This is a genomic window from Neolewinella persica DSM 23188 (assembly GCF_000373105.1).
Lineage (GTDB): Bacteria > Bacteroidota > Bacteroidia > Chitinophagales > Saprospiraceae > Neolewinella > Neolewinella persica.
Window position 1 is genome coordinate 1 of the sequence record NZ_KB890480.1, and the last position, 115,343, is coordinate 115,343.

The following is a 115,343-nucleotide window of genomic DNA, read 5'->3' on the forward strand; positions in this document are numbered from 1 at the left end:
ATCCCATGCGTCGCTCACGAAACATAAGAATGATGACGAATAGGTTGAAAAAAGTCCCCACCAGTCGCTTATCAATAGCAGCATCCAAATCTACCCTTATCTGACGGGTGTAACGATCTACTTGACGAAGGAGAAATGGACCTGCTTTTCGCTTTATTGGAGTAGTTGCTTTATCTTGCAGTAACTTTAAAAACATAGGCCTTTTGAGTTTTTCTTGAAGTGTGAGAACTCCTCGAAAATACACAAAAGGCCTAATTTTTTGTCATCGCCAAAATTCGGGATGACTCATGTTTTTCAGGGGTCCAGCTTACTCAAAGTGCGCAATGATCTGATCCGCCAGCTCCGTACCAATATTGTACTGTGCCTCGCCAGTCGCGGCACCGATGTGTGGCGTAACGCTGATCTGTGGATGCTCCAGCAGATCACGGCGTGGAGTAGGTTCACCGATGAACACGTCGAGAGCCGCACCGCGGACCTTGCCGGAGTTGAGGGCTTCAATCAGGGCATCTTCGTTGATGACGCCGCCACGGCTGGTGTTGGCCAGGATAACGCCGTCTTTCATCTTAGCGAGTTGTTCTGCACCGATCAGGTTGCCACCAGGAACGTGGATGGTGATGTAGTCTGCTTCAGCAAGCATTTTTTCCATACTTACAACGGGAACGTTGACCACGACCTTTTGACCCATGAGGTCCAGTTCGATGGCTTCGTTTTCCTTGATCAGGTCAACGGGGAGTATGTTCATGCCAATGCCCAGTCCGATTCGGGCTGCTTCAACACCAATTCGGCCGAAACCGAGGATGCCGAGGGTTTTACCCCGAAGCTGCTGACCGCCAGCGTAAGCCTTTTTTAGTTTTTTGAAGTCACTGTCGGCGGCACGGAGCTCAAAATTGGAACGCTGTACGTCGCGGCTCAAGCTGAAGAAGTGGGCGAAAACGAGCTCGGCGACACTTTGGCTGGAGGCGGCCGGCGTGTTGTAAGTAGGGATGCCCTTGGTCTTGGCGTAAGCGTGATCGATGTTGTCGATACCGACACCACCACGGCAGATGGCCTTAAGGTTTGGGCTGGCGTCGATCAGGTCCTGACGAACTTTAGTGGCCGAACGGACGCAGATGACGTCGAAGTTGTTTAGCTCAGTCATCAACTGGTCCTGGGGGATATGGTCTGTGACGACTTCAAAGCCGGCAGCTTCCAATTGAGCTTTTCCATTGGCGGCAATGCCGTCATTTGCAAGAATACGAATCATTCGGGAGGGTTATTTTGGGGGGTAAATGCGGCGCAAAGAAACGGAAAAAGGCGGGACCCTGAAAGGTATTCGTCAGGTGTTTTATTTTGGTTTCTACGGTCGGTCGACAATCAGATGGCGCGGCCGCAGGTGCAAAGGGAAGGTTAAAAGACAAAGGGTTAAAGGTGCCATTTACCACATTACCTTAGGGCCATGGACTAATAACACAAATTCGTCTACTTAATGCCGTTGTTCGTCTAAGGCAACCACCAAAACCTGGTCCAGGCTCATCTTTTCCGTAACTTTGTAGCTATGGCAATCGATATCATCTGTCTCATCTTTCTGGCATACGGTTTCTACGTAGGCTATTCCAAAGGCATCATCGCCACGGTCCTTACGCTCACCAGTTATATCTTCGGTATTCTGGCGGCGATGAAGTTTGGCCCCATCATGGGGGACATCCTGTATTCGTGGGCACCTGCGATGACGACAACCGGTGGTTTTATCCTCGGCTTTTTTGTGGTCGCTGTACTTACTTTGGTGCTCTTTAAGATCGTCGCCCGGGGCCTGACCAGTTTCCTGGAGAAGGTAAACATCAACTTCATCAACCAAATTATGGGGGGCGTCCTTTCAGGACTGTTCTTCACTTTTATCTTCTCTGGCCTCGTCTACTTTGGCGACCAAACCAGGATCATTTCCAAAGAGGTTGCTGCTACCAGCATTACCTACAAACCGCTGAACGTGATCCGCACCGCCGTTTGGGAACGCGGTAAAGACCTTTATCCCGTATTCCGTGACTTCTACGACCGTGCAGTTGATGCAATGGATTCGCTGCGGGACAACGTTGATAAGGGCGAAAACGACTCTATTTTTGACATGGAGGAATAGTTAGTCTTGTGGTCTGGTAGTCATGTAGCGCTGCCGCTGTCACCACACATTTCGCTTCGCTCATTCGCCTAAGGTGAGCATGCGCAGCGTAGCGAAAGATACCTATGCTAGCTACTCAGAAACTCGCCACTCAGGGATTCAATGCCGGTACTGCTTGACATTGTTTTGCCCGTCCGACGGATGCTTTTTTACGTGCGACGCAGGAGCGAAGGCGGAAAAGTCCGCCTGGCGGGTCAGGTTGTCTACGCCAGGCAATCAGACAAGGTTTTAGCCCAGCTGCGGCAGGCCAAAAAGAATTCGTTGGACGGGGCCAGGCGACTCGCTTGATTCTATGACGTCCTGACTAAGGTTAAAGCTCCGTTAAAAACTTCACCCGATTAACACGCTCCACCCACGCAAAGCGTCATATCCCCACGCAAATAAACCATCCGCCGCATCAGTGGATTATCTTTGCGCCCGATCTTATGCGTAATTATCGCCACTGGCTCCTTTTTGCTGTTTTAATCTTTCTTTGCACCTGCGTCCGCGCCCAGGTCCGTAACCCCGTGGATACAGCTGCTGCTGAGGTCGTCAACATTGATAATGCAAACGAGCTGATCGCCCTGAATAAAGGGGCCGTCCAGATTTTGGTGGGTGAGGTAGAGCTGAGCCAGGACAGTATTTTCATGTACTGCGACAGCGCTAAAATTATTAATGAAATACAGGTTTACGCTTACGACAACGTCACCATCCAACAAGGTGACAGCCTCGCTGCTTTCTCCGATCAACTCGATTACAACGCCGAAACTCTCCTGGCTAAACTACGTGGCCACGTTGCCCTGCAACGGGGAAAAACTGAGCTATTTACGGACCGGCTCGACTACGACTTAAAGACCAAGCTGGCCACCTACCATACCGGCGGCCGCATTGTCTCTAACGGCACCACCGAGTTGAGCAGTACCCACGGCTACTACTACGCCGATCGCCAGCAGGTGTATTTCCGCGACAGCGTGGTAGCCATTGATGATCGCTTTGAAATGAGGGCCGATACCCTGATGTATGACCTTGCCGCAGATCGGGTGTACTTCCTCGGTCCTACCGTCATCCGCACCGATACCCACCGGATCTACTGTGAATCCGGTTATTACGACGTGCAACTTGATGAGGCCGTTTTTAGCCAAAACGCGCAGTACCTCAGCGGTAACCGGAAAGCCGCAGCCGATACCATCCGCTACTTTGGCGGACTGCGGGAAACCTACATCCTCGAAGGCAACGCTTTCGTCGCCGAAGGCGACTTTCAACGGGCCACAGCCGAACGAATTAACTACTTCCGTCGCGAAGACAAGTATAAACTGGAGGGCAACGCCTCCGTCCGGGATTCCATACAGACAGTTACGGGGGATACCATCGATTATGACATAAAACGGGCGGTCTATTCTGTTGTAGGCGGCAGGCCCCGGGTGTCCGCCCCGCCAATGATCATCCTGGCAGACCGGTTAGACTCAGACCCCGAAACCGGCTTCAGCACGGCCTCCGGCCGTGTGTTCTGGCAGGATACCTCGGCCAACGTCACCATCGCTGCCGCAACTGCCCGGTACAACGAAACCACCGGTTACCTGCTGGCAAGTGGCGGTGCCGGCCCCGACCGGTCCGGACGGCCCGACTACTACGGCAACCGGCCAATGATGACTTCGGTCCTCGAAGGGGACACGATGTGGATGGTCGCCGATACCCTGGTTTCTGTCCGTAGCGATATGGTTGATACAAGCTATACCACCACCGTTCTCTCCCGCGATACGGTGATGTTGGGGGATTCGCTGACGGTAAACGTCTTGACAAGTACAGATACGCTGGTCACCTATGATACGATACGTTACCTGGCGGCGCACCACGACGTCAGGATTCTTAAGTCCGACATGCAGGCGGTCTGTGATTCCCTGGGCTTCAATACCATCGACTCGGTGCTAACGCTTTACCAAAACCCCATCCTTTGGCAAGACACCAGTCAGCTGACGGGAGATACCGTCCGCATCCATTTCAAGGGTGAAGCCCTGGACAAGGTACAGTTGTTACGCAATGGCCTGGTCATCACTACACCTGATCTGGTGTTTTTCAACCAGGTAAAAGGCAAACAAATCGAAGCGTTCTTTGACAGCACCAGCCTCTCCCGCACCGAAGTAAAGGGTAATGCCGAAGCCATTTATTACATCGTTGATGAAGCGGGGGCCTACGTTGGGGTAAACAAGACGGCCTGCAGCTCGATGGTACTACACTTTAAGAACGGCGGCGTTAAGAAGATTCGTTTTCTTAGTGCGCCCAGTGGTAAAATGGAACCTATGCAGGCAGTTAATCACGAAACCTTCAAGCTGGAAGGCTTCCGTTGGGAAACGGAGCGAAAGCCATTAACGGTGGAGGACCTGTTTAAGGGGCGCACTGGAGAAAAGCCGGCGGTACTGCCGGTGTTGGAGGCTTATCCTGCTGAGAAAAGCGGACCTCCGGCGGTATTGCCTAAAGAATAGTACCTGATTAATTATTTTTGCCCTATGCCCCGAATCCTGACCTTTTGCCTGTTTCTCTTCCTGCCTGTTTCTGTGTCCGCTCAGTCTTCGGAACTGTCCGCTGCCCGTGAAGCATTAGGCGGGGACGATGCCCGCATGCAGGTTGCCGCCCTCGACAGTCTTATTAAAACAGGAAAGGTTAGCCCCGACTTGTACCAGGCACTGGGGAATGCCCATTTTCAACGGGCAGATTTTGGCCGGGCCATCCTTAGCTACGAGCGGGGCTTACGCCTTAAGCCCGGACATGATAGGCTGACGAATAACCTTAAGTACGTCCGGGCAGAAGCGGGGATTACCCGGCAGGTATTACCTGACTTTTTTCTGGCGCGCTGGTGGCGCGCCATCGGTGCCACTTTGGGGGCCGGTACCCTTTTTTGGTTGGCCATGGTCTTTTGGTGTTTTGCGGTAGCGGGGGCCGTTATCTGGTTCCTTCGTCGCAAGGAAATGGACGAGAAGAAACGATTTGCTCTCCTGCCAGGCGCAGCCATTTCCTTAGTTCTGGCCATCCTCTTTTTTAGCATCGGTAACAGCAGGAACGCTTTTCTGGACAACGACCGGGAGGCCATTTTGGTGGCCAAAACCGCCGACCTGCGTGTCGCGCCAGGAGCAGATGCCACGCTCGAAAAATCTCTTTCTACCGGCCTCAAACTCCGGGTATTGGATGAGTTTGACGGCTTCGTTAAAGTTAGTTTGGAGGATGGAAAGCAGGGGTGGCTGCCTATGGGATCTTTGGAACGGATCTAGTTGCCTGCCACTGTTGGCTTACCGAACCGTGCTTGCTCTGAGCAACCTTGTTTTTAGGGTTGTACTACTGCCCTGCCATCAAGCCGCTGTCCCACTAAAATCGCGTAACTCCAGCCTTCAACTCCCTGGTCTGCTTATCCAGGTACAAGTCCCCAAAAGCCACACTAGCCGTAATGGTTCCCATTCGCTCCTTACTCGGCCGGATGGCGAAGCGGCGGACTTCCGTCGTTCGTTCCAGTTCGATCACCCGGCGGCCGTCAGGTAGTTTGACTTCACCGTTATTCAGGGATAAGTCATAGGCCATCCCTTCTCCGCCGAGGGGTTCGTAGATATACACGTCGCTTTTATCGGCATTGATCTGTAAATCCCGCATACTAAGGTTGGGACTGATCTTTAGCTCGCCGTACTGCGCGGTGATGTTGAAGGTGCCGCCGATATCGAAGAGGTTGATGTCTGACCGGCGGGAATTGATCACAACGTTACCGTCGATGCGTTCGCCGGTAATGTCACCGAAACGGCTGCGGATATCCAGAATGCCATGAACGTTATCAATGTTAATTGCGGAGAATTCACCGTTGATCCGCAGTTGGTTCCGGAGGTTAGAGATGGTCGCACCACCGAAGTGGCTCTTCAGGTATACCGGGCATTCTTCGGGTAGCGTAATGTAATAATGCACCGTTAGTTCGCTCCGCGAACGCAGGGATTTGTCTTTCAGTTTGTTCTTAAGGAATATCTTTTGACCGGCAACCTCGGCGATATAGTCCAGGTTCTGTAGATCGGTTTCCGCCTGCTCCAGCTTTGGGTGGCTGGCGGTCATCACTATCTTAACCTGAATCTTCTGCTTGTCCCAGGTTTCTACAAATATCTCAGCTTTCTCTCCCTCTACAGCCAGTTCGTTCCCTGGTCGGTAGGTATAGGTGTCTTCAATCGTTTTGGTAACGACCTCGCGCAGCGCGTTCGACGTTTGCGCACCGAGGAAAGGGGAGAAAGCAAAAATAAGGAAAGGGAGGAAACGCATGTAAGGGATGGTTACCCGGCCTTCAGGCCGGTAAATAAAGCTAAAGTTCAATAATCTGCCGGTAAATATCTGACCGGTCCCGTTCAATTTCGGCCAACTGACGGATGACGGAGGCGTCATCACCATAAGCGACAAGAGTGGCCTTGATCTCTTCTTTGGCTTCGTTCAGTTCTATCAGTTCCTGACCAAGTGCATTGAGCTTAGGTTCGTTTCTTGCTTCAATTTCGGCCAGGGCGTTGGTAAAGCTCGCTTCGTTGTCATCCCAGTCAGGAATGGTCATGGCCGGAGCAATTTCCTGGTGGTAAGCGATGGTCACCTTCGCCGGGCGGTCGATACTGTTCAGCCCAATACCAACGGTTAGCAGGAGAGCAATGGCGGCTGCAATACCCGCTAATTTTCGCCACGGAAGCTGGCGCTGCTTTGCCATTGTCTGCTGCAGCGTGGCAACTTCGGCCTGTTCCATTTTCCGGCTGATGGCGTTCCACACGCCGGCAGCCGGCTGGTAGGTCGGTAGTTGATCTGCCAGTGTAGGGGAGAGGCCTTTATCGATGGCATCCCAGGCGGAGCCGGGGGCATCGTAAGCCGGTAGCCTGCTCAGGGCGTCCCGGAGTTTATCAGCGTTTTTTTCCTTCATCGTTTTGGACTGTTGGTATTATTTGGTCTATTGTTCTGTTGGTACTATTGATCTATTGGTACTAATGGACCAATAGTACCAATAGATCAATTAAGACTAAACGTAGTGACGCAAGTATTCGCGTAGTTTCTTTTTGGCGTAGAACAGCTGGCTCTTGCTAGTTCCTACGGTGATGTTTAGCATGTCGGCCACCTCCTGGTGTTTGTAACCTTCTACTTCGATGAGTACAAACACGGCGCGGTAGCCGTCGGGCAGCTGGTTAATGGCCTTTTCCAGATACTCTGTATCCAGGCTCGTCGTATCCCAATTTACTTCTTCGTCGGCATAGTTTAAGGGCAATTCCTGGGTGACCTTATGCCGGCGTAGTTTATTCAGGGCAGTTCGTACGATCACCACCTTCATCCAGGCGCCAATGGTGCTTTCTCCCCGGTAGGTGTCCAGCTTCTGGAATACCTTAAGGAATCCTTCTTGCAGCGCATCATTGGCTAGGTCAAAATCAGCACAAATACGGTAACAAGCGGTATACATGGCTCGGCTGTAGCGGTCGTATAATTCTTTTTGGGCACGGCGATCCTGCCGCCGGCAGGCCGCCACGAGTTCCTGTTCGGTCATGCGGGCGGGTGTTGTCGGTGGCGATGCCTTTGCCGTGGTAGGTTTGAAAATCTTAATCATCACATGTGAGAGTATGCAATAGAGAGGGGAATAAGTAAGGGATGGTTGGGTGGAGAACGATTTTTTGTTGCTGGGTATTGGGTAGAAGCATCGGGCGGGGCCGCAGGTGCAGAGAATGGTATAAGAAGCAAGGGCGAGGTACTGTGGCCCGAGAAAAAAGCGCAGCTTTTTAAAACGGTTATTGGCTGGCCTTGTACTCTTTTTCGGTGCAGAGCCCGTTCGCCCTTTACCCCTTCCCTTGCACCTGCGACCGCGCCCATAAAACAATTTATAAAATTAAAAATATGTTAAGTATTTTACTAATCTGTTTTGTTATAATGTTTAAGTCGCTGAAAACGTAATTCTTGTATCCTTCCGTAATCCGTTCATATGTTGTTTTGTTCATGGTTTAATTCAAACTAAGTGCTGAATGACGGGTAGTTTTGGACATGACTATCAGCGAAAATATTGATCTCAACCACCTTAATGCCCCTGACCGGGCGGATATTCAAGAACTCACCAGCCGGATTTACGCCTACCAGCGAGGTCAGGAAGATGAGGACCGCTTCAAGCATTACCGCCTGACCAGAGGGGTGTATGGTCAGCGCCAAATTGGCGTGCATATGTTCCGGACCAAAATCCCGTTTGGCCACATTACGCCCGACCAGTTGATTGCACTGGCCAATATTTCCGAGAAGTACACCAATGGCCGGCTGCACATTACCACGCGGCAAAACATACAGCTGCACTACGTAAAACTCAACGACAGCCCCGCCATCTGGAAGGAGTTAAGCGAAGCCGGCATGACCGCCCGCGAGGCCTGTGGTAATACCGTTCGTAACCTTACCGCCAGCCCCCTGGCCGGTGTCGACCCCGACGAACCGTTTGACGTAAGCCCTTACGTCTATGCCTCCTTCGACTATTTCCTGCGCAACCCCATTTGCCAGGAGATGGGCCGCAAAATAAAACCTGCATTTTCGTCTTCTGAGAAAGATTCCGCCTTTACCTATTTCCACGACTTCGGCTTTATCCCCCGCATCCAAAACGGTGTCAAAGGGTTTAAGGTCGTCGTTGGTGGAGGGCTGGGCGCAGTTTCCATGGTTGCTCCCACAGCCTTTGAGTTTCTCGAAGCCGATCGGATCATCCCGTTCATGGAGGCGGCCATCCGTGTCTTCGATCGCTACGGCGAACGGGAAAAGCGGATGAAGGCCCGCATGAAGTATCTCCTCAAGGACCTCGGCCTGGAGCGTTTTATGGAGCTGGTAGAAGAAGAAATGCCCGCCGTTGCGAATAAGACCTACACCATCGACGAAAGCCTCGTGCCCAGCCTTGGCCAGGTACCAGGCGACAACTTCGGGACAGCCGAACCGCTACACGCTAAACTTTATGAAGAGTGGCTCCGGACCAATGTGCTGGAACAACGCCAGGGCGGCTACCGCGCCGTAGCCATCCGTATCCCCCTCGGTAACCTGGAAGCCGAACAAGCCCGCCTGCTGGCCGGACTCATTAAGGAGTTCGCCAGCGACGATATACGACTAAGTGTTCAGCAAGGTATGGTACTACGTTACGTGCCACCATCTGCCCTGCCGCATTTGTTCAACGGTTTGTACGCCCTCAACCTGGGACTGCCAGGCTACGATACCACTGCCGACATCACCGCCTGCCCGGGCACCGATACCTGTGTCTTGGGTGTGACCAATTCTACCGGCCTGGCCAAAGTGCTGGAAGACCTGGTACGCGATGAGTTCCCCGAAATGGTAACTGAAGACGATATCCGAATCAAAATCTCCGGTTGTATGAACGGCTGTGGTCAGCACATGGCGGCCAACATCGGTTTCCACGGCAGCAGCATACGGGTTGGACAGAAGATCGCTCCGGCTATGCAGGTGGTCGTTGGCGGCGGTATTGCGCCCGATGGCCGTGGCTTCGTCGCCGAAAAAGTCATCAAAGTACCCACCCGCCGAATCCCACAGGTTGTCCGGGATCTTTTTAACGACTACAAAGAGAACGCGACGGAAGGCGAGTACTATAACGACTACGTAATCCGCCAGGGAAGGCGCTACTTCTACAATGTCCTGAAATCATTGGGCGACAGTAAAACCATCACCACCGAAGAATTCTATGATTGGGGACAGGACGAGGACTATCGCCAGGAAATTGGTGTCGGCGAGTGTGCCGGTGTCAGCCTCGACGTGATCGGTGCCATCCTTAATGATGCTTCTGACAAAGTCATCGCAGCTGGCCAGTCCGTAAAAGGGGAAGCCTGGGCCGATGCCGGTTACCACGCCTACTCCGCCATGATCACCGCCGCTAAGGCGCTGCTGCTGGCCGAAGACGTGAAGTGTAACACGCACATTGGTATCCTCAACGACTTTACGGAACAGTTCGGCAATCGGTTCAGCGAAGCAATGCCTTTCCCTGACTTCGTCCTGCGAATCAAGAAAAACGAACCTACCCCGGACTTCGTCCGGGCCTACCTCGCCGACGCCCGGGCCTTCGTCTCCAAGGCCATCAAGACGCGCGAGGCGCAGCTGGACAAAGTAGTGGTAGGCGAATACTACAAAGCCTAGCCACCGATCCCGGAGGGATCAAATCGTTTTAACCCCGGATAAAGCGTGGTGGCGCCTCCTCAGATCCCGGAGGGATCAAATCGCTTTAACCCCGGATGAAGCGTGGTGGCGCAGCCATCCGCGTAATCCGGGGACCTTCAAATAACTGCTGGCCTTAGGCCCAGCATCATTCGGGCTACAAGCCCTCTACCATATGACTCCCCACATCACCCTAGTAGGCGCCGGCCCCGGAGACCCCGACCTCATCACCCGTAAAGGCCTCAAAGCGCTGCAATCCGCCGACGTAGTCCTCTACGATGCCCTCAGCTCCGATGAGCTGCTCGACGAAACCCCGGCGCACTGCCAGCGGATCTTCGTGGGTAAGCGCGCCGGCTGCCACTACAAGAAACAGGAAGAGATCAATGCCTTACTGGTGGCTTCTGCCTACGAGTATGGGCACGCTGTCCGGCTTAAGGGCGGTGATCCTTTCGTCTTTGGCCGCGGACAGGAAGAGATCGCCTACGCTCGCGAGCAGGGAGTGCCAACGACCGTAGTTCCGGGCATCAGCAGCTGCATAAGCCTTCCCGAGCTTCAGGGCGTAGCCCCCACCAGCCGTGGCTACGCCGACAGCTTTTGGGTGTTGACGGCGCATACCCGAAGTGGTGGTTTGAGTAAAGACTTACTTTTGGCCCCGCGAACCGATGCTACCGTCATCATCCTGATGGGCCTGGGGCGGTTAGATCAAATTTGCGCCCTTTGGGACGCTGAAGGCAAGGGTGATCTGCCGGCTATGGTTATTCAGAACGGTAGTCGGCCCGACGAACGTTGCTGGCTGGGCACCGTTAACGACATTGCCGGACGTGTCGCTGCCGAACGGGACAAGGGGCCGGGAATCATTGTCTTAGGTAAGACGGTTTCTCAGCACCCGAACTTCCGCAACGGTGCGCTGGAGGCCGTCACGAACGAATTGAGCATCTCTGTGCGTTAGCCCAATCCAAAATCGAGAATCTAAAATCGAGAACCGAGAATGAATAACCAACTATACCCAGCCTTCTTCCGCCTGGACCGCCTCCAGCTGCTGGTAGTAGGTGCCGGCGAGGTAGGGGAGGAGAAGCTCAGCTTTATCCTCAAGTCCAGCCCAAACGCCCGGGTGGTGCTGGTCGCGCCCTGGATGGGAGAGGAACTGAAAGCGTTGCTTGATCAGTACGATGAGCAGGCGCGGACGCAGGAACAAGGACCGGTAGACGAAGCAGGCTTCGGCGGAAACCAGCTTAGGGCGGCCCGGTTCGCCGGCGAAGCGACGGCTGGAGAATGGCAAACACCCGCTGGTGGAACCGTTATCTGGTACGAACGAAAGTTTCGGGAGTCTGACGTCCGGGTCGCGGACCTAGTTGTCGCCGCTACCAACTTCAAAGAAATAAATTTTACGGTCTGGACTGCGGCGAAAGCCGCACGAAGATTAACCAACATAGCAGATACGCCTTCCCTCTGTGATTTTTACCTGGGTAGCATCGTCACCCGCGGACCGCTGAAGATCGCCATCAGTACTAATGGACAGAGCCCCACCTTCGCCAAGCGCTTCCGGCAATTCCTGGAAGCGGAGCTTCCAGACTTTGAGACCACCAACCTACTTGATAACCTTAAACTGTTCAGGGATCGGTTAACCGGTGATTTTCAGGCGAAAGTCCGTCAACTGAATGCAGTGACAAACAGTTTACTCTCTTCGGCCACCGATGAAAAAGCGGCTTGCCGATGCCCGGATGGAGAATGCCTGGTGGAAACAGCTGGTAAGGGCACTCCAGTGCCCGATAAATAATGAAACGGGTACTGGAGTGCCCTTGCCAAGAAACCTCCTCTGCACCTGCGGCCGCGCCCATAGAGAATGACAGAATAAAAGAATGAGTGAATGACGCGGACAATGAATTCCTTGAATGACATTGATCATGCCACGTGAACTACAATCAATCGAATTTTGGATGAACTGTAATCTGCGTATTCTCCCATTCAGTAATTCTCTCACTCACCATTGCTTTAGACCCCAAGAAAATAACCATGACAAAGACCATCATCAACGTAGACATCGAAGCCTTGAACGCAGAATTCGAAGCCCTCGGGTTTCAGGAGCGGATCAGTCGCCTCTACGAATATTTTCCGGTAGACCGGGTGCTTTTTACCAGCAGCTTCGGCACTAAGTCCGTGGTGATGCTGACCCTGGTAAGCCGGGGCAATGCCCGGCAAAAAGTACACATGCTTAATACCGGTTACCACTTCCCCGAAACGCTGGCTTACAAAGACACCCTGTCGGAAATCACGGGCCTGGAGGTGGTGGAGATTCATCCCGAAAAGGATCGCCATGAGCAAACCGTAGCCGCCGAAATGTGGGAGTCGCAGCCCAGTCGCTGCTGTCACTACAATAAGGTGCTGCCGTTAAAAGCCGTTAAGGAAGAACATACCGTTTGGATGTCGGGTGTGCACAGTTACCAGACGATGAACCGCGCTGCCATGCGGATATTTGAAGAAGTAGAGGGCCTGATTCATTTCCATCCACTGATCGATATCACCGAGGGAGAGTTCTTATTCCACCTCGAAAAAGATAAATTGCCCCGTCATCCGCTCGAAGCCAAAGGCTACGGTTCCATCGGCTGCCATCATTGTACCCGACCCGGACAAGGGCGCGCGGGCCGGTGGGCAGGGAAGGATAAGGATGAGTGCGGCTTGCACGTTTAGTGAGTAGTCGGTAGTACTACCGCATATTGGAGTGGAAGAGCTCACTTCGTTCGTGGCGGCTTCGCCTTGAGCAATACCGGCTCTAAAGACCAAACCGTACGAGCGAAGCGAGCACAAACTTGCGGTAGTACTACCAACTATTGACTATCCACTATTCTGAAACTCAAAAGAATCAAAAACGTTATAACCCCAATAATCAAAATTTATACAACTGTGATCCAAACAGACATCCTAATAATTGGCGCCGGCCCAGTCGGTCTTTTCACCGTCTTCGAAGCGGGATTATTGAAACTTCGTTGCCATCTGATCGACAGCCTGGGGCAGCCCGGCGGACAGTTGACGGAGATATACCCGAAGAAGCCGATCTACGACATACCCGGTTACCCGACCGTATTGGCCGGAGAACTGGTGGATAACCTGATGGAACAGATAAAACCTTTCAATCCTGGCTTCACCCTTGGTGAACGGGCCGAACGCATTGAAAAGGTAGGAGAGAAGATGTATCAGATCACCACCTCTAAAGGAACTGTCCACCAGGCGCCCGTAATTATGGTTGCTGGTGGCTTAGGCTGTTTTGAACCTCGTAAACCACCAATTCCTGGCATTGCCGACTTTGAAGATAAAGGTGTTGCTTACGTTATCCGCGACCCGGAAGTTTACCGGGACAAGCGCGTTTTATTGGCCGGTGGCGGTGATTCTGCGCTGGACTGGACTATTTTCCTGGCTGACGTCGCCAGCGAAGTGACGTTGGTGCACCGAAGAGATTCTTTCCGAGGAGCTCTGGACAGTGTCGAGAAGGTAATGGACCTGGCTGCTGCTGGCAGGATTAACCTCATTACCAATGCTCAGGCAGTTGGTATTTCGGGCGAAGATCACGTTAGTGGCATCACCGTAAAGCATAAAACTGGCGAAGAGGAACTGGTCTCAGTTGATGAGTTTATTCCTCTGTTTGGCCTTGCTCCGAAGCTTGGCCCGATCGCAGACTGGGGGCTCCAGATAGATAAGAACGCAATTGTGGTCGATACGAAGGACTACAGTACCGGGGTTGAGGGGATTTACGCCATTGGAGATATCAACACCTATGAGGGCAAATTGAAACTGATTCTTTGTGGTTTCCACGAGGGAACTATTGCGGTACAATCGGCCTTCAGCTACATCTACCCGGATAAGAAACTGAGCTTCAAATACACTACCGTAAATGGTGTAGAGGGCTTGCCTAAGGAAGAGACTACTGCGGTGCCCGCGTAAGGGAAGCATGGCAGAACTCTGCTACTTCACCTTACTTTGCACCTGCGCGCCGCCGCCCAACTGAAGAGCTTTTTAACGAGTACTAAAGCTTTCGCCCTACACTCAGCCCATCCCGTATGGGCAGTACTACTACCTCCATCTTTGGATCGTCGGCCAGCAGCTGGTTGTAGGCACGTAAGGCTAATGCATCTGCGCCCAGTTTGCCGGAAGCACTGACTTTTCCGTCCCACAAAATATTGTCGGCCAGTAAGAGCCCTCCGGGCGTAAGCCGGTCAATCAGGTCGGGGTAATAGTCCGGATAACTCCGCTTGTCACCATCGAGGAAGATGAGGTCAAAGGGGCCTTTTAGGTTCGGAAACAGGTTGGCCGCCTGACCAACGTGCAGTTGAATTTGCTCCGCAAAGGGCGAAGCCGCAAAATTTCCCCGGGCCAGAAAGGCCATCTCTTTGTTGCCCTCGATGGTATGAAGTATTCCGCCGGTAGCCAACCCCTCGGCCAGGCAAAGCGCGGAATACCCCGTAAAGGTGCCGAACTCCAGAATGGTTTTAGGCTGGCGCAGTTTACTCAGCATCGCCAGTAACCGTCCCTGCAACCGACCACTCAGCATTTGGGGCGCCATGGTTTTCAGGTAGGTCTGCCGCTCTACTTCGTTGAGGTAGGCAGGGGTAGGGCCAGAGACGGATTGGGCGTATTCGTAAACGGGGTCGATGTTGTCGCGCATGGTCTAAAGGTCCGTATTGTGGGAAGTAGGAGCGCCGGAAGCTCCAATACCAATTAAGTGGGGAATTTCATCCAATGGAACATTAACCCCGACAACTCCGGTATCCGGATCAATCAGAAAATTGGTCGGTACCTGTTTGACGCCGTACATCCCGGCAATGTTACCGCCCAGGAACTTAAAACTTTTGGTGTAATCCATTACCTGATAGGGCCAGGTTTTTTTATCCTGTATCAGCGCCCGTTGCCATGCGGTGCTATCGCGTTCTATAGCGACCGAAACAATGATAAGCTGATCGCCCATGGTTTCGTGCAACTGTACGAGTCCGGGGCTTTCCCGCCGGCAGGGGCCGCACCAGCTGCCCCAGAAATCCAGCAGGACGTAGTTTCCCCGCAGTTCGGTCAGCGTGAACGATTTGCCGTCGGCCCGTATGGCCGTAAAATCCTTCGCAAACTCGTCGCTGCTAACATTAGGAGAGAAATACCAGGCACGGCCGCCGAAGTAGGCAGCGAGGAGAAGGAGTGGGATCCAGAATTTTCTACCAGGCATTTTCATCGTCGAGGGGGGGCGTTTTATAAGTTCGTTTGGTTTCCAATCGTTGAATTTGTCTGGCATACAACAACCGCGCCAAGCCAAGATTGGCAGGTTCCGGCGCAGCCGGATGGAAGGCGTCGGCTACGGCCGATTCCGAAACATCCAGGGTGTAGCAGAGGCTCATCAACTGTTCCATCCGATGCTGCATCCAGTAATCTACGGCATCCGCCAAATGACGAAGGAAAGTAGCTTCATCCATCGTTTCCCGCTGCACGGGAAATTCTAACGACTCGGAAAGTAAAGATTGTGCGTTGATGTTTATTGGGATTGGTTGGACTTGGTAAACCGGTGGGGATGGGCAAGGTTTAGGGTGCACTGCGTTCGCGTTACAGGCCAGTCGCTTCGCTCCTTGTTGCAGAGGTCGCTTACGCTTCCGTTGCAGAACGCCTTCGGCGCGTTGCAGGTTGCAGCTACCGCATCAGGCAGCTCGCTCCGCTCGTTTTTGACAATTTTTTTTAAAAAAGGGCTGAAAAAATTTGCTTGAATTGCCTGCGGCAATTTTTTTCTGCAACCCCTGCAACCCCTGCAACCCCTGCAACCCCTGCAACCCCTGCAACCCCTGCAACCCCTGCAACCCCTGCAACCCCTNTGCAACCCCTGCAACCCCTGCAACCCCTGCAACCCCTGCAACCCCTGCAACCCCTGCAACCCCTGCAACCCCTGCAACCCCTGCAACCCCTGCAAAAAAAAGGGCCGCAGACTAAAAGTCCACGACCCTGTTTTTGGTCAGTAAATTAGGAGCAAGGGCAGGAACTGCCTACTTGCGAAACTGATTGAGCTTACTTGAGCACTACCGTGCCCTGGCCAACAAAGAAGCCTTTGTTGTACAGCTCAGCGGTGTAAGTACCTTCAGCGTATTGCTGATTAGCTACTTTCCACTCGGCACAGTGGCTGGCGGCGGAACCGTCGAAACCGAAGTTGACGGACTTGGTGTAGGGGATCTGGTCACCGGTCTCGGCGCTGGTCATGATACCACTACCTTCTGCATCAATCTGGATTGTTTCACCCGCTGGGTTGATAATCCGTAGCTGGAAACTTTCATCTCCGGGCTGCGCCACGCCATTGTCGAGGCTATTGAAACAAACGTAGAGGCGGTCAATGCTGTTGGCATTTTTCCGGTCGACAAACTTGCCGTTAGAGCGTTCTTTTTGGCCAACTACCGTAACGTTATTGGCTTTGATCACACTGGCGATGCCGACTTTACGACTCAGTTCCTGATTGGTACTGGTCAGTTGCTCCCGTTCGGAAACGAGGACAGCACGCTCGGTGTTGAGGCTCTCGTTTTGTTGGCGGCTGACTTGGAGATCGCTGCTGAGCAGGTTTCGTTCGCTGGTCAAAATTTGGTTGTTCTCGGTGAGCTGGGCATTGGCGATTCGCATCTCTTCGAGTTGAACCAGGTAGCCGTCAGTCTGTGTGCGGAGTTCTTTCAACTCCCGGCGGGCAGCCACGAGGTTACGGCTGTCGCGGGCGAGACCGGTAATTTTGTCCTTCTGTGTGCGGAGTTCCTCTTTTTGCTGGTCAATCAGCGCATTGAGTTCCTCATTACTGCCGCGCATTTCTTCAAGCTCTGCGAGGCTCTCGTAGTACTGCTTTTCGGCAGTTGCTTTGAACTGCTCCATTTCGACGAGGTCGGTGGCGAGTTCAGCGTTTTCGGTACCGCGGTTAGCGTAACCGATGCCCAGACCTGCAAGGGCCAGCAGCAACACGGCAATTGCACCCAGCAAAAGGGGCGTGCGGTTGGGCTTCGGCGCCGGAGTAGGCGTGAACTTGGGGGATGGGGTGGAGGATGGATTATTCTGAATGGTAGCCATGTGGCGTTGGTTTAGTGATGGCTTCCCTCACTATGGCCAGTGCAACGGCCGGGAGCGAAACCGGAAAAATGTCCCTGAAAGAAAAAGCGTGTTCGTTGGTCGGGACGGGGCTATTAACGCACCTTTATCGAAAAGTATTACGGATTTATGTTAAAGTTTGTTTGGATGCCTTAAAATATGTCCTCATAACAGGTTCAGGCATGGCGTAAACATTAGGGTTGCCGGGTTTTTAGCTCAGGTTGAAAAAAATTAGATAAATAATGCGGGGACGCAGGATGCAGGGGAGGGTTTGACGGAGCAAGGGAAGACGTCTTGAGCGTTCTTGCTGGTCTATTCGTCCAACTGGAAACATAAGTCCAAACTCAATAGCATAATTTCTAATAGGTATATTCACCTGGTTTTGATGTTTATCGATCAATTCCTCTCGTACTTTTATCAGTTAATCAGCACTTTTAGATAACTTGCAGGCTAAATCAGTGAAGTTTATCAAGTTTTTTGGATAGTAAACGTCACGTTTTTAAGAAAGAAGTGATGTTCGGCTTCTTGCTTTTTTGAAATTTTTAGCACACTTGACACACTATTTTCTATAAGATTTAAAACGCCTTAGGAGGCTTTGACAGCACCAAAGGATGGAACTAATCACTCCTAACGACCAAGAAAACCACCTTTTACAAGTTTGACCAAACTTTGAAAGGCACCTTGATATATGTTATACGATCTTTAATCTCAGCACACATTAATATGACGACGACCCAAACTTTATCCCCGACCGGGACCACAGCCTTGCTGTCGTTCCGGCATCGCTATATACTGTTCGTAGTATTAGCTACCTTATTTTCCCTTGGCGGACTTCAGGCCCAGTGTAACTACAGCAGCAGCGGATCTTTTCCCGTTATCGCAGAAGATACGGACGATGAAACCGCTCCCTTTTCCTTTACCCAGAATCTGGATGTATTCAGCGCTGGCCTGGGGGATGTAGTGGAAGTCACTGGCCCCGTCTCCGTGCGCATCTGTTTTTGGGGAGATATGAATGCGGCTAACGAAACCTTTGCGGTCAATGTTGCAGGTAATATGGTTGGCACAGTAGGTGACCTCGGGTATACCCCTTCGCAGGCTTCACCGTATTGTGAGACCTTTGTCCTCAATAGTGCAAATGATGTAGAAGACGATCTGGCCGACCTTGATGGCGACATCAATATCACCTATAACGGCTTTGGTGGTGGCTGGAACAATAACGATGCTGGCGCTGATCAATTCAGCGCGCAGGTTGTTTCGGTCAGCTTCAATTACGACGTTCCGGTTACGATCAGCAACCCTGGCAATGCCTGTTCGGATGGCACAGACCTTGCGTTCGCGGTAACACCAGTTGACGGTACGGACCCTAATGATGTAACGAGCTTTCAAATTTTTCCGGCGACGCCTGGTTTCAATAGTACCACAGGAACCATTGATGTAAGCGAAGCTAACCCTGGCAATTACAACGTTGTTTATAACTACGATGTTAATGGCTGCCAATTCGAAGCATCACAGACGGTGACGGTATTTGCCGCACCAGTTGCAAATTTAAAGCCTACCACTGTAGCGTGTAAGCCTAGTGGTGGCACAGTAGACCTGGGCTTGATGTTCGATGGTTTTAATACTGGCGGCGGCACCTTTACGCTACAAAGCGGAGGTGGTAGTATCACTGGATCCACCTTTACTCCTCCGGGCAATGGTGCAGGATGTTACCTTATTCGTTACGAAGTGGACAATCCTAATGGTTGTGATAACGCCCCTTATTCTGACGAAGCGAACTTGCTGATTACCGCAGAACCTGACCCCTTGCTAACCGTTACCGGTGCTGCGTCTCCGGTATGTAGTACTACGCCGGTATCCGTAACACTCGGTAGAACCAGCAATGGTTCTGTTCCTACTTATACCGTAAATGGTAACAATGTAGGTGCAGGTACTACTATGTTGGCCTCTCCGGCCGGCGTAGGATCAATTAACTATCAAATTTGTCTGGAAGAAACGAATAGCGTAACTGTCTGTCCGGGAGTTCCGGCGACAGCGCCCTGTACTGCACAAACGTGTCTCACGTTTACGATCTTTAATGATGGCAACGATTGTGGCGCCAATGCTGCTTTTGCCAGTGAGTGTGAGCCAGACATTAATGCAGTAGAAGTTTGTGAGGTAGAAGTTAGCAATAACTTGTTCCTCGAGTGTAGTTTCTTCAGACTGGACGGCCCACAGCTGATCGAGGCGGAGATCACTAATGCACCCGGCGTCATTCAGTGTAGTGACGAAGAAATCTCCTTCGATTGGCAAGGAAGCCTGCCCGGTCTTTTTGGTGACATCGCTACCAGTGGTCCAACCATCGCTGAACTTGACCCTGCAGCAGGAGCCGTTTGCTTTATCATCAACTTCGAAATCTGTATCCCTCTACCCATTGTAGATGATTTCTGTTTGGATCCTATTCCCTTGCCAGACTTCGTAGAAGAAGCTTGTGACAAGACCGTGGGCCAGTTTGTTTTCGATGCCTTAAGTGACTTAGTTGGTGGTACAGGAGGTAGTGGTATCGTAGTTGCTGACACCGATGGTGACGGCGCTTTTGATATCATCTTGGACGAATATACTTTCCCCGATAATGGGAGTGCGACAATCCCTAATAACGTTGAGGGAGATGGCTACATCACCGTTCGTAACGTTGTATCCTGGCCTTTCATGGCGCAGAGCGTTTGTGGTACTGTTTCCGACGAATCGATCAACCTTATTGAATTGTTGCCAATTGGTGCTATTCCTTTAGTAGGGGTAATCATTGAAGATTTGTTGGCAGCCGCTTCTTGTAACGTTGACCTGGTCTTTAGCGACGAAGAAACCGTTCGAATCCCGGTAATCAACCGTAGTGCTCCAGAGTTTGCGAATTGCAACGAAACTGGTTACACTTTCTCCGAAGATGGCATCTGCGACACCGAAGCCAACTGGTCTATCCCCGTTGCCTACGATGGCTGTAATGGTGGATTACTGCAGTACCGTGGACGTACGGCAGGAACGGATGCAACCAACTTCAACGGTACGCCTCCTGCGGAAGTAGTAGTGGCTGAATCCGGCCTGTACCAAACGGCCGGTCCTATTCCTGGTTCTGATTTAGCACCGGGTACTTATATGGTTACTTATACTGCCTATTCTTGTTCAGCTATTGAAAGTACTTGTACTTTCCCGGTAGTGGTTACTACTGGTGATCCAATCCTGGCTTGTCCTGCTCCTATTACCGTAAGAACAGATGCGGATCAGTGCACAGCAGTCGTTACCGGCGTCGGACCTATTCAGGGTGCCAGCTGTGCGACGGTCATTAACTATAGTGTTGCATTTGCTGACGGTACTATGGCATCGACTACGACTATGTACTCTGCCGCTAACCTGGGCACGCACAATGATGCCAGCGGCCTGACTTTCCCAATTGGTGAAAGTACCGTTACCTATACTATGATGGTAGACATCAACGGAGACGGTGATGTAGATGATACCATTGATGGTACTATGGAAACTCAGACTTGCGACTTTACAATCACTGTATTAGATGCTCAACGTCCATCAGCTGCTTGTATCGATGTTGAGGTACGCCTGGACAATACCGGTAACGTATCCGTTTCTGCGGAAGATCCTGCTGATGGTACTGCTTTCTTGGACGGTGGCAGTACTGATAACTGCGATACAGACCTGGATATCATGGCCGCTAAGCCAGGAGGCGCTTTTGCAGCGACTCTCGACTTTGATTGTACCGAAACAGGATACAATCTTGTAACCTTACGGGTGACCGATGCTGCTGGTAACGTCTCTACTTGTCTGTCACAGATTTATGTAGAAGATTTCTTCGAGGGCATCACTTTCGATTTAGATGTTCCTGAAATCTGTTTAGAAAACAATAACCCTGAGCAGTTAGACTTCTCTAACTACCTCATAATTACACTTCCTGACGGAACTACACTTTCACACGATCAGGTAGCTGCTAACAGTTACTTGGGGGATGCATTCGGTGGTTTTGGTATTTCTGCTTTTGCACCTGCTCCAGGAACAGCATCAATGGATCCTGGTAGTGTTTCTGCTGACGGTATTTACACTATGGGAGAAGGCACGGGCTACGTAACAGTCTCTTACATCCTGGCTTTCCCCGGTACCGTAGTACAGAACAATAACGTTGCGTTGACCGGTTGTTTGGAGATCGTCCACTCTACTTTCGAACTCCGCCAGCCTCTGGAAATGGAGTCTCCTGAATGTGAATGTATCGTCCAGAATGACCGCATAGTTGATCTGGGTGAAGTCACTGGAGGCCTTGAGCCCTACACCATTCAGTATGGTGGAGTGAAACTCGATGTCGACAGTGATGGCGTTGCCGATGACGTAGACGGTGAATACACTTATGATGGATCTACTGGCGCCGATATCGGTGACTTTGTTCAGGATTTGGGCAACCTGCTCGTTGACTACACCCAGCCGACCTGGTCCTTTACCATTGTTGATGCTCGTGGATGTGAGATCTTCCGCTCAGGAAGCTGTGATAACGACGACGAAAATGGTACGCCAGAAATCCTTTGTGAAAACCTTGGTCCCGTTGAGCTCACAACGGAAGAAGACGTTTGTGAAGCACAATACACCTGGGAACACACCCTGCCTACGGATAACTGTGATGTAATCCTGTACACCTACACGATCACTAACCCTGATGGTTCTATTGCCGGTCCTTTCGACATTACCGCGCTGCTGAACCCTGATATCACGAACCCGCTTCCCGATCAGTTCTTCGGCACTTACGATTTCGAGCACGTAAGTCCAACGGTAAAGACATCTACCGTGACTTACTACGCTGAGGACGCCGTGGGTAATTTCTCACAGTGTAGCTTCGAGGTAACCGTAACGGATGATGATCCCCCGCGCTTCATCAACTGTCCGGAGCCAGCCGTTATCGTTGACGCGCCAGCCACCTGGTGTTCTGCCTTTGCAAACTACTCTCTGCCACTGGCAGTAGATAACTGTAGCATTCCTGTCGTTACGCAGGTAGATGATACCGGACTCACTTCCGGTGACCTCTACCCTGTAGGTATCACGATCAATACTTTCGAAGCGGTAGACCCAACGGGCAACAGCATTCGCTGTGACGTGAAGATCATCGTGAATGACTTCCACACCCCACCAACTTTCGAATGTCCGGCGGATGCAACTGCAGACACGGACGCAGGTGACTGTGGTGCAGTAGTGAATGATCTTGCACCAACCAACATCGCAGACAACTGTCTTCCCAACCTGACCATCGTTTACCGCATCGACGATGCTGAAGGCAACGAAGTCGCCAGCGGCTTTGATGACGCCAGTGGTAACTTCTTCGGCCTGGGTACAAGCACCGTGAGCTACTCCGTACAGGACATGCCACTGCTGCTGATCACGGAGATCACCCATGCTTTTGACGATGCCGTTGATGGCACCCTGCCAGTTCCTGCCTTCACCGCCGGCAACCCCGCCGACGGTGATTACCTGGAAATTACCAACTTCAACCGTGCGGCACTGGACGTCAGCTGCCTGATGATCACCCGAACCCACGCCGGAGGCGTGGAAGAGTACGCGGTGCCAACCTTTACTATCCTGCAGCCAGGCGGTACGTTGACAATTCACTTCGGTGACGGTGTCAACTCACCAACGGACGACTTCTTTAATGTTCCTGGCGCTGCTAACCTTGCTCCCGGTGAGCCAGCAGCCTACTCCATCGGACTGTCCCGCTCCATCATTGACGTTGCCGTAATGAACGGTTTCGACCTGACGGGTATGGACGAAGCAGCTTACTGGACGGGCAATATCGGCCCGGTCAGCGGTGGTGGTATCGTACGGACGACCGTTTGGGATACTAATACCGCTAATGATTTCGCCCCTGGCGAAGCATGTTTGCCTACCACTTTTGGCACCCTTAATCCGGGCCTCGCACAACCAACGCCTAATGGCGCAGCTACCGCCATCCAGGCACAGCCTACCGTTCGGGTTGAATGTGACCTGACGGTTACCGTCACCGACCGGGAAGATGCGGTCTGTGGTTTGTATGGCGAATGGAACGATTACGTTTCCGGTGCCATTGATGTGGCTTTCGGTGAATGTATTGAAACTGTTTACACGGTAGGTGATGCTTACACTGTATCTGATGTTAATCTGAACATCGCTGGTTTAGCCGGAGACATGGGTAACCTCACTTTTACCCTGATCAGCCCGGAAGGTACCGAAGTAGAATTGGCAGCTGCCGTTTGCGCCGGTACTAATGAAGTCGATTTTACCTTCGATGGCGACTTCGGTCCTGCCATCGACGCAGGTTGCGGCATCCTAAATAACGCTGGTGATCTCGTAATGCCAATTGGCGATATTGAGATCTTTAACGGTGAAGCTGCTGCTGGTGACTGGATTCTACAGATTGGCCACAACGGTCAGGAGAGTACTGATCCCGCCGCCTTTACCTCCTCTATCCTGTTCATCAGTTCACGGGAAGCTTATCCGGATTACACTACTACACTGGAGAATGATCTTGGTGTATGCGGTGCAAACTATACCTGGAACCATGCAATCTTGTTTGACAATTGCCCGGGCGGAACTATCCTCTGGACCATTGTAGACTCCAGCGGCACTACCCTGGAATCGACTGCGATACCCATTTTCCCGGAGAACACAGAAGTAACTTTCTTCTTCCCCGTAGGTATCTCAACCGTAACGTATGCCCTCACGGATGCTAACGGAAATACCAGCAGCTGTAGCTTTGACGTCACCGTTAACGATACGGAATTCCCCGTCATTACCTGCCCCTCAGATGCAACCATCCAATTGGCAGGTGGCGATTGTGAAGAAGCTTACACGCCAACCGATTATACCGCTACGGACAATTGTGCCGTGGTGGACATATACGGTATACCGCCGTTCAGTCAGCTACTCCCAATCGGAGTGAATGAAATTCAGTTCAATGTGGCAGACGCAGCAGGAAATATTACTTCTTGTTTCTACACCGTAACAGTCCTGGAATACATTCCCGCTAATCCTCAGATGGCTTGTATCGATCAGATCAATATTCACCTCGATGGCGATTGTGAACAGGAGATTGTTCCCTCAATGGTACTTGCCGGTCGGGAGTACTACTGTTTCGATAACTATGTCCTGACCTTACTGCAAAGGAATGACACTGGTACGTTCGATACCATCTCACCAAATGTGGTAGGTATTGACCAGATTGGCGAAGAAATCCGCTATCAAATCTACGACCCACGGAACGACATTAGTTGTTGGGGTAATATCGACGTAGGCTTCTTCGAAGCTCCGGAGTTCATTTGCCCGCCCAATATGACGGTCAGCTGTAACGCTTCTACGGATACCAGCCTCATGGGCGTTCCGGTACTTCAGAGTTGTGCCCTCGCCGGTGCAACGGTGGCTTTTGCCGATACCCTTCAACGGAATGATGCTTGTGACGATCCCCGGGCGATCCTGCGCCGGACCTGGAAAGTGACTGATGCCTATGGCAACTCTTCCAGCTGCGTACAAACGATAACGATCGAAGCCTTCGATCTTTCTACTGTTCGTTTCCCCGCCAACCGGGACGGCGAAGCAGCTCCCGCAGTCTACTGTGCAGATGCCGCTGCAGACCCAACCCTTACGGATCCCGAAAGTACCGGCTTCCCGTTTGTGGATGATGGATCAGATATTTTCACTACGAATTTCTGTAGCGCCAGCTACCTCTACTCTGATGAAGTGTACAACATCTGTGCCGGTAGCTACGAGATCATCCGTACCTGGAAGGTTCGTAACACTTGCCAACCAGTTGTGCCAGGTGTTAACCCAATTGAGGCTGTACAGATCATTCGGGTTCTTGACTTTGAAAACCCGGTAGTTGACTGTCCTGATGACATAACGATTAGCACGAGCAGTATCGACTGTAATGGCGCATACCTGATTCCAGAACCGGTTGTAGAAACCGGATGTACCAACTGGGATTACACCGTGTCTGCCAGCAATGGCCTGCTTACTCAACTGCCCAACGGCACTTACCTGTTGTCTGGTCTTGACGAAGGTATCTACACCGTCCGCTACGAAGTGGAAGATGAATGTGGTCGTTACAGCGAATGTATCCTCAACCTCACGGTGATTGATCAAGTTGGTCCTACTGCAGCCTGTGAAGACGGCCTCAATGTTTCCCTTGACGGAAATGGACAGGCAGTTATCTCTGCCGCTGACGTGGACGGTAACAGCGAAGACCTCTGTGGTGAGGTTCAACTGGAAATCCGCCGCCTCTACGAACTCGACCCTGGTACCTGTCAAGCGACCACTCCATTCTACACAGATTGGTCCGCATCCGTCGGTGTTAACTGCTGTGACCTTGAAGACATGGTTACCGTTGAACTCCGGGTAACGGACGAAGACGGCAACTCATCGATTTGTTGGACGGAAATCCTGGTAGAAGACAAAATCGCTCCTACCTGTATCGCCCCCGCAGACGTAACGATTACCTGTGTCGAATACATCGAAAGCCTGCCAAATGATATTCAGGATGCCAGTGACGCACAACTTGATGCAATGTTTGGCTTTGCCGGAGCTGCGGACAACTGTAGCGTAGCGATTACCCAAACTGTTTCCGGTGCCATCAACAACTGTGGTGTCGGTCAGATTGTCCGGGTATTCACGGCTACCGACGGTGTCGGCTTAACTAATGGTCCAGCTTGTACTCAGACAATTGACATCGTCAGTGTATTTGATTACCAAGTGACGCTTCCAATGGATGTAAGTGGTACCTGCGCTGAAATTCCAGTGTATGACGATCTTGAGTTCACCGACTTCGGTTGTGACCTGCTCACCGTAACTACCAACGTAGATACCCTCCGTACTTTGGACGCAGGTGAAGAATGCTTTAAGCTTCGCATCACCTACGACGCCGTAAACTGGTGTGAATTCAACTCACTCGGTGATCCATACCTCATCCCACGTGACGGACACAATGGCCGCGATCCTGAAACGGAACTGCTCTACCTGAACGTTTTACCTGGTGTTAACCTCAATGTTTCCAGCGATGATGACGCCTTCCTCTCGCGCTTCAGCGACCGCGTCTTCAACGTTGGCCCACCACAATCCGATCGCCGGGTTGACGATGGCAATGATATCGACGGGACAAATGATGATAACGGTAATATCGACGCCCAGGCCTACGCCCAGGACGATAGCCGTGGCTCCTTCCGCTACATTCAGTACATCAAGGTCTACGACGAAGTCGCTCCAGTCATTACGGTGACTGAACCTGATGCATGCTTCAGTGGAAATGGTGCTAACTGTTCTGCCGTTGTAACCTTGAACTTCACGGCTGAAGACGATTGCTCTGACGTTCAGGTGACCGCTCAGCTCGACGTTGATTACGACGAGACGCTTGGCTTCCAATCTTCCCGGGCACTTACCTCTGATGAAGTAAGCATCAGTGTTACTGGTGAGTACGTTATTCGCCTTAACGGAGCTCCCGTCGGTGAGCACGCCGTTAGGATTAACGCCGCTGATGGTTGTGGTAATTTCGATAATGCTATCCTCGAATTCTGTGTTGACCCAGTACTGGCACCAACACCGATCTGTATCCAGACCCTGACGGTCACACTCACTGACGATGGTGAAGGTGGCGGTATTGCAGCCATATGGGCAAGCGACTTCATTGCCAGCCCGATCACGGACTGTTTCGGTAACGAAATCGATACTTACAGCCTCTACCCCGAAGAAGTAGCTTCTGCTGCTGGGTTCCTGGTGGAAGAAGACCAACTTGGCGTCATGATCACTTGTGCCGAACTTGAAGCAAGTAGCGGCAGCGGTTACCCCGTACGCCTTTACGCCTTCGACGCAGCGGGTAATAATGATTACTGTACTGTCTTCGTAGAGATTCAGCAGAACGCCAGTACACCATGTGATGGCGGCGGAGACCTCGCTGACCTCGCTGGTATCATTGTCGATGCTAACATGAACGCAGTTGAAAACGTCACGGTCAGCCTGAACGAATCAGGCGGAATGAACCGCAACTTCGTAACGACGGAGGAGGGAACTTTCAGCTTCACCGGCCTCGCACCTGGTAATGACTATACGGTCAGCCCGTCCCACTACGAGGACTACCTGAATGGTGTTCGGACTTCTGATATTGTTGGTATCACTGCCCATATCCTGAGTACTAATCCGCTGGACAATCCGTATACCTTACTTGCTGCCGACGTTGATGGCAACGCCAGCATTGACGTAGGAGATATCATTTCTATCCGTCGCCTGATCCTTGGTCAGATTGATGGCTTCCCGGCGAATATGCCGAGCTGGATGTTCATTCCTGCAGATTATGATTTCCCCGCATCACTCAACCCATGGCAGACGGCTTTCCCGACGGTAAGCAACCATAACGACCTCGTCGGTAGCATCGTTGACGTTGACTTCATCGGTATTAAGCTTGGTGACGTTAACCAGACAGCATTACCGAACTCACTCGTTTCCGGTACACCAAGAAGCCTTAACGGCACTTTGGAACTGGATGTGGAGGAGATCGCAATGACCCAGGGAGAAACCTACCGTGTACCAGTTAGTGCAGCTGCACTGACGGAAGTAGAGGGTTACCAATTCACGTTGGAGTTTGACCGGACTGCGCTTGAAATTACCGACATTGAACCAGGTCTGGTTACAGCCGCTAACTTCGGATGGAACTTCGCTGAACGTGGCTTGATCACGACCAGCTGGAACTGGACGGGAAGTACCGTACCTACGGACTGGACTGGTGAAGAAGTCCTCTTCACCCTTGTTGTCCGTGCGAATGCTGACGATAATCTGAGTGAAGGTCTTGACATCAGCAGCCGCTTCACCGCAGCAGAGGCCTACGAGCGCAATACGGGTAACCTCCGTAACCTGGCCCTGGTCTTCAACGAGATCGAGGTAGAGAACGGTTCGAATGAACTCTTCCAGAACACGCCGAACCCCGTTCGGAACCAGACGGTCATCAGCTTCCAGCTGGAGACTGCTCAGGCAGAAGTGATTATTTCTATCCGCGATGCCGCTGGTCGGACCATTCGTGAATTCACACAGGAAGGAACTGCGGGCTACAACAGCCTGGTTGTTGACAACCAGATGCTGAACAACGCAGCGGGTGTCTACTCTTACACGGTTACGGCCGGAGAGTGGGTGGCCACTAAACGCATGATCGTACTTCGGTAAGGGCACACTTTACAGATCTACGTGCTGAAACAAACGCCGTCTTCCTTTGGGGAGGCGGCGTTTTTGTGTGCCATTCAGGATCAGGGGGCGCGGTCGCGGGTGCAGGGGAGGGGATTAAGGAGCAGGGATGGCTGCGCTGAATTTGTTATTGTCAATTGATAGCCCCCCTCCCAATCGTGCGCTTCGCGTCTGCCTTTGGCGGTCCCACGGGGGGAGGGCTATTGAAAACGCTGCGCGTTTTTTCAAGAACCAGCTGGGTTTTTCTGACCTGGCGGTTGGCTGTAGAACAGACCTTTCCACAGGCCATACAACGCCTTGATAGGTAATAATACTTGCCGCTGGCATAGAAGCGTTTGCATAGCATGGATAACGTGAAATTTTCGGCATTACTCTTGACGATGTTGTCAATCTTCAGTTGCCAAAAGACTACCTGCACGGTTAGCTACCCAGATATCATCATCAAAAACGGACTTCAGGAAAGCTACGACCAGGCGAAACTGGACTGGTACTTACTCAACGCCGTATTCCAAGAGCGACTATCTGATTGTCTATGATTCAATTGTAGAGGCAGGGACAATAATTTGTGATGCAGATCGGGGACATTGGGCTACCGATCGTCAACTCCTTGACGACAAGGAAAAAATGCGCACCAAATTCGGAGCTAGTCGAATATTGGAATTCGTCGCTACGGACATTGAGCTCTTTGTGCATGATGAAGAATCCATGCTAAAGGACGACACCCTTACGCTGACCTTCTTTCCCGAAGATAATGGAAGAGGCTGGATCACAGATCCTACTGATGGAGCTATTCATACCCTTATCTACGTCAATGGAGTATTGAGAATCGTTGGACAGAATGATTATATCGAATACGACGTAGACGCTAAGGAAGTGGCGCAGGAGCGGACAATCTTGAAAGAGAAAGTGCAAAAAGCAGCAACAGTAACGGAGTGGCTAAAATGTAAGTTTCTTTAAGCATGCACTATGCAATAACTTTTATTTTGCAACACCTGCAACACCTGCAACACCTGCAACACCTGCAACACCTGCAACACCTGCCTACAAAACCTCCTTCGCCCCCTCAGAAACCTCCAACCCCGCCCAGGTAGCCCGGCCGGCGTAAACGACTTGCTCGTTCCGCCAGAACTCGACTTCCAGCTCTGCCTGCAGGCTTTCGTTGATCTTGCCCGTCATGGCGGAGCCGGTGATGGGGGAGGCCAGGTCGCCACCCGGAGCCGGATGTCCAGTGACGATGAGCTGGGCCTTGAGACTGCTGAAGTGCAGCGTCACCGTCCCCTGCTCTTCATCGAACGTTGTTTGCACCTGCGACCCCGCCCAAGTCGTGAATAAATGCAGTTCTCCTTCAAACAGGAAAGTGGCCAAAAAGCCGGTAAAGGAGGAGCCCAGCCATGGAATGCTGGCCACGCTGGCCATCAGGCTGGCGGGCTGGACGGTGCCCGTGAGGTGGTTGCTCTGGCACCATACCCAGGCATCGGGGAAGCCACTGCCCCAGTCTTTTTCGATGTAGCCTATGCCACCGGAAGCATCATAGTCCGTACCTGCCACGGTGATTTTTCCCTGCAGTTCATGGTACAAACTGACCAGCCCATGGTAGCACTGCATGCGGGGCACAAAGCCATACCATCCCATTACCCCCGGTGCCAATGGGCGCTTTTGCCACGGGTGAATATCTTTGAAGTTCAGGTCGAATTGCAGGTCTGGTAAATCGATCCTGATGGAATCTTCCGAAAAAAAATGTGGGCCAAGCTGGAGTTCAAAGTGCTCCTCCGCTGGCTGGAAATCGGTGACATCGTACTGATGGTAAGCCGACGTCACCCCAACCCCATCGAGGACCTGTAAAAAGGCGTGCCCCGTGCCGTCGGCCGCGTAGCTGATACCAGGGATGAAGGAATAGGCCAGACTCTTTTCGGGCAGGACCAGTTTAAAATACCAACCTTCGAAGTAATTGCGGGTCCTGCCCCAGCCCTGGAAGCGGGGAGGGTCTAAGGTGGCACGGCGACGAAGGAGGAAATTTTTCATGGAGGAGGCAAAAATAAGAATGCGCGAACGGGGGTATTCCCCATTCACGCATTCTCTTATTCAGTTATTCACTGATTACTTCGCGTCGTTGTAACGCTTGCTTACCTCGTCCCAGTTAACAACTGAGAAGAAGGCCTGCACGTAGTCGGGCCGGCGGTTCTGGTAGTTGAGGTAGTAGGCGTGCTCCCAAACGTCGAGACCGAGAATGGGGGTGCCCTGCACGTCGGCAACGTCCATCAGTGGGTTGTCCTGGTTTGGCGTAGAGGTAACGGCCAGGTGACCGTTTTCAGCTACAACGAGCCAGGCCCAACCGGAGCCGAAGCGGCTGCCAGCAGCGGCGGCGAAAGCGTCTTTAAAAGCGTCGAAACCGCCAAGGTCTTCGGCGATGGCGTTGGCCAGGTCACCGGAAGGCTTGCCGCCTCCGTTGGGGCTCATGACCTCCCAGAAGAGGCTGTGATTGTAAAAGCCACCACCGTTGTTGCGGACGGCGGTGCTGTGCTTGCTGACATTTTCGAGGATGTCTTCGATTTTCATGCCGGCCAGGTCCGTGCCGTCAATGGCGCCGTTTAACTTAGTCGTGTAACCATTATGGTGCTTCGTATGGTGAATTTCCATAGTGCGCGCATCGATGTGCGGTTCTAGAGCGTCGTATTCGTAGGGGAGCTTGGGTAATTCAAACATGAATTTTCTGTGTTTTGGTGATGGTTGTTGACCATTATTGAAGGCCTTCGTGGTTATAACAGGTTTTGGGGTGGAGGGTTTGCTTGGGTTTTGTATTTTTCCGCTGATGACCCTCTACTTCGCCTTAGCAATTGTTGTCCTGGTCGGCTTTGTACTGATTTGCCGCTCCATTACCACCTTTATTCATGAGTTCGGTCACGGGTTGGCCGCCTTACTGGTCACTGACGGGCCAGTGTCTATTTATATTGGATCGATGGGCGACCCTTCAACCAGTCGTAAGTACCAAATAGGGCGTTTACTTATTTTTCACCGGTTTAGTTTTTGGCACAGTCGGGGTGGCTTGTGTGTGCCGGGGTATACCAATAGTCTGGTGGGACAATTCTTTTATGTTTTAATGGGGCCGATCGCTAGCTTACTTTTAGCCCTTGGTATTGCTGTGCTGACGTTGGCCCTTGGAGGGCATGATATTGTAATTATTTTTGCTTTTATTTTTCTTTCTTCCTCGATGTATGATCTATGGGTTAATCTTAAACCCTATCCTTATTCCATTAAACTTGCAGACGGAAGTATTACTTTTAACGATGGCCAGCTTCTGTTACTAATAATTGCTTCGCGAAAATTTTCACCGGGTCTTCGCAAAGGCTTTTATCTGTACCACCGACAGAAGTATGGCGAAGCGCTCGCCCTGATGGAACAAGCCTATGCTGCTGGAGAAAGACAGCCGGAATTACTCAGTCATCTCATCAGCTTATACGTCCAGACCTGTAACGGCGAAAAAGGGCTGGCCCTGTACCGTAGCGAAAAAAATTACTTCGAAGCCGTGCCGGAATACAAATTCAATCTTGGCATTTTCTATGGAATGACGGCTAATTACGATAAAGCAATGACCACTTTCAATAGCATCCTGTACGGTCAGGCCGATAACGCGATGGTAAGGGTTAACCGCGGTTTTACCCTTAATCTCATGGGAAGATACCAGGAAGCCATTACTGATTTCGATCGGGCACTGGTATTGACCGGCCAGGATTCGTATGCCTACAGCAACCGAGCTTATGCCTACGCTCAGCTGGGAGATTTACCGGCAGGAAAAGCCGACCTTGATTTGGCCCTTAAGCTGGACCCAAACAATTCCTATTGCCATCTGACTAAGGGCATCATACATTTAAAGGAGGGGGACCGTCAAAAAGCCTGCACTTCTTTCCAACGAGCAAAAGAACTGGACCCCTACACTTTTTCTTTGGATAGGTACATGGCCGAAGCCTGCTCTCCTGATTGAATGAGAGAACAGCTACCGCACGAGGCTGCTCGCTGTCGCTCGTTGGTGGCCATAATTGAATAAGCGAGTGATGGCATGGTTGTCAATAGGGGCAGCCCGATAGACTAAAGAACCAATGGCCCAAAGAACCAATTAACTGTTTAGCCATCAGAAAATCGCAGACTTGGGATAAGATTTGGCTAGCCTCCTGTTACCGGGCTTATTATCTTCGCGCACATGTCAGCTTCCCCCAAGAAATACATTTGCATTCACGGTCATTTTTACCAACCTCCGCGCGAAAATGCCTGGTTGGAGACGATTGAAGTCCAGGATAGCGCAGCGCCTTATCACGACTGGAACGAGCGCATCAACGAGGAGTGTTATGCGCCTAACGCTACTGCGCGCGTGCTGAATGCTACGGACCACATCAGTGCCATCAGCAATAATTACGACCGGATCAGCTGGAACATGGGCCCCACCTTACTCAGTTGGTTGGCAGCACATGACCCGGCTACTTATACCCGGCTCCAAAAAGCGGATCAGGACAGTATGGACCGCTTCGGTGGCCACGGGAATGCCCTTGCGCAAAGCTATAACCACATCATTATGCCGCTGGCCAATGCGGCCGACCAGCAGACACAGGTTCGTTGGGGAATAGCTGATTTCAAACACCGTTTTAACCGCATGCCCGAAGGGATGTGGCTGTCGGAAACGGCCGTTGATACTGCCACCCTGGAAGCATTGGTGGACAATGGCATAAAATTTACCGTGCTGGCACCCCGCCAGTGCCAGTCGGTGAAATTCGAGGAAGATGAGCATTGGCACGACGTCCACGGCGGCGTAGATACCCGCCGGGCTTACCGCTGCCCGCTGCCCAGCGGCCGGAGCATCGACTTATTTTTCTACGACGGTGACGTCTCTAAGGGAGTTGCCTTTGAAGGCCTACTCAACGATGGTCGCCTGTTGGCCAACCGCCTGATGAATACGCTGGACGATAAGCCCAATGAACCGCAGGTTGCTCAAATTGCAACTGATGGCGAAAGCTATGGTCACCACCACAAAAAAGGGGAGATGGCTTTGGCTTTTGCCCTCAATTATATTGATGAGAATCCTGATTTTGAATTGATCAACTACGGTCAGTTCCTGGAACTTTACCCGCCCGTTTGGGAAGCCCGTATCCACGAAAACAGTTCCTGGTCCTGCGTTCACGGAGTTGAACGCTGGCGGTCAGACTGCGGTTGCCATACTGGCGGCAAAGCTGGCTGGCATCAGCGATGGCGGCAGCCGCTCCGCGCTGCCCTCGACGGCGTCCGGGCGCATTTGATCACTGTCTTTGAACAGGAAGGGGAAGGCCTCTTTGCTGATCCCTGGGCGGCTCGGGATGCTTACATCGAATTGGTACTGGACCGCTCTCCGGACCGGGCCGATGCCTTTTTGGCTCGGCACGCCCGGCGGAAGACCGTAGGTGCGAAAGATAAAATAAAAATGCTGCGGCTGCTCGAAATGCAACGGCACGGTATGCTGATGTATACCAGTTGTGCCTGGTTCTTCAATGAGGTGACCGGGATCGAAACCTTGCAAGTACTCCAATACGCCAACCGGGCACTTCACCTCTGTGAAGTGGTGAGCAAAAAAAATTACCATCCGACCTTTCTGTCTGATCTGGAAAAGATCGAAAGTAACGTTATGGAAAATGCCGCGAAGGCGTACCGGGAGAACGTAATGCCCGCGCGCGTCGGCCTGCGCAGGGTCGGAATGCATTTTGCTACTTCCAGCCTTTTCGAAGAAGACATGGATGACCTGGAACTTTTTAATTACCGTGCGGAGATCCATGCCCTGCACCCGCTCCGGGCGGGTGGCTACCGGCTTTCGCTCGGCCGGATCACCATTGTCTCCAACCTTACCGCCGCGAACACCACCTTCAGCTTTGGCGTCCTTTACCTGGGGCAACAGACCATGATCGGAAGTATCAGGGATGACTTTTCCGCCGAAGGCTTTACCAGTGCCACATCGCTGATGGAACAGGAATTTAGAAACGGTCATGTAGGGGAAGTGATTGCGCTGCTTACCGCTCACTTCGGTTCGGAGACCTTCTCGATCTGGCACCTCTTCCGCGACGAAAAGCAGAAGATCCTACTGTCCATGACCTACCGTACCCTGGAGGTCGCCTCGAAGAACTTTAAAGACGTCTACTACGATAATTACCAGCTGATGAGCACCATGAGGGCCAACGGCATGCCGCTGCCCGATGCTTATCAGGCCGCGATCAACTACACCTTGCACCGCCGGTTAGAGGACTTGTTGACGAAACAGGAGGAACTCAACACCGGTCGCCTTGACCGCATCGTTGCCGATTTCAGTCATTGGACGCATAAATGGCGCGAGGCTGATGACCTGAGGAAAGCTGCTGAAGATCGGCTGCATAAGACCATCAAGGCTTGTTTCTCCGAACCTTCCAACTGGTCAGATGCCTTGTACTTACTCCAATCGCTCAAGCGATTAAAGCTTGCCCCGAACTTCTACCGGGCCCAGAATGCTTTGCTCGAAGGTTGGACGGAGGCTCACCTTGCCACCCTGGATGATAGCACCCGTGTCGAGGCACTATCGGTTGCCCGGGAATTGCGGTTTGAGTTAGGCTTTGTGGAAAGTATGGTAGTTTTGTAGTAAGGCTTTGTTCCCCGGCACTCGTGCCGGTGACCTCTTAATCTGAAAGACACCGGCACGAGTGCCGGGGAACAAGTCCGCTAAACCAATCGTACCATTAAGATAGCCATTCTAGCTCCCCTGAAGTTCCCCGTCGCCGAGCCCTTTCACGGCGGCCTGGAGATGCATACGCACCTGTTGGCGCGGGAGTTAGTGGCACGTGGACATGAGGTGACCTTATTTGCGCATCCGGGCTCGGATCAACAGTTCAATCTCGCGCCTATAGCCGTAAAGGAAAATGCAGGGTTCCTGACCTACACGCGGGCCATTCGCAAGGCCATCCGTTTTGCTGATTTAGGGGACTATGATGCCATTCATAATAATACCATCCACTTTTTGCCGCCATTACTGGCGCAGGGGCTTGGGATACCGATGGTGACCACCTTACACACACCGCCTTACAAGTCACACCGTCTCACCGCAGGGCTGACGAAACAAGTTCCTAACCACCACTACGTGGCCATCAGTCATTTTCTGGGCCGGCAGTGGCAGCCTTTTATTGGAGATGATTATACCGTCATTCACAATGGCCTTGACCCCGACGCCTGGCCTTTTTCGGCAACTCCGGCACCCGGGACTGCCATATGGTACGGCAGGTTTACGCCCGAAAAAGGGGCGGAATATGCCATTGCTGCGGCACGCGCGGCGGGGTGTCGGCTTACGCTGGCGGGACCGATATCTGACCAGCATTACTTCGATTCTTTAGTCGCTCCGGAACTTGATGAGCGTATCCGGTATGCGGGTCATCTTAAACAGGCAGAACTGGCGGAACTGGTGGGGCGTTCGGCCGTCGGCATCGTCACCTCGGTTTGGGATGAGCCCTTTGGGCTGGTTTTCGCAGAGATGCTGGCCTGCGGTACGCCGGTGGTTGGTTTTGACAGTGGAGCTGCGGTGGAGATCGTTACTCCGGAGGTCGGGGCCTTAGTGGCCAAGTATGATGTGCGGGCGCTGACGCAGGTGCTGGAGGAGGTGGAAGGGAGCAGGGTGAGACAGCACTGTCGTAAGCGGGTGTTGGATGCTTTTCAGGTGGAACGGATGGTGGCGGAGTACGAGTCGCTGTATCGGCGTTTAATCTCGCTCACCTAAAACAGGCGTTTAGTTCAGTTGGGTGAGTTCAGACATGCCAAGGAAAAAAAGCGTATTTTAGTTGACATAAAAGGCTTCATGAATATGCTACCACAAAAAACGTTATTAACGACCATCCTCCTCCTTTGCTGTATCAGTTGGCTGCAAGCCCAGGAAAAACGCTTACCCACCTTTGAAGAAAGCCTTTCTCTGAGCACCGTTAGGACGCCGCTCATTTCTCCGGATGGAAAGCATGTGATCTATTCCGTATCCCGCACCGATTGGAAAGATAATCGCTATGACTCCGAAATTTGGTTAGCGAAAGACGGAGAATTGCCCTTCCAATTAACCAATACAGATAAAGGTAGTTCCAGCGGCTATCTTTGGTCGCCCGACGGAAAATGGATTCTTTTCAGCGCCAATCGGGAGGAGGATGCCCAGTTGTATGCCATTCGGGTAGCTGGAGGAGAAGCCGTTAAGATTACGCAGGTGGAGGGTAATATTGGCCAATTTGATTGGTCGCCTAACGGGCAGCAGATTGCCTTTACCATGACAGAAAAGTCCACGAAGGCCGACAAAGAACGTGAAGAGCGTTTCGGCGCTTATCAGGTGGACGATGGCGAATATAAATTAGCGAGTCTGCACCTGATTGATTTTAAACCTAATCACCCGAAACCCAAAGATTTACCCTGTTATGAAAAAACGGATTCTTTAAAGAAGGTCAATTGTATCCAACCCATTGAGCCGCTGGAATTGGTTAAATCAACTGAATATACGGTGAGTAACTTCGCCTGGTCACCGGACGGTACACGTATTGCTTTCAACAAGCAAAAAGACCCCCTGATCAACTCGTGGTTCACCTCGGATATTGCTATTGTGGAGATCGCTTCTAAAGAAGTGAAGGATATCGTTACCAATCCCAGCGCTGATTTTGTGATCAATTGGTCACCAGACGGGGAGGAGATTCTGTATAGCTCCGCTGTAGATAATTTTGACTCCGTCTATTATACGAACGACCGTATTTTTAAAATGCCCGCTGATGGTGGCGAAGCTACTGAGCTGGCCGCCAGTTTTGATGAAGACAAGAGTGTCGTAGACTGGAATCCTACGGGCATTTATTTTATAGCTTGGCAAAAAACGGCGCGTCAGGTATTCAAAATTGACCCTGGGACTAATGAAGTCATTAAGGTTTTAGCCGCTCCTGAAAGGATCGGTAGTGTAAGTTTTTCTAAAGATGGTACCCAGATGGTTTTCGACGCAGCATCGGGAACCACCGTACCTAATATTTTCAAAGCAACCGTTGGCAGTTCTGTTCCAACCCGAATTACCGATCAGCAAGCACAGATCGAGGACTGGAAGGTTTCCAGTAGTGAAATGATCGCTTGGAAAAGTAAAGATGGTGCTACGATCGAAGGCGTATTGCACAAGCCTGCAGATTACGACCCCGCTAAAAAATATCCGTTAATGGTGATCATCCACGGAGGGCCAACGGGTATTTCGACGACGAAACCGTTGGCTAGCTATGTGTATCCAATGTTACACTGGTTGGATAAGGGAGCGTTGATCCTGGAACCCAACTACCGGGGCTCGGCGGGTTATGGCGCAGAATTCCGGAAGCTAAACGTTCGCAACCTGGGCGTGGGTGATGCCTGGGATGTGCTCAGTGGAGTAGATTATCTGGAAGAAAAAGGCATAATTGATACCGCTCGAATGGGCTGTATGGGCTGGAGCCAGGGCGGCTATATTTCAGCTTTCCTCACCACTACCAGCAAGCGCTTTAAAGCCTTCTCTGTAGGCGCAGGTATTTCCAATTGGATGACCTATTACGTCAATACCGATATTCATCCGTTTACCCGCCAATATCTTCAAGCGACACCCTGGGAGGATAAGGCGGTTTACGAAAAGACGTCACCCATGACTTACATCAACCAGGCCAGCACCCCGACCCTCATCCAGCACGGGGAGTTTGATCGCCGGGTACCGATTGCCAATGCCTACGAGTTGGCGCAGGGTTTAAGAGATCAGGGGGTCATGGCCAAATTGATCGTTTACAACGGCTTCGGCCACGGTATTACCAAACCCAAAGAACGCCTGGCTGCCGTGTGGCACAATTGGCAATGGTTTAATCACTACATCTGGGGAGAAGAGGTAGCCCTGCCTTTTGAACAGGAATGAGTGGGTTTTAGGGTCCCCTAACCAGCGTTTAACCTCGCTTGGATAAAGCGGACCCTTATTTTTCCTGGTGCTTTGGGCATGTACTCCTAGTGGACCATTTCAGAAATTTCGCGGGCTCGAATCTCGCGTAGCGAATACATAATAGTTACCCTGGACGAAGTCCGGGGTAACGGACTAACCGATAAAGGCACGACGCGCAGCGTCGTCAGGCCAAATGGGTGCTTTCATTATGGGACTGCGTCGTTCCTCCTTGACCCCGGCAACGAAAGTGTAGTTGCTGCGCGACAAGTATGAAGATCGCCCAATGACTGGAGATAATCTTATGCAGTATCCAAAAACTTTACAGAGCACTATCTTCCGCCAAAGCCCGGCGATCAATTTTACCCGTACCATTCTTAGGCAATTCGGTGACGGAGGTAAAATGTTTCGGGACCTTGTACCGAGCCAACCCTTGCCGGCAAAATTCGCTCAGCGTTTCCGTAGTAGGTGACCGTCCGGGTAACGGAACGAAAAAGGCGCTTCCAACTTCGCCCCACTTTTCATCCGGTACCCCAATGACGGCAACGTCCGTAATGTCCGGATGCTTTTCCAGCCACCGCTCAACTTCTGCGGGGTAGACATTCTCCCCGCCGGAGATGTACATTTCCTTCAGACGGCCAACCACGTAGAAGTACCCTTCATGATCTCGTTTTACGATATCTCCCGTTCTGAACCATCCATCGTGAAAAGCATTCCTGGTAGCATCCATATTCTGCCAGTAGCCCGGGGTCGTCATCGGGCCTCGCAGTAGGAGTTCACCAGGGACATCTGTGGTGCAATCCGCACCATTTTTGTCAATGATTCTGGTTTCCACGTAGAAGTTTGGTCGGCCGATAGAGCCTATTTTTCGCGTAGCGTCGTTCTGATGAAGCGAAAATAAGTTTGGACCGACTTCGGTCATGCCAAAGCCCTGCCGGATGGGAATGCCCCGCTGATGCCACTCCTCAATCACCGGTAAGGGTAAGGGCTCACCGCCAACAATGATGTATCGCAGGGAGGTGAGGTTGGCCGTTTTAAAGGCAGGATCATTCGCCAGCATGCGAAGCATGGTCGGTACCGCCATAAAAACGGTGGCTTTGCTTTGTTCCAATAATTCCAGCACCCGGCCGGCGGTAAATTTTCGTAGTAAAATGGTATGTCCGCCCCGGTGCAACAAGGGGGTTAAAAGCACATTCCAACCGCCGGTATGGAAGGGCGGCATTACGTTCACGGTGCTGCTTTCGGTGTTGATGACGAGCGACAATGCGGTGTTTACGCTGTTCCAAAATAGCATCCGGTGGGTGTACAACGCACCTTTAGGAAAACCTGTAGTTCCGGAGGTGTATAGAATGAAGATGGGGTCCGTTTCTTCTATTTCCGGCCAGGAGGAAGTATAAGCCATGGTTTCTTCCTTGCGGGAGAGCACTTCCCGTAGCGGCCAGCGTTGTGGACTGAGTCCGGAAGATTGGCAGGCATCATCTGCCAACCCGGCAAATTGCGTTTCAGTAATCAGCAGGGCAGGTGCTGCATCCTTCAGGATGTAGGCCAGCTCCGGGGCGCTGAGTCGGTAGTTGACCGGAATGAGCACAAAGCCAGCCTTTTGAGCGGCAACAAAGAGGAGGGGATAAGCGAGGTTGTTTTCGGCCAGGATGGCAATGCGATCACCATGCTGCAGGCCGAGAACAGCCAAAAGATGGGCGGCAAGTTGCGTGCCAGCCCGGTTTAGTTCTCCGTAGGTAAGGTCTTCTCCGGTATCTCCGTCGGTAAAGGCAATGGCTTTTGGCGTGTACGCCGCCCAGCGGGCGGCCCAATCTGTGGCAACCATAGTTCTGTCGATTTTACATCCGAAAAGCTGCACTGGCAAAGGCCAGTCCGCCGCCCGAGCCAATAAAGTACACTAACTCACCCGGTTTTACCAGTCCTTTCTCCCAGGCATTATTAAAGGCCATTGGGATACAGGCAGAACCCGTGTAGCCGTAGTTGTGCATAATGGTGTGTGCCTTAGCTGGTTCTGTCTCAAGTAATTTAAGTGTTTCCCTAATGGCATTGACATTGATCTGGGTAATGAAATAGTGATCCACCTCCGGGGGCGCGACGCCCGTACGCGCTGAAAGCTTCCTGGCCATATCGCTCCAGGTGGCAGGATTGAGTTCTTTGGGGAATTTATGCACGAACTGTAGTTGGTGCTGATGGGCAGCCATACTTTCAGGCGTAACGGGGTGGCGGGTGCCGCCACCGTAGATGCCCATCCATTCGTTGTATTCTCCTTTAGAACGGAGTTCACTGGCCAGAAAGCCTTTACCTGCTTCTTCCGTACATTCCAGCACTACCGCCCCGGCACCATCGGCAAACAGGGTTACTGTTTTCTTATCCTCCAGGTTAAGGTATTTGCTCATGGCGTAAGTACCGATGACCAAAACCCGGTTGTAGGCGTCATCGCTGCGAATATACTTTGAGGCGATGTCCAGGGCAGTAACAAAGCCGGCGCAGGCCGAATTAACGTCGAAAGTGCCAGCGTTGGCGGCCCCAAGGCGATCCTGGACCACCGAAGCGGTGGAGGGCGATACAAACTCTGGCGTATCCGTTGCAACGATGATCAGGTCAAGTTGGCCGGCCTGCAGGCCGGCCCGATCCAGTGCCTGCCTGGCGGCGTGTTCCGCCATATCTGCGCTACTTTCATCGGGTGCGGCCCAACGGCGTTCAAATATTTCTACATTCGTACGTAGCCAGGTGTCTACATCTTCACCAAGCAATTCGTTGAAATAGGCGTTGGGAATGACACGTGCAGGGGCATAAGCGCCACATGCACTGATTTGCGCATTTCGCATAAATAAAGATTTTAGTCCTTTTGAGGTACAGGCTGATTTCGGAGGCCCCAAGAGATTAAAGTGGAAGGAAGGGCGGTTGCCAAAAGGGCAATTGTAGCCGTGACGCCGGGGTTGGCAAAGGCTAGTGTCCCGTCAGGAAACCATACCATTCCGTAGCGGTAAAGGGTGAAATGAATGACGAGGGCCAGGGCGGAAAAGAACCAGACGAGCTTTTTGTGGACATTGGTAAAGAGTACACCGGCAAGCAAGGGAGGTACCGCCGCAAGCACCAGCCCGTAAACCCCCACCTGGCCGAAAATACCCAGCAGCGGTGGCGGATGAAGCGCTACAAAAAATGCAGCGATAGCGACCAAGACCAGCACCAGCTGGCTGATGCGCATGGCCAGCACCATTTGTTTCTCTTCGTCTCCTTCCTTTTTCCGGCGGAGCAGGTTTAGCACCAGATCGTTGGCGGTGATGGTGGAAATGCCAACCAATAAGCCATCGAGGGTAGACATCGCGGCAGCGAGCAGTACGACGCTGACGATGGTGAAGAGCCAGTCGGGAAAGGCTTCTTTCAGGTAGGCCGTCATCACCAAATCCTGGCGGAAAACCCCGGTTGCCGGATCAGCTAATGCTTCAGCGGGCACCGAGATGTGCGCCCAGAAGCCAACGAGTAGCAGCAGCGTGAAGAGGAGGTATACTCCGGAAAAAATGGCGATGTACTGCCCGACTTCCCGGTTGGTTTTCACGTACAGCGCTTTGGTCAGGATATGGGGTTGGCAAACCAGTGCCCCACCGATGCAGAAGCCCGCGATGTAAGTAGAGAAGATGTCTTTGAAGAACCGGCTTTCAGGGTTAACATAGCTCATCAAACCCTCGCCTGCACCCGCGACCTCGCCCCAAAAATTTTCCGTGCCAGTCATTAGAAATATGCCAGAACCAATCACCAGCACCGAAACGCCAACCATCAGGAATCCCTGAAACATGTTGGTATAAACGTGGGCGTAGGTTCCGCCAATCAGTACATATCCGGTAACGAAAACGAGCGTAATCACCAGGGCGATCAGGTTCGAAACGTCCAGCAGTTGCTGCATGACGATTGAGATACCGCCCACCAATAAAACGATGAAGGCGAAGCTCAGCAGGTTAATGAACGCGAAGTAGAGGGAGAAATTTTGGGAATCATACCTCTTGCCAATCCAGTCTGGAATCGTCAGCGCATGAAAAGTTGCTCCCAGCTCTCTGAAACGAAAAGACAATAAGAGGAGCATGAGTACAAAGCCAACATAAACGCTTATTCCCAGGTGCATGAAAGCGGAGAGCCCGTCAACATAAACGAACCCCGGGTTGATAATAAAAGTAGCAGCGGAAGCAGTTGCCGCGGCCAGGGTTACCCCTACCTGCAGCGGAGAGAGGTCTCCTTTACCAATAGCGAAGCTGCTAAATCCATCAGTTTTCTTTAACCCAAGCCATCCGAGGTAGGAAGTTCCCAGAAGGTAGAGTAAGAAGAGTGTCCAGGCAAGTACCATGAAATTGGTTAATGGTCAAAGAAGTTGGTTTTCCCGGGCGAACCCGAAGAGAAAGAAGGCTGGTGCCTTCCTCCCCAACGGGTACAGCCTTTGGGATAAAATGTCGGGTATGCCGGCTGGTTAGGTAGCCAGGTTACCCGGGCAACTTACTTTTTACCGCTGCGACGTGGCGGAAGGTTAAAGCGGAGCTCGAGCGTGTACAATCCTTTAGTCGGGGCACTAGCGGTGAACTCCCGCAACTCTGTATTAAGAAGATTGTTTGCAGCAACCGACAGTGTTACTTTATCGCTGATGCGGTAACCCAGGCTGGCATCGAAGGTAACAAATCCACCCAGGGGACCGTAGTTGAAAGAGTCTCCCGAGCGGGCGTTCTCGATGATCGGGAGGCCCCGGTAGGTAAGTTCAGGGTAGCTGCGGCTGGCGATCTGGAAGCTGCTGAAATAATCGTACTCCTGTACCCAACGGCCGAACAGGCTGCCGAACCACTTATCGCCACTGTAGTTCAGGCCGGCGCCCATTTTATGGGTGGGAGCGTTGACCAGCAGGTCGAGGAAGTTGACCACCCCATCGTTGTTGAAATCATTGTCCAGGTTGTCTTCGTCCGCACTGTAGTCGAAGTAACTGTAGTTCACGTAAGTGCTCAGCTCCGGGGTAAAGTAGTAGGTAAGGCCAATGTCCAGGCCGTAAGTATTGATTTCACCAAAGTTCACGTAGGTAGCCACCAGGCCGCCGTAGACGGCAAAGGCATCCTGCACATCCGCAATTGGTGTGTCGCCCCTTTCAGTGGTGACCCCTACCACGGTAACCGGGCTGAGGAAGTCCCTGGACTTATTGAAGTAGGTATTGGCATCGATGAACAGCTTGTTCTTGATCAGCTGCCCACGGTACCCCAACTCGAGGGTAGAAATTTTTTCGACCCGCTGCTTTTCGACCTTGCTGCCGTCCGCCAGGGTAAAGCCTTCGGCATTACCGAGGATCAGCCCCCCGAAGAGGTTGCCGTAAAGGTTCAGGATGGTGGGCGCAGCGATACCCTGGCCGTAGGTAAGCCGCCAGGTACCCGTCTTGCCGATGTTCAACAAACCGACTTTAGGCACGAAATTGAAATCGTAGACCTCGTGGTTGTCCGCCCGCGCGGCCGCCAGGGCCCGCCATCCACCTCCGAAGTCATACGTGAGGTGAGCATAAGCACCCAGCTGTGCTACGGTAATGTAGTCGTCGTCGTTCTCGTCGAGGAGGTAGGTTCCCCGGCTGTTGGCATTGTCTAACTGGTACTGAACACCGCCAACGACCTGCAGGCTGCCGAAGGTATTATTGTACTGTGCTTCGGCGTTCACCCGGTTGGAAGCATCCTGAAAAATAGCACCGGTTGAGTAAGAAAGCGGCCCGCGGGCCACGGCGTCGGATTGGCCTGCACGGAGGAGGTTGTAGTATGCCTTGGTCCGGTCATCGATGGAGTAGGTACTGTCCGTTTTTGAAGTGGTGTAGTAAGCCTGGGCGAACCAGTGGTCCCCACTGGCTTTGAGCTGTACGTAGCCTACCTGCCAGTCTTTGATCTGGTTGCGACCAACGTTGGTGGGCGAGAGGTAGGTGCTGTTGCTCATACCACCGGCGAGTTCCAGCTTCAGTTTATCCGAGGGGTCATAATGCAGGGCAAATTCACCGCGCAGGAATTCGACATCGCGGTCGAGTTCCAGTTCTTCATAGCCTTCCTTTATCCCGTCGGGTATCGGATTGCCCATCATGTCGAAGGCGCCAACCCGGTCGATAAATACGGAGTCGGTGTACTCAAATTCCGTACCAGCCGTGTACTCTGCGGTAACTTTGAAGGCAAACTTATCACTTAACGCCTGGGCGTGGCGAATCCGCGCACTGTAGTAAGCATCCCCATCACCGGTGATTCCGGGGTTGAGGGTAATGGTGGTACCCTGGTATTGCCGCGGATCTTTAGTAATCGTATTCAACAAACCATTGTGGGCGTTCGGCCCGTAGAGGGTGGAGTTAGGACCCAGAATCAGTTCCACCTGTTCGATGTCTTCCTTGATGATCGTATTCAGCGGGCCGAAGGGGAGCCCCGTAGCCACCAGGGTACTGAAGCGACCGTCGGTTACCTGCAGGTTTTTGGCGTTGAAGTTGGAGTTGAACCCCCGGATATTGAAAGCTGGCGCGGCCAGGCCGGCGCGGAAATAATCCACCCCCTTCTGCCGGGCGATCAGCTCGGCCGGATTACCGGCATACTCCAGGATTTCCCGGGAGAAGATCGTTTCGATCGTCGCGGGGCTCTCCGTTATTTTTTCCGGTTTTCGGGAACCGGAGACCACGATTTCGCTCAGCTCGAAGCCTTCTTCCAGCGTGAAATCTAAGGTGTTGGTACTACCGGAAGCAATGGTAACGGTTGCTTTTTCTATGGAATAACCGGTGAAGCTTACCTGGACAAGGTAAGTGCCGGGGGAAAGGGAAAGTTCGTATCTCCCGTCTTCGTCCGAAAAAGTACCGAGCGAGCTGCTTGCCACCCCAATTGTTGCTCCGGGTAATGGGCTGCCATCTTCGGCTAATACCCGCCCCGACAGTGTCGCCTGCTGGGCCATCGCTACCGACGCGAAGAAACTTATGAAAAGAACTAAAAGTATTTTATACATGATTTCATCTTTAAGGATACAGTCACATGTTTGGAGATAGCCTTATTTTGCAGACACGAATGTGCTGTAGTGTTTCTTTTCCCAAACAATATTCACTTTGCCAAAGTATGCGTGTACTCCCAGGCCAACCCCTGATATTTTTAATAAAAAGCTAGCGACTAAAGACGAAGAACAAAGAAAAAGGCGCCGTAAATCCAGTAAACATTAGCTTTTTGCCTCACTGGCATTAGGGTTGACTGAAAGATCAAGATTAGATCGATTATTTAGTCAATGAAAGTTCGGACGGCCTTATTGAAGGCTGCCGACTGATCCCATTGAACGAAATGTCCCGCCTTGTCGAAGAATATAACTTCGGCATTTTTGATGGCTTGTTGCCCGGATTTCGCAACGGCCTCAACGGTTAACTGCGGGTGCAGGAATCGATTAGGAATCAGTTGATCCTGTCGACCAAAAACCAGTAGTGTTGGCAGGTTTAGCGCTGCCAGCCGATCGGTGACCGGCTCATCAAGCATCCCAAGTACACAGCGGGGAATCATTTCGGAATAGTAGTGGTAGGCCTGGGTATCCTCCCGCATGCTCAGTCGATCTTCCACCATAAAGCGGGCATCTTCGGGCATTTCGTAAAAATTTAACGCGAAATTGGCTTCAATCTGGGGCTCGGTCGTTGCTCGAATGATCTGTGGTTGAACGTAAGTGGCAAAAAATGCCCGGTTCTCCGGAGAAAATGTTTCCAGTCCTGCTGGTGCGGCGAGCACCAGCCGGGTCAGGTAATCAGGCTGCTTTAAGGCAAGGGTAAGCGCTATTTGTCCGCCCATGGAATGGCCTGCCAGCGTTACATTTTCCAGCTTCAGTTCTTCGATAAAGGCTGCCACCTGATCGGCAAAAAAGGTCATGCTGAACGGGTAGTCTTCTTTGCTGGATTTACCATAGCCCGGCAGGTCCAGGGCAATACACCGATAATCGTTCTTAAGGCCGGCAATTGTTTTTTGCCAGGCTTGCAGGTTAGAGCCGAGGCCATGGATAAAGACGAGGGTTTCCTGCCCCGTGCCTTCATCAACGTAAGCGAGGCGAATGCTGTCGTTGATGTCCGTAAAGTGAACGTCATAAGGATAATTCCAGGTAGTCACGGCAGTGGTAGTTTGCGCTGTTGCACAGGAGGTTAACAGCAGGGTGATCGACAACAAAGACAGGATAAATGAGAAGCGCATGATTGAAATTTTCATGCAGGCAAATTAGGGCGCGGACGCAGGTGCTAGGGAAAAGTGTAGGGCAAACTTGTAAATTCGGTCAACCCCGCATTTTATGGGTTTAAAATGCTGTAAACCAATAAATTAACATTTGTTAATTTATTAAGTCAACCTTTATTACCTTGCATTCTTCTAACTACTCCCCCACATGAGCCGCTAGTTTTCGGACCTCACCTCTAAAAAACGCAGATCATGCAACGACTTCAAGACAGAGTTATCATCATCACCGGCGGTGCCCGGGGCATCGGTAAAGCAACGGCGCTGAAATGTGGCACCGAAGGTGCCAAGCTAGCCATTTGGGACATCGACGAAGCAGCCGGCCGGGAGTTGGTTGAAACACTCAGCAATGCCGGTTTTCCTGCCAGGTTCTACGCCGTCAACACCGTCAACCCCGAAGCTTGCTTAAAAGCGGCCGCAGCGGTTATTACGGACTTTGGCCGCATTGACGTGCTGATCAACAATGCTGGTATTACCCGGGACAGTAGCTTCAAAAAAATGACTCATCAGCAATGGCAGCAGGTCATTGATGTCAACCTGACGGGGGTATTCAACTGTACCAAGGCAGTATACCCATACATGGCCGAAGCCAACTACGGTCGGATCATGAACGCCTCCTCCGTCGTTGGGCTTTACGGCAACTTCGGTCAAAGTAATTACGCCGCGACTAAAGCTGGCCTCATCGGCATGACTAAAACCTGGGCCCGGGAATTCGGCAAATACGGAATAACGGTCAATGCCGTAGCGCCAGGTTTTATCGCCACCGAAATGACCGAAGCCATGCCTGAGGCCGTCCTCGCCGGAATGCAGGACAAAACGCCTTTACGTCGTCTTGGGCAGCCGGAAGACATTGCCAACGCCTATGCCTTCCTTGCCTCCGAAGAAGCCTCCTTCATCACCGGAACCTGCCTGAGTGTGGATGGCGGACTAATACTTTAACACAACTCCCCATACCGTGCGCAACCGCCTACATAAGTTTACGGAATTCACCGGGCAACTCCTCCCGCACGAAACCGCTTACTTGTTGCGTACCCAGCAGCTGGAGGATCCCGAACGACTCGCGATCCTCCAGCGTGTTGACCTCAACTGCCGTCAGGTAGAGCAATTCACGCCCTACGATCTGGCCATTGATAAACGGAAATACCACCATCTCCAGAAATGGATCCAACAGCGCCTCGATGACATCGACGTAGACGTCTTCCATGAATGGCTGCTCGAGGCCGAACGACGGATCATGACGGACTCCATCGAGACAAAGGATGAAAAGAAACTTCTGAAGCTGGTACGTCACTACCAGCATCCGAGTTACTTCTTCATGAAATTCTATGAGGTGTTGAAGCACTATCGACACTTCCTGCAAATCCGGCTTCGCTACCAGGATCATCGATTGGTCAATGACTTTTTAATTGCTCATGCCACTCCTTTTCACCAAAGTAAGGAGTGTTACGATCAACTTCATGACATTACGCAGGATGTAGTCGAGCAATACGCTAATCAAAGTAACGAAAGCGAACAATGGCAGGATTTACTCGAAAACGTCTTCCGTAACGAAAACATGGACGGACTGAACCGATACCTCGCCCTTGTGAGGCTTACTTTTATCGGTTTCAACTACCATAACTATGACCGCGTTTTGGTGCACTTCGACTATCTTGACCAATCATTTCAGGGAGGGCGAAACTACTCCAGGCGCATTCTGGCAAACTACTACGGTAACCGCCTACTACTTCATTCACAGCGCCGGGAGTATGAAAAGGCCGTTTATTATGGCCTGCTCTCCGTCCGTGCCAGAAATTACGATTACCTCTTTTACGTCAATAACCTGGCTGCCGTGCAACTACGCCTGGGCCGCCAGCAAGAGGCCCTGAATTTATTGCAATCAGCTAAAGATGCTGCCCGCACAACGGTAAACCCGCACAACCGCATTGGTTATACTGCCTTTTACCTGGAAGCATTGATCAGGAACGGACGTCTTGCCCAGGCATTGTCATATGGTGACAGCTACCTCAGGGCTTACAGGAAAGACATTTTAAGATACCGGTGGCATTTGTTTTTTACCGTTTACCTGCAGGTATTGCTTTTACAGGATCATAATGAGAAAGCCCTTAAGCTGATCCGACAGTTTAAACTGGAAGAAAAAGACAGGAGCTACTCCGTAAAGGCAGGCTACCTGCCCACCATTCCCATATTACTGGACCTTGCCCGTTGGCGGGAAGGGCTGATTGATAACGATACGTTCTACCGGCGCTTCCGCGAAAACAAAAATGCCGTGCAGGAAAACGGTGCTTCCGGGGAACGGTTTGCGGCCTTTCGACAAACTATTGCGGTACTACTTCCTGAGGGAATATTGAAATAACAGGTTTTGGCCCGAATTTCGCGCAGCGAATACACAAAAGTTACTCTTTCTTCCTTACGGACGGGGCTTGACCCGTCCGTATTGGCATCCCCAGAGCGTTCTTTTCGTTCGCTCAGCGAACGGCAAATATTACCGCGCCTTCAGGGGCAAGCCCTGCGCCTGAAGGCTGTCGGAGAAAACGCTTGTCGCCCCAAAACGGCCCTTTTTGTGGTAGTCTTCCCGATGAATTCAGCCGATTAATCCGTTAAACAACTGAATTCATGAGTCAACTACCACAAAAATGGCTCACTTTGGCTCAGGTTCGGTTCTCCCCGACAGCCTGCTGGAAGATTACCCCTTGAATAACGAAACTTCTTAAACGATCCGCTAATGCCCTCCACTAAAATACCCATACATCTGGTAGCAAAACAACCCGATCCCCGCAATCACCAGGTAAGTATTCACCGCCCGGTAAAAGGCGTCATAACTCTTCAGCTTCTGCCAGCGGGTGATTAGGAAGACGATCGGGATCAGGGCAGCAATCTGCCCCAGCTCTACGCCGATATTGAAGCAGACGATCTTCGCCAGGAAGAGGTCTGGCCCCATCTCGAACGACTGCAGGCGTGTAGAAAGGCCGAACCCATGGATCAGCCCGAAGAGGAAGACCATCATCAGCAGGTCGGGCGACTTCATCTTCAGTTTTTCAAACCCTCCCAGGTTCTCGAAACCTTTGTAGAGCACACTCAGAGCGATTACGGCATCAATCAGGTGCTCATCCGCTTTGATGCCCAGATAGGTCGCGCTGATCAGCGTGATACTGTGGCCGATGGTGAATACGGTAATGAAGCGTACGATGTCTTTGAAACCACTCAGGTAAAAAATAACCCCCGCCAGAAAAAGCAGGTGGTCATATCCGGTAATCATGTGCTTAGCGCCTACGAGGATGTAGGCCAGCAGGCCACCATTGCTCAGGGTTTCCTGATCGGCAGAACTTACGCCGTGTGCTACCAGTAGGAGCGGGAAGAGGATAAGCGCGGCACTTAGTATTGATCTGTTGGTTCGTTTCATTCAGACTTGGCGTTCTTCATAAACACGAAAAACAAGGAGGCAATCAGCAGCAGACTACCACCCCAATACGCATATCCGGGAATGCCGGAGTTGGCCTCATGGGCGTGGTCGTGGTCTTCTTCAGCGTGGGAGTGTTCCTGTCCGTGGTCCACTTCAAAGGTCAGCGTTGCCCAGTTGGACTCGTGGGTGAGGCCGGGCTCTTCGGAGTTGACGAGGTAGATCGTCCGCACGTGCCAAATGCCGTCGGCGGTTACTTTGAAGGAGAATTCTCCCTTTGCGTCGGTGCGGTATTGGGCGGCGGAGTCGTGGTGATGGGGTTCTTCTGCTTCGGTGTCGTGGTCATGGCCTGCCTCATCACCGTGGTCATGGCCATGTTCTTCACCATGCTCATGTCCCTCTTCATCGCCATGTTCGTGCGCGTGCTCATCTCCGTGGTCATGATCGGCCGCATCACCGTGGTCATGGCTGTGGCCGTGGTCCGTTTGGTCGGAGTCGACGTAGACCAACTGGCCGGCCAATGGTTGGCCTTGCCACAGCAGTTTCACCTTCAGCATATCCCCCGCATGCAGATCATAGGGGTTACTGATGGGGACGAATTCGATCGGGTAGTCCAGGGCCGTTTGCCAGTCATCTGTCCTGGTACTTCCTACCTGGAAGATGGTCTTGACGTGCTTGGAGTACCGCTCTACGACTGCTTCGTCTAAGAGCCCGTTCTCTTCGCGCGATTTCAGCATGTCCAGTACACCGTCGTGCTTCAGGTAGTCATTAAAGGCTTGTGCCTCCATGCCGAAGTCTCGTGCGCGGGTGGATACTCCCGCCACCCAGGTGCCTGGGTCACCGGTGGTAAAGCTTAGGATCGTGACGTTGTCCTGGTCACTCCACTGGGTTGTATCCACCTTGGTACGGGTACCGTTGCCGACCAGGCTGACGTCGATCATCCGGTTTCGGGCAATGGCGTTTTCGCTTTTATCGAAGGTGCCGTTGAACAGCTGGATGTTGGCGGCGGTATTGGGCTGGAGGAAGAAACTGTCCAATTTCAGGTACATGTCGTGGCTGCTGAAGAGGGCTACAGCGGCTAGTACAAACAATAGCTTTTTCATAGTTGTGGGGGATTGGGGGGAGCTAAAGTTAGCGTTTTTCGGGGAGTCATAGTAATGTGTTTACGGGAGGTACGGGGCAATCGAAAGATCGGTTCACCGGGGCATTTAGAATCACAGATTTTAGCTTTAATTTTCCTGTAACGGAGGAAGCACCTCTTTTAGATTTGTACTTCCAACTAAATAGCTTCTTTTCCATTCGGTCGCTCCTCCGTATTCAACATTCTTTATGATGATGGACTTATCATCACTATTTACAAGGGCTTCTTCATAAGTTGGATATTCAACTCCGGAATCCCCAAAAAATGACTTCACTGTTAATGTATCTCCTTCATTAAAAGAAGTAATAAATTGCTGATTTACTCTTATTGGATGAATTGATTCTTTTTCCTCCTTGGTAAAACTGTCAGATTCCTTGAAGTCTTCAGAAGATTTAGAATTGCAACTAAAAACAAGAAAGGTGAATACTAACAATTGGAGAATTACTTTATTTATCATTCGGTATTTCTTATTACGTAGTGAAAGACGAAAATTAGTGTAATGTCCTGCAAAGCGCAGCACGACGCATCTACCCACCCTTGCCTTAAAACCGTTTATCGCACCCGCGTCCCCGCCCCCTAATACTTCCGCTCCACCACATAATTAACCAAATCCTCCAAACTATCCCGCGAATCCGAGGCCGGCATTTGCCGCAGCAAGGCAAAAGCCTCATCCCGGTACCGGAGCATGGCGGCCTCCGCATAGGGCAGGCCTTCGCTTTCGTGGACAAAGCGAATCACTTCGGCCACCTTGTCCTTTTTATCGCTGTACTTCTTGATCAACCGGATGATGCGCTTGCGTTCACCCGAGGGGGCCTGATTCAACGCGTGGATAAGTGGGAGTGTCATCTTCTTCTCCTTGATGTCGATGCCCCGGGGTTTGCCGACGTCGTCGACGCCAAAGTCGAACAGGTCGTCTTTGATCTGGAAGGCGATGCCGATCTTCTCCCCGAATTGGTGCATAAGTTGCAGTGTTTCCTCTTCCTGGGTGGTGGAGGCGGCTCCCGCCTCACAGGAGGCGGCGATCAGGCTGGCGGTCTTCTGCCGGATGACGTCGAAATAAATGGCTTCGTCAATGTCGAGTCGGCGGGCTTTCTCGATCTGTAGCAGTTCACCTTCGCTAAGGGCCTGTGCGGCATTGGAGATGATCTCCAGAATACGGTATTGCTTATGCCGGAGCGCAATCAGGAGTCCTTTAGCAAAAAAGAAATCTCCCACCAGCACGGCGATCTTATTTTTCCACAGGGCATTGATGGAAAAGAAACCCCTGCGCTCATAGGATTCATCGACGACGTCGTCGTGGACCAGGCTGGCGGTATGGATCAATTCGATGAGCGAAGCCGCAACGTAACTGTTCTCATTGATCTCTCCACAAATTTTGGCGGAGAGGAAAACAAACATTGGCCGCATCTGCTTCCCCTTACGTTTCACGATGTAGTACGTGATCCGGTCCATCAGGGCCACCTTAGAACGCATGGTCTCCCGAAAATGCTTTTCAAAAGCAATCAGTTCTTCGGCGATCGGCCGTTTTATCTGGTCCAGGCGGTTAGCCATATAAATTAAGGGGTTGGCTTCGGGCGGCCTCCGGGCTACTAACCGTCGGGCGACTAAGGATGGGCAAAGTTAGGTCGGACGAACCTAACTTTCAGTAAAAAATGAAAATTTACAACGATGGAAGCGTTGGAAGGTTGTCTCCCTTCACCCGTTGCTGGGGCAATTTGTCGGGATGATTGGTCTTTACCCATTTAAGGAGATGCTCCCTGGTATTACAACGGAGGGTGAAGGTATTGCCCGCATTATTGGAAGAAACCAGGATGCGTACCGTAATGGTTCGTTCACTTGTTTCGGTTACGGCAACGGTTTTTACGCGTTCATCCCAGAGTTCCTGAGTTGGCAGGTAGTTTTCTACTTCTTCCCGCAGTTCCTGCACTGGGAAGGAATAATCGAGATACAGGAATACGGAACCGATCAGCTCAGCGGTACTTCGGGTCCAGTTCTGGAATACATTGTCAATAAAATATTGCAGTGGAATAACCTGCCGGCGCTCATCCCATAGCTTCATCGTTACGTAGGTCAGGGTAATTTCTTCCACCGTCCCGAATTCACCGTTTACGATAAGCACATCATCAAGCCGGATGGGTTGGGTGAAGGCGATCTGAAAGCCCGCCAGGAGGTTGGCGATTGATTTCTGAGCCGCCAGACCGATGATGATGCCACCGACACCGGCGGTGGACAGAATACCGGTTCCAAGCTTTTTCATTCCCTCAAACTGAAGGAAAATAAAGGCGACGACCACCACGAAAATGAGGATGGAAACAATTCGCTGGATGTACTGCAGTTGGGTAAGAATTTTCCGCTCCCGCAGGTTGTTAACGTCGTCGGCGTTGTAGCGGTGGCGAATGGTATCTCCCGCCACCCGGGTAACCTGAATCAGGAAAGCCCCTCCAAAGATGTAAAGCAGTGTTCTGGGGAGGTTAAGGATGCCCGGCAGAAAGAAGCTTTCTTCTTTATCCGTTACGGAAGCGTCAATTACATTCCAGAACGAATAGGTCAGTAGCATGGTCACTAACCAGAAGACGGCCGTGCGGGTCCGTTTAGAAAAAGTTTGGAGGGTGTAACTCTGCGTTTTACGTGCGGAGATCTTAAGGATGGGGTAGAGTACCATCACAATTATGGCCGCCAGTGCCAAAGCAACACCAAAGGCGATAAGTAACTGGAGCGAAATGGGCGTAGTGCCAATGAGGTCAAGAAATGCTTGCATGGGTCTGTAAAGAGTAACCGGGGTTCAATAGGGGAACCCGGGTTTTGCGCCGGGGTTCAAATAGCTCGCAGGCTTTTAGATTTTTGGCGGGAACGCAGGTGCAGGGAGGGCTTCTAACGGGCCGCAAGCCCTCTACCGTTCCTCGCACTTGTGGCCGCGCCCTCATTAGTATTCAGTGGTCAGGGTTCAGTGCTTAGTGCGCAGGTTTCGATATTCAGGACGTAAGTGCTCAATACTGCTCCCTGCTCCCTGAATACTACTCTCTGAACCCTGAATACTGAACCCTACTCCTCCACCTCCGGCGCCACACTAAGCCGAACCACCTCGATCCTGGTATTGGAGACTTCCACCATCTCACAGATGAACCCCCTTAATTCGAGGCTTTCATCCTGGTCCGGTACCCGTTCGGCTTCGGTCACGATGAAGCCCGACAGCGTATGGTATTCTCCTTCGGGTAGTTTGAGGTCATATTTATCGTTTAGGTAGCCGATCTCGAGACGGGCGCTGAAGATATAGCTCCCGTTTTCTTCAACGGTTTCCAGGTAGGGGTCCTCGTCGAACTCGTCCTCGATCTCGCCAAAAATTTCCTCCAGCAAATCCTCCATAGTGACCAGTCCTGCAATGTCACCGAATTCATTGACGACGCAGGCAATACTTAGTTGTTCTTTGATCGATTGGTCCAGCAAATCGGTTACCCGGGTTACCTCGGGAATGAAGGTGAGTTCGAGGATCATACTCCGAACGGATTCCGGAAGGTCCAGCAACTGCTGGTGATGAACGTACCCGAGTACTTCGTCCATGTCTCCGTCAATCACCAGGATGCGGCTCAGGCGGGTTTCCTGGAACTTTTGCTCCAACTCATCTACGGAAATAGAGACGTCTACACTCTGGATCTCCGTTCGTGGCACCATGCAATCACTTACCCTTACCTCCGAAAGGTTCAGTGCATTACCGAACAGTTTGGTGTCAATTACGGCCATATCTTCATCGGCCGATGACCGGCTTTCATTGACGAAGTTCTCCAGGTCCAGGCGCGTAAGCACGGTATCCAGTTCCTCTGCTGGTCTTTTGAAGAATAAGCTCAACAGCTGGTTACTCGCGCCAGTCATTACCCGGCTGGGGAGGTAAAGCAGCCACTGTAACGCTCGTAGTGGGACGGCCAGTAAATACAGGGCATCATCCGCAAATAACCGGAACAAGGTCTTGGGCAGGTATTCGCCAAATATCAACACGATAAGGGTTAAGATGACCGTTACGCCAAGCAGGTTAATCATACCGCCAGCCGGCGTCCAGGGATGGAGAAACAAGGCGAAAGAATCGGAAATCAAAGAAGTGAAGGCAACCAAAGCAATGTTGTTGCCCACCAGCATGGTACTCATGAAATCCGCTGGTCGGTCAAACCAGCCAGCCAGGATCCGGCTGCGGCGGGTACCTCTTTTCTTTTTCAGTTCTACCTTCAGTTTATTTGCCGAAACATAGGCGATCTCTGAACCGCTGAAAACAGCGGAAAGAAATAAGAAGAGAAGAATGGCAAAAGTGGTCAAGGTTTGGATGGCCTGTGGCCTTTTTAAATGTAAAGTTGCTGCGACCCCTTGCTTTGCAGATGGGCTTCGCCCTTGGGAGAAGGTGCAGATAAACTACTGCGTAGGGCAGTTCGCTTCGCTCGTTTCCTTTTGGATTCGGCTACAACTTTATTTACGAAGATAAAGGATTGGAGTGATATTGCATGGAGGGTGGGGGGCAGCTATTCCTGCGCCTCCTTCGGCCGGGATACCGGAACACGTCCTACGACCTGTAATACCCTCGCATTGTTGAAACCCTGATCGGCCTCCAGTCCGTACCCCGTAATGAGGTAATCCGGCTGGCTCAGGACTACGAATTTCTTGGTATGAATACGCTCTTTATTTTCATCCCAATTCAGTTCTTCCGTCTCCAGTCGCTGCAAGTCGGTAGACTCCCAGACAACGCTGTCCCGTACAGTAATTTCCTTTGTACGGCGTCGGTAGACGCCCCACTTAGCGGTTAGGGTGCTGGTGGTGTCCTGAAACTCATCGAGAAAGGCAACGCGTAGCCCATCGGGAAACTCCTGCCGTTGATCCGTCTTGTCCAGGTAGTTCAGCATCGTTGGAGCGACAACTATGCCACGCACCAGACCGGAGTCGCTGAAAATAATGTGGACGCCTTCCGCTTCCTCTACCGTATCGTTAAGTTGCTGTTGCAGGCGCGCAACATCCTCTGGGTCATTGACACAGGAAGTGAAGAGCCATCCGGTTAACACTAGGCCCGATAGCAGTAATAAAATTTGTTGTGCCCGATGCAATCGGCCCACTAAGCCTTAAGGTTCAGTACGGCAGCTTGTAGCAAGTCGCTGTACCTCTGTGGCTCTTCCGGTACAAAATTAAAGTTGTAGCGGTAGAGGTAGACCACCAGGATGGTGAAGAGTAAAAGGGCGATCACGGTACCGAGAACGGCATATCCTTTGATGCCGGCAGATTTGATTTCAGACATATTGGGGCAAATTTCTTTTGCAGCACAAAAGTACAACTTGAAGGTTGCATGTTGCTAGTTGGGGGAGGGAAAGTTCTGAAGGCTCACTTCGTTCGCTGTTGCAGAGCGCCTTTGGCGCGTTGCAGAGGTCGCTTCGCTCCCGTTACAGAGCGCCTTCGGCGCGTTGCAGAGGTCGCTTATGCTCCCGTTGCAGTACGCCTTCGGCGCGTTGCAGAGGTCGCTTATGCTCCTGTTGCAGTACGCCTTCGGCGCGTTGCAGGTTGCAGCTACCGCACGAGGTAGCTCGCTCCGCTCGTTTTAAATGCTTTTTTTAAAAAAAAGCTGGAAAAACTTGGATGAATTGCCTGTGGCATTTTTTTTCTGCAACCTGCAACCTGCAACCTGCAACCTGCAACCTGCAACCTGCAACCTGCAACCTGCAACCTGCAACCTGCAACCTGCAACCTGCAACCTGCANTGCAACCTGCAACCTGCAACCTGCAACCTGCAACCTGCAACCTGCAACCTGCAACCTGCAACCTGCAACCTGCAACCTGCAACCTGCAACCTGCACAAAAAAGCCCCCACCATCCAAAGACAGTGAGGGCTTTCCACCAGGCAAATAAGATGGCTTAGTTTTGCTGACAATCAGCTTCTGAGCGTTCGTCTTCCACGGAAGCGGTGGCGCGCAGCGCCGGCAGCAGGCTACCGCTTGCCTGGCTACGGGCAGTGATGTTGATCTGTGCACGGGCACCGGGCAGGTTGCCACTGTTGCCGGTAGCGGCATCAGTAAGTGGCATTACGACGTAAACGCCACTCTGGCCAACGACGGGCTTGCTAATGCTACCGGTTGCAGTAACGGCCGCAGCGGCAACAACCTTAGGCTCACGGCCGATGGTTGGCAGGCTTTCCAGGGTAGGGTTGCTTCTTACGGTGTCGACCTGCAGGTCGTACATCGCAGCGATGGCCGAAAGGTCTTTGCCAGCGAGGTCGGTAGCAAGTTTGTTACCCTTTACGCGGTTGCGTACTACGGGCGTGAGTGCTTCTTTGACGGAGGCAATGGTTGGCAGTCCAACGGGGATGATGTCCTCAAGACCAACAACGACATGATTGTTCTGGTAGAACAACTGTGGATCGGAGAAGGTGTAAACCTGTGGGCTCACCTCCCCTTTCTTAGCACTGAAAGCCCAGCACATCATGTTCTTCACTTCCTGTCCGCTACCAAGTGGGCTAAGGACATAGTTGCTGATGGAAAGAGGGCCAGTAGACACTACTTCCATGCCTTCAGCTTCTCCCGCACTCTTGATCTCAGCCAGCGTGTTCTTACCGTTGAGGAAAGATTGTGCTTTTGCGAGCACATTGTTTTCGGTATTGGAGCTAGGGATGATCGGCTCTACTACGTAGGCGATCTTTACGCGGGGCTGCTCAGACTGGCTGCGGCTGGTGACATTGATCAGTTGCCAGCCATAAATGGCACGAACTTTTACCAGTTCACCAACACGACCGGTCTGGAACATAACCTTGTCCATTGCGCGTGGGTACTGACCGGGGGTAGCCTTTTCGATGAGGCCACCGTTAGAGGAAGTTGCGGGGTCCTGGCTGAATTCTTCGGCAAGGTCGCTAAACTTGTTTGGGGTGCGATCCAGTACGTTCTTGAGGCTGTCGATAAGGCGTTCGGCCTCGGTAAACTGCTCGGGCGTAGTAGCACGACGGAGAATAGTGCGCGCTTTAACGCTGTCAGCCATCACCTTACGGTCGATGAGCTTGAAGAGCTTCATAGCGTTGCCTTCAACGTAAGGACCGAAAACGGTACCCACAGGCACCTGGTTGACTGCTGCATCGGCAACAACTGGGCTAAGGCGGTCAGCGGCGACGTAAGCGGCCTGGTAGCTGCCATTAGCGCCAAGGGCGAAGAGACTGTCACCGGATTCGGTGGTTTCCTCGCGCCAGTCGTTGGCCAGGTCAGACAGTTGGGTGCGCAGGTCAGCGGAGTCTTTAGCGGTCGGTTTAACGTTGAACGCGAGGTAGCTGAGTTGGCGGCTTTCTACATCGTTCATGAAAACGCTGCGGTTTTCATCGATGTAGGCCTGGATGTCGGCGTCACCAACGGTTACGTCAGTGTTATCTACTTCCTCGAAGGGGACTTTAACTACGGCTACCTGGCGGTTGCCGAGCTGCTGATCGGCAAATTCTTTTGCCTGCCAGCTTGGGGCGTACATGGCCTTGGCAACCATGGCGGTCATCTTTTCCTGCAGGCGGGTGGCCTTTACTTCACGGGCCTGGTAGCGCCAGATGGGGACCAGGTTAGGGATAGGGATACGGCGAGTATCGATGGCGTCCTGCAGGGTGCCGGCGTCGCGCTCGGAACGGATCTGGTTGAGGAGGGTACGGTTGACCTGGCCGGTGTTGGGGTCAGCGAGGTTACGCTGAACAACGGGGCTAAGGTTATTGCCAAACTGCAACTCTTCCATTTCTTCCTCAGAAACGGTGAGGCCAATGGCGTCCGCTTCGTTGGTCATGATCGCTTCGTTCACGTAGAACTGCCACAACTGGTCGCGGTTCTGGAAGGCATCACCACCAGTGAAGGCGGTGCTTGCAGTTTTTTCGAATTCCGTGCGATCAATTTCGGTTTCTCCCACCTGACCCATGCGGTTCATGACGGGGCCGAGGGGCCCGGAGGCTCCGCTGGTCATCTCCGAAAGGATGAATAGCGCTACGCCGCCTCCGATAAATAGGAGGACGATTATCGTATTCTGTCTGATCTTACCAATTAGTGCCATACTGCATCTAGCTTTACGTTGCCCACGGCTCTGTGGGCGCTTATGTTCGGGATAGTTTGTTGATTTTCCTAATGAAAAACGGCCGGACCACTATCTTACAGGTCCCGGCCGGCGTTCGTTGGGGACGCGAAGATACGACAATTTGAAAAACTTGGTATATGCTACGCCGAAAGGGATGCTTTTTCGGTCCCGAAAGCAGGAAGAAGGGGCGGGGTCGCAGGTGCTGGGAAGGGTGGAAGAGCAGGCGGGATGCTCGCTGCTTTGTACAGCACATTGCGCAACCCCCTCCCAACCTTCCCCATGGAGGAGGGCTATTGAAAACGCTGCGCGTTTTTTGAACAAAAAATGTGATTTCAGATTGATACCCCGTAGAACCTCCCAACCCTGGCTGCTGGATACTGAGCCCGGAGTGCTGTATACCGACTCCTGACTCCTAACTCCTGATTGCTGACCCCTGAATACTAAATCCTGAAAGCTATGCCCACCGACGAAATTCGCCTCACCCTGCGCCCTCAACTCCAACTTGCACCTGCGGCCGCGCCTGATGAAAAATTTCAGAACGACACCCTGCGGCCGATCATGAAATTGCAGCACGACCTGATCCTGTCCATCTTCGGGCACTTCCTGGTGAAGCGAAAAATAAAGCTGGAGCAACTCCCTGCCGATCAACGATCCGGGAAGATCAAAGAAATGGTGACCCGGGACCATCGGTTGCGAGACCTGCTGTTCGGCCTTGCACTGGGGCAATTCACCTCCGCCGAAATGGACTACTACCTCGAGCACGAAAGCAACGTCCACCGAAGGATGACAAACCTTTTAGTAGAAAGATTGACGTCCGTTTTTGCTCCGGCAGCGAAATAGGCACCAACCTTTCTCCCGGGATGGACCGTTTAATAAACATGAAGCCTCTCTTCTTACTCCTGCTGCTTTCCGGTGGCCTGCTCCATGCCCAGTTGCCCCTGACGCCTGAAATTCAGGTTTTACTCGATAGCCTCGACATACGGGTAAATCATCCCTTCGACGCTGATTTTAAATTGCTCAGGAACCCCGAAAACGATTACCTGGCCGACCAATTGACGGTCCGTAGCAAAACAGAGAAGCTGGAGATTCGCCTTCACCTGCGCCCGGAAACAGCAAACGATCTCTACTACCAAAGACCACATATGCGGGTCGGCCTGCTGGTGATGAACCTGGCGAGTAACGCCGATGACGCCGTTACGACCGTTCACTCCTTCGACGATGAGGAGCTGGCCGTACTTAACGCCGATTGGGCCCGGATGTACACCTTCCGGCCCAAGACCAGCTACAGCCCCCACGCCACCGCGCAGCTCATTGCTATATATAAGGCAGACCGCGGACTGGCTTACACCGTGCTGTTGTTTGACGATGCACCGGATACTTTGGAGGGGCGACAGTTGTTACTGCGTTTTCGATAGTATGTTAGTTCATAGTTGCTGCCGCATGGAGATGCTCGCTGCGCTCGTGGGGTAATTCATGGTCGATAGTCTGTAGTCAGCAACAACTATTGAACTATGAACTACCGACTATTGAACTCCTGAACTATGAACTACCGACTATGAACTAACTCACCACATCACCCAATGCCCCTTAAACCCACCCTCGCTATACTCAAGCGCCGGCGCCGGGAACTTGATGAAATCCAGAATTCCGAGGGTCAACCTTACCCAGCGTTTTTTGGTGGGGATTCGGCTGAAGTAGATGTCAGGGCTTAAAAACCATTGCCGGTAGCGCTCTTCCGGGAAGCGGAAGCTTTCGCCGCCCTCTCGCCAGCTGTTGCCGTAGGCACCGTAAACGTTTTCGGAACCATAGCCAACCGCTACGTTAAGCCAGACGGGGAGATTGCTTTTTGGCAGGAATGCCTTCGGGTTGACGCTCATCCAGATCGTTTGGGCATTATAGTCCTTTAAGTACCGTTCAAAGATGTTGCTGCCGAAACGATCACGGACGATGTATCCCAGGTTGGATTCCGCACCATTACCGTTGAAGACCGGTATGTCGGGAATTGATCGCAGATCATTAGAGACCTTGAGGAGGATCCGTTGTTCCTGCCAGGCAATGTCTTGCGCCGTAAAGAGGAGACTACCGGTCAGGTTGGCCCCCATGTCTGACCAGCTGAAGCCCCATTCGGCAGAGAATCCGTCGAGGGTCTCAATGGTGCCCTGCAGGAGGTTCGCTACGCCAAGGGCTGCGTAGCGTGCTGCGGGCCGTTTCAGACCAGACCACCTAAAACCGGCAAAGGCGTAACGGCTGAACATGTAAGCGGTGAAAGCGTGGCCGGCTTTATCCATTTGGTTCCACTCGGGCCAATCATTGAAAGAATGCAGGCCCACCTGGTCGAAACCGGCGTACCAGGTCTGATAAAGGCCGACGCTTGCTGCTCCGTACAGAGTGGCTCCGGTGCCGACGGAGATGTAGAAGCGGGATTTGTTGAAGGAAGTATCTGGCGTAAGCCAATTATCAGGTGCGATGCCCGCAAGTGGGTCTCTCTGCGAAAAATCGGGAGTAATCTGTGCCTGAAGCTGACCAGTGCCACACAGGAAAAGAAAGAAAATGGTGGCCGAAAGTGTTAAAAAATGATTGTTTTGACCCAAAAAGAAGATTTTTTTAAAAAAAAGCAGGGGAGCTCTTTCGGTATAACTTGTGCTTAAATTCCCTTTAAGTTGGGTGTTTTTATTCATAATCTACTGTTTTTCAGCTGATTAGATATTTTTACATCGCTTTTTTTAATCCAAAAAAGATGGCGATTGTACATGGTTTGGCTGAATTCTTGCTGCACATTTGTAATGTCAACAGGAAGAACGGTTGGCAAATCGATCAACTTCTTAACAACCATAACAACTAAAGAAGCTGCTTGAAAACTTGTTAAGGCACAAGCGAATTGTAATCTCAGTTAATTTACGACCACGACCACTTTACAAATTTTAATCTCAGACATACACAAATCTTAAGCGAATTTAATCTCATCACACATTTTGGCACAAACGCCCGTAATCTCATCGAACATTAGATACAAGCGGATTTATAATCTCAAATTTTGACGACCTCGGAGGATGACCCCTCCAAAACTTTGGTATGTAGATAGCCTCTCAAAGCTCTTTTTTCGGACCGGTTGCCCTTTGGGCGGCCGGTTTCTTTTTTTACAGGCGCAATGTACGAACTGAATCGCTGAATAGTGAGTCACTGAGTTGCTGAGTCACTGAGTGGCTGCCGCTGTTGCCGCTCATTTCGCTGCGCTCACTCGCCCCGGTGAGCAAGCGAATAGTACTTGCGGTAGCCACTCATCAACTCTCCAACTCACTAAGGTGAGCAAGCGAAGCGCCGCGAACGGCATTTGCGGCAGCCACTCAGTGCCTCGTCAACTCTCCAACTCAGTTTGTACCTTTGCCCTCGATAAAGGGGGTGCTAGCGTTTCCAAACGCCGGCTGAGATCATACCCTTAGATTTTTTAATCAGGAACCTGCCCGGGTAATGCCAGGTAGGGAAAAATTTTCTCGCAATGATGCGATTTCTATTCTGCGCCGCCCTGGCGCTGGCTTACTTTGGTGGGCTTACGGGACAAAAAGTTATTAACGGTATTGCGCTAACTGACGAAGGAGAACCTTTCATTGGCTTGTCGGCGACATTAGAGGGTACCGATATTTCAACAACTACCGATATAGCGGGTAAGTTTGCTTTGACTGTTCCACCGGAGTACGTTAATGGTTTTCTCTCCCTCAATACAGGTTATACCCCCAGCCGGGTGGCCATCAGTTCCTTCCTTGACGGGCGAACCTTAACGTTGCAATGGACGGAAGCAGGCTTGGTACCTTTCTATGCTGTTGATGAGATCACGGTCACGGCCACCCGCGCGACCTCCTTAACTCCAGTCACCTACACCAACGTCACCAAAGCCGAAATTCAAAAGCGGAACCTCGGCCAGGATGCGCCCTACCTGCTGAAATGGACACCTTCCGTGGTCGTCAACTCCGACGCAGGTACGGGGGTAGGGTACACCGGCATCTGGATTCGGGGCTCCGATCCGACGCGGACGAACGTGACCATCAACGGTATACCATATAACGACAGCGAAAGTCAGGGCGTTTTCTGGGTCAACCTGCCGGACTTCTCCAGCTCGGCCGACAACATCCAGATTCAGCGGGGAGTGGGTACGAGTACCAACGGCGCGGGGGCCTTCGGTGCGACCATCGATTTTAAGACCAACCAGATCAGCGAGGCGCCTAAACTGAGCATCGACGGTAGCGTGGGCAGTTTCGGCACCCGCCGCGGTTCGGTCAATTACACCTCCGGATTGATGGATAGCGGCCTGAAGATTGATGCCCGCTATAGCCAGACGCATTCGGATGGCTACGTGGACCGGGCTTCGGCTGACCTGGAAGGCTATTATGCGGGGCTTACGTATGTGGGCGCGGACGCAGGTGCCGTGTGGCGGTTCAACGCCTTCGGCGGCAATGAGGTGACCTACCAGTCCTGGAACGGCGTTACCCAGGGACAGATCGATACGATCGGCCGGACCTACAACTCCGTTGGCACCGAAAAAGAGGGAGAGCCTTACGATAACGAAGTCGACAACTACCGCCAGAACCACTACCAGCTTCACTACAACAACGAATTCGGCGGCCAGTGGAGCCTCGGCCTCAGTGGTCATTACACCAGAGGACTTGGTTACTTCGAGCAGTACAAAGCCGGTGAAGACCTAGCGGACTATGGTATCGACGCCGGCGAGGTGACGGAATCTGACCTCATCCGCCGTCGCTGGTTAGATAATCACTTCTACGGTGCCGTCTACAGCCTCCGCTATCGCCCTTCTGCAAATCTGGACATTACCTTCGGTGGCTCTGCCAACGAATACCTCGGCGATCACTACGGCGAAGTCATCTGGGCCCGCAACGCGGGCGATTCCGAAATCCGTGACCGGTACTACGATAACGACGCAGTTAAACGGGATTTCTCCAACTACCTCCGCTCTTCTTTCGACCTTCCCCTGAACCTGCGTTCGCGCCCCCTGAAAGCCTATGTGGACCTGCAGGTAAGGCACGTCAACTACGAATTTCTCGGCTTCGCCAATGACCTGAGCCGCATTGACGAAACGGCAACGCATACCTTTTTTAACCCTAAGGCCGGACTGCTTTATAATTTTACCGGCGGACAGGCCTACGCCAGCTTCGGCGTTGCGCAGCGGGAACCCAATCGTAATGATTACACCGAAAACCCTACGGCAACCCGGCCCCGGCCAGAGCAACTGTACAATACCGAAATCGGCATCCGGAAGCAGCGAGGTAACTTTAACTACGGAGCCAACTTTTACCACATGGCTTACAAAGATCAGCTGGTGGTCACCGGTGAGCTCAACGATGTTGGCGAGTTAATCCGTGCCAACGTACCCGAAAGCTACCGCCTCGGTATTGAGCTGGAGGGGGGCTACCGGGCTTCACGCAAATTTACGGTCGGCGGTAACCTGGCGCTGAGCCGCAACCGGGTGAGGGCTTACACGGAATTTCTGGACAGCTACGATGAAAACTTTGGTTGGCTCGGCCAGGATGCCGTAGAGCGGGAAGACACGGAACTGGCCTTCAGTCCTTCGGTTGTCGGTGCGTTGGACCTGAACTACCTCGCCCTGACAAGTGGCCGTCACCGCCTTGAAGTTGGCTTGCAGACCAAATACGTCGGGGAACGCTACGTTGATAATTCCGGCACTGCAGGCGCTGCGCTTGCTGCCTATAACTACACGGACTTTCGCCTCAGTTACGGCCTGAAGCTGCGCCGTCCGGTCATTCAATTGCCCGTCACCCCGATGAATCCGGCCGGCGATCCGGCACGTATCGAAAAGCCAGGACCTTCCCTTCGCTTTACGCTCCTGGTCCGTAACCTTACCGATCAGCTCTACGTCTCCAACGGTTGGAGCTACCGCTTTAACTTTGCTGGTGCTGAAACTTCAACGATAGGCTTGTACCCTCAGGCTGGGCGTAATGTACTGTTGGGGCTTGGCCTGGACTTTTAGGTGAGTTGCTGAGTTGGCGAGTCGCTGAGTTGCTACCGCTGTTACCGTTTGCTGCGCTGCGCTTGCTCAGTGAGCGAGTTGCTGAGTTGGCGAGTCACCGAGTTGCTACCGCTGTTACCGTTTGCTGCGCTGCGCTCGTTCACCCAAGGTGAGCAAGCGCAGCGAAGTGAGTGTTACTTGCGGTAGCAACTCAGTGACTAACCAACTCGCCAACTCACTTCAAAAGCGTACCTTTGCGGCCTAATAAGGTATGGAACTAGAAAACCAAATCGATAAATCCCGTCTTCCGCGCCACATCGGTGTGATCATGGACGGTAATGGACGCTGGGCGCAAGGCCAGGGTAAACCACGTGTGTTCGGTCACCACAGCGCGGTGGAGTCTGTTCGGGCAACGGTGGAAGCCTGCGCCGAACTTGGTGTCTCCTGCCTGTCACTCTATGCTTTCAGTACCGAGAACTGGAGTAGACCGGAGATGGAAGTTGGGGCGCTGATGCAGCTGCTGGTAGATACTATCGGCTCTGAAATGGAGACCTTACTAAAGAACAACATCCGCCTGCGGGCCATCGGTGATACCAGCCAGTTACCCGAAGCAACGCGGGACGCCCTGGCTTTTGGTATTGCCAATACTGCTACTAATGAAGGAATGGAACTGATCCTGGCGCTGAATTATAGCGGGAAATGGGATTTGACGCAGGCCATTCGTCAGGTGGCGGGAGAAGCGGCTGCTGGCCGCCTTGACCCGACGACCATTAATGAATCGATCATTGATCAGCAACTGAGTACCCGGGAGTTTCCCGACCCTGAACTGATCATCCGTACCAGTGGAGAACACCGATTGAGCAATTTTTTCCTTTGGCAGGCAGCTTACGCTGAATTCTACTTCAGTCCCGTATTCTGGCCTGAGTTCCGTAAACCTGATTTGTATGCCGCGATCCTCGATTTTCAGCAACGGGAACGACGGTTTGGCAAAACAAGCGAACAATTGACCTAACCCCCGACCAACCACCCTCTTCAAGACATTGTCTTTTACCCCGGAGCCGCATTCCTACCATTTTTTTCTTGCGGCAAATAAAGCGACGAATGAGACTTAGCTTATACCTTTCCTTTATCTTTTGTCTGCTGACGGCTGCTACTGTAACCGCTCAGACTGATACACTCAACCTTCCGGTTTACGATTACTCCAGCCCCCAGGAGTACGAAATCGGTGCCATTTCGGTGGAGGGCGCCTTCTTCGCCGAGCAAAATGCCATCATTGGTGTTACCGGCCTTAGCGTGGGCGATAAAATTCGCATTCCCGGACCGGATATTCCCCGGGCCATTAAGAACCTCTGGCGCCTTCGGTTATTTACCGACGTTGCTATTGAGCAGGAGAAGGTAATTGGAGACGTGATTTTCCTACGCCTGCGGGTTGAGGAGCGTCCGCGCTTCCTTCGCCACAGCTATACTGGTGTTAAGCAAGGCTTACACGAGGACCTGAACGAGGTTGTTAATACTTACATCGTAAGGGGGGGCATCGTTACCGAGGACTCCAAAGTGAACGCAGCCGAAGGTATCCGCGAATTTTTTATTGAGAAAGGTTACCTCGACGCCAGAGTAGAGGTGGAGGAGGAGATTGACTCAAGCCGGGCAAACTCGGTAAGACTCCTTTTTAACGTAGATCGTGGAGATCGGGTCAAGATCAAAGAGATCAACTTCGTTGGTAATGAGGCCATCAGTGACAAAAAATTGCGGAAGAAAATGAAAGAAACCAGCCAGAAAGGCCGGTTATTGAAGTCTTCCAAATTCCGCCCGGACCTTTACAAGGAAGACCAGGATGCGATTGTTGCCTTCTACAATACTCAGGGCTACCGGGATGCGCGGGTTCTGAGCGACAGTTTGTACCGGAATGAAGACGGAGATCTGATCATTGACCTGAAAGTCAATGAAGGTAACCAGTACTACTTCCGTAACATTACCTGGAAAGGAAACTCCATCTATGATGACGAGACCCTTAGTCAGGTACTGGGTATCGAGAAAGGAGATATCTTCAACGAAGAGGAACTGCAATCCCGCCTTTCCTTCAGCCAGGATAACGCTGATGTTTCTTCGCTCTACATGGATAATGGCTACCTCTTCTTCAGCGTAGATCCCATCGAAGTGGCCATCGCTGGTGATTCCATTGACCTGGAAATGCGAATTTTTGAAGGACCACAGGCAACGATCGACAAAGTGGTCATTAACGGCAACGACCGGACCCACGAGCACGTTATCCGCCGCGAAGTTTTCACCCGTCCCGGGCAGAAGTTCTCTCGTTCAGACATCATTCGTTCTCAGCGGCAGATCATCGGCCTCGGCTATTTCAACCAGGAGACCCTCGGCATCGATACGCCGGTTAATCCCGATCGTGGTACGGTGGACATTATTTACACCGTGGAGGAAAAACCTTCAGATCAGCTGGAGCTCAGCGCCGGTTGGGGTGGTCGACGTGGTGTAATCGGTACCCTTGGGGTAACGTTCAACAACTTCTCCCTGCGGAACCTATTTAACAAAGAAGCCTGGCACCCGCTGCCACAGGGAGATGGTCAGCGTCTGAGCCTGCGAGCCCAGACCAACGGTCGCTTCTTCCAGAGCTACAATGCGAGCCTGACGGAGCCATGGCTTGGAGGTAAGCGCCCAACGTCACTCACGGTATCTGCTTTCTACAACAAGTACGACCTCGGTATCGAGAGTGCGCCACGGAAACTGATCATCCAACAGGGCTCAGTTAGTTTTGGTACACGACTGCGTTGGCCGGACGATAACTTTGTATTCCGTGCAGGCATCAACATGCAAATACTGAGCCTCAATGAGTGGTCTAACCTATTCATCACCGATGATGGGATAAGTGTCCGAAACGGCAACTTCAACAACTTCAGTGGGCAGTTTACCCTGTCTCGTTCTACTGCGACCGATCCGATCTTCCCTAAGCAGGGCTCTAATATCGAGCTGACAGTACAGCTCACGCCGCCCTACCGTAACCTTGGCCTGCGCAGCAGTGATCCTGAAGACCTGGCGGACGTAGAAGAGCGTTTCCGTTACCTGGAATACCACAAGTGGCGCCTGAATGCTGACTGGTATACTCCGCTGGTGGGCAAGTTTGTCCTCAAGACCCAGGCTAAGATCGGTTACCTCGGAGCTTATGACGATGCTGTAGGCGTCGCACCTTTCGAGCGCTTCCAGTTGGGTGGTGATGGTATTAACAACCAGCAGTTTCAGTTTGCCGGGGTGGATATTATCTCCCTGCGTGGTTACGAGATTGAAGAACTCGAAGCCAACCTCAACCCGGTTACCGGACAACAGGGAGCTACTCCCATCTTCAGTAAGTATACGATGGAGCTGCGCTACCCGCTCAGCCTTAATCCGTCCAGTACCATCTTTGTGCTGGCCTTCGCCCAGGCGGGTAATGCCTGGAGGACCAGCCGGGACTTCAACCCCTTCGATCTCAAGCGTTCTGCCGGCTTCGGTGCCCGCGTCTTCCTGCCCATGTTCGGTACCCTCGGCTTTGACTGGGGAGTCGGTTTTGACAAGGACAGGAACGCTTCCGAAAACGGTAACCTGAGTACGTTCAACATTATCCTTGGCTTCGAGCCGGAGTAATTGAAGGTTGCAAATTTCAGGTTGCAAATTGGCAAGGCCATCCGGGGATTCCGGGTGGCCTTGCTGTTTTTTGGCGGGTGCGCATTAACCGGTAGAGGGCTTGCAGCCCGACGAATATCCCCCAAAGCACAAGGGTAAGTTTGAAACTAAATAATGCCCACTAATTTTTAAAATGTTTAAAATAAAATAAAAATAATATAAATTGTATTTTTTTGTAATTTACCTATATTGCTGCATTAACAACATACTGTCTTATTAACACCTTAAAATACGGAGCAAAGATTCCGCATCGTGACCTTACTCAAACTCCTACGCACCTCATTCTTCGTTTAGATGGAAGCATCCCCAAAACATAGATCGAAAGATTGAAACGTGAACGAACTGACTCGCTAAACGCATTGTATAGCTCTCCGGAGTCGAAGATCCCTGAAGTACTACGTAGGATTCAACAAAGAATCTCTGGTAAATACCATTTTGGGATTGATGAAGCGCTACATGATTTATCGAATGGTCCATATCATCTGAATAGGCAGGAAATCGCGAATCTGGTAATGAATGCATTACATTAGTCTGCAGAGAATAATCGTTGGTTTCTATATGTTGCCTGTATAATGGGGAATCACCTGCATATAGTTGTTCGAGCACCAAACGGCCTTGAAACAGCTACTCTCGGCCCGATAATGAGCTCCTTAAAACGACATACTTCCCGGCAGTCTAATCTAATTCTGGACGCTACAGGCCAGCCGTTTTGGACACCGTCATACTATGATCGGGACGTGCGGCCTGGGAGATTTATGCGCGTAATGTGGTATGTTTTAAATAATCCGGTATCTGCAGGGTTGGTGGAAAATTGGCAAGATTGGAAGTTTACTTATTTGCATCCGGAATATAAAGATTTGTTTGTTTGATAGGATTATCGGGCTGCAAGCCCTCTACCGGATATTGCACCTGCGCGCCCGCCCAAAAAAACGCCCCCGTCAACAACCGTTGACGGGGGCGTAGTTTATTCAAGTAAATCAAATCAATCGAGCGAGAACCCGAGAACCTGACAACCCGATAGCCTGACTAGAACCGGACGTTCAGTGCTGCACTGAGCATAGTCCCCAACTGGCTGAAGTGGTAGCCATCGTAGGTCATCTGCGAGTAACGCTGATTGAAGGTGATGAGGTTAGACTGATTCATCAGGAATTCACTATCCTGTAGGCGGGGGTCACCAGAAATCTCAGACTTCCATTCCCATTCTGGCAGTACGTTGAGGATGTTGTTGACGTTCAGGGAGAGCGTCGTCTTCTCGGAGATCCCATAGTTGAACGCCAGGTCGGTTACGACCTTGGTGTTGAACTCAGTGAAGATCCCTGCGTCGAGACCCTGCTGGTAGAAGGTCGTAGGACCGAATACCGTATTGTTCAGGGATACACCCAGTTTGCCGATGTCAGTGCTAAGACCAAGGATGACCTTGTACTTAGGGCGGGAAGTGAAGAAAAGAGCTTCCTGGGTCTGGTTGGAGACCGTCTGGCCGGCACTGGCGACGATAGCGGGGTTCTTAACGTTACCAATACGTTCGTTCTGGAGTACATAGTTACCAGAGAGGTTGACATTGAGGATATTCTCACCGAGCTTCAGGCCACGGTAGTTGGACACGAAGTCAATACCAGAAGTGCGGGAGTCGATGCCGTTAACGAAGAAGCTGAGGTCAGACAGGTTGTTGTCGGTAAGGATCTGATCGAGTTGTGTGCCGCCACCGTCGGTGCCGCCAATCTCAGTAGACAGGATGATCCGGTCTTCCACCTTAATGTTGTAGTAGTCAATCGTAATGCTCAAGTCATCAGATGGACGCAGACCTACACCTAAGGTGAAGTTGGTTGACTTCTCGGGGTCGAGCGAAGGCAGACCGAGGAGGCGAGCCTCACGACTTACGTTATTGACGAGACCGCCAACCTGAATGCCCTGACCGGGAATGAAGCTGTACTGAGCCTTCTGGGTGAAGATCTGGTGCAGGGTAGGGGCCTTGAAGCCAGTGGAGAAGGAAGCACGGACCGTGATCTTGTCTTCGTTGAACTTGTAGCGCGAGCTAACCTTGTAAACGAAAGCGTTACCAAAATCTGAGTAGTTCTCCAAACGAACGGTAGCGTTCACGAGGAAGTCATCGGTGAAGTCAAAGGCAGCATCAGCGTAACCACCGAAGTTGTAGCGGTTGAACTTACCGGAGTTACGGGGGTCAGCACCTGCAAAGGAGTCAGCACCACCGGCTTCGTAGCTGGAAAGCTCACCCTCGATGATGGTAAAGTTCTCGTTACGGAACTCGGAACCGAAAGCGATACCTACTTTATCGGAAAGTCGGCGCGTGATGTCGATGTTACCAACGGTGTGGGTGAAGCGGGTGCCACCGGGATCGAAGGTAATGGGGCTGTTCTCACGGTAACGCTGAGCGTAAGTAACTTCGCTTGGCTGTTGTAGTCCATCTTCGTTAGCATCTACCCAGTTAGGAACCAATACCTCGTTACGGTTGTGCGACTGGTTGACCTTATAAGTCTGTTGGTTGCCACCGATGGTGAAGCTCAGATCAGCGATCCAGCCATCTTTCTTGGTACGGAAACCGAGGGTAGCGTTGTAATCGTTCAGGAGGCCCTCAAAAGTAGGCACATAACCGATGTACTCACCGTTTGGTCCGTCGGGAAAGAAATCCGCGAGGTAGGGGAAGTCTGCTTCCGTACGCCAGTAAGGGGTACGGTAGTTGGCGAAAGAATTGACGCGCTTGTAGATGTAAGCGGCGTCTCCATAGATTTCGGTGTTCTCCGTCATCTTGTTGCCGAAGTTGACGGCGACCTTAGAAGCGGTTGTTTCCGGGGAGCCGTTGATGTTACGTGCGTCGGGGTAAGCGGAGAGGAAGGCTTGTACGTCAGCCAACGGTGCACCGAAGTCACCGGCTTCGCCGGCGGCATCGACTGTTCCCGGGCGGTTAGCAAGATTGGTCTTGCTGAGGTCGAGGGTGTAATTGATAAAACCGTCGCGCCCCAGACTGGAACCGTTGTTCAGCGCGATGCCGTACATCTCACCGTCACCTTCACTGGTGATCCCGGTGCGGAGGGTGAAGGAGCCGGCATCGGCGTCGTCCTTCAGGATAACATTCATTACACCAGCGATGGCATCCGAACCATACTGGGCGGAGGCACCGTCGCGCAGGATCTCGATCCGCTTGATGGCGTCTACGGGGATACCGGAAATATCAGCACCGGTTTCGCCACGTCCCGGAGAAGTCTGGGTGTAGAGTAGGGCAGAGAGGTTCTTACGCTTTCCGTTAATGAGGATCAGCGTACGGCTGGGGCCCATATTACGGATTTCGTAGGGATCAAGCAGGGAGGTGGCATCGTTTACCGGCGTTTGCACGGTGTTGAACGACGGTACCCGGTACTGGAGCGCCTTATCGAAGGTTGTCTGACCGGTAGAGAGCAGGTCCTTCGCGCGGAATACGTCAACCGGAAGGGGGGAGGTAGTAGAGGACCGGGGAGCCGTTCGTGAACCTACGACAATGAGCTCGGTAAGCTGGGTGGCACCGAGTTCCAGGTCAACGTTCCATATTTTATTCTCGCCTGCGGCAAGCGTAAATGTTTCGGTGACGGTCTCATAGCCGATATAGCTTACCGAAAGCTTGTAGGTGCCGGCAGATTTAAGATCAAGGCTGTACGTACCGTCGACATCAGTCACGGTGCCCGTGGACCCAACGGCGATGGTGGCACCGATCACTGGGTCATTACCGTCAGTTACTGTGCCAGACACCATCTGGGCTTGAAGAAATATAGGTAACGCCAACAGGGCAACTACCAGTTTGAAGTAAATTGGTTTCATAAAAAAGCGAGTTATGTTGTAGGTCAGGCCGGAACTGACACTAATTTATACTACGTTACTACTTAACAAGGTGGTATGTACCCCGCTGCTACCGTTCCACCCGACAGGGAATGGCCTAAATTCTTGTTAGTCTCTTTTGGGAATGTTGATTTCTGCTGGTCGCTAACCATATTTTAAGGCAGAAACTTAATATAGGCCATCCTAGAATTGAGAAAAGATGGCCGGTTTATTTCTGAGGAATACCGCAAGGTATAGGTTTCAATTGGCAAATATTAGTTTTTCATATTTTTTTTGTTGGTACATCTAATTTATCAGCGAATTTTCGCCATGTATTTACGATGCCTGAAGAACGGAAATGAATTTGCTTAAACACTATAATATTGCTGGAAGTGACGAATAACTCTACTATGGTGATAAACACTGAAATTTTTTCGACTCAGACCACTCATTATTGCCCTTTACCCAAAGTCAAAAGACCACGAAAGTAGCGCATTAGAAAGCGGCCCTGTGCTAATGTAGGGGGAAAGGAAGACAGCGCACGGGGTATTATTTTGCCATAATTCCAGCGACATCAATTAGTACGGGATACAAGTCTTAGGACCGCGCGGTACTCATCATCTTGTTCGCCATCAAAGTCCCAATCAATAATTCCGGTAAGGGTTAAACGTTCACCGTCGAGTTGGTGACGGTAATTGAGGGTAGTATTTGGTTCGATAACAAGCAGGCTATCCGTCCCCTTAGCTTTCCAGAGGCCGTTGGTCACATCCGTTATCTGGCCATTCGAATTGTAGTAGGTCCGCTTAAGTTTTCCGTCAGCGGTGTAAACCGTTCGGGCAGGGCGTACACCATAAAGACGCCCCCAATCCGCTTCGCGGATGGTTTGGTGGATGGTTGTGTCAAGCCCCTGGTAGGTAGGTGATTTGGCTTCTACTTCAATCGTTTCCCAGGTTCCTAACAATGCTTTAGAAATGTCTGCGACAGGAGGTGAGGCGTCAACGGTGGACGTTTCGTTTTTGCAGGAAACCAGTAAGAGGGGCAGTGAGCAGAAAAAAAGTAGAGTAGTGGGGTGCATGGGGTAAAAGTAGTCAAATAGTCAAATATTAGAGGAGTCAAGTCGTCTGGGAATTAAATAGTCAGTCAATCATACCAACTCTTTGGCCTACTGACCACTCGACTCTCTGACTACATCGCTACCTTCGCCCCTATGGAATTACCTCGTAAAGAGATCTCACCGGTTTGGTTCCTGTTGGTATGGTTTTTACTCAATTTACTACAGGCTGCCTTTACGCCACTTGATGCCGACGAGACCTACTACTGGATGTACGCCAGCCGGCTGGACTGGGGGTACTTTGACCACCCTCCCGCTGTGGCCGTGTTGATCAGTCTGGGAAAAGATTGGTTGCCGGGCACCTTAGGTCTCCGTTTGGGCCACGTAGTGGCCGGTGCCGCCACGGTGGCTGGGATGTGGCATCTGCTTGGTCGCCCAAGGGGGAAGCTGCTCTGGTTGGCTGGTGCATTAGTTGCCGCTCAGCCTTTTCTCCATGTCTATGGCTTTATTGCCACGCCCGATGGACCACTGCTGCTTTTCAGTATTTTATATTTACTGGCGTACCGCCGGTTCCTACACGGACCTACCCTGGCCAATGGCGCGCTTTGGGGCCTGACCATGGCCGGCCTCCTTTACAGCAAATACCACGGAGTAATGCTGATCTTCTTCTCCGTTTTGCCGTATCTCTGGTGGCTGCTGCGAAAGCCCGGGGCATGGTTGGCCGCGCTGGGCGGAGCAGCCCTGTTCCTGCCACATATGTACTGGCAATACGCTAATGATTTTCCCTCTTTTCGCTACCACCTGAGTGGGCGAAACGACGCCTACGAGCTGAAATACACCCTTGAGTACTTGCTGAATCAGCTGGTTATTTTTAGCCCCCTGCTGCTGTTCTACTACGTAATGACGTTCGTTAAATCGGGTCCGGTTAAGTTTAAGGAACTGGTGAATACCAAACTTTCTGCAACCCCTGATTTCGCTACCGTTTGTCGCTGGCTGGTAATTGGCTTCCTGTTGTTTTTTCTCTATACCACCACTAAAGGCGGTACTGAAGCACAATGGACCGCGCTACTCAGCATCCCACTGGTTTACCTCCTCTTCGAAACAGCTAAGGACCGATTCCCCGGGTGGCAGCCACGTATTTACCTGCTGGCAGTCATCACCATCGGAATTTTATTGCTGGCCCGGCTCCTGTTAATGGCTCCGCGTCAATGGCTCCCTTTCGAAAAACCTTTCGATCACGAACCATGGACTGAACGCCTGGCTGAACGGGCCGACGGACTGCCCGTAATGGTCCAGAACAGCTATCGCCTGGCCTCTCTCTATGAATTTTATACCGGTAATCCCGCCTGGACCTTCACCGACGTACAATATCGTCTGAACCAGTATGACCTGTGGACGGCTGACACCATATACCATGGCCAGGAAGTACTCCTCCTGGGGCAGAAAACCTGGGAGTATCCTGCCGGGACACCCTTTAGAACCCAAACCCGGGACATGCTGACTGCACGGATTGCCGATTTTCAGGTCGCGAAGCAACTAGTCATCACTACGCCAGTCACCCTGCCTGATACCGTTACGTCCGGAGATATTTACCCCGTTGAAATTGTGGGGACCATTCCACGTCGCTTCGGACTTGCGCGGCCGCTTCCACTACGTCCTTTTGTTACCTTCCATTACGCAGACGGCACGATGGACTTCGCTCAGCTAAATGAAGTAGCAACTGCTGTATTAATGCCCAATGAACCCACAATAATCTACAGCAGGACTATAAAAATCCCGACGGACGCCCCCGAAGGGCCAGTCGAAGTAGAATTCGGGCTGGGGTACGAAGGGATGCCACCGCTCCGGGGGCAGAGTGATCGGAAGAGTAGTCTTATAGTCAGATAGTCAAGTTGTCGGGGTGCCGAGCCAATTCAGTATCCCGAAAACGGGACAACCTGACAACTGACTATAGACACTCCCTATTTATCCCAAGCACATAGTCGTTGATCACTTCGATTTCGGTGGCCGCCGCTGCGCCGGCGAAGCCTCCGATGTCAGCATCCTTCATTTGGGAGACGGCATAATCGGTCAGTTGGGTAGCAATTGGAAGGTAGCTCCAGTGCCAGCGCTCTTCCTCATAGCCTTGTGGCCGTTCGGCTCCTTTTGGTGTATAAGGCTGACAAAAGCCGTAGGTGGCGGCATTAGCCGTGAGCCAGTCGTAGACTTTTTTACCTTCCCCCGATTTGAAATGCTCGTTATTCAGGGCATTCAGGTCCAGGTCGGTGCCCCAATGGTGGCGGCTGGTACCGGGCATCGAGGAGTAGCGGAGGATGGCCCGGGCGCGGTCGGCAGGTTCAGGATAAACTTCATCGGCTTTTTCTTTGCCTTCGAGCAGGCGTTGCCCGTTCCACTTGGCTTCCCATATTTGTTTTTGCCGCTTAAAATTGCGGGTTGCCGACACGATCACCAACTTTACGCCATCAGCCTTTGCGGCAGCGTGCATGGCTTCAAACCCGGCGTAGGTGTCTTGGTGCAACACGTAGGGATCTCCATCGGTGTATTTAGCTGCTACTTTTACGAAGTCGGGGTGGTTGGCAGGGTCAAATTTACCGGTGAGGTAGGCCTGGCTGGGGATGACCGGGGCATCAGAATTTTCGGGTTCCGGCAAAGTATCAGGTGGCGGGGGCGCAGGTGCAGGGGAGGTAGGAAGGGCAGCGGGCGTAGATACGGTTGCTTCTACCGTCTTGGTCTCCGGGTTCGGAGCGGAGGGTGAACAGGCAAATAAAAGAAACAGGAGGGCCAGAGATATCAATTTCATAGGGCGAAGGTAGTACGTTCAGTAAAAGGTTCCTATTTAATGGCTTTTACGGCACCTTCCTTAAGTTGAGTAATCACTTTTTCGGCTGCTTCATCCGGCATCCAGGTCAGGCGGTAACGCCCATTTTTCTTTACCGTTATTTGGTAGAATGTGGAGGAAGACTCGTTCACCGAAATTTTTTCGCAGGTTTCTTGCCCATCGTCAACGCTAAGGCAGACCTCCTCCACTTCCCCAAGTAGGATGTATTCACCGGGTTTCACCACTTTTGACATACCGGCGGTGTTTCGGATCCGCAGCACGTTGTCCTTACTGCTGAAATCGGAACTGTTCAGGATTACGCCACTTACCTCATCAGCAGAGTTAGTCTCCGAGACAATGACTTTTCCATCCCTGGAAGAAAAGCGATAAATGGCGATCTCCCCATAGTCTCCATCTACGATGGCGCTGGCGACCAATCCTCCGATTATTCCGAACATAGCCGAAGCTGCAGCAATGGTTCCCCCATTTTCACTTTTGAATAATTCCCTGGGTAAGGCCACCATTAACTGCTGTTGCTCGTCTCGCCAGACCTCGAAGTAATTGTCCTGGATCTTGAGGTAAGGCTTACCATCTATTTGTGCACCCCAAAATTCCTGGAACTCCCGCGCTTTTACCTCCTGGGGGCGTTTCAGGGTAATGATTTCGTAGGCCTTCCCATTTTCATCGATATGGGGATCGCGGGTTTTTCGCACCTCAGGCCGGACCGGATGAGATACGGTACCCGCACGAAAATCCATAAAAGTCTGATAAAAGCCATCAGGGATTTCTTTAAGGTCTTTCTTGTCTACGGCGTAGTCGTTCGGGGCTTTGCGCAGCTCGGGCTCGGAAACTGTACGCCCCGGAGTAGCCGCCACCTCTTCCGGGAACTGGCGGAGTATTTTTTCTAATGCCTTGATGAGCGCCCTGGGATGCCCATCCGTAACGTCAATGCCGCTGCGTACGTCAACGAACCGTAAAGGTCCGTACAGCAAAAAACCATCTTTAGAGGGAATCGCCAATTCTGCTTCCAACTCCACCTTGGCTGATTCGCTCGTAGCCCCTACAAATTCGTTTAGGGTAAGCGCAGTGATCCGTACTTTGGCCAGCGTCTCTTCCCGCTGATTTGCGCTGCGGAGAAACAGGCTGCTGAGGCCAAGTTCCAGACCGTTTTTGATTTTAAGGTCCACTTGCCGGTTGCCGATTCCTTTGTGGGCAGTGCCGAGAGAGGCTCCTCCGGTCCCCGTAGCATCGATTACTTCGTCGATGAGGAAAGGGATGTCCGTAAGGTCGATTTCATATCCGCCAAAATCCAGTTCCAGGATATCCTTGCCCGGGTCTGCCTGGGCGAATAAAGGGCTGGTGAGAACAATTAATAAGAGGTTAAAGCAGGATGTTTTTAGCATTATCCTTTAGCGTTGAGAAGATTCACCGACTGAAACGGCGAAGGCTTTATTGTTGTTGATTCGCGTTTAGTTAATTTTTTTCTCACCCTTCCTTGCTCTTTTGTCCTTGTCGCCGCACCTGCGGCCGCGCCTTTTTACAAACTATGGAGCTAGGAATCAGGAACTAGAAACCAGGAGCTAAGAGCCAGGCTACCGCATATACCACTCGGTGCGCTTTCGCTTCCTCGCTTAAAGTAAGCAAGCGACCGCTGAAGGCAGCCACGAAGTGCATCGCCGCGAACGACGGCCTGGTTCCCTGGTTCCTAAGCTCCTAAGTCCCGTCTTAAAGCCCGGATCTCCTCCGTTAGCGCATCAACCTTGTCTTCCAGGTCTTTATTATTGTCCATCATCATCTCGTCGATGAAAACTGCGTTAGCCAGGCTCATACCGAAAATGCCGCCCAAAACGACGACTATGGCAAAATAGAACCTGGTCATGCCGATGGTCATTGGGCTATCAGTGGTCTTTACGATGGCGGCCGGGATTTCATTCCATCCTTCAAGGGTGAAAAGCTGGAAGATGCTGTAAATGCTGACTAAAGGATTGCCAAAATACTCTGGTGCCATATCAGCATAGAAGTGGCAGGTAATGATCGCCAGCATGAAATTGAGGAAAACCAGCACCGCCAATACAAAAACGGAGGCTTTCATTGCCCGGCCGAGCCCGGCCATGACCTGCTCAATATTGGGAATGAACCGTAGGAACCGCACCAGGCGAATCAGCCGGAACAAGCGCAGTAAGATCAGTAGGCCAGCGGCATCCGGGATGTCTAGCACGCCTTCCAGAAACACCGGCAGGCTTCCCATTACGATAAGAAAATCAAACCTGTTCCACGCTGCACTAAAATATTCTTTGGGCTTTAGTACGGCCAGCTTAACGATCACCTCTACCAGAAAGAAGAGGATGAACGCATGGTCAATGGTCAGCAGCCACCAATTATCCCGGAACTCAGGAAAGTACAGCGCAAAGATCACCACTGCGTTGATGATGATGGCGGTGAGCATGGCGCGCTCGCTGAGAAAAAGGCGTTTTAGCATGGGGTCGGGCAGTGGTTGCAGGTGTTGCGATGGTTGCAGTCTGCTAAGGGTGGACAAAGTTAGCCAAAAAAAAATTCAACCTGAGTCTTTGCAGGGTAAGTGTATGACCAGATGATCTCTAGTACGCTCCTTACACACCCATGGCCTCCCACAACCAATAATTTAAAAGCAGGCCGTATTTTACGCCCATGGAAACGATCGTGCAATATTTTACGGACATCCCTTCTTCACATCGCAGCCTGATCCTGGTGGGCGGAATCACTATTTTCTGGTTGATCGAGAGTGCGGTTCCGCTCTTTTCCGCCAACTACGGAAAATGGAAGCATGCGGGTATCAATTTTTTCTTTACGTTGACTACGATCATCGTAAACTTTCTCCTGGCCTTTATTCTGGTGTCGACCAGTGAATGGGTTGTCACCGCCAATTTCGGCTTGCTTCAATGGCTAAATACGCCCCTTTGGGCGACTTTGCTACTTGGCTTGCCGCTGTTGGACCTAATCGGTGCTTACGCAGCCCACTGGACAGAACACCGGATTCCCGTGCTCTGGCGCTTCCACCTGGTTCATCACACAGACCAGCACATCGATACCACTTCGGCTAACCGCCACCACCCCGGAGAGAGTGTGATCCGCTTCGTATTTACTACGGCGGCCGTTCTTATTGTCGGCGCACCGATCTGGCTGGTGTTCCTATATCAGAGTATGAGTGTGGTGTTGTCCCAATTCAACCACGCCAATATCGTAGTGCCGAAGTGGCTCGATAAGGTTCTAAGCCCGGTTTTTGTTACGCCGGATATGCACCGCGTTCACCACCATTACCGAATGCCCTATACGGACACCAACTTTGGTAACATCTTTAGTTTTTGGGATAAGGTCCTGGGGACCTACGCTGCCGTCGATAACCGGAAGCTTGTTTATGGCGTCGATACGCACATGGATACTGCGGACCATTCCAATATTGGGCAAATGCTCAAAATCCCGTTTGTGAAACGGGAGACCAAGCAGTACGACGTCGAAGAAAAACTGTAGCGCTACGGTTTCCAAACAATCAACCCACTGGGCACCCTGGGCTCAAACCGCGTGCTCTTAGGCGGCAGTAATCTGCCCGCCTCAATTTCCGCAAAGAAGATACTTTTTGGCAAGGGGAAACCGACAAGACAGATATGTTCCTGCGGAGGAAGAAAGTCTACCAGACCCTCAGCCGTATTCTCTACAGGTTCAAAGGTGATGCGCTGGTCCGAACGGGTGTCCGTAATATTAAATATTGCGGGAAGGACGGTGTGTTCCAGCCATTCAACATCAATGGGAGCGTTAGCAGGGCTATCCTTTCTACGCAGTCGAAAGTTCCTACCGTTGCGGGTCAGCAGCCATTCACCGGGCTGAACTGGTGCCTGCGGTGTCTCTAGTGGCTCAACCTCAAAAAACGGCGTAAGTGAGGGCAGCAGTTTGTCTATTGGCCGATCGTCGTCGATCAGCCGTGCGAAGGCACCGATGGTGAGTTCGTCGGCACCGATTAGGCAAACGGGGACGAACTCAAAACCGGGGACGCCTGCGGCGCCCAGGCGGGCATGGGTTTCGGCCCGGTGGTGGCCGTCGGCAATGCAAAGCGGGCCAAAATCAGAGAGGGCGGGTACCTGCGGTAGCGGATAGTCATCACTTGCTACTTCACTGTAAAAGCTGTTCATGTGGTAAGAACGTAGCTCATAATAGTTTTCCTTACCGACAAAATCAAGGCAAGGCGTTGTGATACTGTGGGTCTCATCCATTTTTGCCCACCAATCTTTGAGTGAGGGGACCGTGAGTAATACTGGCTTGCCTAACGCACCGTTATCGGCCAGGACCATTGTCTCCTGTCGATTAAGCCTGGAGAGTAAGGTCTGCTCATGAGGGCGAACAGTACCATCAAGAAAGTAGCTATATGGAAGTAATCCGCAAATGCCGGTACAATTTTCGCCACGGTTTTCCTTGCGAATGGTCAAGTGGGCGTAAGCGTAATGATCCTGATCAAAAATATGATCAGGCAAAGAGCTTACCCCGTTTCTTGTATTGGGTAAATCTCCTACTACTGAGCCAAACGGCAGGTGGTAAAATTTGGGAAAAGGGAGCAGTTCTACGGACATAATAATGGGGTAGTTGCCGCAAGGTAGCTTTTAGTCGAATATGCTGCCAATAGTTATTGCTACAAAAGAAGAGAGAGGCGTGGCACAAGTGCCACACCTCTCCTGAACTAAACCCCAGTTATAAAAAATCTTTAATCGACCGGTGTGCAACCGGCGTCTGTTGCAATATACGGAGTTAACCCCCTTAAAATTGCGTTAGTATAGCAGAAAAACCTCCTGAAGAGAAATTTTAACGTGCACTGGCAGTGGCGCCAAAGTCAAATAGCAGACTAAAGCGTAGTGTGTTGTCGAGTGGGTTACGCTGATTGCCAGTCGGGACCAGGTAGCTGAAGTTCAGACCGAAGATGTTGTACTTCAGTCCAAGACCCGCCGTGAGGTACCGACGGCCACCTTTGGTACTGTGCTCGGTGAAGTAACCGGCGCGAACGGCAAATTGCTTGTCGTACCAGTATTCAGCGCCAATGCTGTAGGTAAATTCACGAAGTTCTTCACCGAAGCCCTGTGGCGCATCGCTGAGGCTGCTGAAGAGACCGGCGATGGGCGATTGGTCATCGATCTGGTCCTGGTCGCAGTTGACGTCTGTACCATCACACGGGGTAGGGACCAACAACTTATTGGTCTCCGCAGTGATGGTGAACTCGTTGTACTGGTCCAGTTGGAAGGTGTAGGCGGCGCCGACGGCGAGGTTGGCGGGCAGGAAGTCCCTTACGGTATCCTGCGTATAAGTAATCTTTGCGCCGATATTGGTAATGGCGGCACCGATGGCAAACTTGTTGTTCTTGCCTCCACTGGTCCGGATGTTGTCATTACGGTAGGTAAAACCGAGGTCGGCGGCAAATGCCTGGCCAGCTTCGAGGACGACACCACTCACTTCCTGGCCGCTGGCCAGGTTGGAGTTGATGTACTTACCCGTCAGGCTGGCGCTGAACCGGTCACTTAGCTTACGGGTGTAAGCTAAGGCGAATTCAAATTCGTTCGGTTTGCCCGTTCCGGTGTTCATGCCGTTTACGTCGGTGTACTGAATATCTCCCAGGCTAAAGTAGCGCAGGGAGGCACCCACTGCCTCAAACTCGTTCAGCTTTTTGTAGCCGCCGAGGTAGGCGAGGTAGACGTCATTGAGGCCCAGTGCCTGTAGCCAGGGAGTGTACGTGGCGCCCAGGGCCAGGTCTTCTTCAGCGAAGGCGAGGCGACTGGCGTTGTAGTGCATCGAGTTGGCGTCACCGCTAAGTGCCACACCGGCATCGCCCATGGCACCACCTCGGGCGTCGGGGTTGATGCGCAGGAAAGGGACGGCAGAGACTACGGTATTCACACAGGGAAGACCAGTACCCGGGGTTACCGGGTTTTCGTTTTCATCGAGGACACAAGCGTTTTGAGCACTCAAAGAAAGGCTCAGGCAGCAGAGCGCGATAAAGCAGAGAGAGTTGCGTAAGATTCGTTGCATGGTAGCTATTAATAATTCCGAAAATGATGCCCACCGGGGAAATTGTCAATGGTGGAGCCACAGATTAATCGCCTTTAGAGGCTGGCGTGATGCCCGTTAAGGCTTTTTTAACGGTTGGTTGCGGGGGCTTATTTTTGGAGGGATGATTTTGAGGGGGCAAAGTTAGGGTTTTCATCGGTTTGTTTCATGATGGATGACTTGTGCAGGAGATTTGTGGTACGGACAGGCAGGTTTAGGCGTTTTCTTTCGGTGTGGTAACTAAACCCTGCCGGCACGCCGTAGCTGATTATCTTGTACCGCTGTTCCAAAATATTGCGCCTTTATTTTGGCAGGCTCAGTAGTTTTCTGCTTCAAAAAAAACGCCGCGCCGCTTCCGAAGAAGTGGCGCGGCGTTCGCAAGAGAGGAGCGGTGGCCTTAGTTACTCAGCATTACGGGCATCACCAGCATCATGATCTCCTGCCCGCCGGCTTGTTCCGTTGGTAAAAGGATACCCGCACGGGTAGCCGTGCTCATTTCAAGTTTTATTTCTTCACCCTCCAGCACGCCGAGCATCTCCACGAGGAATTTGGCGTTAAAACCGATCGTGAGTGGATCACCGTTGTAGCTACAGGCCAGTTGCTCCGTTGCTTCGTTGCTAAAGTCGAGGTCCTGGGCCGAAACGGTCAGTGAGCCATCCGAAATAGTCAGGATGACCTGGTTGGTTGTTTTATTGGCATAGATCACGATCCGCTTGAGGCTCTGCTGTAAGTCAGTACGACTGATGAGCAGCTCATTGGGGTTGTCTACGGGAATAACCGCGTTGTAGTCAGGGTAGCGCGCGTCGATCAGGCGGCAAGCCAGCTTACTTTCTCCGAAGTTGAAAAAGGCATTTGCTTTATCGAAAGAGACGGTTACTTGTTCGTCGGTAGAAGGCAGGGCACCCTTCAATAGATTCAACGCCTTTTTGGGGATAATGAAGCTGCTGGAGACCTCTCCGGTAATGTCACTCAGGCTGTACTTTACCAGCTTGTGCGCATCGGTGGCGACCATGACGAGCTTGCTGAAGTCTACCTGGAAATAGACGCCGGTCATTGCCGGACGAAGTTCGTCAGTAGACGTCGCAAAAAGGGTCTTGGTGATGCCTTCCTGCAGGGCGAGGGCGGAGACGCTGATCTCGTCGGCATCGTCGGTCGGGTGAGGAATGTCGGGGTAATCCTCCCCATTTTCGCCCGCCAGTTTATAAGAACCGTAGGCGGAGGTGATTTTGATGCCGTAATTGTCTTCATCGACCGAGAAAGTAATCGGCTGCTGGGGCAATGCCTTGAGCGTATCGATCAGGATGCGGGCGGGAACCGCTACCGTTCCGTTTCCGTCAGCGTTCACCTCCAGCGAGGTGGTTACGCTGGTTTCCAGGTCCGTTGCCGATATCGTCAACTGATTGCCTTCAATGGAGAAGAGAAAGTCTTCAAGAATGGGCAATACCGGATTGGAGCTGATGGCACCGCCGGCTAGGGTGAGCTTTTTTTGCAGATCGGAGGAGGAAACACTGAATTTCATGTGGGTATCGGACTTTGGGCAAACTTACGGTTTTAGTTCGTTAGTCTGTTAGTAGACTAAGGGCTTAGTTCTCCCCCAGGTTCTCCACAATGGGTGGAAATTGAAAATATTGGCACATATGGTCGGTTTTATCGTGAATTTGGCGCGGCCGCAGGTGCAGGGGGAAGTACAAAAAGCAAGGGCGAGTGGGCTCTGCCCTGAGAAAAAAGCGCAGCTTTTTATAAATGTACGGTAGCAATAAACGCTTCTCGGGGCAGCGCCCACGCGCCCTTTAGGCACTTGGGATAGCCCTTTCTTTGTTTTTAAGCCTAATATCGCACCTGCGGCCCCGCCCAAACAATCACTACCGGCCTAAATACGTTTATCAGCCATGCGAATTCTTACCCCTCTGTTATTGTATTGCCTACTCTTCGTCGCCTGCCAGAATGCTCCTGAAGGAACAGCGGATGCTAAAGGCACTGCTCCCGAAAAAGATGGCGTCGCAACCCTGCTGACACCCAACCGGGACACCCTGCCCTACCCGGTGTACACCAGTTTCGATGAGGTGGCACCATTATTCGAACAAGTCGGGGACGACGAAACGCTGGTCATCAATTTCTGGGCTACCTGGTGCCAACCCTGCGTAGAAGAGTTGCCCTACTTCGAGCAGTTGGCCCGCGAAACGGACGTCCGCATCGTAATGGTCAGCCTGGATTTCAAGAAAGATGTTGCTACCAAGCTGAAGAAATTCGTGGAGGAGCGACAGATGAAACTACCCGTGATCGCCCTTGCGGATGGTGACTATAATGCCTGGATCGATCGTGTCGATCCGTCATGGGGCGGCGCCATCCCCGTCACCCTGATTCTCCGGGGTAACGAGCGCCGTTTCCACGATACTAAATTTGATGACTACGATGAGCTGCGCACTGCCGTAGCCGCTGTTTCCCCTTCTTAAACCAAAATGTACTTAAAGATGAAAATTATTCTTCAATTTACCTTCCTTACGCTCCTCCTTTGCTTCACGGCCTGCGGCGATGCCCCCATCAGCGAAGCCAGCGAAACTCAAAAAGAAGTCGCGGAAGTTGATGCTGCCCCCATGGGCCTGAACATCGGCGACGTTGCCCCCGACTTTTCTCTGACCGGAACCGACGGTATGACCCACAGCCTGGCGGCCACCAAAGCCGCTGGAGGTGCTGCCCCCAAAGGCTATATCGTAACCTTCACCTGCAATACCTGCCCCTACGCCAAAATGTATGAGGCCAGGTTGATTGCACTCCACGAAAAAATGGCAGCCCTCGGTTACCCGGTAGTTGCCATTCAACCCAATGATGTAATGAAAAAGCCGGGAGATAATATGGCTGCCATGCAGGCAAGAGCGAAAGATAAAGGGTACGGATTTGCTTATTTGCTCGATGCCGAGCAGTCCGTATACCCTGTCTACGGTGCCTCCAAAACACCGGAGGTCTACCTGCTTGATGCTAACCGCGTACTTCAGTATCACGGCGCCATTGATGACAATGCGCAGGATGCGGATGCGGTGACGGAGCGCTACGTGGAGCAGGCCGTAGCTGCGCTGGAAGCTGGCTCTACACCTGATCCTACTTCGGTGAAGGCGATTGGGTGTTCGATTAAGGCAAAATAGGTAGGAAGGCCCATTGAATATAGATTGCGCTAACCAACGAAAACGAGGGGCTGCGCTTGATCCTGCGGATCTGCGCTGACCCCTCGCTACGATAGGCGGCCCTCCGGGCCTGACCGGGAATGCTCGCTACCGCTCGTTACGACTGCCGTCGTTGAGGCGGTTGTTTGCTAAATTATCCGACGATCTGCTCTCCGCTTCGTTCTATGTGACCACGCATTAATAACTCAGCCTTACGCTGAAAACCTGAAACTGAGGGGCCAGGCCTGACCTAAATAGTCGGCATGGCCCCTTGCTTATAATGACCCGAAATGCGTCTATCGATATGGTTGTTCTTACTTCTTCCCTGTTGGCTAGCTGCCCAGGAACTCAGTGTGGAACAGGACATTGCCCTCACCGTCAGGAACTACCAGGAGAAAGCATCTTCTGCTAAGAAGGCAGAGAACTGGGGGGAGGTTGGTAAATGGATAGATCTTGCCTACGCAACCGTGATGAACGCAAGGGTAAAGCCGGTGTACCTGGAGGATCAACACGGAGAACTTTGGAACCTCGGCGTTTTGAACCAGCCCTTTGTGGTTCACGGAATTGCTAATTTCTCGGGCGGTCTGAGCGAAATGAAGATAGCGGCCGCAAACGTGGTCGCCGAAGAAAACGCCACCAGACTCATGACTTTTCTACTGATGCCTACTCCGGTAAACGCCCGGGACAGTCAGCGTTTGGCCAGCATCAGCGACAAGATCGTAGTGGTGTTTATGGAGATGGTGGAGGTGGAAGACCGCAAGGCGGACGATGCCCGTTTGCTTAGTTTACTCAATAGTTTTCCGATCACCTACTGCATTCGAGCGAACCGTGAGATCGTGGGGATTCATATCGGCACGATGGCAGCAGGCCCCAAAAGGGAAAATATTCCGGCGAGAACCAAGGAAGAAGCACACAAAAGCAACCTGAAGGAGCTGCGCAAAGATGTGCGGGCGCTGCTACGTGGAAAGAGGATCAAGCGGTATTAATCCGGCAAAAGTAGTCGCCCACTGGCCTCGATATGCCCGCGCATCCGCCGCTCGGCCATGGGCCCGTCTCCGGCGGCAATGGCCTCAATAATAGACCGGTGTTCGGGTAAAGTATCCTTAGGTGTTCGTAGCAGACCCGCCTGAAAGGCCGTCAGGTGAATATTGGTCAGCAGTTCCAGGCGGTTGATAACTGCATTTCCGGAATACTTCATGATTAGTTGGTGGAACTGCCGGTCAGCACGAGCGTAGGCTTCCAGGTCTGAGTTGTCGTTGACAAAGGGCGCAAAACAATCCCGAAGCGCAGAAATTTCTTCGGGGGTAGCGCGCTCCGCCGCCAAGCGGGCGGAAAGTCCTTCGATGACGGCACGGCACTGAAAAACATCGCGGATCTCCGTAGCGGCGAGTTGTTTAACGTACATCCCCCGGCGGGGGATGCTTTCTACCAATAGTTCAGTCTCCAGTCGTTGTAATACTTTGAGCAATGGGCTGCGGCTGACGCCCAGTTCCGCCGCCAGCTTCTCCTGCACCAGTTTCTGGCCCGGTACAAGTTCCTGATCCAGAATCATTCTTTTTACAGTGAGGTACAGTCGATCTACCAACTCGAGGTGCTCCATGCGCACAAAGTAGGGAATTCATTTTGAATTCAAAATTCAAAAGACTATCATTGCAGGCGAGTGGTCAAGTTGTCGGGTTATCGGTTGTCAGGTTATCGACATCCTGATAACCGATAACCCGACAACTCAACAACCCGATAACTTGAAAACCCGACAACTTGAAAACTTACAAAATTGCCGCTGTCAATGGAGACGGTGTCGGCCATGAAATCGTCCCTGCAGGGATGCAGATAATTGAAGCCGCAGCCAAAAAGCACGGCTTTAAGGTCGAATCAGAGACCTTACTATACGGTGCTGGCCACTACTTGAAGCACGGCGCCTTTTTGCCAGATGACGGCCTGGAGAAACTACAAGAGTTCGATGCCGTACTTTTTGGAGCGGTGGGCCTGCCGGAGGTAGATGATCGGCTACCGTTTAAGGACTTTACTAATTTGGTGCGTACGGCCTTTAAGCAGTACGTCAATTACCGGCCGGTCAAACTCTTTGATGGCCTGAAGAGTCCGCTGCGTAATAAGGGGCAGGAGGACATCGATTTCGTGATCATCCGGGAGAATAACGAAGGCGAGTTTGTCCAGAGTGGCCGGACGATGTACGGTGACACACCTGAAGGATTTGCGATAGACACCAATATTTTCACCAAGGTGGGGACCCGACGGATTGCCAAGTACGCCTTCGAGCTGGCGCGGAAGCGCCGGAAGCACGTGACGAACGTGACGAAGTCAAACACGATGATCCATACCCTCACGCTGTGGGACAATACCATCGAAGAAGTTGCTGCCGACTACCCCGATGTGGAATACCGCAAAATGTACATCGATGCCGCTTCGGCCAACTTTGTCCTTCACCCCGAGTATTTCGACGTGGTGCTGACGACCAATATGCTCGGTGACATCCTCTCTGATCTCGGCGGTGCCATCATGGGAAGCCTCGGCCTGGGGGGTAGTGGAAACATCTGTCCGGAGCGTAACTTTCCGTCCATGTTTGAACCCATCCACGGTTCTGCGCCCGACATTATGGGGCAGAATAAGGCTAATCCGATTGGGCAATTCTGGTCGGCGGCCCTGCTTCTGGATCACCTGGGAGAAAAGGAGGCTGCGGCCGACATCATGAAGGCCATTAATAAGGTTACGGCCTCGGGAACGCTGACGGCGGAACTTGGCGGGACGGCTACAACAACCGAGATTACTGCGGCGGCATTAACAGCTTTAGCGTAGCGGTGACCTGCAACCTGCAACCTGCAACTTGCAACCTGTAACTTGCAACCTGTAACTTGAACCATGATCAACTTCCAAAACTACCACCTACACGACCTAACCCACACCTATACCGAGGACATGCCAGGCGTAAGCTGGGAGCAGGCGCGGACGCGGGTGAAAGATGGTTGGAATGCAAGGTGGCTCAAACTCTATTCTCACGTAGGAACCCACATGGACGCTCCCCGCCACTTCGATGTCAACGACGGTGGTATCGAAGATTTTACCCCGGAGCAACTGACGGGCCGTGCTTGGGTACTGAAAGTGCCGGTCACGGAATACCAGGCCGTTTTGGGCACCGATATCCTGGCACCCATCGGTGCCCGTTGGCAGGCGGGCGACAGCCTGCTGCTCCATACCGGCTGGGATGAGCACCTAAAAGGGGATTACGATCGCTTCCGCGACGGCCTACCCCGCATCAGTGTGGAGTTGGCCCACTGGTGCGTCGCCAACGACGTCAAAATGCTGGGGGTGGAGCCCCCCTCGGTCGCCGACGTCAATAACCTGGAGGAAGTTACCGAAATTCACGAGATCCTACTCTCCGGAGGCGTCATCATCATCGAAGGGCTCACCAACCTGAGTAATATTAAACGGGAGCTGGTGGACTTGATCGCTTTGCCGCTGAAAATTGCGCAGGGAGACGGCGCGCCCGCCCGGGTGATTGCTTTGGAGGAAAAGTAAAGGGGCTCCCGATCCCACCGCGAATTAAATTTTCATCCGATGTGTCGAGCCAGACGCGCAGCGGATGTTGCGAGCCCATCGGATGTATAATTTAATTGTCAAACTAAACTAATGGATTTACCCGTACTAGACTTTGCCAAAACTATGGCCTCTCTGCCCGCCCAACAGCCGAAGGCTGGGCTGGATGAGGCCATCAGGCAAGCTTTGTTTAGCCGGTACAATGTAGTGATTGTGTTGGATGATGATCCGACGGGAACCCAAACAGTTTATGATGTTCCGGTGATTACCGAACTAACGGAGGTGGCGATTGTGGCCGAAATCGAAAGGCAAACGCCCTTATTCTACGTCCTGACAAATTCTCGTGCTTTGCCCGGCCAAGATGCCAACGGTACGGCGTACTCCGTGGGCGAGAAAATCGGTCAGACCTGTAAAGAGGCCGGCAAAAGACCATTAGTGATCATTCGAGGAGACTCAACCTTGAGGGGGCACTTCCCCAACGAAGACGAATGGCTCACGACAGGCCTGCAGCTAAGAGATGCACGCTACTTTTTCATCCCCGCTTTCTTCGAGGGTGGTCGCTATACCATTAATGATGTGCATTACGTCAGGGAGGGGGGGAAGCTCGTCCCGGCTGGGCAAACGCCCTTCGCAAAAGACGGTAGCTTTGGCTATCGAGCCTCCAACCTGACATCGTGGATAGAGGAAAAAACGGAAGGTATTGTCCAGAAGGAAGAGGTCACCAGCCTAAATATCTCTGAACTAAGGGCACCAGCACCCTTGGCGCTGAAACGAAAACTTGAATCCATTGCTCCGGGAGCACACTGCATCATCAATGCTACCGACTACACCGATCTTAAAAGAGCGGCTTTGGCAATCCTTCGTTTTGCCGAGCATCCCCAATTCCGCACCTCCGCCTCCTTCATAAAAGCCCTACTGGGCCAACCCGATCGCCCATTGCTGAAAATCAAAGCAAAAGAGGGTAGGGGTGGCCTGATCATCGTTGGCTCCCATGTGCCGAAAACTACGGCGCAGCTGAAGCACCTTCTGGTGCACAACCAACTAAGCGAATACGAAGTCGACGTTCCTGCCTTGCTCTCCAACGGACCTCCCCTTGCACCCCGCGATCTCGCCCAAAAAATTTCCGAAGCATATACCGAGGGTAAGACATGTGTAATATACACCAGCCGTGACGTCATCACCACCAAAGGCGCCGTGGCCAATCTGAATATTGCCGCCACCGTTTCTGGCTACCTGGAAGCCGTGGTGGCCGCCCTTCCCGAAGCACCATCCTACCTCCTGACGAAAGGTGGCATCACCTCCAGCCGCATCGCCACCGAAGCCCTCGGGGTGAAGCGGGCAATGGTGCTGGGCCAGGTCCAGCCCGGCGTCCCAACCTGGGAGCTGGGCCCGGAGAGTAAGTTCCCAGGCATGCCCTTCATCATCTTCCCCGGTAATGTTGGTGGGGAAGGCAGCCTAAGTCTCATTCTGCAAAATACCATCATATGAAAGGTCGCTACTTCGTCGCCGCAGGTATGTTCCTGCTGGCACTTTTGCTTTACGTCGACCGCGTCTGCATCTCGGTGGCTAAGGAATCCATCGCCGGAGACCTGATGTTGAGCGATAAACAAATGGGCTGGGTACTCAGCATTTTTGCGCTGGGTTATGCCCTGTTTCAGGTGCCGAGTGGGTGGCTGTCTGATAAATACGGACCAAGGAAAGTACTGGCGGGCATCGTCTCCGTCTGGTCCGTTTTTACGGCGATGACCGGTGCTGTCTCTGGTTTTTTTAATCTGCTGCTCGTCCGGTTTGCGTTTGGCGCCGGCGAAGCCGGCGCTTTTCCGGGAATGGCCCGGGCGACCTACAGCTGGATTCCGTTGAAGGAACGCGGTACGGTGACGGGGCTCAACTTCTCCGGTTCCCGGTTGGGGGCGGCCTTTGCGCTGCCCTTCGTAGCCTGGCTGATCACCGACTTCGGCTGGCGAAACGCGTTTCTGGTCCTGGGTGGTATAGGGGTTGTCTGGGCTGTAACCTGGTGGTTCGCCTTCCGGGACACACCGGAAGAACACCCGGCGCTGAGTGCTGCCGAACGCGATGAAATATTGGCTACTCGTCAACAGGTAGACCCTGATGAACCGGATAAACTAACTTTCAGCGATCTGTCAGGCTCCAAAAATATGTGGTCGGTGGTGTTTCAGTATTTCTGCAGCAATTTCACCTTCTTTTTCGCCCTCACCTGGCTCTTTCCCTATTTTAAGGAGACCTATAACCTCAGTGCCATGGATGCCGGCTGGTACACCTCCGCTCCGTTTATTGCCGGTGCGATCGGGAACTGGGTTGGCGGCGGTATGATCGATAACATCTTCCGCAAAGGCAACATGAACCTCTCCCGCAAACTACCGGCCATCATCGGCTTTTCACTGGCTGCTCTCGGCCTCATCGGCTGTGTGTTTGCGCACTCCGCACTGGTAGCCGTGATCGCTATTTCCGTAGCCATTTTCGGAGCAGACATGACCCTGCCACCCTCGTGGACCTTATGTGTTGACATTGGGCGACGGAGCGCAGGTGCAGTGAGCGGGACCATGAACATGGCCGGAAACATCGGTTCGTTCCTGACGGCCCTGGCTTTTCCCTACCTCACCGCCTGGCTTGGTGGAGCGCAGGCTTTCTTCTATTTTGCTGCTGCGCTGAACGTACTGGCGATTTTTCTTTGGGTGCGGGTGAAGGCAGAGGAAGGGCTGAGCTATTAGTCTTGTGGTTCGGTAGTCTGGCAGTCTTGTAGGCTTCTAATACTTCCAATATGCGGCAGCCCCACCAGCCCACCAGCTTATGCCCCCTCCAACATGCGGTAGCCCTACCAGACTACCAGACCAAAAGACTACAAGACTATGCCCCCCATGACCAAAATAGCCTGCATAGGCGCCGGTTACTTCGCCCGTTTTCACATCGACGCCTGGATGCGCCTGGAAGGCGCACAACTCGTCGCCATCTGCGACCACGACGAAGCCAAAGCCCGTACCCTGGCTGACGAATTTGGCGTACCCCGTGTCTTCACCGACGTAGCAACGATGTGTGCTGAAGTAGACTTTGAAGTAGCCGACATCATCACCCCACCGGCTACCCACCTTGCTTTGGTAGAGCAAGTAACCCAGGCTGGCAAACACGTCATTTGCCAAAAGCCGTTAGCGGATACGCTGGCGGAAGCGGAAAACATTTATCGCACCTGCGTCCGCGCCCAAAAGCGCTTCATGGTGCACGAGAATTTCCGCTTCCAACCCTGGCATCGGGAGTTGAAACGCCAGCTCGAAGCCGGAGTCATCGGCGACAAAATCCACACCATTACCCAACGGATGCGGATGGGTGACGGCTGGGCCGCCGATGCCTACCTGGACCGGCAACCCTACTTCCGAACCATGCCGCGCCTGCTAATGCACGAAACGGGCATCCACTACATCGATGTGCTCCGCTACCTCGCTGGCGATGTCACCGAGGTGTACGCCAAACTGCGCACCCTGAACAACAACATTGCCGGAGAAGACTGTGCCCTCGTGCTCCTTGATTTTGCCAACGGTGCCCAGGGCGTCATTGATGGAAACCGCTACAACGAAGCTAACCATCCAAACCCTCGCTATACTTTCGGTACTACCGTAATCGAAGGCAACGGCGGTACCCTGCGCCTCTACCTTGATGGTCGGCTGACCCTCCAAAAGCTTGGTGAAACTGAACGGGATATTAACTATCACCACGAAGCAAAAGGCTTCGCCGGTGACTGCGTTTTCTTCCTACAGCAACACTTCCTTGAAGCTTTCACTTCCGGTGTACCGTTTGAGACGGGCGGCGAGGATTATCTGCGGAGTCTGGAGGTACTGGAGGCTGTTTATCAGAGTGGGGCGAAGCTGGCACCGATAGCGATAAAATGTTAAGAAAAGTGTTGGAAATAAAATGTTGACATTTTTTGTTTATCGGTGTTGATTGCCACTACATTACGTGTCTAAACACCCCGCTATGTCTGACTACCCCGTTAACAACAACCAGCATTACCATACCCTCGTCCAGAAAATCGGCGACCGCTACGCCCATGGGAGAGCAACTGCGGTGAATGCCGTGAACCATGAATTGGTACTTACCTATTGGGAGATAGGTCGGTATATTGTGGAGTTTGAGCAGGCGGGTGCTGAGAAAGCGAGCTATGGCAAGCAACTCATAAACCAACTGGCTAAGGATCTAACCATAAAACTTGGTAAAGGCTTTGGCCGGACTAATCTGAATTATATCCGTCTCCTTTATTTGAAATTCCCAAAAAGCGGGACACTGTCCCGCTTTTTGACATGGTCCCATTATTATGAGTTGCTGAAGTTAAGTTCAGACAACGCCCGCTCCTTCTACGAACAACAAACCATCATTGAAAAATGGAGCGTCCGGGAGCTGAAGCGCCAGAAAACAGCGGGCTTGTACGAGCGGCTGGCCCGTTCCAAAAACAAGGAAGAAATCCTGGAACTGGCACGTAAAGGGAAGCGTGTGGTCCGGCCGGAAGACCTGATCAGAGAGCCGCTGGTACTGGATTTTCTGAAGCTTCCGGAGAACAAAGCCTACCTGGAAAGTGAATTGGAGGAACGACTGATCACCCACCTGAAAGATTTTATGCTGGAGTTGGGCAAGGGATATGCCTTCGTCGGCCGGCAATACCGGATCACCATTGGAGATGATCATCATTACGTAGACCTGGTTTTCTATCACTACATCCTGCACTGCTTTGTATTGATTGACCTGAAGACACGCAAAGCCCGCCCGGGAGATGTGGGCCAGATGAACATGTACCTAAGCTACTTTGCCAGCGAAGAATCTGGGGAAGGAGATAATCCTCCCGTCGGTATAGTACTGGCAACCGGCCAAAACAATCAGACGATCAGCTTTGCCCTGGAGGGAATTCCTAATAACTTATTAGTAACCAAGTACCAGACTTACCTGCCGCTAAAGGGAGATTTGGAAGCTGAGATAGAACGGGTAATCAGCGCTGCGGAAGAGGAGTGAGCCCATCAGCCACTGTACAAACCCATCAACATATGACCATTCATCCCTGCTTAAACATTGACTTTTAGTAGGCTGTACACGATAGACCAACCTATCTTTGCGCGACTTTTAAGCGAAGTCCGTATGGCCGAAAACATCCATCCTATTTTTGAACGAACCGTGCAACGGGCCGAGCGGGAAACCGTGAACGGTCACCGTTCCGGGGTCGTCTGGCTCACCGGGCTGAGCGGTAGTGGTAAGAGTACCATCGCCGCAGCAGTGGAACGGGAGCTGTTCGACGCTGGCCATTTCGTGGTCTTGCTCGACGGTGATAACGTGCGAACTGGCCTGTGCGGTGACCTTGGCTTCAGTCTCGAAGACCGGCGGGAGAACATCCGGCGGATTGCAGAAACGGCGAAGCTGTTTGTGGCGGCGGGCGCGCAGGTGCTGTGCTCGTTTGTAAGCCCGACGCGCGCGATCCGCGCGCTGGCCCAGGACATCATCGGCCCGGAAGACTTCCTCGAAGTCTTCGTCAATACGCCGCTGGCCGTTTGCGAAGCAAGGGACGTTAAGGGCCTCTACGCTAAAGCACGCGCCGGTGAGATTAAAGGCTTTACCGGCATCGACAGTCCCTACGAAGCGCCGGAGACACCGTTCCTCGACCTTAAAACCGAACACCAAACGGTAGAAGCTTCCGCAGCAGAAGTAGTTGCCGCCATCAAGCACAAGCTTTCCTTCTAACGGATCACCAGACCAATAGTCCAATAATCCAAAAGACCAACAAATGTCCTCCACCTATCAACTTAACCACCTCCGCGAACTCGAATCAGAGTCCATTTTTGTTTTGCGGGAGGTCGCCGCTCAGTTTGAAAATCCGGTACTGCTGTTCAGTGGTGGTAAGGACTCCATCCTGATGGTTCACCTGGCGGTGAAAGCATTTTACCCGGCCAAGATCCCGTTTACGCTGTTACACGTAGATACCGGGCATAACTTTCAGGAAGCGCTGGATTACCGCGACGCACTGGTGGAACGATTGGGCGCTAAACTTGTCGTCGGTTCGGTGCAGGAAGCCATCGACTCGGGGATGGTCCGTGAAGAAACGGGGTTCAACGCTACGCGAAACTTCCTGCAAACTGCCGTTTTGCTTGACTCTCTTGAAAAAGGTAAGTACGACGCCGCCCTGGGCGGCGGCCGCCGCGACGAAGAGAAAGCCCGCGCCAAGGAACGCTTCTTCAGCCACCGCGACGAATTCGGTCAGTGGGATCCCAAAAACCAGCGGCCTGAACTCTGGAACCTCTTCAACGGCCGCAAGCAGTACGGAGAGCACTTCCGCATCTTCCCAATTTCCAACTGGACGGAGCTGGACGTGTGGCAATACCTTGCCGTGGAGAAAGTAGAGTTGCCTAGTCTGTACTTCGCCCATGAGCGCGAAGTCATCCACCGCGACGGCATGCTGCTGGCTACCGAAGGCGGTTTGATCCCCGTTCGCGACGACGAGCAGGTTAATACCATGATGGTTCGCTGCCGTACCATTGGTGACATTACGACCACCGGTGTATGGGAATCCAACGCAGCAACCCTCGACGACATCATCGCCGAAGTCTCCATGGCGCGCCAGACGGAGCGTGGTGGCCGCGCTGATGATAAGCGAAGTGAAACGGCAATGGAAGACCGGAAGAAACAGGGATATTTCTAGCGTTGGTTCCCCAGCCATCAGGCTGGCGAGCGGAGAGAGAGTTGCTTGCTCTTCCTAACTTCCCTTGTTCCTGCGTCCGCGCCACATCAAAAACATCAAATGCGCTATCATCTCTGGCTTATTCCCTTATTTTTTTGCTGTGCCTGTGCAACGATAGAACCTTCTATAAACGATGCCGGTACGTGGCAACAGAAGTTGATAGATGAGCGCTTGCAGGAAGGTCTATCCAAAGAGGATATAGCATTCGTAACGGCTTTTCTCACTGGAATGTGTGCATGTACGGAAGTTGAGGGAGGCATAGAAAAAGCCAAAAAATGCACAGAGGATCTGTTTACTGAATTGGGTTTTGATCTTGAAGCCATCAAACGGCAAGAAGTCTCCGATGAAGATAAAAGGAAACTTAAACTATTAAGCCCAATGGCCCCTCCAACTGGCACCTGCCCCGAATAATCCTTCTTAAAATAACTTGTACCGGTTTTAGTATAAAGCCATAAGATAAAAGAACCAATGAAAACCGATCACACAGAACTACTAAGGTTCACCACCGCCGGCTCCGTAGATGACGGAAAATCCACCCTCATCGGCCGCCTGCTCTACGACTCGAAGTCCATCTTCGAAGACCAGTACGAAGCGATTTCCCAAACCAGCTCCAAGCGTGGAGAAGAAGGCGTTAACCTAGCCCTGCTCACCGACGGACTGAAGGCCGAACGCGAACAAGGCATCACGATCGACGTGGCCTACCGTTATTTCGCTACGCCAAAGCGAAAGTTCATCATTGCCGATACGCCCGGGCACATCCAGTATACCCGGAACATGGTGACCGGAGCCTCCACGGCCAACGTCGCCCTGATCCTCGTAGACGCCCGCCACGGCGTAGTGGAGCAGACACGCCGCCACTCCTTTATCGCCAGCTTGCTGCAGATCCCACACCTGATCGTCTGTATCAATAAGATGGATTTGGTGGACTTCAAGGAAGATGCCTATCAAAAGATCAAAGAAGATTTCCAAAGCTTCAGCCACCGGCTGGACGTGAAGGACATTGACTTCATCCCGATGTCGGCTCTGCTGGGCGACAACGTGGTGGATAAGAGCAAGAACATGGATTGGTACGGTGGTTCCACGCTGTTGTACAGCTTGGAAAACGTCCACATCGGCTCCGATAATAACTTTATCGACTGCCGTCTGCCGGTGCAAACCGTCATCCGCCCCTACAACGATGAGTTCCACGATTACCGGGGCTACGCCGGACGGATCGCCGGCGGCGTCTGGAAAAAGGGAGATAAGGTGACGGTGTTGCCAAGTGGTTTCAGTACGACCGTCGCTAAGATCGATACCTTCGACGGAGAGCTGCAGGAGGCATATCCGCCGATGTCGGTCACGCTCCTGCTCGAAGATGATATCGACATCAGCCGGGGGGACATGATCGTGCGGGAAAACAACCAACCGGAAATGACCCAGGACATCGAGGTGATGCTGTGCTGGTTCAACGAGCGGCCGCTGCAGCCACGCGGTAAGTATACGATCATGCATACGACGAAGGAAGCCCGTTGTATGATAAAAGAGGTTCGCTACCGCCTTGACATCAACTCGCTGCACCGCGACGAAGATGATAAAGAAATCAAGATGAACGACATCGGCCGTGTGCTCCTGCGTACGACTACACCATTGTTTGTGGACAGCTACCGGAAGAACCGGATTACCGGTTCCATTATTCTGGTCGATGAGCAGACTAATGAGACGGTGGCTGCGGGGATGGTAATTTAGTATTTTGGTGCTATTGGTCCATTGGGCCGTCTTTGGAGGTTGGCGCTGGGGACGGCTCTTTTTTATGCGGGAACGCAGGTACAGGGATCAGGACCTTAAGCGCGCGCACTCTCATTTTAGCAAGACCTTAACCTTATAAATGGGGTAGCCCCTTCCGGCAAAGGCTAACTTTACTCAAATGGAGAAACGTCAGTGGCGCAAACACCGATAGGAAAATCTAACTTTGCCCTCCCCAATTCCAAACCATGAATCGCCTCCCCCTACTGCTTTCAGCCTTTCTGATTTTACTCATTTCCTCCGCCTGTTACGAAGACAACATAGCCTGCCTTGACGCAGACGCCACCAACTTCGACATTCTGGCCGACGAAGCCTGCCCCGACTGCTGCGTTTATCCCTCCTTCAGCCTCGACGTTGACCGGATATGGGGTGACACCACGCTATTTACGGACAGTACTTATCAGGATGGCGCGGGCAACGACTTCCGGCTGATCCGTTTCCGGGTATACCTGAGTGGGCTGGGCCTGCTGGCCACGGGGCGGGAATTACCGATACCCGAGAACCAGGTGGAGGTCGGTATCATTACCAGTACGGATACGGTGCTTACGGTCATTAATACTAACATTGCTTTGCTCAGTGCCACCAGCTCAAGTACCAGTTCCACCATCGGTCGCCTGCGGGTAGGCACCGACTCCCTGACGCAGCTGCGGGGCACCTTCGGCCTGGTGGAGGAGTACATGGCCGTTTATCCGGCCTCTGCACCTGCGGCCTCGCCCTTATCCACCCAGGTAGGCTTACTCAATTTTAACGATGGCGAAGGCTATCTCTCAGCTTCCGCCGAATACGTGCTGACGGCTACTAATGACACCGCCCGGATCGATATCAGGGGATTACAACCTTTTACCCTCGATTTTACCGATCCTGAGGCACCACAACGCGGCGTCAACCTAACGGTGGAACTGGAAGCCGATTACCAACGTATTTTTGGCACCATTGACCTTTCAGCAGGAGAAACCACCGTTGCCGACGGGATTAGCGCAGGACTGCTGGATTGGCTGCGGGTGGTCGGTGTGCGGTAGCGTACGAATAGACGTGACGAAAGGGTAGACAAAGTATTGACGCTATTCAGGTTCCTACTTCTCCTATCCAGGCCGATACCGAATCCCAACAACCCCCCAACGGCCATAATTGCTTGTGCTCCTCAATAGTGACCCATCTTCCCCAGGCTTCCCGATCCACTCCTCGAAGGGATGGTCCATCAGGTTGTTGGCGCGCAGATAGATGGAGATATTTTTGAAGACTTCGTAATCGGCTGACACATCAGCAGAAAAGAGAGTGTTTTGGTAGATGGCTTCATCGTCGAGCAATCGGTCGAAGACCCGGTCTCGATAATTGGCGGCAATGACGAGGTTAAACTTGGTATTCGGGTTGCTGTAAACTAAGCTGAGGTTAGCACTTTGGCGTGGTGCCTGGGCCAGCGGTAGCCCGTCGTCTACACCACCCGGATTATCGACACTGAAGGTGTTGAAGTTATACGTTCCGTTGACGTTGACGTGGCGAAGGGTGGATTGTAGGAACCCCAGGTTCTGGTAAAATCCTACTTCAAAACCAAATACGTTGGCCCGGTTGGCGTTGATCAGCCGCGTGGTGTAAGTTGGGCGTCCCCGTGAGTCAAAGTCTGATTCGGAGACCCGAACGGTAGGATCGTTTAGAAACTTACCGTAAAGCCCAACGGTTAACAGCCCATCCCGGCGGCCGTAGCGTTCGAAGGCCAGGTCAAAATTTTGACTTCTGGTGGCGGCAATGTCCGAGTTGCTGCGGGAGAATTGATCCACACCGATTAAGGCCAATGGTTGGCTCAGCTCTGGTCGGTAAGTTGCGTAGGATGGGCGCCCGACGGCACCATAATAGCTGAACCGGAACTGCCGGTCGCGCCGCAGGCGATACGTCAGGTTGATACTGGGTAAGAGGTCAATGTCATCGAAACTAACGGTGTCCGCGGCGTCACGGGCTTCTACCTCGAGGTATTCATAACGCAGGCCGGCAGAAAGTGAAAGTTTCGAATTGAAGTTGGCTGCGTACATAAGGTAGCCAGCGGCAATGCGTTGTTTAGCATCGTAGGCTTTAGCTTCGGTTTGCAAGCTGTCGGTTTCCTCGCGGAAGCGGTCGGTCGGGACGGCCCCGAAGGTGCCGGCGGGGATGGTTTCTGCACCAGAAGTTGGTAAAATAAGGTTGTTGCTGCCGTACAAACGGTCCTTACTTCGGTACCTGCCACCAAATTTTATAAAACTGTTCCGGTTCCGGTTCAGGTAGCGGGTAATGTTAAGGCTCCCAATCGCAACGGTTTCGTCCAACAGCGCCTCGTCCTGAAAATTGAGGACGCCTGCCAATGGTGTGGAAGAGGCAACGCTGTAAGGCGTCAGGTCTCGTAATTCGTTCTCGCTGAAACCGGTCGTCAGGCCAGTGTAGCTGCTGCGCAGCCGGTCGTTGAGTTCTTCCGTATTCTGGCTGAAACTCAACTGATAATCAAGGCGGGTCCGGGGGAAATTGTTTTCGACTTCCAGCGCCACCAAATTCAGGCTTTTAGTGGTGTTCCAACCGCTGGAAATGCGATTAACAGAAGGGGAGTCTCCCCCGTGAGCGAAGAGCTGTCGTTGCTGAACGTCTTCGGAAAGTTGGCTGAAATTATAGCTTAATCGCATCCGGTTATAAATGCTGGGGCGCAGCTCTATCGCACCGACTAAACCAACCCGTTCTGATTGCCGATCGGTATCAAATGGTCGCGAGCTGTAAAGGTTAGTCCCCCGCTCGTTCGGAGCTCCGTATTCGAAGAGTTGCGTGCGGTTACCCCGGCCCTGACTAAGGTAGCTGCCGGCTAACAACGCGTACACTTTTTCTTCGCTAAGCTCTGAATTAAGGATGCCGGAGAACTGGGTGATGCCAGAAGACTGGTTGGGGTTATCATCAAATCCGAAATTGGTGCCCTGGCCCGCTTGCAGCAGTATTTCAAATTTTTCTTCCGGGTGTCGGACCCTGAAGTTTACCGTTCCGGCAATGGCGTCGCCGTCCATGTCTGCGGAGCGGGCTTTGATGACTCGTACCTCGTCCACAAGGCTGCTTTGAATAATGCTGAGGCTGCCGCTCTGGTCCACCTCTGGCTGGATGGTGGGCAGTCTTTGTCCGTTCAGGGTTACTGCGGTATACTGTTCTGGCAGGCCACGGACCTGGACGATTTCACCTTCTCCTACATCTCGGATAATGGAGACTCCGGGCATTCGACTGACCGTCTCGGCAATGGTTACGTCCGGGTATTTATTGAAAACCTCAGAGTGGATGATGGTTTGGTTAACATGGCTCGACTGCTGGTTACGCAGGGCCTGTGCCTGGCCTGATGCCCGGCGACCGAAGACAATAACTTCACCCGTTTCCAGAAAAGCCTCGGGCATGATCACGTCGATCTCAATTTCTCTTTCGGCAACGCCCACGGTCAGCAAAGTATCGAAATTTTCGTAGCCTATATAGGTATACAACAACCTGATGCGCCCGGGCGGAACCTGCAGAAAATAGTGCCCGTCCAGGTCAGTGGAAGTACCAATCACCGAGCCGATTACTTGCACCGTGGCGCCGATTAATGGTTCGCCTTCTGCATCGGTAACTTTCCCGATCACTTCGGCCTCCTGTGCGTAGATGGTGTGCATGGATGAAACTAGTAGGAGCAGGAGGCAAATTTTTCGAAGAACGATTGTTGGCATAAGGGGGAACTTTTTTGGGCGCGGACGCAGGTGCAAAGAAACGGTCTTTGGGAGGCATTGCTTGCACGCTCGTCGTTTTCTTATTGCTAAAGCCGTTCTTTGGGGTTAGATGTTTACTGTCGTTTAGTTTTTTGGTTGTGGCCTGGTGGGTGAGTAGAATAAATTTCTTCGGACCTTAGGCACTTCTTCAATAGTATTAAAAATCGCCTATCCATGCAAATCACCTTCTTAGACTCCCAAACTGTAGCAGATCTTCCTTCCGAACTAGCAAAGTTTACGGAAACCGGGGCCTTCACTGTTTACGAAAATACTGCCCCTGACCAGGTGGTGGTTCGGCTGAGAGGTGCCAACGTCGCCATCGTTAACAAGGTGGTCATCGGAGAAAAGGAGATGGCTCAGTTGCCAGACCTCAAGCTGATCTGCATTGCCGCCACCGGTATGAATAATGTAGACCTCGAAGCCGCCGCTGCGCGCGGCATTCCCGTCAAAAATGTCAGTGGCTACAGTACTAATTCCGTCGCCCAACTCACCATTACCATGCTGTTCACACTGGCCATGGACCTTATCCACCTCAACCAGGCGGTCTACGACGGTACCTACTCCAGGTACGCTTCCTTTGGCTACTGGCGCCAGCCTTATTACGAATTAGGCGGTGCCCGCTACGGCATCATCGGCATGGGCGCCATTGGTCGTCGGGTGGCGGAGCTGGCCACGGCCTTCGGGGCCAAAGTGGTCTATCATTCGACTTCCGGGAACAATACCGATCAGCCGTATCCCCACGTTTCGCTGGAGGAACTGCTGACGACCTCCGAAGTCATCTCCCTCCACTGCCCGCTCACCGAAGCTACCCGTAACCTGATCGGCTACGCCGAACTGGTAAAGATGAAGCCCTCCGCTTACCTCATCAATGTGGCCCGCGGCGGCATCGTCAACGAGACGGACCTCGTGCGTGGACTCAACGAAGGGCAGATCTCCGGTGCCGCTGCCGACGTCTACACCCAGGAGCCGATCCCGGCCGATCATCCCTATTTGAGCGTAAATGAGCCGCATCGGCTGCTGCTCACCCCTCACATGGGCTGGGCCAGCGTTGAGGCCCGGATGGAGTTGCTGGCGGGGGTACGGGCGAACATTGTAGATTTTGGCCGTAGCGGAACTTAATTGTCAGAACCTTTAAGTAAAGTGACATAAGCTAATAACTTTATGCCAAGTTAAGGGTAGTGGAGAACTGAGTGTCTCACGTTAGACATGCTTAGATGTTTTTTTCTAATATCAATTGATTAATTGGTGTTTGATGATTATATTAACTATAATTACATCTATTGTTTAATCCTCTAATTCTCATCTGTGAAAGCACCTAACGTATCAATTGATAGGATCGTAGTGATGACTGCTTTTGCTAATGATAACGATGCTTATCTTGATTTGCTAGGCGAGGAAGAGTCAGGGATAACGGAGGCAATGATGGATTGCCCTGGTGTAGATCATGTATGCTTATCAGCGGCGACGTTAGAAAATATATACACATCGTTCAATCGCAACTGGAATCAAATTGCTATTTTCCATTATGCGGGACACGCGGACGGTACTCATCTCAAATTAGAGGGGGCTTCCGCTAATTCTAAAGGGATTGGAGCCTTAATTAAGGACCATGGATGCCTTCCCGTAGTTTTTCTAAATGGTTGCTCCACAGAAACTCAGGCTGAATTGTTATTAGATGCTGGAGTGAGCATTGTAATCGCTACGGCTGTCAATATTGAAGATCGTTCAGCCGTGGTTTTTTCAAAAAGGTTTTATCGGACCTTATCTCAAGGACATTCAATAGGAAAAGCTTTTAAAGATGCTCAAAGTAGATTAATAGCTGAGGACTTGAAGGAGGAAGAGGAATTTAGGTTACAATACCGAAACCGCACGATGCGACCAGTGTTTTCTGATGCAAATAGCAGAGGTAAGTGGGTGATGTACGTTCGAGACCACAATGTTCTTAAATTATCAATTAAGGACCTTGGGAATTATATCAACCGACAAAGGCTCTTGCAGCCTTATGCCAAATGGTTGATAAAGCAACACGCTACTATCAAAATGCCTGGTCTGCGAGGAGCAAATAATATACCGCTAGATAAGGTGTTCGTGTCTCTCCGGGGTGAGCTTTCAAAATCATATGAAATTCTACAGACCCAGAAATATTATGCAGAGGAACTAGAACAACTTGAGAATGATTGGACAGCTAACGGTATATCGGATGTAGAAAAGCGGAAAAAGCGAAATCGCTTGCTAGGACGTAGCTCAATAATGCCATCCATCGATGAGCGCGACATGGTTAATGCTAAAAACCACCTTAATTTATCTGATGCACTTTCAAAATATGATAAGCTTGTTGTGCTTGGAGATCCAGGGACCGGTAAAACAACGCTAGCGAGGTGGCTAATGCTGAAATTTGCTAAAGGAGTTCTGAACGGAGAAGAGCGCCTGAGTGTGGAGGCAAAGATGGTTGGCTCGTCAATCCATGCGGAGAATGATTACTGTGACTTTGGCCCGGTGCGACTTCCAATATTGATTAGGGTCGGCGAACTTGCACAGCAAAAGAAAACGAATCCAAAGATAACACTGTCCGAATTCATTGGTAGCCACTCCTGGATGGGGCGGGTACCATATTATTTAGATGATGGTGATCAGGTTAGTCAGCCAATCAATTCTCAAGCACTGAATAGTTTAATGCTTGATTATCTTCACAGAGGAGAGGCTTTGGTTATACTTGATGGTTTAGATGAGATTTCTGAGGAGACGGTGGGGGCAGGCAAGTCCAAAAGGGCTGATATGGTGGCAGAAATACAAGAATTTATTGATCGTGAAGTCGACTTTCCTAAAACCAGAAAAATAAGGAAACGTAATAAATTCTTGATCACTAGTAGGATTGCTGGTTATCATAATTGCCCGGTACAACATGAAGACCTTTATCATGTTACGATCCAACCAATGCAGGAAGACGCCATCCGACGCTTCTGTTCTACCTGGATTCTGGCAGCTCACAGTCGTTTACACGCTAATCGAAAAGTTCAACAGGTCTACTTTGAAAGTATAGAGAAAACTAATGTACTGATAAACTTACTATTTAACGCTAAGAATAGTGGCGCTAAGGACTTAGCTAGCAACCCTTTATTGCTGACAGAATTATGTAAGATTTTTTACTCTGAAAATGGTGAGCTTCCGGATACTAGAGTTTCACTGTATGAAAAAGCTTCTGATAACTTCATCAAGATAGGTGAGAATAGATTACAGAATAAAGGTTTAAAGATTGAAGATTTTCGTGAAAAGACTTTTTATATACTTGAAGATATCGCTGAGCATATTCATGAAAATTATCCTGTTGGTCTAATAGTAACGGATGAAGTGAAAGTATTAACGGGGAAAGGGCTGACGTCATATTATTCCGATAAGGCCATTCCGATTAAGCCATCCTTAATAAGTAGTGAGGTAGAAATTTTTCTCAAATGGCTACGCGAGGAGGTTGGCATCTTAGCCGCTAGAGCTGAGGAATTGTATGGCTTTCTGCATTTAACCTTTGAGGAATATTTTGCCGCTAGGAAACTTATTCGCTATCCGGATATGATCACGGATGAAATAATCAAGAAGGCGTATAAACCAAGGTGGCGAGAGCCATTGCTAATGGCAATTGGAACGCTCAACCAGTATCTTCTGCCCGACGAAAGGAATCGGTTGCTAAGGTCGTTACTTGAGGGTAAAGACCCAATGGATAATCTTGTTCCAAGAAGTGCCAACCTTATCGCACTCTCATTCGCTGAAATGGGATACCTACCGGACAACTCTTTGATTAGAGACGTAGTGATTAAGTTATTGAACGCATATACAAAGACTGAAAATTTTGAAGATGGTGAGATTCTTCGCTCTAATGTGGTAGAAACTTTTCAAGCTTTTAGTAAAAAGGAAAATGAAATATATAGTCAGGTAGTTGAATTTCTATACGAGTTTTTGAAAAGTCCTGCCTCGAAAAGAAGCTTTAAGAATGCTGTTGTAGATCTGCTGTTAAATTTAAATTGGACAAGCCATTCGCTTGTGAGCAGCATTATTGAAAATTTGCCCGATGATATGATGAATTGGGGCTGGCCTTTTCATAAATACCTTGCGATTAGAGCAAACGAAAATAGTGATTCTTTAAACCATCCTGAACTTGAGTTTCGGAAGTTTTTATTAGATTATCCGCAGGTAGTTCCACAAATATTAGGAAGCCAGTCTTGGTCTCGAATTTTGATCATGTTGTATGGGGGACTAATCGAAAAAGATAAGTCGTACGAATTTGACCCTAGGGGAATCTTCAGGCGATCTTCACTTACAGAATCCATTATTGATGCGTTGGATGCTGAATCACCTCCTGAATCATTAACGGAAGAATGCATGGCAATTTGGCATTCTGAGACACGCCCCACTCAGGAAAGAATAGATGCCCTTATTTTTCTAATGGGTGTCGGTAACCCGATGGTGGAGGAACTAAAACAGCTATCAATCGATCCTGAAAGCCACATTGTCAAACTAGTTATCGAGCGAATTAGCCTGTTGAACGTGCTGTTAAGTAAACAGATAGGTACGATTTCCCGAGAAATATCAGGTTCATTGGAGGGAATCGTTGATAATATGAATGACGACGAAGTACAGGTCTTCGTTAACAATATCATACGATTGACGTCATCATTCGAAGAGAGAATCTCCAGTCCGATTACTTGGATTAAAGCAATACCCAAAAATCTGCAATCTCTCGCTATGGCAGAAATGTGGGTGCATAGTTTTTCCTCAGACGATGCTTTTTACAATATTTCCGTAGTGTTGGATACTTTGGGAGCAGAAATTAGGAGCTTGGGGCCTGAAGTAATTGCAAAGAGTTTCGTAGATGTTGCAAAGGTTACGGATTTGCCGGATCAACAAAAGTGGTCAGTAGAGCGTATGCCGGCGTTCTCAGAAGACTTGCCAAGTATCATCGAAGAGGCACTATTCAACATTAATGCCTTAAGTACAGAGTTCGATGTTTTCAAATGTTGGGCTCTTAAAGAAATTAAACCTCTAATTGATAGTTTTTCTGATGGCCGGTTTTATGGAGTGATTGAAATAATGCTTCGTAATATTCATAGCCGCTATGCTTTGAGGGAGATTCTGGAAGTTTATTTTCCTGAATATTTGGCTGAAATAGGGGAAGAAGAAAAAGAATTTGATAATGTCATAAGAAGTGTCTTATTTGAAGTAAGTAAAGAAGGATATTTTGACTATTTTTTTCCGACAGCAGATTTTAAAGTGGTTCAATTTCTCGATAAAAAAATACTAAGTATAGAAGGGGAAGGTAGCCCTGAAAAGCAGCTTCGTGTTTTATATACGGTACTCAGAAAATTTAGAAAAAAGACGATCCTGTTCCAGGAATTTGACGGAGCTCTCTTTAAGACCAGTGACGGATTTCAGGAAATCCGTTCAATGATATCAAGTATAATAAAGAAGATAAGCAATCCAGAATTACGACTACAGAGCTGGTTGAAGCTCGCTTCTTATTCATCCTCAGGAGAACGTATGGATGCTGTCAACTCTGCCATTCAGTGTGCGAAAGAACTTCCTGTAGGGGTTAATCTAGCTAGGAACTTGCGAGAAATCAAAGGCTGGATTTCAAGCGACTCAGGTCTAACAGAAGTGTTTAAAATTCAGGTAGATCGCTTGCGAAAGCTAAGTCATAAATACATATATGAGGATAGGATATACCCCCAGTTTTTGCAGCTACCAAGCTTAGGGGAGCGAAATTACAGGTTGGGGCTTTTATCAATAGGTGCGCTTTTGCGCGATGGTAGCCACCTCTTTATGCTTCCTGAAAGGATTGATGAACTTTGGAGCCTGGTTCAGGCCCCGGATGATTTAAGGTTGCGTGAACTGATTGATAAAATAGTTGCCAAAGGTCGTCTGCGTCCGATACGGTTGACCCTTCAAGGAGCTTTGGCGATTAGTTACATGTACCAAAGAAATCACCTCGATTTGATCAGGAAGGTTATGCTTGTGGTGAAATCTGCAAGTAATGAAGCTTTATCCATTGTATCAGAATGGCTTTATGTTGGAAACGATGACTTAAAATGCTTTGCGTCGTTATTGTTTCTGGAGGTTGGTTTTATAAACAAGTCTACATTCGTTAACGTAAAAAAAATGTTGCTTGGAGAATATGAACCAGTTCAGGACCAGTTTAGAAATCGCGCCAATTTAGCATTAAATAAAGGGCGGTTTTTGGCATCAGAAGTAAGTCTTGATTGCCTATATGATATTGAAGCAACTCTCAGTAGGCACCAGCAAAAGTCTCCCTATCTTATGAAAGGTTTGCACTGGTTCTTTGAGTACCTGTCTTTTGATCAGGCGAATATGATCACTGAACTTATGGCTGAAGCAGGAGGCCACCGTAGGCGCTCACGAATGGCTCGAAATATCATCGGGAAGATTAAAGTAGTTAACGGGAGAAAGGCTTATAATGCTTATCTGCAGGGGTTTAGCAATGAAAATGAAGAAGTGGTTAAAGCACTGCTTAAAAGCTCGATTTCGCTTCAGCAGAAACTAGGAGATGATTTTAGGATTCACGATGCTGTTGATGCTATAAGAAATGCAATAATGAGCGTTGTTAACAGCGGAAATTCCTTGCTCAAACCATTTGCAATAGATGCTATTGGATATTCCTCGGGCCTGACTACTAATGACCTTGGAAAACTAAAGCAAATAACGGTAGGCGAGGATCTCTATTCGGCAGGGCTTGTAGTAATCGCGTTAGGAAGAAGTCAATTTGAAAACGAAAAAGATTTCATCTTCCAATTTCTCACTGGAGAATCTAAAGAGCTACGTGCCGCTGCTGCTGAAGCTATATGTAGGCATGAGATATTGACAGGTGGTGAAGATTTGAGCCAGATCATCAATAGGATTGTGGCGACTTTGGTGAAAAAAGAACTTGTGCTACCAGGCCTTCTCGCAGCATCTAAGGATCTCTGGTGGGGCGCCTACACAAAAAAATGTATTCGCGTTTTAGGCGTCTACTTTAATCAACAGCCGGATGAGTTTGCAGAGTTTGTTAAAAAAACAGCCGTAAACTTGATTGAGAATAAACCCGCGGGAGAGATACAAAGCCATGTCGAGAGTATACAGTGGATGAAGACAATGGTTTGGCTGGATGGATTAGCCGCCGGAGCCGAAAAATTACCCGCTACTTACATGCTGCACGTTAAAAAAATCCCTGATTTTGAAGGCTCCTTGTTAAGGATTGTTCTAAGAAGTAAAGTGTTTACGGATAGAATGAATGCCGTCAGTTGCCTCAGCCATTTAAGGAAAATGACAGCTCCATGCGTAGAGGCATTCTGTGCCGCACTCAAAGATGTATTTTATGTGCAACAAGTAGCTATTTATGCTTCCCAAAGATTTCAAGATGTAGACGCTCACTTCATTAAAGCAGTTTCTAACTTAATGGATAGCGAAAGCCTCAATAGCAGGTACGCTATGGTACAAATACTAGCTGCTATTGGAAACTACCCTAAGACAGAATCTAAAATACGGCAAGAAATTTTAAGAGTTCTGCTCAGTAAAATGGAAGCACCAGGATACGATGAAGATATTTATATTATGAAATCAACACCCCCGTTTGATAATGATGCTGAGTTGCATTTGGTGGGCCCGCTAAATCAAGTACTTTATCGGAAAATTTTAGAAGTTTCAGGAGTTCAAGGAATAATCAAGATATAGAAATTATGAAAAAATTTACCATACCTTGTAAATTTGGTAGTAAAAAAGCTCCCTTCGATGTTTTTATCGGAGAACCAGCAGATGGCGAGCACCCATTAAAATATCAAGACCTTTGGCTGAGGTCAGAAAGGGGCGGTATTATCCCTCAAGAAGTTATGGATAGCTTTAGTAAGCTACTATTGCTGGCAAAAAAAAACGACGTTGATTTTGAGAAATTAAGTGTTTATGCACTAGAAGCGGCAAACAGCGAGAAAGAAAAGAAAAAGGCAGACGAGAAAGAAAATACGGATAAGGGAAAAAAAGTAAAAGACAAAAACTTATCTCTGCTAGTCGAGCCCTCTTTACTCCGACAGCATTATGATGACACTTTTGCTCTAATTCTCTTGTGTGGGCCAAGTTCCCAAGGAGTTGTTGCTCATCTTGTCCTGCTAATTCGCGCTTACGTGTTGGATGAACTTGTTAAATTTTATAAAACTAAAGATTTCAAGATAGACCAGGCTGGTAGGTTTGGACTAACGGAATATAAAGGAGAAGGGGGAGAACTATCGCTTACGGCTTGCTATCAACTATTCGTGAAATACCTGCCTCAGTTTGAGAAGAATGCCCAAAAATTATTTAGCCTTCTAAGTGTCGCCGAAATGTCTCCGGCCGATGTGATTAAGTACATATATCCCAATGGTGAAATTTCTGAATACTATGCACAAAAAAAAGTACCGGAGTTAAAGGAAGAGGATTTTCGAGAATGGAAATGGAGTGTATCGCACTATACTGAGAAAATAGAAAGCCAAGAAACAGAAGGGGACGGAATAGACTATTTGAACCTGGGATATGCTAAGTTGAAGTTAGGTGAATTTGAAGAAGCTATCCTTATACTGTCGGCTAGTATAAGGATTTCAAAGCATCCGTATGCTTACAACAATAGAGGTTTCTGTCGACTGAAACTGGGAGACTTCCCAGGGGCATTAGAAGATATCCAAAAGTCTATTGAATTGGATGAGAATAATTCCTATGCCCATAAAAACCTGGGGAAATATTACATGGCAATTAACAACAGGGAGCAAGCACTTAAAAAACTAATTGATGCCAAAAAAATGGGGTATGCTAAGCAGTATGGTAAGGAAGTGGATCAACTGATAGATCAGATAGTTATTGAAGCTATTCTCAATTGATTATAGACTTACGCGGATTACATGTTCTGAAGATGACCGATTATTTGACCGGTAAGCTTTGATCGTCTTTGTAACGACTCCGCTTCGCCGAACAGATCATCCCACTCCCGCGGATCTGTTTCCAGGTCGTAAAACTCTCCGGCAATGATGTCGTCAGCTGTGTAATCGGCTGCGTTCTCCTGCCGATTAAAGACCAGGATTAGTTTGTCCTTTTTTGTCCGCCACATAAAAGCAGCCTCTCCCTCCCGCTCGTGGAGTGCGGCAAACCCTCCTTCCCGTGCCGCAGGCCCGAGCAAACTGACGCCGGGCAAAGGGTCCACCGGTTCAATACCGGCGACACTGAGCACCGTTGGCATAATATCTACGAGGTCCACGGGCCGCTCATCGGTGTTTCCCCGTCGGAGTTCGTCTGGCAGTGCGGTTCCGGCCAGGATCAGCGGAACCCGAACACTGGCGTCGTACAGGCAGTACTTATTAAAACGGTAATACCGTTCTCCCAGCATCTCTCCGTGGTCGGCGGTGTACACGATCAGGGCATTGTCGAGCAGTCCTTTTTTCTTCAGTTCGGCCATGGTCCGTCCCAGCATATCGTCGATCCAGGTCACGTTGGCGTAGTAGCGCATGGTCATCAGCCGCCAGTCTTCAGCGGTCGCATTTTTCCAGAACCCCTCGTACATTTCCCGGCGGTTTACCCCGCTGGAATGGGGACTGTAGTCGGCCTTCCACGGCGGTTGCACGGCGTAAGTGATGCTGTCCGTATTGTAACGGTCTTCGTAACCTGCCGGTGGGTTGTGGCCGGCGTGCGGCTTCATGTAGCTTAGGTACAGGAATAGGGGCCGGTTGTCTTCCCGGGCTTTAATGTATTCGATGGCGCGTTCGTTGATCCAGCCGTCGCGGTGGTCCTCTTCGGGAAGCTTACTCGTGAAACCGAGGTAGCCAAGGTTGTTTTCCTCGCCGGGGCCCATCGGGGCGATCTCCGCATCGTACCGCGCTTTAGCGGCACTGTCTACCTGGGCCATGGTAATGCCGCCCTTTTCCGGAATCTCGGAGGTGTACCGGGTCTCAAAACCCCGGGTATCGGTCTTGTGCCGGCCCCAATGCGCTTTACCAAAGCCGGCGGTTTCGTAGCCAGCATCTTTGAAGTATTGTGCCATGGTCTTGCCGGGTAGCTCCTCGTCTTTCACTCCGCCACTGTTTCGGAATACCCCCGTCTGGCTGGGGTACATGCCGAACATGATCGAGTTGCGGCTGGGTACGCACATTGGTGCCTGACATACAGCCTGAGAATAAAGGGTACCCTCTTCCCAAAGTGCATCCAATGTAGGCGTTTGTACTTGTGGGTTGATCTTGCCCAGCGCATCGTACCGGTGCTGGTCGTCCATGATAAAGATCACGTGCGGGCGCGTTGACTGTGTGACTTCCTGACTCTCTGACTCTCTGACTGTTTGACTGTTTGACTCCCTAACTTCAGCGGCGCGGTCGCAGGTGCAGAGTAGGGGCAAGAGGAGCAGGGGAAGGAAGGAGCGTAGTATTTGCATGGAAGGTTGAGTTGTTTGGTACGAGTAGGGCGGTACCCCGGACGGAGTCGTCGCGCAGCGACGAACGCAGTCCGGGGTTAATCAGGATTGACCCCTTCGGAGTAAGTCGGCGGGAGGGGTTGTCTGGTAGGGATAAATAAAGGGTCGTCAACCAAGTCCCCCGTACGCTTCCGCCAGTTGGTGAGTGCAGTAGACAAGTTGCTTTTTTGGGAAGTATAGGCTGCCTGGCCAGCAAGGTTGTTGACCTGGTTTGGGTCTTCTTTTATATCGTACAGCTCCTCTGCTGGCCGGCCATTCTCCAACTGCCGAAGCAGAGCGTAGGGGAGCGGATGGCTATTTTCAGCCGCTACCGTAGCATCATAAGCATGATTGCCCCATACTTCGGCCATTTTTAAGTCGGCGGGGAGTTCGTAGGTCTTATCGGGCAGCAGGTTTCGGATGTAGTAGTAACGCCCGTCAAATACCATCCTGCTTGGGTAATGTTCAGCGCGTGCCGGCCCGTGGCTGTTGTGCTCCCCGAAAACGTAACCCTGGTACCTGGCGCTACCACCGTGGCTCATGATTCCCATGAAACTATGTCCCTGTACTGTTTTTGGAATTGGAAGTCTCAGCACATCAAGGATCGTCGGCATAAGGTCGGTCAGGGAAATCAAGGCCTCACTCCGCATACCCGGAACCGGGACACCCGGCCCGTGCCAGATCAGCGGTACGTGCAGCCCGGCATAATAAACCGAGGCTTTCGCCCGGTGGTAGGCTGCTCCCTGATCGCTGGTGAAGATGACAATGGTGTTTTCCAGCAACCCCCGGTCGCGCAGCACATCAATGATGGCTCCCGCACAGGCATCGGCGAGTTGCACATTTCCGTAATACTCGGCCAGGTCGCTGCGTAACTCCGGGGTGTCAGGCAGGTCGTCGGGTACAGCGACGCTGTCCGGGTGAACCCGGTATTCAGGGAACTGTTGCAGGTTTTTGTGTAATGGCCGGTGTGGTGGACTGACGTTGGCCTGGAAAAAGAAGGGCTGACCTTCTGCCTTGTCAATATAAGATCCGATCACCTTACGGTATTCCTCCGGGTTGTTATGTACCGGATTCCTGGCAGTGTAAGGGAATTTCCACGGCGGACTCATGTGGAACTTCTGGGTAATGGCGGTAAAGTATCCCGCCTCCCCCAGTATTTCCGGCAAGGTTTTGATGTATTCGTGAATGCCGACTTTATCCACTACCGAACTCTCCCGGCCAAACTGTTTGTCGGGCGCATTCAACCCTGGCGTGATGGTATTACGCCAGTGCCCGTTGGCGTGTGGGTACATGCCGGTATTGATGGAACTCCGACTGGGGGAGCAGGAAGGAACTGCAGCGAAGGCGTTGGTAAAGGAATAGCCCTCCGCTGCCAGCCGGTCAACATTTGGTGTTCGGATACCAGGAGTGCCGAGCTTCGAGAGGTGGGCACCCTGGTCATCAGTAAGGATGAGGACGACGTTTAACCTGGGGCTGACTTGAGGAGGTGGAGAGGCGCAAGACAGTCCTAAACACAGCAATAGCATCACCATGACCTCGAAGCATCCCGCCGGGACCTTTGAGCGTCCGGTGAACCCACCAGTTACCTTTAAGCGTCTAACTATTCCTGTCTTTCCTTCCATCACGCCAAATAGAATATCTCCCGCAAATCCTTACTCTCCGGACTATTGTCCTCATTGGTCCGCATCAGCGGTGCCATGCTGTCCCACCACTTTTTGCAGACGTCGGTATCGGCAACCGCTGCCCATTTTTCTTCTGATTCTATTTCGGCATAGCCGAACAGCGTCACCCCGTCTTCTGCCAAAAACATGCTGTAGTTATGGACACCGTGTTCCTTCAACATAGTCGCCATTTCCGGCCATACCGGGTTATGACGCCTGATGTATTCCGCCACCTGGTCGGGGTAAACCTGCATCGTGAATACTTTTTTAGTCCTTTTAGCCATATTGGTTTATTGATGGGTTAGTACAATTTTCGAAAAGATGCCAACTCGTCCGCCGGGGCGGTCCGCAGGGCCTGACGCTTCGGCCGAGTGGTCGGACTAGGCGATTGCCGGGCGGGTTCTCGATTCCGTACGGCCGGTTAATTAGCGTTGAACTCAAATCGATAATTAAACCGGGCATTCGGCGCACTATCTCCCTGGTCATAAAAACGCATGGCATCGCCGTCGGGCTTCACGTTGTCGATCCATTTGAAGTGAACTTCGCCGGTTGCTGCTTTAAGAAGTTCCTTAGGGATTTTCAGTTCGAGTTCACCGCCCTTTACCGCCACGGGGACCTGGCCGATGGTGGTCCATTGCCATCCTCCTTTGCTCCTTTGCAGATCCATGGCACCTGCGGCCGCGCCCGAAACTAAACGGTGCGTATAGCCAAGGTTTCGCTCGCCCATCATGTCTCGGCTCTCCAGTAATAACTCGGTGCCTTGCGGTACCCGTTCGTCGGGGAAGGCCCCGTCGATCAGCAGATAGAAAGCCAGGTAGCCATTGTCTTCCGTCGCTCGGGCCTCGAGCAGGTCGTAGCGGCCGGAGTTATTTTTGTAAGCTTCGATCCGCCCCCAGCCGGGGTGATCGCGGTGGCGGATATCGCCCGCCTGGTCGTAGTAAATATTGGTCACCTTTTCCCAGTCGGTGAAGTCACCGTCGACGGAAATCTTCGCCGCCGAATTAACGGTGGGCAACGCCCGCGTCCCCTTAAACCGCCGGATCCCGTCGATCATCTGGTAGTAGTAATTGTCGCCAAATCCACCCCGCATCGGCTCGATGTCCCGGCTAAATTCCTCGTTGTACTGATCGACAAAAAAGGTCTCCCCCTTTTTAATCGGTTTCCCCATGATCTGCTTCGCCCGGCCATCCGTAAACCGCATGGCGACCCACTCATTCCATCCGGTGATGAAGACGAACTCAGGGTCAACCTCGTGCGCCCGTTGCCACTGCTCGGCGAAAAACCATCCGGCTCCCGCATCGATGTTGTCCGGTGCCGGCTGGCGCCCGTTGTGAAAACTCCGGCCGATGTTGGAAATTGGATGCTGTGCCGAAGCCACCACGATCTGTTCCGGAACGTCCGGGCTTTCGTGCCACCCGTAATTTTGCGGATAGTGGTCGATCCACGGCCACTTATCTTTGCCTTCACCAAACCATTCCTGTCCTTCCGTCCAGGCCCAGCTACGACGGAAATTGAAGAAACCGGTGATCTCGTCGGACAGACCTTCAGGATTACCCATCAGCAGTGGTTTCCCTTTCCACTGGAACCAGAGATCAGCGTACAATCCCTTTTTGTAAAAGC

General features: G+C 51.6%; 79 protein-coding genes and 2 pseudogenes (1 of these 81 running past the window's edge). 41 read left to right on the forward strand and 40 right to left on the reverse strand.

Features of this window, described 5'->3' with window-relative positions; genetic code table 11:
• Both B036_RS34195 and B036_RS0124845 read right to left on the reverse strand, forming a co-directional pair.
• Positions 1 to 196, reverse strand: a pseudogene (locus tag B036_RS34195) (transposase); the annotation flags it as partial.
• A gap of 111 nt (positions 197 to 307) precedes the next feature.
• Entirely contained in the window at positions 308 to 1,243 is a 936-nt protein-coding gene (locus tag B036_RS0124845; RefSeq protein WP_020571444.1) for a D-2-hydroxyacid dehydrogenase, read from the reverse strand.
• 291 nt (positions 1,244 to 1,534) lie between these two features.
• Here B036_RS0124845 and B036_RS0124850 point away from each other — a divergent pair, with 291 nt between their 5' ends.
• The 3 genes from B036_RS0124850 (at position 1,535) to B036_RS0124865 (ending at position 5,391) form a co-directional block, all read left to right on the forward strand.
• Positions 1,535 to 2,110 carry a CvpA family protein gene (locus B036_RS0124850; protein WP_020571445.1) on the forward strand — a complete coding sequence of 192 codons (576 nt, stop codon included), beginning with the start codon at positions 1,535 to 1,537 and terminating at the stop codon, positions 2,108 to 2,110.
• Between the two features lie 464 nt (positions 2,111 to 2,574).
• Positions 2,575 to 4,608: an OstA-like protein gene (locus B036_RS0124860; RefSeq protein ID WP_020571447.1), complete on the forward strand. Its 2,034-nt coding sequence runs from the start codon at positions 2,575 to 2,577 to the stop codon at positions 4,606 to 4,608.
• Positions 4,609 to 4,632: 24 nt separating this feature from the next.
• The gene (locus B036_RS0124865; RefSeq protein ID WP_020571448.1) at positions 4,633 to 5,391 is read left to right on the forward strand and encodes a hypothetical protein; all 759 of its coding nucleotides are present in this window, start codon (positions 4,633 to 4,635) and stop codon (positions 5,389 to 5,391) included.
• Between the two features lie 94 nt (positions 5,392 to 5,485).
• Here the strand turns inward: B036_RS0124865 and B036_RS0124870 are convergent, their stop codons facing one another.
• The 3 genes from B036_RS0124870 to B036_RS0124880 form a co-directional block, all read right to left on the reverse strand.
• Positions 5,486 to 6,409 (reverse strand): DUF4097 family beta strand repeat-containing protein, encoded by a 924-nt coding sequence (locus B036_RS0124870; protein ID WP_169435099.1) that lies wholly within the window; start codon positions 6,407 to 6,409, stop codon positions 5,486 to 5,488.
• 40 nt (positions 6,410 to 6,449) lie between these two features.
• Complete coding sequence (locus tag B036_RS0124875; RefSeq protein ID WP_020571450.1) at positions 6,450 to 7,043, reverse strand: hypothetical protein; 594 nt, start codon at positions 7,041 to 7,043, stop codon at positions 6,450 to 6,452.
• 96 nt (positions 7,044 to 7,139) lie between these two features.
• Complete coding sequence (locus B036_RS0124880) at positions 7,140 to 7,715, reverse strand: RNA polymerase sigma factor (protein WP_020571451.1); 576 nt, start codon at positions 7,713 to 7,715, stop codon at positions 7,140 to 7,142.
• Positions 7,716 to 8,143: 428 nt separating this feature from the next.
• Between B036_RS0124880 and B036_RS0124885 the strand changes: the two genes are divergently transcribed.
• The 5 genes from B036_RS0124885 (at position 8,144) to B036_RS31035 (ending at position 14,218) form a co-directional block, all read left to right on the forward strand.
• The gene (locus B036_RS0124885) at positions 8,144 to 10,264 is read left to right on the forward strand and encodes a nitrite/sulfite reductase (RefSeq protein WP_020571452.1); all 2,121 of its coding nucleotides are present in this window, start codon (positions 8,144 to 8,146) and stop codon (positions 10,262 to 10,264) included.
• Positions 10,265 to 10,457: 193 nt separating this feature from the next.
• On the forward strand, positions 10,458 to 11,231 hold the full coding sequence (gene cobA / locus B036_RS31025) for a uroporphyrinogen-III C-methyltransferase (protein ID WP_020571453.1): 774 nt from the start codon (positions 10,458 to 10,460) through the stop codon (positions 11,229 to 11,231).
• A gap of 39 nt (positions 11,232 to 11,270) precedes the next feature.
• The gene (locus B036_RS31030; protein WP_020571454.1) at positions 11,271 to 12,059 is read left to right on the forward strand and encodes a precorrin-2 dehydrogenase/sirohydrochlorin ferrochelatase family protein; all 789 of its coding nucleotides are present in this window, start codon (positions 11,271 to 11,273) and stop codon (positions 12,057 to 12,059) included.
• 236 nt (positions 12,060 to 12,295) lie between these two features.
• A complete protein-coding gene (locus B036_RS0124900) occupies positions 12,296 to 12,970 on the forward strand; it encodes a phosphoadenylyl-sulfate reductase (protein WP_020571455.1) in 675 nt (224 codons plus the stop codon).
• A gap of 213 nt (positions 12,971 to 13,183) precedes the next feature.
• On the forward strand, positions 13,184 to 14,218 hold the full coding sequence (locus tag B036_RS31035) for an NAD(P)/FAD-dependent oxidoreductase (protein ID WP_020571456.1): 1,035 nt from the start codon (positions 13,184 to 13,186) through the stop codon (positions 14,216 to 14,218).
• A gap of 82 nt (positions 14,219 to 14,300) precedes the next feature.
• Here B036_RS31035 and B036_RS0124910 read toward each other — a convergent pair whose 3' ends face one another.
• The 4 genes from B036_RS0124910 to B036_RS0124930 form a co-directional block, all read right to left on the reverse strand.
• Positions 14,301 to 14,939 (reverse strand): O-methyltransferase, encoded by a 639-nt coding sequence (locus B036_RS0124910; RefSeq protein ID WP_020571457.1) that lies wholly within the window; start codon positions 14,937 to 14,939, stop codon positions 14,301 to 14,303.
• Between the two features lie 3 nt (positions 14,940 to 14,942).
• On the reverse strand, positions 14,943 to 15,485 hold the full coding sequence (locus B036_RS31040) for a TlpA family protein disulfide reductase (protein WP_020571458.1): 543 nt from the start codon (positions 15,483 to 15,485) through the stop codon (positions 14,943 to 14,945).
• The gene (locus B036_RS34020; RefSeq protein WP_169435100.1) at positions 15,475 to 15,846 is read right to left on the reverse strand and encodes a hypothetical protein; all 372 of its coding nucleotides are present in this window, start codon (positions 15,844 to 15,846) and stop codon (positions 15,475 to 15,477) included. The genes B036_RS31040 and B036_RS34020 overlap by 11 nt, the downstream gene beginning before the upstream one ends.
• A gap of 463 nt (positions 15,847 to 16,309) precedes the next feature.
• Positions 16,310 to 17,341: a hypothetical protein gene (locus B036_RS0124930; RefSeq protein WP_020571461.1), complete on the reverse strand. Its 1,032-nt coding sequence runs from the start codon at positions 17,339 to 17,341 to the stop codon at positions 16,310 to 16,312.
• 741 nt (positions 17,342 to 18,082) lie between these two features.
• Between B036_RS0124930 and B036_RS0124935 the strand changes: the two genes are divergently transcribed.
• Positions 18,083 to 28,549: an HYR domain-containing protein gene (locus B036_RS0124935; RefSeq protein ID WP_026232332.1), complete on the forward strand. Its 10,467-nt coding sequence runs from the start codon at positions 18,083 to 18,085 to the stop codon at positions 28,547 to 28,549.
• 642 nt (positions 28,550 to 29,191) lie between these two features.
• Positions 29,192 to 29,524: a hypothetical protein gene (locus B036_RS0124945; protein WP_020571464.1), complete on the forward strand. Its 333-nt coding sequence runs from the start codon at positions 29,192 to 29,194 to the stop codon at positions 29,522 to 29,524.
• An 84-nt stretch (positions 29,525 to 29,608) separates the two neighbouring features.
• On the opposite strand, the gene B036_RS0124950 is transcribed toward B036_RS0124945, so the two are convergent.
• Positions 29,609 to 30,589, reverse strand: a complete 981-nt coding sequence (locus B036_RS0124950; protein WP_020571465.1) for a tocopherol cyclase family protein — start codon at positions 30,587 to 30,589, stop codon at positions 29,609 to 29,611.
• A gap of 75 nt (positions 30,590 to 30,664) precedes the next feature.
• Entirely contained in the window at positions 30,665 to 31,270 is a 606-nt protein-coding gene (locus B036_RS0124955; RefSeq protein ID WP_020571466.1) for a superoxide dismutase, read from the reverse strand.
• Between the two features lie 106 nt (positions 31,271 to 31,376).
• On the opposite strand from B036_RS0124955, the gene B036_RS0124960 reads away from it, so the two are divergent.
• From B036_RS0124960 to B036_RS0124975, 4 genes are all read left to right on the forward strand, one after another.
• Entirely contained in the window at positions 31,377 to 32,546 is a 1,170-nt protein-coding gene (locus B036_RS0124960) for a M50 family metallopeptidase (protein WP_157472419.1), read from the forward strand.
• A 216-nt stretch (positions 32,547 to 32,762) separates the two neighbouring features.
• Entirely contained in the window at positions 32,763 to 35,189 is a 2,427-nt protein-coding gene (locus B036_RS31045) for a DUF3536 domain-containing protein (protein WP_020571468.1), read from the forward strand.
• Between the two features lie 162 nt (positions 35,190 to 35,351).
• Complete coding sequence (locus tag B036_RS0124970) at positions 35,352 to 36,314, forward strand: glycosyltransferase (protein WP_020571469.1); 963 nt, start codon at positions 35,352 to 35,354, stop codon at positions 36,312 to 36,314.
• Positions 36,315 to 36,398: 84 nt separating this feature from the next.
• Positions 36,399 to 38,468: a S9 family peptidase gene (locus B036_RS0124975; RefSeq protein WP_157472422.1), complete on the forward strand. Its 2,070-nt coding sequence runs from the start codon at positions 36,399 to 36,401 to the stop codon at positions 38,466 to 38,468.
• A 340-nt stretch (positions 38,469 to 38,808) separates the two neighbouring features.
• On the opposite strand, the gene B036_RS0124980 is transcribed toward B036_RS0124975, so the two are convergent.
• The 5 genes from B036_RS0124980 to B036_RS0125000 form a co-directional block, all read right to left on the reverse strand.
• Positions 38,809 to 40,311 carry a class I adenylate-forming enzyme family protein gene (locus tag B036_RS0124980; protein ID WP_020571471.1) on the reverse strand — a complete coding sequence of 501 codons (1,503 nt, stop codon included), beginning with the start codon at positions 40,309 to 40,311 and terminating at the stop codon, positions 38,809 to 38,811.
• Positions 40,312 to 40,324: 13 nt separating this feature from the next.
• The gene (locus tag B036_RS0124985) at positions 40,325 to 41,314 is read right to left on the reverse strand and encodes a 3-oxoacyl-ACP synthase III family protein (RefSeq protein ID WP_020571472.1); all 990 of its coding nucleotides are present in this window, start codon (positions 41,312 to 41,314) and stop codon (positions 40,325 to 40,327) included.
• A gap of 11 nt (positions 41,315 to 41,325) precedes the next feature.
• On the reverse strand, positions 41,326 to 42,825 hold the full coding sequence (locus B036_RS0124990; protein WP_020571473.1) for a sodium:solute symporter family transporter: 1,500 nt from the start codon (positions 42,823 to 42,825) through the stop codon (positions 41,326 to 41,328).
• 146 nt (positions 42,826 to 42,971) lie between these two features.
• Positions 42,972 to 45,461, reverse strand: a complete 2,490-nt coding sequence (locus B036_RS0124995) for a TonB-dependent receptor (protein ID WP_026232334.1) — start codon at positions 45,459 to 45,461, stop codon at positions 42,972 to 42,974.
• 263 nt (positions 45,462 to 45,724) lie between these two features.
• Positions 45,725 to 46,669: an alpha/beta fold hydrolase gene (locus B036_RS0125000; protein WP_245557507.1), complete on the reverse strand. Its 945-nt coding sequence runs from the start codon at positions 46,667 to 46,669 to the stop codon at positions 45,725 to 45,727.
• A gap of 231 nt (positions 46,670 to 46,900) precedes the next feature.
• Here B036_RS0125000 and fabG point away from each other — a divergent pair, with 231 nt between their 5' ends.
• Both fabG and B036_RS0125010 read left to right on the forward strand, forming a co-directional pair.
• Entirely contained in the window at positions 46,901 to 47,644 is a 744-nt protein-coding gene (gene fabG / locus B036_RS0125005) for a 3-oxoacyl-[acyl-carrier-protein] reductase (protein ID WP_020571476.1), read from the forward strand.
• Positions 47,645 to 47,660: 16 nt separating this feature from the next.
• The gene (locus B036_RS0125010; protein WP_020571477.1) at positions 47,661 to 49,061 is read left to right on the forward strand and encodes a hypothetical protein; all 1,401 of its coding nucleotides are present in this window, start codon (positions 47,661 to 47,663) and stop codon (positions 49,059 to 49,061) included.
• Between the two features lie 366 nt (positions 49,062 to 49,427).
• Here B036_RS0125010 and B036_RS0125015 read toward each other — a convergent pair whose 3' ends face one another.
• The 9 genes from B036_RS0125015 to B036_RS0125060 form a co-directional block, all read right to left on the reverse strand.
• Positions 49,428 to 50,108, reverse strand: coding sequence for a HupE/UreJ family protein (locus B036_RS0125015; protein WP_020571478.1), 681 nt, complete (start codon positions 50,106 to 50,108; stop codon positions 49,428 to 49,430).
• Entirely contained in the window at positions 50,105 to 51,208 is a 1,104-nt protein-coding gene (locus tag B036_RS0125020) for a DUF4198 domain-containing protein (RefSeq protein ID WP_020571479.1), read from the reverse strand. The genes B036_RS0125015 and B036_RS0125020 overlap by 4 nt, the downstream gene beginning before the upstream one ends.
• 126 nt (positions 51,209 to 51,334) lie before the next feature.
• Positions 51,335 to 51,703, reverse strand: coding sequence for a hypothetical protein (locus tag B036_RS0125025; RefSeq protein WP_020571480.1), 369 nt, complete (start codon positions 51,701 to 51,703; stop codon positions 51,335 to 51,337).
• A 119-nt stretch (positions 51,704 to 51,822) separates the two neighbouring features.
• On the reverse strand, positions 51,823 to 52,797 hold the full coding sequence (locus tag B036_RS0125030; protein ID WP_020571481.1) for a polyprenyl synthetase family protein: 975 nt from the start codon (positions 52,795 to 52,797) through the stop codon (positions 51,823 to 51,825).
• Positions 52,798 to 52,906: 109 nt separating this feature from the next.
• The gene (locus tag B036_RS0125035) at positions 52,907 to 54,004 is read right to left on the reverse strand and encodes a mechanosensitive ion channel family protein (protein ID WP_020571482.1); all 1,098 of its coding nucleotides are present in this window, start codon (positions 54,002 to 54,004) and stop codon (positions 52,907 to 52,909) included.
• 284 nt (positions 54,005 to 54,288) lie between these two features.
• Positions 54,289 to 55,548: a hemolysin family protein gene (locus B036_RS0125040; protein WP_020571483.1), complete on the reverse strand. Its 1,260-nt coding sequence runs from the start codon at positions 55,546 to 55,548 to the stop codon at positions 54,289 to 54,291.
• A gap of 200 nt (positions 55,549 to 55,748) precedes the next feature.
• Positions 55,749 to 56,333 (reverse strand): LPS export ABC transporter periplasmic protein LptC, encoded by a 585-nt coding sequence (gene lptC / locus B036_RS0125045; RefSeq protein ID WP_083926316.1) that lies wholly within the window; start codon positions 56,331 to 56,333, stop codon positions 55,749 to 55,751.
• Positions 56,333 to 56,512, reverse strand: coding sequence for a hypothetical protein (locus B036_RS31050; protein ID WP_020571485.1), 180 nt, complete (start codon positions 56,510 to 56,512; stop codon positions 56,333 to 56,335). Before B036_RS31050 ends, lptC begins: the two co-directional genes overlap by 1 nt.
• A 611-nt stretch (positions 56,513 to 57,123) precedes the next feature.
• Positions 57,124 to 59,271 (reverse strand): peptidylprolyl isomerase, encoded by a 2,148-nt coding sequence (locus tag B036_RS0125060; RefSeq protein ID WP_026232336.1) that lies wholly within the window; start codon positions 59,269 to 59,271, stop codon positions 57,124 to 57,126.
• A gap of 477 nt (positions 59,272 to 59,748) precedes the next feature.
• Here B036_RS0125060 and B036_RS0125065 point away from each other — a divergent pair, with 477 nt between their 5' ends.
• Both B036_RS0125065 and B036_RS0125070 read left to right on the forward strand, forming a co-directional pair.
• Positions 59,749 to 60,132, forward strand: coding sequence for a hypothetical protein (locus B036_RS0125065; protein ID WP_020571489.1), 384 nt, complete (start codon positions 59,749 to 59,751; stop codon positions 60,130 to 60,132).
• Positions 60,133 to 60,152: 20 nt separating this feature from the next.
• Positions 60,153 to 60,707: a hypothetical protein gene (locus B036_RS0125070; RefSeq protein WP_026232337.1), complete on the forward strand. Its 555-nt coding sequence runs from the start codon at positions 60,153 to 60,155 to the stop codon at positions 60,705 to 60,707.
• Positions 60,708 to 60,857: 150 nt separating this feature from the next.
• On the opposite strand, the gene B036_RS0125075 is transcribed toward B036_RS0125070, so the two are convergent.
• The gene (locus tag B036_RS0125075; protein ID WP_020571491.1) at positions 60,858 to 61,970 is read right to left on the reverse strand and encodes a DUF2279 domain-containing protein; all 1,113 of its coding nucleotides are present in this window, start codon (positions 61,968 to 61,970) and stop codon (positions 60,858 to 60,860) included.
• A gap of 818 nt (positions 61,971 to 62,788) precedes the next feature.
• On the opposite strand from B036_RS0125075, the gene B036_RS0125085 reads away from it, so the two are divergent.
• The 4 genes and pseudogenes from B036_RS0125085 to B036_RS34675 form a co-directional block, all read left to right on the forward strand.
• Positions 62,789 to 65,290, forward strand: coding sequence for a TonB-dependent receptor (locus B036_RS0125085; RefSeq protein ID WP_020571493.1), 2,502 nt, complete (start codon positions 62,789 to 62,791; stop codon positions 65,288 to 65,290).
• A 250-nt stretch (positions 65,291 to 65,540) separates the two neighbouring features.
• Positions 65,541 to 66,281: an isoprenyl transferase gene (locus B036_RS0125090; protein ID WP_020571494.1), complete on the forward strand. Its 741-nt coding sequence runs from the start codon at positions 65,541 to 65,543 to the stop codon at positions 66,279 to 66,281.
• A gap of 89 nt (positions 66,282 to 66,370) precedes the next feature.
• Entirely contained in the window at positions 66,371 to 68,905 is a 2,535-nt protein-coding gene (locus B036_RS0125095) for a BamA/OMP85 family outer membrane protein (RefSeq protein WP_020571495.1), read from the forward strand.
• A gap of 584 nt (positions 68,906 to 69,489) precedes the next feature.
• Positions 69,490 to 69,813: pseudogene (locus tag B036_RS34675) on the forward strand (transposase); the annotation flags it as partial.
• A gap of 157 nt (positions 69,814 to 69,970) precedes the next feature.
• On the opposite strand, the gene B036_RS34485 reads toward B036_RS34675, so the two are convergent.
• Together B036_RS34485 and B036_RS0125105 are read right to left on the reverse strand one after the other, a co-directional pair.
• Entirely contained in the window at positions 69,971 to 72,751 is a 2,781-nt protein-coding gene (locus tag B036_RS34485; RefSeq protein WP_020571496.1) for a TonB-dependent receptor, read from the reverse strand.
• Between the two features lie 571 nt (positions 72,752 to 73,322).
• Positions 73,323 to 73,823, reverse strand: coding sequence for a hypothetical protein (locus B036_RS0125105; protein WP_020571497.1), 501 nt, complete (start codon positions 73,821 to 73,823; stop codon positions 73,323 to 73,325).
• 132 nt (positions 73,824 to 73,955) lie between these two features.
• On the opposite strand from B036_RS0125105, the gene B036_RS32670 reads away from it, so the two are divergent.
• A complete protein-coding gene (locus tag B036_RS32670) occupies positions 73,956 to 75,686 on the forward strand; it encodes an ArnT family glycosyltransferase (protein ID WP_020571498.1) in 1,731 nt (576 codons plus the stop codon).
• Positions 75,687 to 75,747: 61 nt separating this feature from the next.
• Here the strand turns inward: B036_RS32670 and B036_RS0125115 are convergent, their stop codons facing one another.
• The 3 genes from B036_RS0125115 to B036_RS0125125 all read right to left on the reverse strand — a co-directional run bounded on the left by B036_RS0125115 (position 75,748) and on the right by B036_RS0125125 (position 79,096).
• Positions 75,748 to 76,599 carry a M15 family metallopeptidase gene (locus tag B036_RS0125115; RefSeq protein ID WP_020571499.1) on the reverse strand — a complete coding sequence of 284 codons (852 nt, stop codon included), beginning with the start codon at positions 76,597 to 76,599 and terminating at the stop codon, positions 75,748 to 75,750.
• A 32-nt stretch (positions 76,600 to 76,631) separates the two neighbouring features.
• A complete protein-coding gene (locus B036_RS0125120; protein WP_020571500.1) occupies positions 76,632 to 78,020 on the reverse strand; it encodes a hypothetical protein in 1,389 nt (462 codons plus the stop codon).
• A 302-nt stretch (positions 78,021 to 78,322) separates the two neighbouring features.
• The gene (locus B036_RS0125125; protein ID WP_157472425.1) at positions 78,323 to 79,096 is read right to left on the reverse strand and encodes an ion transporter; all 774 of its coding nucleotides are present in this window, start codon (positions 79,094 to 79,096) and stop codon (positions 78,323 to 78,325) included.
• Positions 79,097 to 79,284: 188 nt separating this feature from the next.
• Between B036_RS0125125 and B036_RS0125130 the strand changes: the two genes are divergently transcribed.
• Positions 79,285 to 80,124, forward strand: coding sequence for a sterol desaturase family protein (locus B036_RS0125130; RefSeq protein WP_020571502.1), 840 nt, complete (start codon positions 79,285 to 79,287; stop codon positions 80,122 to 80,124).
• 2 nt (positions 80,125 to 80,126) lie between these two features.
• On the opposite strand, the gene B036_RS0125135 is transcribed toward B036_RS0125130, so the two are convergent.
• From B036_RS0125135 to dnaN, 3 genes are all read right to left on the reverse strand, one after another.
• Positions 80,127 to 81,215, reverse strand: coding sequence for a DUF1015 family protein (locus B036_RS0125135; RefSeq protein WP_020571503.1), 1,089 nt, complete (start codon positions 81,213 to 81,215; stop codon positions 80,127 to 80,129).
• Positions 81,216 to 81,444: 229 nt separating this feature from the next.
• A complete protein-coding gene (gene porV, locus B036_RS0125140; protein ID WP_044103839.1) occupies positions 81,445 to 82,659 on the reverse strand; it encodes a type IX secretion system outer membrane channel protein PorV in 1,215 nt (404 codons plus the stop codon).
• 415 nt (positions 82,660 to 83,074) lie between these two features.
• On the reverse strand, positions 83,075 to 84,196 hold the full coding sequence (gene dnaN / locus B036_RS0125150) for a DNA polymerase III subunit beta (protein WP_020571505.1): 1,122 nt from the start codon (positions 84,194 to 84,196) through the stop codon (positions 83,075 to 83,077).
• Between the two features lie 370 nt (positions 84,197 to 84,566).
• Between dnaN and B036_RS0125160 the strand changes: the two genes are divergently transcribed.
• The 3 genes from B036_RS0125160 (at position 84,567) to B036_RS0125170 (ending at position 86,821) form a co-directional block, all read left to right on the forward strand.
• Positions 84,567 to 85,130: a TlpA family protein disulfide reductase gene (locus B036_RS0125160; protein WP_020571506.1), complete on the forward strand. Its 564-nt coding sequence runs from the start codon at positions 84,567 to 84,569 to the stop codon at positions 85,128 to 85,130.
• A gap of 18 nt (positions 85,131 to 85,148) precedes the next feature.
• The gene (locus B036_RS0125165; protein ID WP_245557508.1) at positions 85,149 to 85,817 is read left to right on the forward strand and encodes a thioredoxin family protein; all 669 of its coding nucleotides are present in this window, start codon (positions 85,149 to 85,151) and stop codon (positions 85,815 to 85,817) included.
• A gap of 308 nt (positions 85,818 to 86,125) precedes the next feature.
• On the forward strand, positions 86,126 to 86,821 hold the full coding sequence (locus B036_RS0125170) for a hypothetical protein (RefSeq protein ID WP_026232341.1): 696 nt from the start codon (positions 86,126 to 86,128) through the stop codon (positions 86,819 to 86,821).
• Here B036_RS0125170 and B036_RS0125175 read toward each other — a convergent pair.
• Positions 86,818 to 87,435 (reverse strand): GntR family transcriptional regulator, encoded by a 618-nt coding sequence (locus B036_RS0125175; RefSeq protein ID WP_020571509.1) that lies wholly within the window; start codon positions 87,433 to 87,435, stop codon positions 86,818 to 86,820. The two genes, B036_RS0125170 and B036_RS0125175, sit on opposite strands and share 4 nt — an antisense overlap.
• A 158-nt stretch (positions 87,436 to 87,593) precedes the next feature.
• Here B036_RS0125175 and B036_RS0125180 point away from each other — a divergent pair, with 158 nt between their 5' ends.
• The 11 genes from B036_RS0125180 (at position 87,594) to B036_RS0125230 (ending at position 98,912) form a co-directional block, all read left to right on the forward strand.
• Positions 87,594 to 88,649, forward strand: a complete 1,056-nt coding sequence (locus B036_RS0125180) for an isocitrate/isopropylmalate dehydrogenase family protein (protein ID WP_020571510.1) — start codon at positions 87,594 to 87,596, stop codon at positions 88,647 to 88,649.
• A 63-nt stretch (positions 88,650 to 88,712) separates the two neighbouring features.
• Complete coding sequence (locus B036_RS0125185) at positions 88,713 to 89,369, forward strand: cyclase family protein (RefSeq protein ID WP_020571511.1); 657 nt, start codon at positions 88,713 to 88,715, stop codon at positions 89,367 to 89,369.
• A 111-nt stretch (positions 89,370 to 89,480) separates the two neighbouring features.
• A complete protein-coding gene (locus B036_RS0125190) occupies positions 89,481 to 90,875 on the forward strand; it encodes a four-carbon acid sugar kinase family protein (RefSeq protein ID WP_020571512.1) in 1,395 nt (464 codons plus the stop codon).
• Entirely contained in the window at positions 90,872 to 92,116 is a 1,245-nt protein-coding gene (locus B036_RS0125195; RefSeq protein WP_020571513.1) for an MFS transporter, read from the forward strand. Before B036_RS0125190 ends, B036_RS0125195 begins: the two co-directional genes overlap by 4 nt.
• Positions 92,117 to 92,263: 147 nt before the next feature.
• The gene (locus B036_RS0125200) at positions 92,264 to 93,289 is read left to right on the forward strand and encodes a Gfo/Idh/MocA family protein (protein ID WP_020571514.1); all 1,026 of its coding nucleotides are present in this window, start codon (positions 92,264 to 92,266) and stop codon (positions 93,287 to 93,289) included.
• An 82-nt stretch (positions 93,290 to 93,371) separates the two neighbouring features.
• Positions 93,372 to 94,397: a PDDEXK nuclease domain-containing protein gene (locus B036_RS0125205; RefSeq protein WP_020571515.1), complete on the forward strand. Its 1,026-nt coding sequence runs from the start codon at positions 93,372 to 93,374 to the stop codon at positions 94,395 to 94,397.
• Positions 94,398 to 94,520: 123 nt separating this feature from the next.
• The gene (gene cysC, locus B036_RS0125210; protein WP_020571516.1) at positions 94,521 to 95,117 is read left to right on the forward strand and encodes an adenylyl-sulfate kinase; all 597 of its coding nucleotides are present in this window, start codon (positions 94,521 to 94,523) and stop codon (positions 95,115 to 95,117) included.
• Positions 95,118 to 95,160: 43 nt separating this feature from the next.
• On the forward strand, positions 95,161 to 96,072 hold the full coding sequence (gene cysD, locus B036_RS0125215) for a sulfate adenylyltransferase subunit CysD (RefSeq protein WP_020571517.1): 912 nt from the start codon (positions 95,161 to 95,163) through the stop codon (positions 96,070 to 96,072).
• 99 nt (positions 96,073 to 96,171) lie between these two features.
• Positions 96,172 to 96,522 carry a hypothetical protein gene (locus B036_RS0125220; RefSeq protein ID WP_020571518.1) on the forward strand — a complete coding sequence of 117 codons (351 nt, stop codon included), beginning with the start codon at positions 96,172 to 96,174 and terminating at the stop codon, positions 96,520 to 96,522.
• 57 nt (positions 96,523 to 96,579) lie between these two features.
• Positions 96,580 to 97,836, forward strand: coding sequence for a sulfate adenylyltransferase subunit CysN (cysN, locus tag B036_RS0125225; protein WP_020571519.1), 1,257 nt, complete (start codon positions 96,580 to 96,582; stop codon positions 97,834 to 97,836).
• A gap of 245 nt (positions 97,837 to 98,081) precedes the next feature.
• Positions 98,082 to 98,912, forward strand: a complete 831-nt coding sequence (locus B036_RS0125230; RefSeq protein ID WP_020571520.1) for an MbnP family protein — start codon at positions 98,082 to 98,084, stop codon at positions 98,910 to 98,912.
• 63 nt (positions 98,913 to 98,975) lie between these two features.
• On the opposite strand, the gene B036_RS0125235 is transcribed toward B036_RS0125230, so the two are convergent.
• Positions 98,976 to 101,531: a TonB-dependent receptor domain-containing protein gene (locus tag B036_RS0125235; protein WP_020571521.1), complete on the reverse strand. Its 2,556-nt coding sequence runs from the start codon at positions 101,529 to 101,531 to the stop codon at positions 98,976 to 98,978.
• Between the two features lie 267 nt (positions 101,532 to 101,798).
• Between B036_RS0125235 and B036_RS0125240 the strand changes: the two genes are divergently transcribed.
• The 3 genes from B036_RS0125240 to B036_RS34200 all read left to right on the forward strand — a co-directional run bounded on the left by B036_RS0125240 (position 101,799) and on the right by B036_RS34200 (position 110,506).
• Entirely contained in the window at positions 101,799 to 102,743 is a 945-nt protein-coding gene (locus B036_RS0125240; protein WP_020571522.1) for an NAD(P)-dependent oxidoreductase, read from the forward strand.
• Between the two features lie 186 nt (positions 102,744 to 102,929).
• Positions 102,930 to 109,337: a CHAT domain-containing protein gene (locus B036_RS0125245; RefSeq protein WP_157472430.1), complete on the forward strand. Its 6,408-nt coding sequence runs from the start codon at positions 102,930 to 102,932 to the stop codon at positions 109,335 to 109,337.
• A gap of 5 nt (positions 109,338 to 109,342) precedes the next feature.
• Entirely contained in the window at positions 109,343 to 110,506 is a 1,164-nt protein-coding gene (locus tag B036_RS34200) for a DUF2610 domain-containing protein (protein WP_020571524.1), read from the forward strand.
• Positions 110,507 to 110,523: 17 nt separating this feature from the next.
• On the opposite strand, the gene B036_RS31070 is transcribed toward B036_RS34200, so the two are convergent.
• From B036_RS31070 to B036_RS0125270, 4 genes are all read right to left on the reverse strand, one after another.
• Complete coding sequence (locus B036_RS31070) at positions 110,524 to 112,044, reverse strand: sulfatase family protein (protein WP_083926319.1); 1,521 nt, start codon at positions 112,042 to 112,044, stop codon at positions 110,524 to 110,526.
• A 77-nt stretch (positions 112,045 to 112,121) separates the two neighbouring features.
• Positions 112,122 to 113,594 (reverse strand): sulfatase family protein, encoded by a 1,473-nt coding sequence (locus B036_RS0125260; RefSeq protein ID WP_157472433.1) that lies wholly within the window; start codon positions 113,592 to 113,594, stop codon positions 112,122 to 112,124.
• An 89-nt stretch (positions 113,595 to 113,683) separates the two neighbouring features.
• A complete protein-coding gene (rhaM, locus tag B036_RS0125265) occupies positions 113,684 to 114,007 on the reverse strand; it encodes an L-rhamnose mutarotase (RefSeq protein WP_020571527.1) in 324 nt (107 codons plus the stop codon).
• A gap of 137 nt (positions 114,008 to 114,144) precedes the next feature.
• Positions 114,145 to 115,343, reverse strand: partial view of a glycoside hydrolase family 71/99 protein gene (locus B036_RS0125270; protein ID WP_157472435.1) — the 3' portion only. 688 nt of this gene lie beyond the right edge of the window; only the last 1,199 of its 1,887 coding nucleotides appear in the window; the start codon falls outside the window, past its right edge — the gene reads right to left on this strand; its stop codon occupies positions 114,145 to 114,147.

Bases quoted from the DNA above. Each gene is read 5' to 3' on its own strand.
- B036_RS0124870 (WP_169435099.1), bottom strand. From the start codon at position 6,409: ATGCGTTTCCTCCCTTTCCTTATTTTTGCTTTCTCCCCTTTCCTCGGT.
- B036_RS0124900 (WP_020571455.1), top strand. From the start codon at position 12,296: ATGACAAAGACCATCATCAACGTAGACATCGAAGCCTTGAACGCAGAA.
- B036_RS0124970 (WP_020571469.1), top strand. From the start codon at position 35,352: ATGCATACGCACCTGTTGGCGCGGGAGTTAGTGGCACGTGGACATGAG.
- B036_RS0125125 (WP_157472425.1), bottom strand. From the start codon at position 79,096: ATGCTAAAACGCCTTTTTCTCAGCGAGCGCGCCATGCTCACCGCCATC.
- B036_RS0124945 (WP_020571464.1), top strand. From the start codon at position 29,192: ATGCGCACCAAATTCGGAGCTAGTCGAATATTGGAATTCGTCGCTACG.
- B036_RS0125085 (WP_020571493.1), top strand. From the start codon at position 62,789: ATGATGCGATTTCTATTCTGCGCCGCCCTGGCGCTGGCTTACTTTGGT.
- B036_RS0125130 (WP_020571502.1), top strand. From the start codon at position 79,285: ATGGAAACGATCGTGCAATATTTTACGGACATCCCTTCTTCACATCGC.
- B036_RS0125025 (WP_020571480.1), bottom strand. From the start codon at position 51,703: ATGATAAATAAAGTAATTCTCCAATTGTTAGTATTCACCTTTCTTGTT.
- B036_RS0125170 (WP_026232341.1), top strand. From the start codon at position 86,126: ATGCGTCTATCGATATGGTTGTTCTTACTTCTTCCCTGTTGGCTAGCT.
- B036_RS0125240 (WP_020571522.1), top strand. From the start codon at position 101,799: ATGCAAATCACCTTCTTAGACTCCCAAACTGTAGCAGATCTTCCTTCC.
- B036_RS0125165 (WP_245557508.1), top strand. From the start codon at position 85,149: ATGAAAATTATTCTTCAATTTACCTTCCTTACGCTCCTCCTTTGCTTC.
- B036_RS0124930 (WP_020571461.1), bottom strand. From the start codon at position 17,341: ATGGCTACCATTCAGAATAATCCATCCTCCACCCCATCCCCCAAGTTC.
- cobA (WP_020571453.1), top strand. From the start codon at position 10,458: ATGACTCCCCACATCACCCTAGTAGGCGCCGGCCCCGGAGACCCCGAC.
- fabG (WP_020571476.1), top strand. From the start codon at position 46,901: ATGCAACGACTTCAAGACAGAGTTATCATCATCACCGGCGGTGCCCGG.
- B036_RS34200 (WP_020571524.1), top strand. From the start codon at position 109,343: ATGAAAAAATTTACCATACCTTGTAAATTTGGTAGTAAAAAAGCTCCC.
- B036_RS31040 (WP_020571458.1), bottom strand. From the start codon at position 15,485: ATGCCTGGTAGAAAATTCTGGATCCCACTCCTTCTCCTCGCTGCCTAC.
- B036_RS0124935 (WP_026232332.1), top strand. From the start codon at position 18,083: ATGACGACGACCCAAACTTTATCCCCGACCGGGACCACAGCCTTGCTG.
- cysD (WP_020571517.1), top strand. From the start codon at position 95,161: ATGTCCTCCACCTATCAACTTAACCACCTCCGCGAACTCGAATCAGAG.
- B036_RS0124910 (WP_020571457.1), bottom strand. From the start codon at position 14,939: ATGCGCGACAACATCGACCCCGTTTACGAATACGCCCAATCCGTCTCT.
- porV (WP_044103839.1), bottom strand. From the start codon at position 82,659: ATGCAACGAATCTTACGCAACTCTCTCTGCTTTATCGCGCTCTGCTGC.
- B036_RS0124860 (WP_020571447.1), top strand. From the start codon at position 2,575: ATGCGTAATTATCGCCACTGGCTCCTTTTTGCTGTTTTAATCTTTCTT.
- B036_RS0125160 (WP_020571506.1), top strand. From the start codon at position 84,567: ATGCGAATTCTTACCCCTCTGTTATTGTATTGCCTACTCTTCGTCGCC.
- B036_RS0124875 (WP_020571450.1), bottom strand. From the start codon at position 7,043: ATGAAGGAAAAAAACGCTGATAAACTCCGGGACGCCCTGAGCAGGCTA.
- B036_RS31030 (WP_020571454.1), top strand. From the start codon at position 11,271: ATGAATAACCAACTATACCCAGCCTTCTTCCGCCTGGACCGCCTCCAG.
- B036_RS0125000 (WP_245557507.1), bottom strand. From the start codon at position 46,669: ATGCGCTTCTCATTTATCCTGTCTTTGTTGTCGATCACCCTGCTGTTA.
- B036_RS0124960 (WP_157472419.1), top strand. From the start codon at position 31,377: ATGACCCTCTACTTCGCCTTAGCAATTGTTGTCCTGGTCGGCTTTGTA.
- B036_RS0125190 (WP_020571512.1), top strand. From the start codon at position 89,481: ATGGATTTACCCGTACTAGACTTTGCCAAAACTATGGCCTCTCTGCCC.
- B036_RS0124850 (WP_020571445.1), top strand. From the start codon at position 1,535: ATGGCAATCGATATCATCTGTCTCATCTTTCTGGCATACGGTTTCTAC.
- B036_RS34485 (WP_020571496.1), bottom strand. From the start codon at position 72,751: ATGAAACCAATTTACTTCAAACTGGTAGTTGCCCTGTTGGCGTTACCT.
- B036_RS0125020 (WP_020571479.1), bottom strand. From the start codon at position 51,208: ATGAAAAAGCTATTGTTTGTACTAGCCGCTGTAGCCCTCTTCAGCAGC.
- B036_RS0125115 (WP_020571499.1), bottom strand. From the start codon at position 76,599: ATGAAATTGATATCTCTGGCCCTCCTGTTTCTTTTATTTGCCTGTTCA.
- B036_RS0125200 (WP_020571514.1), top strand. From the start codon at position 92,264: ATGACCAAAATAGCCTGCATAGGCGCCGGTTACTTCGCCCGTTTTCAC.
- B036_RS0124955 (WP_020571466.1), bottom strand. From the start codon at position 31,270: ATGTTTGAATTACCCAAGCTCCCCTACGAATACGACGCTCTAGAACCG.
- rhaM (WP_020571527.1), bottom strand. From the start codon at position 114,007: ATGGCTAAAAGGACTAAAAAAGTATTCACGATGCAGGTTTACCCCGAC.
- B036_RS0125070 (WP_026232337.1), top strand. From the start codon at position 60,153: ATGGACCGTTTAATAAACATGAAGCCTCTCTTCTTACTCCTGCTGCTT.
- B036_RS0125220 (WP_020571518.1), top strand. From the start codon at position 96,172: ATGCGCTATCATCTCTGGCTTATTCCCTTATTTTTTTGCTGTGCCTGT.
- B036_RS0125105 (WP_020571497.1), bottom strand. From the start codon at position 73,823: ATGCACCCCACTACTCTACTTTTTTTCTGCTCACTGCCCCTCTTACTG.
- B036_RS0125030 (WP_020571481.1), bottom strand. From the start codon at position 52,797: ATGGCTAACCGCCTGGACCAGATAAAACGGCCGATCGCCGAAGAACTG.
- B036_RS0125120 (WP_020571500.1), bottom strand. From the start codon at position 78,020: ATGCTAAAAACATCCTGCTTTAACCTCTTATTAATTGTTCTCACCAGC.
- B036_RS31050 (WP_020571485.1), bottom strand. From the start codon at position 56,512: ATGTCTGAAATCAAATCTGCCGGCATCAAAGGATATGCCGTTCTCGGT.
- B036_RS0124975 (WP_157472422.1), top strand. From the start codon at position 36,399: ATGCTACCACAAAAAACGTTATTAACGACCATCCTCCTCCTTTGCTGT.
- B036_RS0124880 (WP_020571451.1), bottom strand. From the start codon at position 7,715: ATGATTAAGATTTTCAAACCTACCACGGCAAAGGCATCGCCACCGACA.
- cysC (WP_020571516.1), top strand. From the start codon at position 94,521: ATGGCCGAAAACATCCATCCTATTTTTGAACGAACCGTGCAACGGGCC.
- B036_RS0124985 (WP_020571472.1), bottom strand. From the start codon at position 41,314: ATGCGAAATGCGCAAATCAGTGCATGTGGCGCTTATGCCCCTGCACGT.
- B036_RS0124995 (WP_026232334.1), bottom strand. From the start codon at position 45,461: ATGTATAAAATACTTTTAGTTCTTTTCATAAGTTTCTTCGCGTCGGTA.
- B036_RS0125075 (WP_020571491.1), bottom strand. From the start codon at position 61,970: ATGAATAAAAACACCCAACTTAAAGGGAATTTAAGCACAAGTTATACC.
- B036_RS0125175 (WP_020571509.1), bottom strand. From the start codon at position 87,435: ATGGAGCACCTCGAGTTGGTAGATCGACTGTACCTCACTGTAAAAAGA.
- B036_RS31070 (WP_083926319.1), bottom strand. From the start codon at position 112,044: ATGCAAATACTACGCTCCTTCCTTCCCCTGCTCCTCTTGCCCCTACTC.
- B036_RS0125195 (WP_020571513.1), top strand. From the start codon at position 90,872: ATGAAAGGTCGCTACTTCGTCGCCGCAGGTATGTTCCTGCTGGCACTT.
- cysN (WP_020571519.1), top strand. From the start codon at position 96,580: ATGAAAACCGATCACACAGAACTACTAAGGTTCACCACCGCCGGCTCC.
- B036_RS0125060 (WP_026232336.1), bottom strand. From the start codon at position 59,271: ATGGCACTAATTGGTAAGATCAGACAGAATACGATAATCGTCCTCCTA.
- dnaN (WP_020571505.1), bottom strand. From the start codon at position 84,196: ATGAAATTCAGTGTTTCCTCCTCCGATCTGCAAAAAAAGCTCACCCTA.
- B036_RS0125065 (WP_020571489.1), top strand. From the start codon at position 59,749: ATGCCCACCGACGAAATTCGCCTCACCCTGCGCCCTCAACTCCAACTT.
- B036_RS0125135 (WP_020571503.1), bottom strand. From the start codon at position 81,215: ATGTCCGTAGAACTGCTCCCTTTTCCCAAATTTTACCACCTGCCGTTT.
- B036_RS0124980 (WP_020571471.1), bottom strand. From the start codon at position 40,311: ATGGTTGCCACAGATTGGGCCGCCCGCTGGGCGGCGTACACGCCAAAA.
- B036_RS0124990 (WP_020571473.1), bottom strand. From the start codon at position 42,825: ATGGTACTTGCCTGGACACTCTTCTTACTCTACCTTCTGGGAACTTCC.
- B036_RS0125235 (WP_020571521.1), bottom strand. From the start codon at position 101,531: ATGCACACCATCTACGCACAGGAGGCCGAAGTGATCGGGAAAGTTACC.
- B036_RS0124845 (WP_020571444.1), bottom strand. From the start codon at position 1,243: ATGATTCGTATTCTTGCAAATGACGGCATTGCCGCCAATGGAAAAGCT.
- B036_RS0125035 (WP_020571482.1), bottom strand. From the start codon at position 54,004: ATGCAAGCATTTCTTGACCTCATTGGCACTACGCCCATTTCGCTCCAG.
- B036_RS0125185 (WP_020571511.1), top strand. From the start codon at position 88,713: ATGATCAACTTCCAAAACTACCACCTACACGACCTAACCCACACCTAT.
- B036_RS0125090 (WP_020571494.1), top strand. From the start codon at position 65,541: ATGGAACTAGAAAACCAAATCGATAAATCCCGTCTTCCGCGCCACATC.
- B036_RS0125260 (WP_157472433.1), bottom strand. From the start codon at position 113,594: ATGGTGATGCTATTGCTGTGTTTAGGACTGTCTTGCGCCTCTCCACCT.
- B036_RS0125095 (WP_020571495.1), top strand. From the start codon at position 66,371: ATGAGACTTAGCTTATACCTTTCCTTTATCTTTTGTCTGCTGACGGCT.
- B036_RS0125230 (WP_020571520.1), top strand. From the start codon at position 98,082: ATGAATCGCCTCCCCCTACTGCTTTCAGCCTTTCTGATTTTACTCATT.
- B036_RS31045 (WP_020571468.1), top strand. From the start codon at position 32,763: ATGTCAGCTTCCCCCAAGAAATACATTTGCATTCACGGTCATTTTTAC.
- B036_RS32670 (WP_020571498.1), top strand. From the start codon at position 73,956: ATGGAATTACCTCGTAAAGAGATCTCACCGGTTTGGTTCCTGTTGGTA.
- B036_RS0125205 (WP_020571515.1), top strand. From the start codon at position 93,372: ATGTCTGACTACCCCGTTAACAACAACCAGCATTACCATACCCTCGTC.
- B036_RS0124865 (WP_020571448.1), top strand. From the start codon at position 4,633: ATGCCCCGAATCCTGACCTTTTGCCTGTTTCTCTTCCTGCCTGTTTCT.
- B036_RS0124885 (WP_020571452.1), top strand. From the start codon at position 8,144: ATGACTATCAGCGAAAATATTGATCTCAACCACCTTAATGCCCCTGAC.
- B036_RS0124950 (WP_020571465.1), bottom strand. From the start codon at position 30,589: ATGAAAAATTTCCTCCTTCGTCGCCGTGCCACCTTAGACCCTCCCCGC.
- B036_RS0125015 (WP_020571478.1), bottom strand. From the start codon at position 50,108: ATGAAACGAACCAACAGATCAATACTAAGTGCCGCGCTTATCCTCTTC.